This window comes from Phytopseudomonas dryadis, from assembly GCF_004327355.1.
GTDB classification, from domain to species: domain Bacteria; phylum Pseudomonadota; class Gammaproteobacteria; order Pseudomonadales; family Pseudomonadaceae; genus Aquipseudomonas; species Aquipseudomonas dryadis.
The window spans coordinates 1-113,306 of sequence record NZ_QJUM01000019.1; the positions used below are offsets into that span (position 1 = coordinate 1).

Genomic DNA, 113,306 nt, shown 5'->3' on the forward strand with positions numbered 1-113,306 from the left:
GTGCATAGCCGACGCGCTGTTCATCCACCATCAACCCAGCCAGCGGATGACCGCTGCCGGAACGATGAAGGGGCAGCCAGAGCGGTAGCCTGGCGTTGAGCGCAGCGATACCCAGGGCAGCTTCCCGGGTGTCGCTGCGCTCGACCCGGGCTACATTGGGGATCGGGTGCATAGCCGACGCGCTGTTCATCCACCATCAACCCAGCCAGCGGATGACCGCTGCCGGAACGATGAAGGGGCAGCCAGAGCGGTAGCCTGGCGTTGAGCGCAGCGATACCCAGGGCAGCTTCCCGGGTGTCGCTGCGCTCGACCCGGGCTACGTTGGGGATCGGGTGCATAGCCGACGCGCTGTTCATCCACCTCAACCTGGCCAGCGGATGACCGCCGCTGGAACGATGGAGGGGCAGACAGAGCGGTAGCCTGGCGTTGAGCGCAGCGATACCCAGGGCAGCTTCCCGGGTGTCGCTGCGCTCGACCCGGGCTACGTTGGGGATCGGGTGCATAGCCAACGCGCTGTTCATCCACCATCAACCCAGCCAGCGGATGACCGCTGCCGGAACGATGAAGGGGCAGCCAGAGCGGTAGCCTGGCGTTGAGCGCAGCGATACCCAGGGCAGGCTCCCGGGTGTCGCTGCGCTCGACCTGGGCTACTTTTCCGCCCTTGACCTCGAAGAAGAACTTTCCGCGCCATTCATCAGCGTCAGTGGCCTGATTCGGCCAACCGCCGCCGCGCGGACGGCCTGTTCAAAGCAAGCGGCGCGCCGCCAGGTTTCCGATAAGCGCCAACAAGCCGAACTGCCAGGCGGCCAGTTGATCGCTGTATTGCACACGGTTATGCAAACCGCCAAGCTGGCGGCAACTGATGCTGACATGATCGCCCAGTTTATGGGTAAAGCCGCTGCCCGGCTGGTCGCGATCTTCAGTGGGTGCGAACAGTGTCCCCAGATAAAGCAGGAATCCATCGGGGTACTGATGGTTGGCGTTCAACGTCTGGCCCACCAGATCCAGCGGGTCGCGACTGATCTGACTCATGCTGCTACGGCCGTTGAGCACGAAACCGTCCTCGCCCTCGACTCGCAGATCCACCTCGCAGTTGCGTACATCGTCGATACCAAAGCTGGCGTCGAACAGGCGAATGAACGGCCCGATGGCGCAGGAACCGTTGTTGTCCTTGGCCTTGCTCAGCAACAGCGCGCTGCGCCCTTCGAAATCGCGCAGGTTGACGTCGTTACCCAGCGTGGCCCCGATCACTCGACCCCGACTATTGACCACCAGCACCACCTCCGGCTCCGGATTATTCCAGGCTGACTTCGGGTGAATACCGATGTCCATACCGCTGCCCATGGCAGCCAGTACCGGGGCCTTGGTGAACACCTCGGCATCCGGGCCGATACCCACCTCGAGGTACTGCGACCACAGCCCTTTCTCCTGCAGCAGAACCTTCAGGCGCGCTGCATTCTCCGAACCCGGCACCAGGCTGCGCAGATTATCGCCAATCATTTCGCGCACCTGGCCACGGATCTCCTCGGCACGCTGCGGATCGCCGCCGGCGCGCTCCTCGATCACCCGCTCGACCATGCTCGAGGCGAAGGTCACCCCGGCCGCCTTGATCACCTGCAGGTCGGCTGGTGCCAACAGGCTCGGGCGTGTCTCATCGCGCTCGCTGCCACTATTGGCGAGCAACTCGGCCACACTGCAGACTCGCGGCATGCGGCTATCGTGTACATGCGCGTGAAGATTCTCCCGCTCGCACAGTCCGGCGAGTGTGGGAGACAGTGCGCTGAGGTCGAAAACGCCATGCTCATGCAACAGCACGGGGGCGGGCCCCGCGATCGCACCGGGGAGCCAGATCCGCCCGATCAGAGTACCGGTCAGACCATCTTCAGGCAGCGTGTTGTCGGGGGTCAGGATTACAGGACGGGCCATATACGAGCTCTTTTATTATGTGGGTGGGCGCATGGGTCAATGGAGGACAGGACTGATGCTGTGCGACCATAACCAAGCATTTGCATCGGTGACCAATGACGAATCGTCAACACTCGATACGCCTTGGTTATCACCACGAACCTCCTGGTAACCCCATGACAGCGAACCTGAGCAAGCTTCCCACGCTGCATAACTGGCTGCGCCTGCGCCATCTGCAACTGATCGAGACCCTCGCCGACACCACCAACATGCACGCCACCGCGCAACGGATGGGGCTCAGCCAGCCGGCCGTGAGCAAGATGTTGCGCGAGATCGAGCAGATGCTCGACTTCCTCCTGTTCGATCGCCAACCCCGCGAACTGGTGGCGACCGAACTCGGCCTGATCGTCATCGCCTACGCCAGGCGCACCCTGAACGACTGCCGACACTTCGCCCTGGAACTGGAAAGCCTGCGCCAGGGCGGCTATGGCCACCTGCGCATCGGCGCCATCGTTGCCGCGACCGCCCAGGTGGTGCCGAGCACCCTGCTGCAGCTGAAACAGCAACGTCCCCTGCTGACCATCGAACTGTTCGAACACACCAGCGACCAGTTGCTGCAGATGCTCCTGCACAAACAGCTGGATCTGGTCATCGGACGCTTTACCGAACCGCGCCAGCAGGAGCACTTCAGCTACCAGGAGGTCGCCAGCGAACCCTTCCTGCTGTGCGCCGACCCCACCCATCCGCTGGCCCGACAGACAGCCCCCAGTGCCAGGAACCTGGAGCAATGGCCCTGGGTGGTCTATCCACCCAACACCCCGCTGCGGCGGATGATCGAACAGGCCTTCGGCGATGCCGGTATCCACTTTCCCGGTAACCGGGTGGAAACGGTATCCGTACAGTCCACCCTGCACCTGTTGCGCCATAGCCAGGCCCTGGCCCTGCTGCCCGAGGCCATCGTCCTGCAGCAGGTCGCCCTGGGACAGTTGGTGCTGCTGCAACCTCCGCTGCAGACACCGTCGCTCGGCTACGGCCTGATCCGGCGCAAGGACGAGCCGCTGTCAGCCAATGCAACGCAGTTCTGCGAGGCTCTGCGCCAGGTGCTGGACAATCCTGCTGTCACACCATAGATCGACTGGCGGTCGAACGGTTTCTCGTAGGGTGGGTTAGCCGCCTGTTGCATATGTCGGGCAACTCGCGGTTTCCGGGGCGGCGTAACCCACCATGGGCGCAACACCTTCCACCGCCTGGTGGGTTACGCGGGGCGGCCATCCGCGACGCACCACGACAGCGGTACCTGTCAATCCGTGCCCGGCGTCGCTAACCCACCCTACCTACTGCGCCAGGTGCTGGCCCCGGAATAACCTCTCGTTATGGCGTGATTACCAAGCCTCATTAGACAACCCGGCTCGCCAGGCAATAGGGTGCCAACCATGTCCACCGCTCTGGCATGGGCTATCGCGACCGGGCACTCACTGCATCGGCGTGATCACTGACAATAATTTCAATAGGTGACCAGCATGCTTTCCTACCTGGCTGCGCGCGCTTCGCGGCATACCTGCAAATCCCTCCTGCTCTGCGCCCTGCTCGTCTCGCCCTTGGCCATGGCAGCCTATCCGGAAAAGCCCATCCAGTTGATCGTGCCCTGGGCCGCCGGAGGCGGCAGCGACGCCGCCGCCCGCGGGATCGCCGCGGCGCTGGAGAAGGAACTCGGTGTCACCATCAACGTGGTCAACCGTGCGGGTGGCAATGGGGTGGTCGGCCATAGCGTGATGGCCAGCGCCAGGCCGGATGGCTATACGCTGGGCTTCATCACTGGCGAATTGAACATGATGCACTGGCAGGGGTTGACCAAGCTGACCTACGAGAACTTCACCCCGATCGCCATGACCAACTATGACTATCCCGGCGTGCAGGTGGCGGCGAACGCCCCCTACGACAGCGTCAGCGACCTGCTGGAAACCATTCGCACCCAGCCCAAGGGCACCATCAAGGCCTCCGGTACCGGCCTGGGCGGCATCTGGCACGTGGCGTTCGCCGGGCTGTTGCTGGAGCAGGGCATCGAGCCGGACAAGATCACCTTCGTTCCCAGCCAGGGTGCAGCCCCGGCCATGGTCGAACTGGCCGCCGGCAGCATCCAGCTGGTGCCGACCTCGGTGCCCGAAGCCCGCTCGATGATCGATGCCGGCAGGGCCAAGGGCCTGGCGATCCTCTCGCCCGAGCGCAACCCGGCCTTCCCGGACATCCCGACCCTCAAGGAAAGCCTGGGCAGCGACTACTCGCTGGGTGAATGGCGCGGCATCGCCGGGCCGAAAAACCTGCCGCCGGAGATCGTCGCCACCCTCGAAGCGGCCCTGGAGAAGGCCTACAACTCCGAGCTGTACCAGGACTACATGCACAAGCTCGGCTTTGGCATCGAGTGGCGCAACGCCGCCGACTTCTCCACTTTCCTCGAAAAGAACAATACCTACATGGGCGGTATCATCGAAAAGATCGGCATGAAGAAGTAAGCCGTTCCTTTACAACGACGCCTTTCGGGGCGTCGTTCGTCTCCGTTCTGCGGTAAGAGAACTCCCCATGAAAGATCTAATCCTCGGTCTCGTTTTCATCGCCCTGGGCATCACCGTCTGGGTGCTGGCACAGGATTTCCCCGCCGTCCCCGGCATGCAGTACGGCGCCAACCTGTTCCCCAGCCTGATCGCCGCCGGCATGGTGATCGGCGGCGCCCTGCTGAGCGTCGCGACCCTGCGCAAGATGCGCCGGAACGCGTCCGCCAGCGGCGGCGGCTTCGTCCTGCCCCACCCCGGCCTGCTGGTGCCCTGCCTGATGGTGGTGGCCTACATCTACCTGAGCGAGGTGCTCGGCGCGGCCCTGACGATGCTGCTGATCATGCTGATACTGCTGCTCCAGGGCGGCGTGCGCTGGCTGCCATCGCTGCTGATCAGCGCCGTGTCCACCGCGGTGATCAGCCTCTCCTTCGGCCACATGCTCAAGGTTCCGCTTCCTAGCGGGCCCTTCGGCTTCTGAGGCACTGCCCATGAACGCACTACTCGACGGCATTCTGCTGGTGTTCAACTTCCAGACGCTGCTGGTGATTCTCGCCGCGGCGATCTTCGGCGTCTTCGTCGGCGCCATTCCCGGCCTTTCCGCGACCATGGCCGTGGCCCTGCTGGTACCGGTCACCTTCGCCATGGAACCGACCGCGGCCATCGCCGCGATCATCACCACCTCGGCCATGGCGATCTTCGCCGGCGATATTCCCGGCGCCTACCTGAACATTCCCGGCACGCCCGCCTCGGCCGCCTACGTCAGCGACTGCGCAGCGCTCGGCCGTCAGGGCCGCGCCCGCGAGTGCCTCGGCGTCAACCTCACCTGTTCGGTGATCGGCGGCCTGTTCGGCACTACGGTGCTGGTCATGGTGGCGCCGTCGCTGGCCGAATTCGCCCTCAACTTCAGTTCCTTCGAATACTTCTGGCTGGCGGTGCTGGGTCTGAGCAGCGCGGTGTTCATCTCCACCGGTTCGGCGCTCAAGGGCTTCCTCTCGCTGATGGTCGGCCTGCTGCTGTCCACCATCGGTCTGGACATGGTCACCGGCGCGCCACGCTTCACCTTCGACGTGCCGGATCTGATGGCCGGGATCAACTTCATCCCGGTGATGATCGGCTTCTTCGCCATGTACGAGGTGATGAAGCTCTATAGCAACCACGACAAGGACGACGCCGGAAAGACCATCCCCAAGCAGTACGGCAACGTCTTCGGCAAGGTGCCGATGCACCTCAAGCGCTACTGGAAGAGCGTGATCCGCGGCAGCGGCGTGGGCGGTTTCATCGGCATCCTGCCCGGCGCCGGCGCCGACATCGCCGCGTGGATCGCCTACGCCATCAGCAAGAAGCGCTCGAAGACCCCGGAGGCCTTCGGCACGGGCCACATCGAAGGCCTGGTCGACGCCGGCTCGGCGAACAACTCGGCGGTCGCCGGCTCCTGGGTGCCGGCGCTGGTGTTCGGCATTCCCGGCGATTCGATCACCGCCATCGTCATCGGCGTGCTGTACATGAAGGGCATGAACCCCGGCCCGACCATCTTCCTGGACAACAGCGCCATGGCCTACGGCCTGTTCACCGCCTTCTTCGTCGCCAATCTGGTGTTGCTGCCGATCGGCTACCTGGCCATCCGCAGCGCCCACGTATTCGCCGTGACGCCGCTGCGCGTGCTGATGCCGATCATCCTGTGCTTCTGCATCGTCGGCGCCTTCGCCATCAACAACAGCCTGACCGACGTGTGGATCATGCTGGTCTGCGGCATCGTCGCCTACCTGATCGCCACCGCCGACGTGCCCCTCGCTCCGGCCATCCTCGGCCTGGTGCTGGGCAACATCCTGGAAACCAACTTCATGACCTCGATGATCAAGGCCGACGGCAACCTGCTGGCCTTCGTCGAGCGGCCGATCAGCGCCTGCCTGGCCCTGTTCGTCCTGATCATCGCCCTGTTCCCGCTGCTGGCCAGGCTCTGGCGCAAGCGCGGTAACGCCCCTCTGGTGCCGAAGGAAGTCATAGAATGAGCCGTATCGCCCCCCAAGCGCTGGAGCGCTTCGTCGAACAACTGTTGCTCGACGCCAAGGTCAGCCCCGACGTAGCCACGGTGGTCAGCCGGGTGCTGGTCGAAGGTGATCTGCTCGGCCACCACACCCATGGCGTGAAACTGGCCCAGGGCTACCTCAAGGATCTGCGCGGCGGCCAGGCCAAGGGCAATGCCGAGAGCCTGAGGATCGTCCGCCAGACCCCGGCAGCGGTGCTCTACGACGCCGACTACCTGCTCGGCCCGTATTGCGTCGAACAGGCGCTGGACTTCACCGCCCGGGCCGCACGCACCTTCGGCATTGGCGTGGCGACCATTCGCCGCTCGCACCATATCGCTTGCCTGGCCGCCTACCTGCAGCGCTACACCGAGCAGGATCTGATTCCGCTGGTGCTGACCTCCGACCCGGCCGTGGCCTCGGTGGCGCCGCATGGCGGGCTCGATCCGGTGTACACGCCGAACCCGCTGGGCATCGGCATTCCAACCGGGGACAAGCCAATCCTTATCGACGTCAGCATGTCGACCATCACCAACGGCCTGGTCAACAAGACCCACCAGGCCGGCGGCCAACTGGAACATGCCGCGCTGATCGGCCAGGACGGCCAGCCGACCCGCGACACCGCTGCCTACTTCGGCACGCCGCCGGGCGCCATCCTGCCGCTGGGCAGCCTGGAGTTCGGCCACAAGGGCTTCGCCCTCGGCACCCTGGTCGAGGCGCTGACCGCCGGCCTCGGCGGCTTCGGGCGCAAGGACGGGGTCAGGCAATGGGGCGCGGCGGTGACCGTGCTGACCTTCGACCCGGCGTTCTTCGGTGGCGTCGACGAGCTCAAGGCGGAGATGGATCACTTCGTCGGCGCCTGCCTGGACAGCCGCCCGCGCGTGGTGCAAAACCCGGTGCGCATGCCGGGCCATGCCGGCATCGCGCGGCGGACGAAGGCCTTCGAACAGGGGCTGGAGCTGCCGGAGGATGTGCTGGCGGCGCTGCGTACAGCTGCCAGCGAGGCCGGGCACGACTATCCATTCTGAAACGCACGGCTAACCCCCGAGGGGCGGCATGACCGCCCCTTTTTCTTGCCTGGAAAAGGTGGGCTACAAGGTGGAAGAAAAAACTGCCTCGCACCTGCAGATTCGTGGGTGGGTGCGAGGCAGTGGGAAACTAGCGACGGCTGGCTTCGGCCAGGCCGCGCCAGACGGGATCGTGGATCAGCTCCGGCGTCAGATCCGCCAGCTCGCGGCAGCCCAGCAGGCCCAGGGAGCGATCCATCTCGCTGCGCAGGATGTCGATTGCGTGGCTGGCCCCCGGGCCTTTGCCCGCGGCCAGGCCATACAGGCCCGCCCGCCCGAGGAACACCCCATCGGCGCCTAACAGACGCGCCTTGAGAATGTCCGTGCCGCGGCGGAAACCACCATCGAGGAACACGCTGACGCGACCCTTGAGCTGCTGCACGATACCGGGCAGCACTTCCATGGCCGACACCGCACTGTCGAGCTGGCGACCGCCATGGTTGGACAGCACCACGCCATCGACGCCGTACTTGATCGCCTGGGGCGCATCGTCCGGATGCATCAGGCCCTTGACGATGAGTTTGCCGGGCCACAGGTCACGCAACCAGGCAATATCCTGCCAACTCAGGGTAGCGTCCAGTTCCTGGCCGATGGCACTGGCCGCACCTTTTACCGAGTCCTGCCCCGGCTTCAACAGATTGCCCAGGTTCTTGAAGCGTGGCACGCCATGGGGTACCAGCACATCCCAAATCCAGGCGGGATGGGCCGCGACGTCCAGCGCATTGCGCAGGTCGAGCTTCAGCGGCCGGCGGTAGTTGCGCCGATCCCACTCGCGATTACCGAGAATCGCACTGTCGGTGGTGACCACTATGGCCTCCAGTTCCAGCGCCTTGCAGCGTGCCACCAGATCGGCAACATGCTGGCGGGTGCGATACAGGTAGATCTGCATCCAGGTGCGCGCCCCGTCAATGGCAGCGATTTCTTCGATGGCGATGGTGGAGGCATTACTCAGCACAAAGGGAATTCCGGCACGGGCGGCCGCCTGGGCCAGGTGCCAATCACCACGATCGGTCAGCAGACCATTGAAGCCGGTCGGTCCGATCAGAAAAGGCATGCTCGAGGGACGCTCGAAAAAATGGCAACCCAGGTCACGCTGGCCGACATCGATCAGCGTGCGCGGTTGCAGGGTGATGCCCTCGAACACGCTGCGGTTACGCCTTAGCGTCACTTCATCGTCGGCGCCGCCCTCGACGTACTCGAAAGAAAAGTTCGGCAGCCGGCGGCGCGCCATCGCCCGCAGTTCATCAATGCTTTGGGCGCGTCGATAATCGCGGCCCGTATAGAAACGTCTCATAAATGCTCCAGGCTAATGCCAAAAGCGCGTCTCGAGACGCGCTTGTTCGGATGCCCTCTCGGCAGTATCAGCGCTGCCAGGCAACCACGTCCTGACACTGCTCACCGAGACCGCTGATGCTCAGGCGCATGCGATCGCCGGCCTTGAGGAACTGCGGCGGCTTCATCCCGGCGCCGACGCCGGGCGGGGTACCGGTGCAGATCACGTCGCCTGGATTGAGGGTCATGAACTGGCTGATGTAGCTGACGATCTCATCGATGGAGAAGATCATGGTGCGGGTGTTGCCCTGCTGGCGAGTTTCACCGTTCACACTCAGGTGCAGGTCCAGGTCGCGCAGGTCGGCGATCTCGTCGGCCGTCACCAGCCACGGACCGATGGGGGCGAAGGTGTCGCAGCCCTTGCCCTTGTCCCAGGAGCCGCCGCGCTCGTGCTGGTAGGCACGCTCGGAGACGTCGTTGACGATGCAGTAGCCGGCCACATGATCCAGCGCCTGCTCGCGCTCGACGTACTGCGCCCTGCGCCCGATGACGATGCCCAGCTCCACTTCCCAGTCGGTCTTCTGTGCGCCGCGCGGGATGATCACCGTATCGTTCGGCCCGCAGATGGCGCTGGTGGCCTTCATGAACAGCACCGGCTCGCTGGGCACCGGCAGGTTGGACTCCCTGGCGTGGTCGGCGTAGTTCAGGCCAACGCAGACCAGCTTGCCGATATTGGCGATGGGCGTACCGATACGCACGCCGTCCTCGACCCGGAGCAGGCTGGCGTGATCCAGCGCTCGTAACTCATCCAGCACCTGTGGGTCGAGCGTGCGCGGGCTGATATCCAGCACATGCGCAGACAGATCGCGCAAGCTGCCATCAGCGGCAACGACTGCCGGTTTTTCCTGACCGGGCTGGCCATAACGCAACAGCTTCATGCCTTGCTCTCCTCATGGGCACGCACGCGTACGCCGTTGATCTCGCCCAGCACGTCGAACAGGTGCGGTACGTACTTGTCGCCATGGCCGAGCGCCTTGGCCAGCATGAAGGTCTGGTATACCGCATCGGCTACCGGCCCGGTGGCGGGAGTGGAACGCGCCAGATCGGTGTAATAGCGCATGTCCTTCTCGCAGTTGGCCAGGGCGAACTTCTGGCCGCTGTCATCGCCCTCGAGGACGAAGGGGATGATGCGCTCGAAGGTGCGGCTGTAGCCGCCGCTGAGCCGGCAGATGTCGGCGAAGGCGCGCAACTCCAGGCCGTTCTTCGCCGCGGCGCAGAAGGCTTCGGCAAGAATCGCGGCGTTGCCCTGGGCGATGAAGTTGTGAATCACCTTGGCCTTGTGACCACTGCCGACCGCGCCGAGGTGATGCAGGGTTTCACAGAATGTCTGGAGAACCGGTCGGGCTTGCTCGACATCGGCGTCGGCGCCCCCGGCGAGGCCATTGAGTCGGCCCTCGGCGGCCTCCTTGGGCGTGCGATTGACCGGCGCGTCCATGTAACGGCCACCGGCCTCGCGCACCAGGGCGGCGATCTCGGGGGTTTGCGCCGGGTCGCCAGTGCTGCAATCGACCACCAGTTGCCCAGGCTGCAAGCCAGCCAGCAGGCCGCGCGGGCCTTGCAACACGGCACGCACCTCACGGCTGCCGGGCAGGCACAGCAGCACCAGGTCGCTGCAACGGGCCATGGCGCTGGCGTCCTCGACCTCCACCGCGCCCCGGGCGACCAGGGCTTCAAGCGGCGCACGGTTGCGGTGAGCCATGATAGTGAGGGCAAAACCCTTGTTCAGCAGATTGCTGGTCATGCCCTGGCCCATCAGGCCCAGGCCGATAAAACCTACGGTAGTTTGCGTCATGAGCATGGGTTCCAAATGCCCCGGCCAGACCGGGGCAAGCTGCGGTATGTGCCTCAGAGCCTATTTACGATCTCGCGAGCTAGAGATAAACGGTGGCGAAAATGGCCGAGGAAGCGGAGTTTACGAGTGGTAAATGAGCATTCCGAGGCCATTTTCAACGCCGTTTAGCCGACGCGCAGCAGATCGTAGACAGGTTCTTAGTTCTTGCTGCGGATGTCGGCCAGGGTCTTGTTCAGCTCAGCCACGAGCTCAGCGCCGAACACCTCGGTGTACTTCTCGATGGTCGGCTTGAGGTGTTCGCGCATGCGCTCGATCTCGGCAGGCGACACTTCATTGACCGTCATGTTGTCCAGCGTGGACAGGTAGGCCAGGGCCTTGCTGCTCGACTCGCGGGACACCTGGCGCTCGTAGATTCCGGCTTCGCGAGCGGCCTCGGAGACGATGGTGCGCTCACGCTCGTTGAGACGATCCCAGACCTTCTTGCTGAAGATCACCGCCAACGGATCATAGAAGTGGCCAGTCAGCGACAGGTACTTCTGCACTTCATAGAACTTCGACGCCTCGATCGAGGCCAGGGGGTTCTCCTGACCGTCGACCGTGTGGGTTTCCAGCGCGGTGTAGATTTCAGTGAAGGACATCGGCACCGCGTTGGCGCCCAGACGGTTGAAGCTCTCCACCGCCGAAGGAATCTGCATGATGCGCAGCTTGAGACCGGCCAGGTCTTCCAGCTTGGTAATCGGGCGTTTGCTGTTGGTCACGTGGCGAAAACCATGATCCCAGTAATCCAGGCCGATCAGTCCATTGTTGGGCAGGGTATCCAGCAGACCCTGGCCCAGCGGGCCGTCGAGTACCGCGTCGACTTCTTCGAAGTTGTTGAAGGTAAAGGGCAGGCCGAATACGCCGAAGCCCTTGTTGATACCGGTCAGCAGGCCGGGTGTGACCATGGCCATGTCGACGGTGCCGCCCTGAATCGACGAGATCACCTGGGCATCGCCGCCCAGAGTGCCGCTGGCGAACACCATGACCTTCATCTTGCCGTCGCTTTTCTGCTTGACCAGCTCGGCGAACTTCTGCGCACCCAGGCCATGGGGATGATCCTTGGCCTGCACGAACGCCACCTTGAAGGTACGCTTGTTGATCTCTTCCTCAGCCTGCACGAAACCGCTGAGCAGAGTGCTGGCACAGAACACTGCACCGATCAATTTTGGAATTGTTTTCATGATCTACCTCTTGTCGAAAAGCGCTCTAGCAGAGCATTGAGTGGGCCGTGCAACGACCCATACGGGAGTCGCCCGCCAAGCGGGCGACCTGACGGTTCAGAACATCCAGCGCATCGGCACCGTGATCAGCTCGGGGATCAGGGTAATCAGCGCCAGCACCACCAACTCGGCCAGCAGGAACGGCAGGCAGCCGCGCACGGTATCGAGCAGATCCAGCTTGGTCACCCCGGACACCACGTTGAGCACCAGGCCCACCGGTGGTGTGATCAGGCTGACGGCGCAGGTGACGACGAACACCACACCGAAATAGATAGGGTCGATACCGGCGGCCACGGCCACCGGCAGCATCACCGGCGCGAGGATCAGGATCACCGGCGACATGTCCATGGCAGTACCTACCGCGAGCACGATCAGCACCATGATCACCATCAGCAGGCGCGGGCTGTCCATCAGCGGCTCGAGCAGGTTGATCACTTCGCTCGGCAGATCGGTCACGGTGATCACCCAGGCCGCGACCATCGCCGCTGCCACCAGGAACATCACCATGGAGGTGGTGCGCACCGAGGCCAGCAGCACTCGGGCCAGGTCGGCGAAGCTCATTTCGCGGTACACCAGCACCGACACCAGAAAGGCATACACCGCTGCCACTACGCCGGCTTCGGTCGGGGTAAAGATGCCGAACTTGAGCCCCACCAGAATGATCACCGGCAGCATCAGCGCCCAGACGCCTTCACCGAAGGCTTTGAGGCGTTCGGCGCGAGTGGCCTTGGCCTTGATCTCCACCTGCTCGCGACGGGATATGAAGTACCAGGCCACACAGAGCGATACGCCCATCATCAATCCGGGAATGATCCCCGCAAGAAACAGCTTGGTGATCGAGATATTGCCGGCCACACCGAACAGGATCAGACCGATGGAAGGTGGCAGCACCGGGGCGATGACCCCGGCCGAGGCGATCAGACCGACCGAGGTGGCCTTGTTGTGCCCGGCGCGAACCATCATGGGCACCAGCAAGGCGGCCAGGGCGGCCGCGTCGGCGGCGGCGGAGCCGGACAGGCTGGCCAGCAGTATGCCAGCCAGAATCGCCACGTAGCCGAGGCCGCCCTTGATATGACCCACACTGGTGATCGCCATATTGACGATGCGTTTGGACAGGCCGCCGGCGTTCATCAACTCGCCGGCCAGCATGAAGAAGGGAATCGCCATCAGGGGGAAGCTGTCGGAACCGTGAATCAGGTTCTGCGCAATGATTTGCGCATCGAACAGATCCAGGTAATACATCATGCTGACGCCACACAGAATCAGGGCATAGGCGATGGGCACACCGATAGCCATCGCGCCGATCAGGGTCAGCACGAACAGACCAATGATGATCATGAGATCACTCCGCTTGTTATTTTTCTAATCGCTAGGCACTACACCGGGCTGGCGCAGCGCGGACTCGGTAATCAGTGAGGCACGATGTTCGGGTCACTCGGTGGCTCGGGTAAGCCTTCACCGCGCAGCAGGCGGTACATCTCATAGAGATGGATCAGGCTGGCGCACAGGCCGAAGACCATACCGGCACCGTAGAACAGGCCCATGGACAGACCCGTGGCGGGTGAAGGGGTATGGATATTGATTTCCACCTGCTGCCAACTGCCCCAGAAGAACAGCATCGAGCACATCAGCATCAGCAGTTGCCCTACCCACAGACAGGCTCGCTGGGCGAACACCGGCATCTTGCGCAATGCGGTGTCGACGCGCATGTGCTGACGCTCGCGCAGCACGATGATGGCCCCGATGAACGTCAGCCAGACGAAGGCCCAGCGCGACAGTTCCTCGGAAACCGAGATCCCGGTATTGAAGCCATAGCGCAATATGACGTTGCCAAAGACCAGCACCAGCATCACCAGCAGGAAGAACACGGCCAGCACCTTGAGGCCGTTGAAATACCACTCCACCCACCTAGCCATGAACCACCTCCAGGCGAGAGGGGCCGACCAGCATTGGGGCTATTTCACGATGGGGGCACGTTGAACGCAGAGCCATGGCACTAACCATATGAGTACACCTTGATGTTGTTCTTATCAGGGGGGCATTACCGACCCTTCTGGGAGGCACGTTAGCACTTAAAAACATTGCATGCAATGTACATATTTGCGACCATCGCGGCACCTCAATCACAACAACAACGAGACCCTGTCATGCAGCTCATTACCAATACCCCGACCGTGGTCACCCTCAGCGAACTGGACTCGGTCTCCGTCGCACGCCGCGCCCTGGCCGGTGGCAGCCGAGTCGAAAGCCTCGACCTTGAGGTGCTTGAAGACATCCCCGCCGGACACAAGATCGCTCACCGCGCCATCGCCGCCGGCCAGCCCGTGCTCAAGTACGGCCAGGTCATCGGCATCGCCAGTCAGGACATCCCAGCCGGCACCCATGTACACACCCACAACGTGGTGATGCCGCAGAGCCACGCCAGCAACGACCTGCCGCCAGCCATCGAACGTACCCTGGTGCTGCCACCGGAGCAGCGCCGCCGCTTCATGGGCTATCGCCGTCCGGACGGCCGCGTCGGCACGCGCAACTACATCGGCGTCCTGTCCACGGTGAACTGCTCGGCCACGGTGTCGCGTGCGGTGGCCACGCACTTCAACGGCTCGGAGCTGCTCAAGCGCTACAACATCGATGGCGTGGTAGCGCTGACCCACGGCAGCGGCTGCGCGATAAACACCGAATCGGAAGGCTTCAAGTTTCTCGAACGCAGCATCTGGGGCTATGCCAGCAACCCCAATATCGCCGGCGCCCTGATCATCGGCCTGGGTTGCGAGACCAACCAGATCTCTTCACTGATGAAGCGCTACAACCTCAGCGAAGGGCCGAACTTCCGTGTCTTCAACATCCAGAACGTTGGTGGTACCCGTGCCAGCATCGAACGCGCCATCGAGCAGGTGACCGGCATGCTGGAAGCCATCGGTCGCCTGGAACGTACCTCGGAAAGCGTCGAGCACATCATGGTCGGCATGCAATGCGGCGGCTCGGATGGCTACTCGGGCATCACCGCCAACCCGGCACTCGGCTACGCTGCCGACCTGCTGGCGCACAATGGCGGCACCGCGATTCTCAGCGAAACCCCGGAGATCTATGGGGCCGAGCACCTGCTGATCGCCCGTGCCACCAGCCACGAGGTGGCGCAGAAACTGCTCGACCGGCTGACCTGGTGGGAAAACTACACCCGCATCAACGGCGCCGAGCTGAACAACAACCCGTCACCGGGCAACAAGGCCGGTGGGCTGACCACCATCCTCGAGAAATCCCTGGGTGCTGCGGCCAAGGGCGGCAGTAGCTCGCTCAACGGTGTGTACGAGTGGGGTGAACCGATCACCGAGCACGGCTTCGTGTTCATGGACAGCCCCGGCTATGACCCGGTGTCCGTCACTGGACAGGTGGCCTCCGGTGCCAATCTGATCTGCTTCACCACCGGGCGCGGTTCGGTGTCAGGTTTCAAGCCGGCACCCTGCGTCAAGCTGGCCACCAACACCGACATGTATCGGCGTCTGGAAGAGGATATGGACATCAATTGCGGCGGTATCATCGACGGCGAACTGAGCATCGCCGAGGCCGGGCAGAAGATCTTCGACATCCTCATCGAGATCGCCTCCGGCACGCCGTCGAAAAGCGAGCAGTACAACTATGGCGACAACGAGTTCGTCCCCTGGCAGGTAGGCGCGGTGACCTGACCGATGGCCGGTGGGAGGCGCTTCAGCGGCGAGCTTTTGACAATATCTCGTCGCGGCTGAAGCCCCCTCATCAAATATCAGGTAACCCATTGATTCATAGGATTCAAGAAATAAGGAAGAGTCTAGCCACGTAGGATGGGTGAAACCCATCAATTGCCGATGGGTTGGCACCCATCCTACGGCCTGTTTGCTGCGCGACAGCGCTGCGTCGAAGACGCGCAGACGACTCCCACGGCGCGCCCTACGCCTCGCTCCGCTCCAGGTAGGGCATTTCCTCGATGCGATTCTGCTCGCGGAAATACGCCAGGCGCTGCCTGACCTTGCGCTCGGCGATCACCAGGTGCTCCTCCATGCTCTGCGCCGCCAGCTCCGGGCGCCCGTCCCGCAGGTGCTCGAAGATGCTCAGGTGCTCGCGGAAGAAAGGCTCTTCGTCGGGGAAATAGCTCTTGTCGAGCAGGATGTGCTTGCCCGACAAGAGCAGGGAGTGGGTGCGCCGCAGGATCTGCAGCATCTGCCGGTTCGGACAGTGCCCCAGCGTTTCGATATGCAGGTCGCTTTCGAGGTCGTCGAACTGCCGGCTGTCCATGTCCGGGTAGATCGCCATGGCCTGGTGCAGGCGCCCGATGTAGCCCTCGAGCTGCTGCGGCCGCAGGAACTGCGCCGCGCGCACCAGCACGTAGGGCTCCAGGCGCCGGCGCACCTCATACAGTTCGCCGAGGCGTTCCTCGTCCCACTGCCCGAGCAGCCAGCGCGAGCGCTCGTCGCGCTCCACCAGCCCCATCAGCGACAGGTGGATCAGAACCTGGCTCGACACTGTGCGGCTGATCGAATAATGGCGTGACAGCTCCAGTTCATTGATGTGGTAGGAGCCGAACAACGACTGGTGCAGCAGGTCGCGCTCAATCTGGTTGTAGACCGCCTTCCAGGTCTCGGTCTTGCGCGGCGCCTGGGTATTTCCTTCGCTCAGTTTGAAATCGCTGGCTTCCAGCTTGCGCCTGAGCACCTTACCCGGCTCCGCCCCGACCAGATAACCGCGCCCGTCGAAGGTGCAGATCAGGCCTTTCTCATGCAGGTTGACGAGTGCCTGGCGTACCGGGGAACGGCTTACACCAAACAGCTCTGCCAGAGGCCCTTCCAACAGCAAAGTACCCTGTGTCAGTACACCCTTCTCGATGCTCGAGGAGATGACTTCGTACAACTGATTATTAAGGTGCTTTTTCATCTTGTTGTTTTCACTGCAAATGGTTTGTGAATACCCCTCTATTACGTTACCTGTTCAGGAGTATCGGCATGATGGTCGTTCGCCATTGTCACGCCCCATGACTTTGCATGCAATGTACCTTGCATAAGCTGCAAGCTTTAAGCGGCAAGCTTCAAGTTAAAAGCGGTTCAGGCGTGACACCTATGCTTTCGCTTGAAGCTTGAAGTCGGTGGACGATGCTTCACCTGCGCGGCCCGCCCCGTCCACCGCTCTGCGATCGCAATGGTGGACAAAAAGAGCGTTGTCCACCCTACGCCCGCTTGCAGCTTGTAGCTTTCTGCCCCCTACGCCCGCTTGTTCAGCCCCCTGGCCAGGCGGTCGCCAGCGAACTGGATCAGGCTGACCAGCACCACCAGGGCGACGATCACGGTGAGCATCACCTGGCTGTCGAAGCGCTGGTAGCCGTAGCGGTAGGCCAGGTCGCCAAGGCCGCCGGCACCGATGGCTCCGGCCATGGCCGAGGAGTTGATCATGGTCACCAGGGTGATGGTGAAACCGCCGACGATGCCCGGCAACGCCTCGGGCAACAGCACGTGCCAGACGATATGCCAGCGGCGGCAGCCCATGGCCTGGGCCGCTTCGATCAGGCCGTGGTCGACCTCGCGCAGGCTGACTTCGGCGATACGGGCGAAGAACGGCGTGGCGGCGATGGTCAGCGGCACCACCGCGGCCCATACTCCATAGCTGGTGCCGACGATCCAGCGGGTGAAGGGGATCAGCGCAACCATCAGGATCAGGAAGGGGATAGAGCGGAACAGATTGACGAAGCTGCCCAGCACCTGGTTCAGCCGCGGCGCTTCGAAGATCCCGCCCTTGCTGCTGGTGACCAGGAACACTGCCAGCGGAATGCCCGCCAGCAGGGCCAGCAACGACGACACGCCGACCATCAGCAGGGTGTCGAGAAACGCCTGCCACAGGCGCTCAAGCAGCAGCGACATAACCCAGTACCTCCACGTGATCCGCCAACTGGTGGGCGTTGTGCAACAGTGCTTCGCGGCTGTGCGGTGAAGCGCTCACCGCCAGCAGCAGGTAACCCAGGGCATGCCCCTGGATGCGTTCGATACCACCGTCGAGCAGTGCCAGGCGGCCGCCGAGTGCGCCGGCCACCGCGGTCAGATCCGGCTCGGGGTTGTTGCCGGAAAACTGCAGGCGCAGCACCAGCGCGTCTTCCGCTTGCCGCTGGTGTTCGCTGAGCCGCGCCTGCACGTCCGCCGGCAGCCCGTGGCGCAGGGGCGCCAGCAGCGTGCGGGTGACTGCGTGGCGGGGCGCGCCGAACACCCGCCAGACCTCACCCTGCTCGACCACTTCGCCCTGTTCGAGCACCACCACGCGGTCGCAGATATCGCGGATCACCGCCATCTCGTGGGTGATCAGCACGATGGTCAGACCCAGGCGCCGGTTGATCTCGCGCAGCAGGCCGAGGATCGCCTGGGTGGTCTCCGGGTCGAGGGCCGAGGTCGCCTCGTCGCACAGCAGGATCTGCGGATCGTGCACCAGGGCGCGGGCGATGCCCACGCGCTGCTTCTGCCCGCCGGACAGTTGCGCCGGATAGACGCCGTGCTTGTCCTGCAGGCCGACCAGTTCCAGCAGCTCGCGCACCTTGCGCTGGCGCTGTTCACGCGGCACGCCAGCGACCCGCAGCGGCAGCTCGACGTTCTGCCACACGGTCTTGGCCGACATCAGGTTGAAATGCTGGAAGATCATGCCGATGCGCCGGCGCAGCTGCACCAGGTGATCCTCGTCGAGCAGGCCGATGTCTTCGCCATCGATCAGCACCTGACCGCTGCTCGGCGTTTCCAGGCGGTTGATGGTGCGGATCAGCGAAGACTTGCCAGCGCCGCTGCGGCCGATGATGCCGAACACCTCGGCGCGGGTGATCGCCAGATCGATATCGCGCAGCGCCTGCACCGAGCCCTCGGCGCTGTCGTAGACCTTGTTCAGGCCGACGAAGCGCAGCTGCGCGTCGCTGTCCTGGCGGGCCTGGGCGACCTGCTGCAGATGGGGATCGAAACCGCTCATGCTCAGCTTTCCCAGCCCGGCTGGTAGAGCGTGCCGTGGGCCTGGTCGAGGGCGGCGCGCACGGCCGGCGAGTGCTGGTAGATATCGACGAACTTGCGCAGGCGCTCATCGTCCTTGCTGGCCGGCTGGATGACGAACTGGATGATGTATTCGGGGTTGTCCACGCCATCGAACAGCAGAGCCGACTCGGGATCGTGAGTGCCGGCCAGGCGGATGTAGTGCGGGTAGCCCTGGGCCAGGTCGACTTCATCCAGGGCGCGTACCAGTTGCACGGCTTCCAGCTCGATGATGCGGATGTTCTTCGGATTGCTGGTCACGTCTTCGAGGGTGGCGCGATAGCCGACGTCGGGCTTGAGGGTGATCAGCCCGGCCCGCTGTAGAAGTTGCAGGCCGCGCCCGCCATTGATCGGGTCGTTGGCGATGGCCACCGTGGCGCCTTCGGGCAGGCTGGCGAAATCGCCGTGCTTCTTCGAGTACAGGCCGAGTTTGTTGATGATCCCCGGCGCATAGGGCACCAGGTCGTAGCCGCCGTCCTTTTTGGCGTTCTCGAGGAAGGGTATGTGCTGGAAGTAGTTCACGTCGATGTCGCCGTTGGCCAGGCTGACGTTGGGCGCGATCCAGTCGCTGAACTCGATCAGTTCCACCTCCAGGCCCTGCTTCCTGGCTTCGGCCACCGCCACTTCCAGCGGTGGAGCGAAGGCGGCGGTGGTGCCCAGCTTGAGCGGTGGCGCCGCCGCGGCCAGACCGGAAACGCCCAGCAGGGCACCCAGGGCGAGGGTTTTCAGTAATGTCGACATGCGCTTCATCCTTGTTCGGTCATAGGGAGTGGGGTGAGTCGGTAGCGCCAAGCGACCGGCGCCGCAGCCCCTGGCCGAACAGCTCGTGGCGCAGGCTGCCCTCGGCCGCCGTGGCGTTGAGCAGCATCTGCCCGGCCATCAGAGGGTGCCCCGGCGCGGTGGCAGGGCATCGTTGAGGTAGTAGTTGCCCACCGCGTGGTACTTCCAGCGCACCGGATCGTGCAGGGTGTGGGTGCGCGCGTTGCGCCAGTGCCGGTCCAGGTTGTGTTCGGCCAGGGTGGCGCGGCTGCCGGCCAGCTCGAACAGCTTGCTGGCGATGTTCAGCGAGGCTTCGGTGCTGATCGCCCGCGCCTCGGCCACGGCGATCGAGGCGGCCGCCACGCTGGCGGCATCGGGCGCGGCCTGGGCCTGGTCGAGGATTTCGCCGGCGCGTTCGAGCAAGGCTTCGGCCGCATGCAGCTGGATGGCCAGCCGGCCGACGGCCTTGAGGGTCAGCGGATCGTCGCTGGCCTTGTCCACCCCCGAATCGATCCACGGACGCGAGCTGCTGCGCACGAAACTCAGGGTATCTTCATAGGCGGCCCGGGCGATGCCGACATCGATGGCGGCGTGCAGCAACTGGGCGAACGGCCCGAGCGTGGTCGGGCGCTCGAAGGCGCTCTGGAACGGCAGCACATCCTCGGCCGCCACCGGCACCTGCCGCAACAGCACCGAACCGCTGCCGGTGGTGCGCTGGCCGAAGCCGCTCCAGTCATCGATGATCTCCAGCCCCGGGGCGTGACGCGGGACGAAGGCCAGGTAGCCCACGCCCTGCTCGTCCACCGCCAGGGTGGGGATGCGCTGGGCGTACAGCGCGCCCGTGGCGTAGAACTTGCGCCCGTCGATGCGGTAGTTGTCGCCATCGGGCAGCAGCCGGGTGGCGCGATCGTGGGCGGTCCTGGTGCCCAGTTCCGCCAGGGCATTGCCGAAGCGCTGTCCCTGCAGCACCTCGCCGTACAGGCGGCGCTGCTGCTCGGCCGTGCCATTGATGCGCAGCGCCTCCAGGGCATAGAAATGGTTCTGCGGAATCTGCCCCAGGGAGCTGTCGGCCTGGGAGATCCGGGCGATCACCCTGGCCAGGGTGACGCTGGACACGCCGGCACCGCCGAACGCCCTGGGCACGCTGATGGCCCACAGCCCGGAGCGGCTGAACCGCTCCAGTTCGGCATGCGGCAACAGGCGCTCACGGTCGCGCTGGGCGGCGCCAGCGCGCAGCACCTCGGCCAGGGCCTCGGCGACCTGCAGCGCTTCGGCATCGCTGCCGATCAGCGCCGGCGCGGGATTCAAGGGTGCGTTCATGGCTCAGATCCAGGAGTGACGGGCGGGATGCCGCCCATTGAGGTGGTAGGCGCCGACGGCGTGGTACTTCCAGCGCACCGGGTCGTGCAGGGTGTGGGTGCGCGCGTTGCGCCAGTGCCGGTCGAGGCCGAACTCGGCCAGGGTGGCGCGGCTGCCGGCCAGCTCGAGCAGCTTCTCGCTGGCCAGCAGGCTGATTTCGGTGGTCAGCACCTTGGCTTCGGCCACGGCGATCGAGGCGCGCGCGGCCGCCTCGGCGTCGATCGGCCCGGCACTGACCTCGTCCAGTACCTGGCCGGCCTTGCGCAGCAGCGCTTCGGCGGCATGCAGGTCGACCTGCAGACGGCCGATATCGGCGATCACATAGGGGTCGTCGCTGGCCCGCTCGACATTGGCGTCGATCCAGGGCCGCGACTTCTCGCGGATGAAGGCGATCGCGTCGCGCAGCGCACCGGCGGCGATACCGGCATCGATGGCGGCCTGGATCAACTGCGAAGCCGCCCCCTGGATGCTGGGCCGCTCGCCGAACTGCCAGAGCGGGACCAGGTTGTCGGCATCGACCTCGACCCGATCCAGCAGCACCGTGCCGCTGGCGGTGGTGCGCTGGCCGAAGCCGGACCAGTCGTCGACGATACGCAGCCCCTGGCGCCCGCGCTGGATCAGCGCCAGCACCGGCCGCCCCTGCTCGTCCAGGGCCTTGACCGCCACCCAGTGGGCGAACAGGGCGCCGGTGGAGTAGAACTTCTCGCCGCTGACGAGGTACCGCTCGCCGTCGCGCTGCAGGCGGGCGCGCAGATCCAGGGTGTGCTTGCTGTTGCGCTCGGGGCCGGCATTGCCGATGCGCCAGCCCTGCAGCACGCTGGCGAACAGGCGCTGGCGCTGGGCCGGGGTGGCCAGCAGTTGCAGCAGCGCGAGCATGCCGAACTGGTTCTGCGGGATCTGGCCCAGGGCCGGGTCCACCGCGGAAATGATGCGGAAGACCTCGGCAATGGTGGTGAAGGCCACCTGCGGGCCACCGAACTCGCGGGGAATGGCGATGCTGCCCAGGCCACTGGTGGTGAATTGCTCGACCAGCGCCCACGGCAGCTGCCGTTCACGGTCACGTAGCGCGGCCCCGGCGCTGGCCGCCGCGGCCAGTTCATGGGCCGCCTGCAAGGCCTGCTCGTCACTGCTCAGGATACGCGCGGGCAGGAGCGGCGGCGCGATATCCCGCTCGAAGGAGTCCGCATGATGTTGCGAGTTCGAGCCGCGGTTGTCGTCGGCCATATACACCTCATGTGCAGAGCATCGCGCCAGGCCAGGATGAGCGGTAGCGATGCAAGAGGCATATACCCTAGTTGAAGGAAGACCAATTAATTAAATAGCTTTTTAGAATAACTTTAGACAGAGCTGATCCTGCTGCGCGGCGCTGCCCAGGTCAGGCGACGCCGGCAGCCATACTGACGCCGATCAATAGTTGCGCGCGGGCACAAGCCTAGAATTAATGGCCATTAGCCACCCCGAGCCCATGCCATGCCCCAGCCCCAATTGCTGCTCTCGCTGCCCGAGTCCGGCCGTGTCTGTCAGGTGAGGCGCTACCTGCAGCGCCAGTTGCCCGGCTGCAGCGTGCTCGCCGAACCCAGTGACTGCGAACAGGGCGCGCGCTGTAGCTGGCCGCACAGGCTCTCGGCGCTGCAGGCCGCCCAAGTGCGGACGTTGCTGGAGGACGCCGTACAGCTGCTCGAACACGACCGGCATGCCGTTCGCGCCGCGCCGCTGGCCAGCCTGCGCAGACGCCTGGACCGGGTGCTGGTGGAATTGGCGCGCGCCGGGGCCTGTTGATGCGCTCGCGCGCAGGCAATCGCCCTTACCCCAGACCTACGCGGGAAACGCCATGAGCCATGAACAGGAGTTTCAGGAGTTGCTGCGCCACCTCGGCCTGGGCGAGGAAGAAATCCGCCAGCGCCTGCTGTTCCTCGACTGGAGCCAGGCCGACGGCGAGCGCCTGAACCGCGACAGCGACAGCGTGCTGCCCCACCACGGCGCCTTCCTCGACCGCCTCTACGCACGCCTGGGCGAATTCCCGGTACCGGCGGCGATCATCGGCAGCGGCTGCACGGTGACGCGCCTCAAGCACAGCCAGACCGACTACTACCGGCGCCTGTGGCAAGGGCCGCACGACGCGGGCTACGTCCTCAATCGCCTGCGCGTGGGCTGGGTGCACCAGAAGATCGGCCTCGACCTGAAATGGTACCTGGGCGCTTACCGCCTGTATCTGCACGAGATGCTCGACGTGCTGCTCGGCGAGCACGCCGCCAGCGACACCTACGCCAGCCTGCTCAAGGCGGTGTTCTTCGATATCTGCCTGGCGCTGGACACCTACGGCGCCGCTCAGCGCAAGGCCCTGGAGGACAGCGAGGCGCGCTTCGCCCGGGCCCTGCGCGGGGCCAACGACGGGGTCTGGGACTGGCACATCGACCATGACCGGCTGTACTGCTCCGAGCGCTGGGCGAGCATGCTGGATCTGCACCGCGACCAGCTCGGCGAACGCAGCGCCAGCTGGTTCGCCCGTGTGCATCCGGAAGACCTCGGTGGCCTGCGCCGCGCCATCGACGCCCACCTGCAGGGCCAGAGCAGTTCGCTGCACCACGAGTACCGGATCCGCCGCCGCGACAACAGCTACCTGTGGGTGCTGGTGCGCGGCGTCGCCGAGCAGGTGGCGCCCGGCGAGCGGCGCATGGCCGGTTCGCAGACCGATATCAGCCAGCACCGCCTGGCCCAGGAACAGTTGCAGCACGCGGCGCGCCACGACCCGCTCACCGGGCTCTCCAACCGCGCCCGGCTGAACGAGCTGATGGGCCAGGCCCTACAGCGGCAAGGACGGCCCGGTGCCCGCGAGACCGCCCTGCTGTTCATCGACCTGGATCGTTTCAAGCTGATCAACGACAGCCTCGGCCACCAGATCGGCGACCTGGTGCTGGTGGAAGTGGCGCGGCGCCTGAAACACTGCCTGCGCCCCGGCGACCACCTGATCCGCTTCGGTGGCGACGAGTTCGTCGTACTGCTCGACGACCTGGCCAGCACCCTGGATGCCGAATGGGTCGCCCAGCGCATGCTCGACAGCCTCAATCCGCCGATCCAGGTGCAGCAGCACCTGCTGGTGGTCAGCGCCAGCATCGGCATCGCCGCGCTGAAGGATCAGGACAGCGGCCTCGATGCCCTGCAGGCCGCGGACCTGGCCCTGTACCGCGCCAAGGCCGCGGGCAAGGCGCAATTCGCCCACTACAGCGCCGAGTTGCAGAACCAGGCGCAGCAGCAATTGATCCTGCAGAACGCCCTCAGCCAGGCCCTCGGTCGCGACGAATTCAGCCTGCGCTATCAACCGATCTGCCGCATCGACCTCGACCCGCCACAACTGATCGGCGTGGAAGCCCTGCTGCGCTGGCAGCATCAGGGGCGGATGGTCTCGCCCCTGGAGTTCATCCCCGGGCTGGAGGAATCCGGGGCGATTCTCGCCGTCGGCGACTGGGTGCTGGAGCAGGCCTGCCGGCAGGTACGCCAGTGGCAGCTGGCCGGGCATGAACCCCTGCGCTGCTCGGTCAACCTCTCCAGCCGGCAGTTGCAGCAGGCCGACTTCGCCCAGCGGGTGCAGCGCATCCTGCACGACAGCGGCCTGCCGGCGGCCAGCCTGGTGCTGGAAATCACCGAAAGCCAGTTGATGGAAGACAGCGCCCAGACCATGGCCTGCCTGCGCGAACTGGCGGGGCTGGGCATCCAGCTGGCGCTGGACGACTTCGGCACCGGCTACTCCTCGCTCGGTTACCTCAAGCGCTTCCCGCTGCATATCCTCAAGGTCGACAAGAGCTTCATCAGCGGCACGCCGAGCGATCCGGACTCACGGGTGATCAGCCGGGCCATCATCGGCCTGGGCCTCAGCCTGGGCCTGGAGGTGGTGGCCGAAGGCGTGGAAAACGCCGAACACCTGGACTTCCTGCGCCTGGAGCACTGCCGCCTGGCCCAGGGCTTCTGGTTCAGCCGGCCGCGTTCGGCCAGCGAGCTGGAACGCCTGCTCAGTGGCGAAGAGGGGTTCGAAGGCTTCGCCACGCGGCCGGATGACGGGCGCTCGCCCGGCGCGGCGCATCCGTCGCGCTGAGCACCCGGCCACGCTGCCGTAGCAGCCGCAATACGAGGGTACGGCACGGCAAGGATTCCGCGACAACCAGCGTCCGGACAGGAGCCCCGCCCCGGGGCGAAGCGATGGCGGCCATCCAGCGGCATCCGCGGCGTGACCGCCAATCGCCGCGGGGTCGCGGCTCCTACAGGATGCGCAAAGCCAGCGACCGTGTAGGAGCGCCGACCCCGGCGCGATGCGATGCGATGCGATGGCGGCCATCCCACAAAACCAGTGGTGCGACCAGCAATCGCCGCGGAGTCGCGACGCCTATAGAATTGCGCAAAGCCAGCGACCGTGTAGGAGCGCCGACCCCGGCGCGATGCGATGGCGGCCATCCCACAAAACCAGTGGTGCGACCAGCAATCGCCACGGAGTCGCGACACCAGCAGGATTGCGCAAAGCCAGCGACCGTGTAGGAGCGCCGACCCCGGCGCGATGCGATGGCGGCCATCCCACAAAACCAGTGGTGCGACCAGCAATCGCCGCCGCAGCTACAACCAAGCGCGACCCTAATTCGCTGATCGGCTGCCAACACGGCAGAGTTTTACAAGATTTTGCCGCCAGGGCGGCGATCCGGCACACTAGCGCCCCCGAGCCCCGGCTCGTCGCCACAGCCAGATCCGTATGACCCGCTCCCCGCTTCGCCGCCTCGCATTCGGTACCCTGCGCCGCCTGCTGTACCTGTGGGTGCGCTCGGAAACCATCAACCAGTCGGCCCTCACCCTCAAGCTCGACCGCAGCAAACCGGTGTTCTACGTGCTGCAGCGGCCCGCCCTGAGCGAACTCGCGGTGCTCGACCACGAATGCAGCAAGACCGGCCTGCCACGGCCGGTGCTGCCGGTGGCGGTGGGCGAACTGATCGAACCGGCGGCGTTCTTCTACCTGACCCCGGAATCCGACTGGCTCGGCCGCCAGGACAAGCGCGGCATCTCGCCCACCCTGCAGCGGATCGTCGCCGCCCTCGGCGAGCACGCCGTGGACGATGCGCAGATCATCCCGGTCAGCGTGTTCTGGGGCCAGTCGCCGGATCATGAGACCAGTGCCTGGAAACTGCTGTTCGCCGACAGCTGGGCGGTCACCGGGCGCCTGCGCCGGCTGGCCAGCATCCTCATCCTCGGGCGCAAGACCCGCGTGCAGTTCTCCACACCGATCCACCTGCGCGAACTGATCGCGCAGAACAAGGGCCAGGAACGCACCCTGCGCATGGTGCACCGTATCCTGCGGGTGCACTTCCGCAACCAGAAGGCCGCGGTCATCGGCCCCGACGTGTCGCACCGGCGCAACCTGGTCAAGGGCCTGGTGCACGGCCCCCAGGTACGCCAGGCCATCGCCGAACAGGCCGAACGCGAGAACCTCCCGCTGGAGAAGGCCGAAGCCCTGGCGCTGCGCTACGGCAACGAGATCGCCTCGGACTACACCTACACCGTGATCCGCTTCCTCGAGCTGGTGCTGTCGTGGTTCTGGAACAAGATCTACGACGGCATCAGGGTCAACCACATCGAGGGCGTGCAGGACGTCGCTCAGGGCCACGAGGTGGTCTACGTGCCCTGCCACCGCAGCCACATCGACTACCTGCTGCTGTCCTACCTGCTGTTCCGCAACGGCCTGACGCCACCGCACATCGCCGCCGGCATCAACCTCAACATGCCGCTCATCGGCGGCCTGCTGCGCCGTGGCGGGGCCTTCTTCATGCGCCGCACCTTCAAGGGCAACCCGCTGTACACCGCGGTGTTCAACGAATACCTGCACACCCTGATCAGCAAGGGCTACCCGGTGGAATACTTCGTCGAGGGCGGCCGCTCGCGCACCGGGCGCATGCTCCGGCCGAAGACCGGCATGCTCGCCATCACCCTGCGCAGCTACCTGCAGAGCCATCGCCTGCCGCTGGTGTTCGTGCCGGTGTACATCGGCTACGAGCGCGTGCTGGAAGGCCGCACCTACCTCGGCGAGCTACGCGGCGCGAGCAAGAAGAAAGAGTCGATCTTCGACATCTTCAAGGTCATCGGCGCCCTCAAGCAACGCTTCGGCCAGGTCTGGGTCAACTTCGGCGAACCGATCAAGCTCGACGCCTTCCTCGACCAGCAGCAACCCGACTGGCGCAGCCAGACCCTGGCGCCGCACTTCCGCCCGGCCTGGCTCAACGACGCCACCAACCGCCTCGGCGAGCGCGTGGCCCGGCACCTGAACGAGGCCGCGGCGATCAATCCGGTCAACCTGGTCGCCCTGGCGCTGCTCTCCACCAGCAAGCTGGCCCTGGACGAACGCGCCCTGACGCGCATCCTCGACCTGTACCTGGGCCTGCTGCGGCGCGTGCCCTACTCGCCGCACACCACCCTGCCGGAAGGCGACGGCCTGGCGCTGATCGAATACGTGCGCGGCATGGACCTGCTCGCCGAACAGAAGGACGCCCTGGGCCGGATTCTCTACCTGGATGAGCAGAACGCCATCCTCATGACCTACTACCGCAACAACGTGCTGCACATCTTCGCCCTGCCGGCACTGCTGGCCAGCTTCTTCCAGAGCAGCGGGCGGATCAGCCGCGAGCAGATCCTGCGCTTCGTCCACGCCCTGTACCCCTACCTGCAGGCGGAACTGTTCATCCGCTGGTCGCAGGACGAACTCGACGACGTGGTCGACCAGTGGCTGGCGGCCTTCGTCGAACAGGGCCTGCTCAAGCTGGAGAACGAGCTGTACGTGCGCCCGGCCCCCAGCTCGCGCCACTTCGTCCTGCTCACCCTGCTGTCGCGGGCCATCGTCCAGACCCTGCAGCGCTTCTACATGGCCAGCGCCCTGCTGCTCAATGCCGGGCAGAACAGCATCAGCGCCGAGGAGCTGGAAGACCTGTGCACGGTCATGGCCCAGCGCCTGTCCATCCTGCATGGGCTCAACGCCCCGGAATTCTTCGACAAGAGCCTGTTCCGCCACTTCATCCAGACCCTGCTCGACCAGGGCGTGCTGCGCCGCGATGAAGCCGGCAAGCTCAGCCACCACCCGCTGCTCGCCGAGCTGGCCGAAGGCGCCGCCAAGCGCGTGCTGCCCGCCGAGATCCGCCTGTCCATCCGCCAGGTGACCATGGATCGCAGCGAGGACATGGCCGACGGCTTGTAGCGCAACGAGGCGGCGCTCGCCTCAGGCCGGCGTATCCGGATGCTGCGCGCCGACGAAGGCCATCAGCTGCGGGTAGAAGGCGCTGAAATCCTCGCTCAGCGGCTGGTACAGCCGCTGCAGCTCATCCAGGCTGCCGTCCAGCAGGGCGGGCCGTGACAGGCGCCGCGACATGCCGGCGATCACCTGCTCCAGCACGGCGAAATCCCGGTAACTGCCGAGCCAGTCCTGGGCGGCCATGCGCGGGGCGATCCGTTGCAGGTTGCCGGGCAGGCGCTGCTCGGCCGCCAGCACCTGATACACCCGGGCGGTGAAGCGATCCAGCGGCTGGGCGCTGTAACGCTGCCAGTCGCGGGCCAGGCAATGGTCGAAGAACAGGTCCAGGAGAATCCCCGCGACCCGTCTGCGCGCGGCGGGAAAACGCGCCCGCGCCCTGGCCTGCAGCGGGTGGCTGTCGGTAAAGGCGTCGATGCGCCGGTGCAGGACGATGGCCGCTTCGATGCCGGCCGGCCATTGCCCGGACAAAGGCCCCTTGACGAAATCGCCATACAGGCTGCCGAGCAATTGTGGCGGCGCGTCGCCGCCCAGGTGCAGGTGTGCGAGGTAGTTCATGGCGTACAGTTTAGGGCCTGTTGACGTTTCAGCACGACCGCGCCGGCCATCATCCGAATCGATGAACACTATTGTCCTGAACGATCTGTATATCGCCAAGTCTCGATATAAAGTTCGCTGCATCGCGATATGGCGTTACCCCGATACCTGGAGAGCCCATGGCCACCGCCGACATCGACCTGGACGACGTGATCAAGGCCCTGGCCCACCCCGTGCGCCGGGACATGCTGCGCTGGCTCAAGGAGCCCGAGGCGTACTTCGCCGAGCAGGATCACCCGTTCGCCATCGGCGTCTGTGCCGGCAAGTTCGACGAGCGCACCGGGCTGTCCCAGTCCACCGTGTCGGCGCACCTGGCGACCCTGCAGAGGGCCGGCCTGGTGACCAGCCGCAAGGTCGGCCAGTGGCACTTCTTCAAGCGCAACGAAGCCTGCATCCAGGCCTTCATCCGCCTTATCGGCGAGCAACTCTGACCCTCAGCCAAAACCTTCAGGAGCCGGTGGCATGCCCGCAGCCTTACTCGTTCTCGCCCTGTCCTCGTTCGCCATCGGCACCACCGAATTCGTCATCATGGGCCTGTTGCCGGAGGTCGCCGGCGATCTCGGCGTCTCCATTCCCGGGGCCGGCTGGCTGGTCACCGGCTACGCCCTGGGCGTGGCGCTCGGCGCGCCGTTCATGGCCCTGGTCACCTCCAGTTGGCCACGCAAGGCCGCCCTGCTGTCGCTGATGGGCATCTTCATCGCCGGCAACCTGTTCTGCGCCCTGGCCAGCGACTACGCCATGCTGATGGTCGCCCGGGTGATCACCGCGCTGTGCCACGGCGCCTTCTTCGGCATCGGTTCGGTGGTGGCCGCCAGCCTGGTGCCGGCCAACCGCCGGGCTTCGGCGGTGGCCATGATGTTCACCGGCCTGACCCTGGCCAACGTCCTCGGCGTGCCGCTGGGCACCGCCCTGGGCCAGGCCGCCGGCTGGCGCTCGACCTTCTGGGCGGTGACCCTGATCGGGGTGATCGCGCTGATCGGCCTGTGGCTGGCCCTGCCGCGCCACCGCGACGAGCCGCGCGCCGACCTGCGCCGTGAAATCGGCGCGCTGCGCGGCGCCGGCCTGTGGCTGGCGCTGAGCAGCACGGTGCTGTTCGCCGCCTCGATGTTCGCCCTGTTCACCTACATCGCCCCGCTGCTCGGAGAAATCACCGGCGTCTCGCCCTCGGGAGTGACCTGGACGCTGCTGCTGATCGGCCTCGGCCTGACCCTGGGCAACGTGCTCGGCGGCCGCCTCGCCGACCGCAACCTCAAGGCCACCCTGCTCGGCGTATTCATCGCCATGGCCCTGGTCTCGACCCTGTTCAGCTGGACCAGCCGGGCCCTGGTGCCGGCGGAAATCACCCTGTTCTTCTGGGCCGTGGCCGCGTTCGCCGCGGTGCCGGCCCTGCAGGTCAACGTGGTGGCCTTCGGCGCCGCCGCACCGACCCTGGTCTCGACCCTGAACATCGGCGCCTTCAACCTGGGCAACGCCCTGGGCGCCTGGGTCGGCGGCCTGGTCATCGCCGGCGGCTACGGCCTGACCAGCGTACCCCTGGCCGCGGCGGCACTGGCCGTGCTGGCGGTGCTGGCCACCCTGCTCACCTTCAACAGCCGTACCCCCGAACCTGAACTCGCACTCAGTGAATGATCAGAGGACTCCCGCAATGACGACACTTTTCGACCCCATCAAGATCGGCGACCTGGAACTCGCCAACCGCATCATCATGGCCCCGCTGACCCGCTGCCGGGCCGACGAGGGCCGCGTGCCCAACGAACTCATGGCCGAGTACTACGTACAGCGCGCCTCGGCCGGCCTGATCATCAGCGAAGCCACCTCGGTCACGCCCCTGGGCGTGGGCTACCCGAACACCCCGGGCATCTGGTCCGACGAGCAGATCCGCGGCTGGAGCAAGGTGACCAAGGCGGTACACGCCAACGGCGGCAAGATCGTCCTGCAACTGTGGCACGTGGGGCGTATTTCCGACCCGAGCTACCTGGACGGCGAGCTGCCGGTGGCGCCGAGTGCGATCAAGCCCAGCGGCCACGTCAGCCTGATTCGCCCCCAGCAGGAGTACGTCACCCCGCGCGCCCTGGAAACCGAAGAGATCGCCGATGTCATCGAGGCCTACCGCCAGGGTGCGGAAAACGCCAAGGCCGCCGGTTTCGACGGGGTGGAAATCCACGGCGCCAACGGCTACCTGCTCGACCAGTTCCTGCAGGACAGCACCAACCGGCGCAGCGACCGCTACGGCGGCTCCCTGGAAAACCGCGCGCGCCTGATGCTGGAAGTGACCGATGCCGTACTCAGCGTCTGGGAACCCGGCCGCGTCGGCATGCACCTGGCGCCACGCGCCGACAGCCACGACATGGGCGACTCGCAACGCGCCGAGACCTTCGCCTACGTCGCCCGGGAACTGGGCAAGCGCGGCATCGCCTTCATCTGCGCCCGCGAGAAGGAAGCCGACGACAGCCTGTCGCCGAGCCTCAAGCAAGCCTTCGGCGGCGTGTTCATCGCCAACGAGCGCTTCACCCGGGAACAGGCCAACGCCTGGCTGGCCAGCGGCAAGGCCGACGCGGTGGCCTTCGGCGTCCCCTTCATCGCCAACCCCGACCTGCCGGAGCGCCTGCGCCAGAACGCGGCTCTCAACGAGCCGCATCCGGAGACCTTCTACGGCTCCGGCCCGGTCGGCTATATCGACTACCCGCGCCTGTAACGACCCGTGCCTGGCTAATGCCTGTCAGTCAAGCATTGGCTCCATAAAACGGCGGTTTGCCCTGCCCCCGCGGCGATGGCTGGCCATGACACGCTGTATGCGATGACCACCCTCACATCGCGCAGGGTCGCGTCGAACGCCTGCAAGGTGTGCAACTCCATCTGTGTCGCGGGTATGGGACGGGCGCGAATCGTGGCCGCAAGCGAGGCACGACGAACACCTGCCCACGCTGGCGATCGTCTTCAAGATCCCCAGCGCGCCGCGATGCAGTACCGCCATGCTGGTGACCGAGGCGAAGATTCCCGGCACACAGACCGGCTTATGCGGGTGCCTCGCCGTTCAACCGAGCAGGAAAGCCAATCGCTCATCAGCTTTCGATGGCGACACCTCGACGATCTCGGCTCGCACCACGTCATCGGCCACGAAGGGGTCGCGGTCGACCCGTTCCTGAAGCTCGTCCAGCGTGACGCCATGCGCCAGGATCGCGCCACCCGCCTGTGGCTGGATGCTGCCGGCCAGCAGGAACACACCGTCGTCGAAGCCTCGCTGTAGCCAGTCCTTGTGGGCTTGCATCAGCCGCCCGGCCTGATCCCGCGCAGCGGAGAATCTAAGAAACACGATGAACATGGCACGTTCTCCTATGAGATGGACAAGGGCTCATCCGCTTGCCGTCTGCGCCGCCTCCACGGCAATGCCATCGAGCCAGGCACACATGCGCTCCACTTCCTGCTGGACGAACCGCTTGTCGTGGAAGGCATGGGCGAGTACCGCGACGCCCTGGCTGAACGCCAGGACGTGCATCGCCAGCGCATCCGCATCGGCCTTGCGCCCGAGCAGCACGAACTGCTGGCGCAGCCAGCTACGGAACAAGGTGAAAAGCCGGTTGGCCTGTGGTTGCGCCGGATGTGCGAGCTTGGCCAACTCGGTACAAAGCGTGCCCACCGGGCAGCCGTGGCGCATGATCCTGGCCTGGTTGGTCACCACAATGCGGATGAAGCTGCGGATGCGCCCGACCGGGCCATCGCTTTGCGCCTCCCATGTCTCCAGCATCTGGCGGGTGCTCGCCGCGCGCGCGCCGATGACGGCATCCAGGATCTCGTCCTTGCTCTTGAAGTGATAATAGAAATTGCCGCGCGAGATGCCGACGGCATCGGCGATGTCGGCGAACGACGTGTGCTCGTAGCCGCGCTCGTAGAACAGCCTATCCGCCTCTGCGACGATACGGTCGCGGGTGGTCTCATTGCTCATGGCCTGCGTCCAGCCAGTGTCCCGCGCTCATTGGCTTCACTCCTTTCCGCCCTAGGTCAATTGTCCTATACAGAGCAAAATCATAGGACGACTGTCCGAGACGGTCAATGCGGTTGGCCTCCTCTGACTGCTCGCTTCGCAGTTCAACACCGTTATTCTCTCAGGATCGAGGCGGGATCTACCCAACTAAGAACGCATTCCTTCTCTGCACGACCGCTGGCTCCTACGCCGTTTCGCCTTGATCGCCAGAGCCTCTCGGCTCATTGCCCGCTCGTCCTGCGAGACAGCGCCTTCTATCCGGTTCTTGCCCATCGACTCGCAGATTACGCTCTACGCTCGGTCGCCCCCCATGCAGTTGCGCTTCGCTCGCGGTGATCGATATGGGGTGGGACTTGTATCCGCAGGAATGCGCCCATTCCGAGCGCACAACAAAAAAGTCGGGAGGCATTTTTGACGTCGCTTGCGACGGCCCGCAGGGTGGCCGCCAGGGACGGCAGGCTACAAAAAAGCCCGCGCAAGAACGCGGGCCTTTTCGTTTCGAACGCGGATCAGCGCGCGTCGATCTGTTGCTGCAGGTTCTGGATCTGCGCTTGCAGGGTGTTGATGTTGCGGGTGGTCTGCGCGCGGAAACCGTCGAACTCGGCGGTGTTGCCGGCACTCGCCGCCGGCCGGGTTTCCAGATCGCTCTTGAGCACCAGCAGATCCTGTTCCAGGCGGCCGATGGCCTGGTTGGGGTTGCCGATCTTCTTCAGCGCCTCGACATCGGCCGCCAGGCTCTTGACCTGCGCCTCCAGCTTGCCGCTGTCCGCCTGGGCGGTCTTGAAGGTCGCCTGCTCGCTCTTGAGCGCGGCCAGTTCGCTTTTCAGCGTGCCTTGCTCGCCGGCGAGGCCCTTCAGCGTATCGTCGTACTTGCCGGTGGCGCCCTGCTGGGTCTTCAGGTCGGCCGCCAGTTGCTCGATGCGTTTGTCCCGCTCGCCCTGCTGCGCGGCGACGGCCTGTTGCTGCCTGGTCAGTTCGGCGACCTTGTTCTCCAGTTGCCGCACCTGCAGCCGCAGCGCCTCGCTGCCCGAGGTGACATTGGATTCGGTGGCCACCACCTTGCCGGAAATGTCCTGAATGCGGCCCGCCGCTTCCTCGCTGATGCGCGCGAAGCTCTCCTGGGTGGCGACCAGTTGCTGCTCCATCAGGTTGATCTGCTGGAAGCTCCACCAGCCCAGGCCACCCAGGGCGATGGTCAGCGCGCCGACCAGCGCCCAGAGCGGGCCGGTGCTGGCCGAACGGGCTGGCGCCGCGGCCGGGTGCAGGGGGGCGGGGCCGCGGGCGTAGGGCTCGGGATCGCCGTCGAAATCATCCTGGTCGCGCCGACCAGGCGTGAGGCTGGGCACGTGATCGAGTTCGTCGTTGGCATCGTTACGCATGGATAGACCTTCAGAAAACCGCCGTGGAGATGCAATGTCGCGCAGTATACCGATTCGCGCATGGCGCTTCAGCGTCGCGCCATGCCAGTGCAGTCGCACCGCCGCTGTGCGCCGCTCAGGCACAGCGACCCGCTGCAGGCCGGGCAAGTTCCGCGATTTGTGAACTGGTACGCGCTTTGCACGTTTCGGATACGACATCGCCATAGGCAATCGCGCCAGCGATCTCACGCGACCCGCTCAGCCGACAGAGCGGGCGCCCGCAGTCATCCAGCAGTGACGGCCTTTTCACCCCGGGGGAAGCACATGGAACTGAACAGAGAAGTGTTGGACTGCATGAAAAACCTGCGCCGTCGCCTGCGCGACGAACTGGCGCTCGACATCCGTCTCAGCCAGCCCGATGCGGTCAACGCCATGCTCAGCGCCTGCCTGACCTCCGCGGACGACGAAACCCGTGAACTGGGCCAGCGCCTGGCTCGCCTGAGCGAGACCCCGATGGTCGTTCAGCACGGCTTCGCCCCCCTGCCCGGCAGCGTACCCGCGCAATCGAACGGTTCGGTGCGCATCTACCGGGGCCAGCGGGTCCACGTCTGATCAGCGCTGGTGGGCCTGCCACCAGCGACAGAACTCATCCAGCGCCGGCCACAGGCCGCTGGCCGCCTCGTAGTCGAGGTAATGCCGCGCGCGGCTGATATCCAGCGAGAAATCCCTGGCCATCACGGCGACCGCCAAGCGTGACAGCGACGGCTCAGGGCGCCCCGGCAAGACGCGGCAGACGGCCTCGTTCAAGGTCGCCGCGCCATAGGCCAGGGCATAGGGCACATGCCGGGTGACCGGCGGCAGATCCAGCCGGCGCAGCACGTAGTTGATCACGTCCCACAGCGGCAGCGGCGCACCGTTGCTGATGTTGTACGCCTTGCCCAACGCCGGGCCGGCCGCCAGCAGCGCGCTGAGCAGCGCCTCGTTGAGGTTGTGCACACTGGTGAAGTCGACCTTGTTCAGGCCGTTGCCGACGATGGCCAGGCGGCCCTTGCGCTGCATCTCGATCAGCCGCGGGAAGATGCTGGTATCGCCGGCGCCGGTGACGAAACGCGGGCGCAAGGCGACCACCTCCAGGCCGAACTCCTGGGCGCCGAACAACCGTTGCTCGGCGAGAAACTTGGTCGCGGCGTAATGATTGGAGAAGCGTTTGGGAAGCTGTTCCTCGCTGATCCCCACGTGCGCGTCGCCATCGAAATAGATCGAGGGTGACGACAGGTGCACCAGCCGCCGCACATGGCGCTTGAGACACGCCTCGATGACGTTCTCGGTGAGCAGCACGTTGCCCTGGTGAAAGTGCTGGTAGCTGCCCCATACGCCCACCGCGCCGGCACAGTGCACCACGGCCTCGATACCCTCGCAGAGGTCGAGGGCCAGCGCCGGGTCGGCCAGCTCGCCCGGCACGAATTCGGCGCCGCGCCTGAGCAGATGGTCGAAGGCATCCTGCCGGCGCCCACTGACCCGCACATCCAGGCCCTGTTCCAGGGCGAACCGGGCGAACCGCCCACCGATGAAGCCGCTTGCCCCCGTGACCAGAATTCTCATCACGCTCTCCGCTGCCATGCCCGCCTGCGCACTCTAACAGGTCGAACGCCTGCCGCACCTGCGGGTCAACCCTTCACAGAACGGCAATCCAGGGGAACCAACATGACCACGGGCACATGGATGATCTATGGAGCCAACGGCTACGCCGGCCAACTGCTGGCCGAGGAAGCGCACCGCCAGGGCCTGTCACCGATCCTCGCCGGCCGGGCCCCGGGCCCGGTGCATGCGCTCGGCAGCCACCTGGGCCTCGATTGCCGGGTCTTCGATCTGCAGCGCGCGCATGCGGCGCGCGAGGCGCTGGCGGATATCGACGTGGTGCTCAACTGCGCCGGGCCCTTCTCCACCACCAGCGCCGCACTGCTCGACGCCTGCCTGGCCAGCGCCACCCATTACCTGGACATCACCGGCGAGATCGGCGTTTTCGAAGCCGCCCACCGGCGCGACGGCGAAGCCCACGCCGTTGGTATCGCCGTGTGTCCCGGGGTGGGTTTCGACGTGATTCCCAGCGACTGCCTGGCCGCCTGCCTGTATCAGGCGTTGCCCGACGCGACCCACCTGGCCCTGGGCTTCGACAGCGCCGGCGGCCTCTCTCCCGGTACGGCGAAGACCGCCATCGAAGCGCTCAAGAACGGCGGCAAGGTACGCCGCGCCGGCGTGATCGTCGACGTTCCCCTGGGCTACAAGCGCCGCGAGATCGACTTCGGCCGCGGCAGCAAGGCCGCCGTGAGCATTCCCTGGGGCGACGTGGCGACGGCCTATTACTCCACCGGCATCGACAATATCGAGGTGTACGTGCCCTCGCCGCCCGCCGTGGCGCTGGGCATGCGCCTGCTCGATCCGCTGCGGCCGTTGCTCGCCCATGAAGCGGCCCAGCGCTGGCTCAAACGCCAGGCGGGCAAACGCATCGAGGGCCCCGACGAGGCGGCCCGTTCGCGGCGGCCCACCTGGCTCTGGGGGGAGGCGCGCAACGCCGCCGGCCAGTACCTGAACGCCAGGCTGAAGACCGCCAACAGCTACGACGTGACCGTGCACGGCGGGCTGCTCGCCGTACGCCACCTGCTCGACTACCACGGCCCCGGTGGCTACTTCACGCCCTCGCGGCTGTTCGGTTCGCGCTGCATCGAGGCGCTGCCGGGGTCGGGCCGCATCGTCATCGGCTGAACCGTCAGGGCAGGGGCACCAGGCAGTTCGCGGCATGCTTGTGCAGGTGGCTGGTCAGGCGATCGAGCAACTCACCGCCATTGCGCCAGTGGTGCCAGTACAGCGCCACATCGACAGGGCGGTCGGCGAACAGCTCGATCAGTTCGCCGCGCTCGATCTCCGTACGAATCTGCTGCTCGGGCACCATGCCCCAGCCCAGGCCGGCCGCGGTCAGGCGCAGGAAGCCCTCGGATGACGGGCACAAATGGTGGCTGAAAGCCCCCGACAGGCCCAACTCGTTCAGGTAGCGGTGTTGCAACTGATCGTCCGGGCCGAAGACGATGGCCGGCGCCCGGGCCAGCCCCTCGACCGTCACCCCCTCGGCAAAATGCCGGGCGATGAACGCCGGGCTGGCCACGGCGCGGTAACGCATGCCCCCCAGCGCCAGGCTGCGCGCCCCGGACACCGGGCGCTCGGCGGCGCACACGCAGGCGGCCACATCGCCGGCGCGCATGCGCTTGAGGCCCACCTCCTGATCCTCCACCACCAGCTCCAGCAGCACCCGATGGCGCGCGCAGAACGCGGTCACCGCGTCCGCCCACCAGGTCGCCAGGCTGTCGGCGTTGATGGCGATGCGCAGCCGCTGCGCCGGCCCATCGTCCTGCAGCGCCGGCACCTGGTCCTGGAGATCGCGCTCGAGCAGGCGCACCTGCTGCACGTGGTTGAGCAGGCGCCGGCCGACATCGGTGGGCGTCGGCGGTATCGCCCGCAGCAGCACCGGCTGGCCGACCCGGGCCTCGAGCAGCTTGATCCGCTGCGAAACCGCCGACTGCGACAAACCCAGCACCTGGGCGCCGCGCTCGAATCCGGCCTGTTCGACGACCGCCGCCAAGGCCGCCAGCAACTTGTAATCGAACAATCGATTTTCCTAATGAGTAATCAGCAATATTGTTTTTTCTTATACCGACAAACGTCGCAGACTGCCAGTCACTTCCCCGTGCAAGGACTCAGCGATCATGTCAGGACCGTTCCGCTTCGCCCCCTTCTCTCTCGCGCCTGTCGCACGGGGGCACTGACGCCATGTGGCAGAGCTACAGCAACGGCCTGCTGATCAGCGCCGGCCTGATCATCGCCCTCGGCGCGCAGAACGCGTTCGTCCTGGCCCAGAGTCTGCGCCGCGAACACCACGTGCCGGTGGCGCTGCTGTGCATCCTGTGCGACGTCCTGCTGATCGCCGCCGGGGTGTTCGGCCTGGCGGCGCTGCTGGCGCGCAATCCGCTGCTGCTCGGCATCGCGCGCTGGGGCGGCGTGGCCTTCCTGCTCTGGTATGGCGCCCAGGCACTGTTGCGGGCCTGTCGTCCCAGCGCGCTGACCGCCCAGGCCAGTGCGCCGCGTTCGCGTCGCGCCGTGCTGCTCACGGCGCTGGCGGTGACCCTGCTCAACCCCCACGTCTACCTGGACACCGTGCTGCTGATCGGCTCGCTCGGCGCCCAGCAGAGCGTGCCCGGCGCCTATGCCGCCGGTGCCGCCAGCACCTCGCTGCTGTGGTTTCTCAGCCTGGCGCTGGGCGCGGCATGGCTGGCTCCATGGCTGGCGCGCCCGCTGACCTGGCGGCTCATCGATCTGCTGGTGGCCGGCATGATGTTCGCCGTCGCCTGGCAGTTGATGGTGCGGCCCGTTGCGTGATACGCGGTGCTATGCTCCGACGCCTCGAATACCACGCATCGCGCAGGGCCGTTCTTGCCAACCACCGTCTTCGTCGCCGTGATCGCTTCGGCCGCCCTGCATGCCGGCTGGAACGCCCTGCTGAAAATCGGCCTGGATCGTTTCCTCACCGCCTCGCTGATCCAGATCGGCGCCGGCGGCGTGGCCCTGGTGGCGCTGCCATTGGTGGCCGTTCCGGCAGTCGCGGCATGGCCCTGGATCATCCTCTCCGCACTGCTGCACATCGGCTACAACGTGTTTCTCGCGCGCGCCTACCGCTACGGCGATCTGGGCCAGGTCTATCCGATCTCGCGGGGCAGTTCGCCGCTGCTGGTGGCCGGACTCTCGGTCCTCCTGCTCGGTGAAACGCTGCCCGCGGCGCAATTCCTCGGCCTGCTGATTCTGGTCGGCGGTATCTGGTTGATGGCCATCCGCGGTGGCCGTGGCCCCGGCAAAGCCAACGCCGGCCTGCTGGGCAGTGCCCTGATGACCGCCCTGTTCATCGCCGGCTACACCCTTGCCGATGCCAGCGGCGCGCGGGCCAGCCAGGATGCGCTGTCCTACTCGATGTGGCTGTTCGCGGTGAACGGCCTGGTCATGGCCGTGGTGATCGCCAGCCAGCGCGGCCCGCGCACCTTCCTCCAGCTCGGCCCGCACTGGCGCGGCGGGCTGCTGGGCGGGGCCATGTCGCTGCTGGCCTACAGCATCGTCATCTGGGCCACGACCCAGGCGCCGGTGGCGCTGGTCTCGGCCCTGCGTGAAACCAGCGTGGTCTTCGCCCTGCTGATCGGTCGCCTGCTGCTCGGCGAACCGATGCCGCCCGTGCGCCTGATCGCCTGCCTGGTGATCGTCGCCGGCGTGCTGACGATGAAGCTGGCCTGACCGCCTGCTGGCCATCCGCAGATACCGGCGAGAGGCTCTGGCACCGCTTGTCCATACACAGGGCAATCGCGCTATGGCGTCATAGTGTGAAAAACACTCGCTGAACAGCGCTGGAGGCTGGAGGGCTGAACGAGAAACCTCTGTTTTCCTGTGTGCTCGGGCTGCTTTTCGTTAAGCCTCCAGCCTTCCAGCGCTGTTTTCGGCTCTTCGCGCGCGTAGCGCGATTGCCCTGTGTCCATACACTTGCTGCGTGGTTTCGCCACAGGCCCGGTGCTATGATCCTCGGCCTGCGTCGCAAAGAGTACAAACTCGCCGATGCATGTTTGGCCGCCCGTGATCGGCCTTGCGCTCACCGCAACAGACCTGATTAGGAGAACAACCATGGCTTTCGAATTGCCGCCGCTGCCTTACGCACATGATGCCCTGCAGCCGCACATCTCCAAGGAAACGCTGGAGTACCACCACGACAAGCACCACAACACCTACGTGGTGAACCTGAACAACCTGGTACCCGGTACCGAGTTCGAAGGCAAGAGCCTCGAAGAGATCGTCAAGAGCTCGTCCGGCGGCATCTTCAACAACGCCGCCCAGGTATGGAACCACACCTTCTACTGGAACTGCCTGAGCCCCAATGGCGGCGGTCAGCCGACGGGTGAACTGGCCGCGGCCATCGAAAAATCCTTCGGCTCCTTCGAGAAATTCAAGGAAGAATTCAGCAAGGTCAGCATCGGCACCTTCGGTTCCGGCTGGGGCTGGCTGGTGAAGAAGGCCGACGGCTCCCTGGCCCTGTCCAGCACCATCGGCGCCGGCTGCCCGCTGACCAGCGGCGACACCCCGCTGCTGACCTGCGACGTCTGGGAACACGCCTACTACATCGACTACCGCAACGTCCGTCCGAAGTACGTCGAAGCGTTCTGGAACCTGGTCAACTGGGACTTCGTGGCGAAGAACTTCGCCGCCTGAGCCCCGAACCATTTTTCACGTCGCGCAGCGACGGTTCGAAGGATGGCGAGCCATAGAATGCCTCCCTGGCGCAAGCCGGGGGGGCATTTTGCATTCGATACGGCGCATTCTCCGCCAACGCCGCATACTGATCCGGCACCAACCACGACCGACGGTACTCAAGACCCGGGCCCTGTCTCCGACACAATGCCGATCGCCAGCGCAGGGCTTTCGCATTAATCCCAAGGCAGGTAATGGCCCTTTGACTGCAACGGCGAGTTTGCCAATACTCATCCAACGTCTGACGCTTGGCATCGCACAAGGAAACGTCACTTGAAGCTGGAACTCAAGCACAGCCTGTCCATGAAACTGCTTCGCGTGGTGCTGCTGTCGGCGCTGGTGGTCGGTGTGGTACTGAGTTGCGCGCAGATCGTCTTCGACGTCTACAAGACGCGCCAGGCCGTGGCCGGCGATGCCCAGCGCATCCTCGGCATGTTCCGCGATCCCTCGACCCAGGCGGTCTACAGCCTGGATCGGGAAATGGGCATGCAGGTCATCGAAGGCCTGTTCCAGCACGAATCGGTGCGCATGGCCTCCATCGGCCACCCGAACGAGCCGATGCTGGCGGAGCGGAGCCGGCCGCTGGCGCAACTGCCGACCCGCTGGCTGACCGACAGCATCCTCGGCAACGAGCAGAGCTTCAGCACCCGGCTGGTCGGCCGCGCGCCCTACAGCGAATATTACGGCGACCTCAACATCACCCTCGACACCGCCCTCTACGGCCAGAGCTTCGTCATCAACTCGGTGATCATCTTCATCTCCGGCGTGCTGCGCGCCCTGGCCATGGGGCTGGTGCTGTACCTGGTCTATCACTGGCTGCTGACCAAGCCGCTGGCCAAGATCATCGACCACCTGAGCAGCATCAACCCCGACCGGCCCAGCGAGCACAAGCTACCGATGCTGGCGGGCAACGAGAAGAACGAACTGGGCCTGTGGATCAACACGGCCAACCAGTTGCTCGCCTCCATCGAGCGCAACACCCATCTGCGCCGCGAGGCGGAAGACAGCCTGCAGCGCATGGCCCAGTACGACTTCCTCACCGGTTTGCCGAATCGCCAGCAACTGCAGCAGCAGCTCGACCAGATCCTCGAGGATGCCGGCCGCCTGCAGCGGCGCGTCGCCGTGCTGTGCGTCGGCCTGGACGACTTCAAGGGCATCAACGAGCAGTTCAGCTACCAGATCGGCGACCAGTTGCTGCTGGCCCTCTCCGACCGCCTGCGCAGCCATAGCGGCCGGCTGGGGGCACTGGCGCGCCTGGGCGGCGACCAGTTCGCCCTGGTCCAGGCCGATATCGAGCAGCCCTACGAAGCGGCGGAGCTGGCGCAGAGCGTGCTCGACGACCTGGAGGCGCCCTTCCTCCTCTGCGACCAGGAAGTGCGCCTGCGCGCCACCATCGGCATCACCCTGTTCCCCGAGGACGGCGACAGCACCGAAAAGCTGCTGCAGAAAGCCGAACAGACCATGACCCTGGCCAAGAGCCGTTCGCGCAACCGCTACCAGTTCTACATCGCCAGCGTCGACAGCGAGATGCGCCGCCGCCGCGAAATGGAAAAGGACCTGCGCGAGGCGCTGGCGCAGAACCAGCTGCACCTGGTCTATCAGCCGCAGATCAGTTACCGCGACCAGCGCGTGGTCGGCGTCGAAGCGCTGCTGCGCTGGCAGCATCCGCAGCACGGCCTGGTCGCCCCGGACCTGTTCATTCCCCTGGCCGAGCAGAACGGCACCATCATCGCCATCGGCGAATGGGTGCTCGACCAGAGCTGCCGGCAGTTACGCGAATGGCACGATCAGGGCTACAGCGAGCTGCGCATGGCGGTCAACCTGTCCACGGTGCAACTGCACCACGCCGAGCTGCCCCGGGTGGTCAACAACCTGATGCAGATGTACCGCCTGCCGACGCGCAGCCTGGAGCTGGAAGTCACCGAAACCGGCCTGATGGAAGACATCAGCACCGCCGCCCAGCACCTGCTCAGCCTGCGCCGCTCCGGCGCGCTGATCGCCATCGACGACTTCGGTACCGGCTATTCCTCGCTCAGCTACCTGAAGAGCCTGCCGCTGGACAAGATCAAGATCGACAAGAGCTTCGTCCAGGACCTGCTGGACGACGAGGACGACGCCACCATCGTTCGCGCCATCATCCAGCTCGGCAAGAGCCTGGGCATGCAGGTCATCGCCGAGGGCGTGGAAACCGCCGAGCAGGAGGCCTACATCATCGCCCAGGGCTGCCACGAAGGTCAGGGCTACTTCTACAGCAAGCCCCTGCCGGCCCGGGAACTGGGCCAGTACCTGAAGCAGGCCAGGCGCGCGCAGAACGCGGTCAACCCGGCTGCCCTGTAAGCCGGCCTCAATCCAGAATGGGCCGGAGCAGGGCCTGGGCCTCGTACAGCGTGGTCAGGTGGCGCTGGCGCATCTCCCTGATGTCGCCCCGTGAGGCGTGGGTGGTGATCGACAGCGTCGCCTTGAGCGCGCCATGGCGATCGAGCAGGGGCACCCCCAGTACCCGCATGCCCACTTCGTACTCGCCGTCGACCGTGGCATAGCCCTGCTGCGCGACCTTCAGCAGTTCCTCGCCCAGAGCCGCCACGTCGGTCCGCGTATAGGGCGTCAGCGCTTGCGGCTCGACCCGCTGGAAATAGGCGGCCAGCCCCTCGGCCGGCAGGCTGGCCAGCCAGATGCGGCCACTGGCCGTGCAATACATCGGCACCCGCGATCCCGGCCGGATCGACAGCGAGGAAATATGGCTGTAGCGGCTGCGCACGATGTGCACGATGTCATCGCCGTCGCGTACCCCCACGGACACGTGCTCACCGCTGGTTCGCGCCACCTGTTCGACGATCGGCCTCAGCATCCTCGGCAGTTGCGCCGAGTCCACATAGGCCTGGCCGATGCGCAGCACCCGGGCGGTCAGCCAGTAATCGCGTCCGTCGGTCTCGGCGAAACCATCGTGGACCAGGGTCAGCAGAAAGCGCCGTGCCGCGCTGTTGCTCAGCCCCGCGGCGCGGGCCGCCTGGGGCACCGTCAGGCGGGGGGTATCGACGCTGAACAGTTGCATCAGCGCCAGGCCCGTCTGCAGGCCCACGATCAGGTCACGGGGATGGATCACGGGGGTCTTCATCGGCATCTCATCGAGCATTTTGCTGCGATTATCGCACTGCCAGTGCGATTAACAACATAAACCGCCCTCAAGCGCGTTGTCCGCCTCCAAACGCGCCCTCACCATCGGTGCCAACAACAACTCCAACAAGCAGGCACCTTGCATGGTTATCGGCTCCACCGAACTGGTCGCGATCGTCGGCTCGCCCATCGCCCAAGTGAAATCCCCGGAAAACTTCAATAACTGGTTCGCCGCCCACGGCGAGAACCTGGCGATGCTGCCCATCGATCTGCACGAACGATCCCTCGAGGTCTTTCTCGACACCCTGCGCGGCTGGCAGAACCTGCGCGGCTGCGTGGTCACCGTGCCCTACAAGCAGCGGATCGCCGGGTGCCTGGACGCCCTCAGCGAGCGCGCCGGCGCACTGCGCTCGGTCAACGTAATCCGCCGCGAGCGCGACGGCCGGCTGGTCGGCGATAACGTCGACGGCGAAGGTTTCCTCAATGCCGCGCGGCAGCAGGGCTTCGCCGTCGCCGGCAAGCGGGCGCTGGTGGTCGGCGCCGGGGGGGTCGGCAGCGCCATCGCCTATTCGCTGGGCCAGGCCGGTATCGCCAGCCTCAGCCTGGTCGATGCCTGCAACGAGCGTAGCGGCGCCCTGGCCGATCTGCTCGGCGGCGCGTTCCCGGAACTGCCGATCGAGAGCGGCGCCGGCGCCTCGCTGGCCGCTTTCGATCTGCTCGTCAACGCCTCGCCGGTGGGCATGGGCGACAGCGGCGAACTGCCCCTGCCCCAGGCGCTGCTCGACAGCCTGGCGCCAACCGCGCACGTCGCCGACGTGGTCACCTCACCGGCCATCACGCCCCTGCTGGCCTTCGCTCGCCAGCGCGGCTGCTCGATCCAGACCGGCCCGCAGATGGCCATCGCCCAGGCAGGCCACCTCGGCCACTTCATGGGCGTGACGCCACTGCAACTGTGAGGAGCGCAGCCATGAACATCGCCACCGCGATACCCGCCAGCGAACAGCGCGACAGCCGCGCGGGCCACTATGACCTGATCGTGCTCGGCAGCGGCGCCGCGGGCTTCGCCGCCGCGGTGACCGCCTCCGGCAAGGGCCTCAAGGTCCTGATGGTCGAGAAGGCCGCACAGTTCGGCGGCACCTCGGCGATCTCCGGCGGCGCGATCTGGATCCACGCCAGCGACCAGGCCTGCGCGGCCGCTATCGAAGACAGCCGCGAGGCCATGCGCCACTACCTGCGGAGCGTCATCGGCCGCGGCTACCGCGCCGAGCAGGTGGAGACCTTCATCGAACGCGGCCACGAGGCCCTGCGCTGGCTGGAAGCGAATTCGGAACTGCGCTACAGCCTGCGTCCCCTGTCGCCGGACTACTATCCGGACGCGCCAGGCGCCACCGAACGGGGCCGGGCGCTGGAGGTGCTCGAGTACGACGGCGGCCGCCTCGGCGAGCACTTCAGGAACCTGAAGATGCCGCCCGCCGGCATGCTGCTGTTCGGCGCGATGATGGTCAACCGGGTGGACATCCAGCATTTCCTCAGCATGCGCCGCTCGCCGGCATCGCTCTGGCACTGCCTGAAGCTGATGGCCCGCTATGCCTGCGATCGCCTGCGCTACCCACGGGGCGCGCGGCTGACCACCGGCAATGCGCTGATCGCCCGGCTCGCCACCACGGCGTTCGCCAATGGCGTCACCCTGTGGCTGCAGAGCGAGGCGGACGCGTTGATCGTCGAGAACGGCAGCGTGCTCGGCGCACGCATCCGGCATGCGGGCCGACTCGAAGAGGTACGCGCACGCGGCGGCGTGGTCTGCGCCATGGGCGGTTTCGCCGCGGCGCCGCTGGCCGCGGCCTATCGACCGGCCAGCGCGCAGCCGCACCTGAGCATGTCGCCGGCGACCAACAGCGGTGACGCTCTGCGCCTGGGCGAAGCGGTGAATGCCGCCACTGGCGAGGGGCTGGCGGCGAATTTCTTCTGGGCGCCGGTTTCCGAAATCCGCCATGCCAACGGCGAGCGCGAGCGCTTCCCGCACCTGGTCACCGATCGCGCCAAACCCGGGGTGATCGCAGTGAACGCGGCGGGCCAGCGCTTCGTCAACGAAGCCGATTCCTACCACCACTTCGTGCAGACCATGTTCGCCACTGGCAACAGTGTCTGCTGGCTGATCTGCGACGCCACGGCCATGAGCAAGTACGGCCTGGGCCTGGCACGTCCGAGCCCGGTGGACAACCGCGCGCTGATCGACGCCGGCTACCTGCACAAGGCCGATAGCGCCGAACGGCTGGCGCAGGAGCTGGGCATCGATGCGCACGAGCTGCGGCGCACGCTCGAACGCTTCAATGCCGATGCACGGGCGGGCGTCGACCGCGAATTCGGCAAGGGCGGCAACAGCTACAACCGCTACATGGGCGATCCGGATCACCGGCCGAACCCCTGCCTGGCCCCCCTGACCCGCGCGCCCTTCTACGCCGTGCGCGTGCATACCGGCGACCTCGGCTCGGCACGCGGCCTGCTCACCGATACCCAGGCCAACGTGCTGGACACGGCCGGCGCCGCCATCCCCGGCCTGTACGCCGTGGGCAACGACATGAACTCGATCATGGACGGCACTTATCCAGGCCCGGGCATCACCCTCGGCCCCGGACTGACCTTCGGCCACATCGCCGCCACCCATGTCGCCGAACGTTTGAGCTCGGCGACACCGCATCGTCAGGAGAACTGAACATGTACTACGAACTGCGCACCTACACCCTCAAGCCCACCAAGCTGGCCGACTGGCTGGCGCTCTATCAGAGCGACGCCCTGGCGGTACAGAGCGAACACCTGGGGCAACTGGTGGGGTTCTTCACCACCGAGTTCGGCGAAGCCAATCAGGTGGTGCACATCTGGGCCTATGAAAGCCTCGACGAACGTGCGCGACGGCGGGCCGCCATGGCCGCGGACCCGCGCTGGGCAGCGTTCGGACGCAAGAACAAGGAGCTGGATGCGGTGGTCACGCTCGACTCGCGAATCCTGCGGCCGACCGGCTTCTCGCCACTGCAATGATGCCACCCAGGCGCACGCTGCCGAGCGCCTGAAAACCGGATAGCGAACCACGCCTGCGACAGGCCCGGGCCTGTCGTGCGGGTTCGCTCGGCCAAAAACACAAGAACAATGAGAGGCAGGCCATGCGACAGCTCGACTGCGACGTACTGGTAATCGGCTCCGGCGCCGCCGGCCTGGCGGCAGCGGTGACCGCGGCCGAGCACGGCCTGGATGTGCTGGTGGCAGAGAAGGCTGCCTACCTGGGCGGCACCAGCGCCTGGTCCGGTGGCTGGCTGTGGATACCGCGCAATCCGCTGGCGCGCGCCGAAGGCATCGTCGAAGCGGACGATGCCCCCGAGCGCTACCTGATGGCCCAGACCGGAGCCGACCGGCTCGACGAGCGGCAACGCGCCTTCCTGGTCCACGGCCCGGAAATGGTCGAATTCTTCCACACCCGCACCGCTGTGGCGTTTTACTCCGGCAGCAGCATGCCGGACATGCACGACGGAGACGGCGCCGCCGCGGGTGGGCGCTCGCTGTGCGCCCAGCCCTTCGACGGGCGCCAACTGGGCGACTGGCTGCCGCGCCTGCGCCCACCGCTGGATATCCTCAGCCTGTACGGCATGGGCATCGCCGGCGGAGCGGATCTGGGCGCCTTCTTCAATGTCCGCCGCTCGCCCAGGGCGATGCTGCACGTGACCACACGCCTGCTGCGCCACCTGCGCGATCGGCTGTGGCACGGGCGAGGTCTGCACCTGGTCAACGGCAACGCCCTGGTCGCGCGCCTGCTGCGTAGCGCGCTCGATCGTCAGGTCGGGCTGCTGACCGACAGCCCGGCCCTGCGCCTGCTGCACGACCAGGGGCGGGTCAGCGGCGCGCTATTGCAGCAAAGGGACGGCGAGCTGCAGGTCAATGCCCGGCGCGGCGTGGTACTGGCATGCGGCGGCTTCCCCCATGACCGCCAGCGGATCGCCCGGTTGATCGCCCATGCCCCTGGTGGCACCGAGCACTACAGTGCCGCGGTGCCGGAAAACAGTGGCGACGGCCTGCGCCTGGGCGAGTCGGTCGGCGCCCGGGTCGCGGTCGACCTGGCCCAGCCCGCCGCCTGGGCGCCCACCTCGCGGGTGCCGCGGCGCGATGGCAGTGTCGGCCACTTCCCCCACCTGATCGACCGGGCCAAGCCCGGTTTCATCGCCGTGCGCCGCGACGGCCGCCGCTTCACCAACGAGGCCGACTGCTACCACGACTTCATGAACGCGCTGATCGCCGCGACCCCGGCCGGCGAGCCGGTCGAGGCCTGGCTGATCGCCGATGCGCGGGCGCGCTGGCGCTATGGCATCGGCTGGGCCAAGCCGTTGCCGTTCAGCGATCGCCACTACCTGCGCTGCGGTTACCTGCAGCGCGCGGCCGACGCCAGGCAGCTGGCGGCACGCTGCGGCATCGACGCCAGCGCCCTGCAGGCCACCCTGGAACGCTTCAACCGCTTCGCCGCCCGGGGCGAAGATCCGGACTTCCAGCGCGGCCGCTCGGCCTACAACCAGGCCCAGGGCGAGCCGCTGCAACGACCCAACCCGTCCCTGCGCGCGCTGCACGGCGACTTGTACGCCGTGAAGCTGGTCGCCGGCAGCCTGGGCACCTTCGCCGGCCTGCGCACGGATGCCGAGGCGCGCGTCCTGGATGCCCGGGAGCAGCCGATCGCCGGCCTGTTCGCGGTGGGCAACGACATGAACAGCGTGATGGCCGGCCATTACCCCAGCGGGGGCATCACCCTCGGCCCGGGCATGACCTTCGGCTACCTGGCCGGCCTGGCCCTGGCTGGCGCGGACCGCAAGCCGCCTACGGCAACCGGCAATGCCCGGGACCGCCAGGAGGATCACGCCATGTAGCCATCCGCCCCACGCCTTGCCTGCCGCCGAGAGACGGCACGACCGCTCGCCAACAATTTCAACAAGAACGGGTAATCGATCATGAATCAGACACACACCGAGCGGCTCCGGGCCGCCTCGCCGCATGCCTCGATGGCCAGCAAGATGCGCAGCGCCCTCGCCGTTGGCAAGACCCGCTGGGGCATGCTCGCCCTGGTGTTCTTCGCCACCACGCTGAACTACATCGACCGCGCCGCGCTGGGCGTCATGCAGCCGGTGCTGGCCAAGGAAATGAGCTGGACGGCGATGGATTACGCCAACATCAACTTCTGGTTCCAGGTCGGCTACGCGGTGGGCTTCGTCCTGCAGGGGCGTTTCATCGACCGGGTCGGGGTGAAGAAGGCGTTCTTCCTCGCCGTGCTGCTCTGGAGCCTGGCCACCGGTGCCCACGGCCTGGCCACTTCGGCATTCGGCTTCATGCTCTGTCGTTTCGTCCTCGGCCTCACCGAAGCCGCCAACTACCCGGCCTGCGTGAAAACCACCCGCACCTGGTTCCCGGCCGGCGAACGCGGCATCGCCACGGGCATCTTCAATGCCGGCACCAACGTCGGCGCCATGCTCACGCCCATGCTGCTGCCGCTGATCCTGCACCTGTGGGGCTGGCAGGCGGCCTTCATGGGCATGGCCGCCCTGGGCTTCGTGTGGCTGCTGTTCTGGGGCCTCAAGTACTACAACCCGGAAGACCACCCCCGGCTCAAGGACAGCGAGCGCGCCTACATCCTGCGCGACCCGGAACCCGAGCCGGTGCGCGTACCGTTCAGCCGCATCCTCACCATGCGCGGCACCTGGGCCTTCGCCATCGGCTATACCCTGACCGCCCCGGTGTTCTGGTTCTACCTGTACTGGCTGCCGCCGTTCCTCAACCAGCAGTACGAGCTGGGGATCAGCGTCACCCAACTGGGCATTCCGCTGATCATCATCTGGCTGACCGCCGATGTCGGCAGCGTCGGCGGCGGCGTGCTCTCGTCCTGGCTGATCGGCAGGGGCATGGCGGCGGTCAAGGCACGCCTGCTGTCGATGCTGGTGTTCGCCACCACCATCATCAGCGTGATCTTCGCCGCCAACGCCAGCGGCCTGTGGGTCGCGGTGCTGGCCATCGCCCTCGCCGTCGGCGCGCACCAGGCCTGGAACGCCAATATCTGGAGCCTGGTGATGGACTACACGCCCAAGCACATGATGAGCACCGTATTCGGCTTCGGCGGCATGTGCGCAGCGGTCGGCGGCATGTTCATGACGCAGATCGTCGGCCACGTGCTGACCGTGACGAACAACAACTACACCGTACTGTTCAGCATGATCCCGGCGATGTACTTCGCCGCCCTGGTCGTGCTGTTCCTGCTCGCTCCCCGGCGCATCCAGTAAAAAGAGCCGGCAGCCATCGTTGACGTCGCGCCGCGACGGCCCGCCGGGCCACCGCCAGGGATGGCAAAACCACGAGCCCCGGCAACCCGTCGCAGGCGGCCAGGCCGCCCGATCGGGGCCCTGGCGGAAAGCACGCCGCGGTCTTTTTCCGAATAAGCCACGCGACCCTTTGCGCAAAATGCAAATCTTTCGCATTATGTGTCGGTTAACGTGCCCCGCCACGTTCGCCCCCATCCACACGTAAAGGATTTCGTCATGATTCGTATGCCCCTGGCTTCTGCCAGCCTGCTGGCCATCGCCATTGCCCTCGCGGGCTGCGGCGAAGACAAGGCGCCCGCCAACCAGGCCGCTCCGGCCGCCCCTGAAACCAGCGCCAGCAGCGCACCAGCAGCCGGCGCCGTAGACGAAGCCGCCGCCCAGGCCGTGGTCAAGCACTACGCCGACATCGCCTCCGCCGTGTTCGACGATGCCGCCAGCACCGCCAAGACCCTGCAGAGCGCCATCGACGCCCTGCTCGCCACACCGAACGACGAAACCCTGAAAGCCGCCCGCGAAGCCTGGCTGGCCGCGCGCGTGCCGTACATGCAGAGCGAAGTGTTCCGCTTCGGCAACACCATCGTCGACGACTGGGAAGGTCAGGTGAACGCCTGGCCGCTGGACGAAGGCCTGATCGACTACGTCGCCGAAGACTACGAGCACGCCCTGGGCAACCCCGGCGCCACGGCCAACATCATCGCCAACAGCGAGATCCAGGTCGGCGAAGACCAGATCGACGTCAGCGAAATCACCCCGGATCTGCTGGCCAGCCTGAACGAACTGGGCGGCTCCGAAGCCAACGTCGCCACCGGCTACCACGCCATCGAATTCCTGCTCTGGGGCCAGGATCTGAATGGCACCGAAGCGGGTGCGGGCGAACGTCCGGCCACCGACTACGTGGTCGGCGAAGGCGCCACCGGCGGCCACAACGAGCGCCGTCGCGCCTACCTGAAGGCCGCCACCGAGCTGCTGGTCGCCGATCTCGACGAAATGGCCGGGCAGTGGAAAGCCGGCGTCGCCGACAACTACCGCGCCACCCTGGAAGGCGAGTCCGCGGAAAACGGCCTGCGCAAGATCCTCTTCGGCATGGGCAGCCTGTCCCTCGGCGAGCTGGCCGGCGAGCGCATGAAAGTCGCCCTGGAAGCCAACTCCACCGAAGACGAGCACGACTGCTTCAGCGACAACACCCACAACTCGCACTTCTACAACGGCCTCGGCATCCGCAACGTCTACCTGGGCGAGTACAAGAAGGTCGACGGCAGCACGCTGAGCGGCCCGAGCCTGTCCGCGCTGGTGGCCAAGGCCGACGCCGCCGCCGACAGCACGCTGAAGGCCGACCTGGACGCCACCCAGGCCAGGCTGCAGGCTCTGGTCGACAGCGCCAACCAGGGTCAGCACTTCGACCAGTTGATCGCCGCCGACAACGCCGAAGGCCAGCAACTGGTGCGCGACACCATCGCCGCCCTGGTCAAGCAGACCGGCGCCATCGAACAGGCCGCGGCCAAGCTGGGCATCAACGACCTGAACCCGGACACCGCCGACCACGAGTTCTGATCCGGCGCGTCATGCGGTAAAGCAGGCCGATGCGAAGCGATTCGCATCGGCCTTTTTCATGGCGCCAGGCTGGCGACATCCTGTTCGGCGGGGTCATGTCCAGGACCGCGCGGTTCCGGCTCGACATGAACCGCGAAACCGGCTCGTCCGGGCGCCAGCTCGGGCCGCAGCGTCAGTTCCGGGATGAGATAGTCGCCGGCGTTCTGCTTGCGAAAGGCAATGGGCGCGGTCGTCCACAGTGCGTCCAGCCGCTCTCCCAGGGCCGCGCAGGCCTGCGCGAAGCCGGCGTCGTCGATACGGCTGGTCCGGTAGATCGCATGGGCCGGCAGCACCTCGAAGCCCGGGTAGAACAGGATGCCGTGCTGGATCGGAAAGAGGATGTCGTCGAGCGGGCCATTGATACCGCGAGGCCCGTAGTGCGGCGCCCAGCCGCCGATCGTCACCACCAGCATGGCGCGCTTGCCCGCCAGCACGCCTTCGCCGTAGCGATCGCCCCAGTGCCTGTCCGAGTGCTCGCCCACGCCATAGCCGAAGCCGTCCGTATACACACGATCGACCCAGCCCTTGAGGATGGCCGGCAGCGAGAACCACCACAGCGGGAACTGCAGGATGACGGCATCCGCCCAGCGCAGCTTGTCCTGCTCGCGGGCGATGTCGGCACGCAACGTGCCGCTCTCCAGCGCCCGCCGCAAATCCAGCGCCGGGTCGAAGCGCGCAGCGCTTGGCCGCGCAGCGCCGTCATCCGCGTCCAGCGCGGCCTTCCACTGCATGGCGTACAGGTCGGATACCTGCACGGTGTTGCCGGCAGCCTCGAGGCGCCGGATGCTGAAATCCTTGAGCGAACCGTTCAGCGATCGGGGCTCGGGATGGGCGTAGACGAGAAGGACATTCATGGCATGCGGCTCCAGTAATAGATGGGCACACCCTAGAACCTGTTGAGATATAGTTGAAATTGATTTCCAGTATTCCAGATATTGCCATGCACAATTCCTTGAGGCGTCTCGACCTGAATCTGCTGGTCACCCTGGATGCCCTGCTCGCCGAGCACAACGTCACCCGGGCGGCCGCGCGCCTGCACCTGTCCCAGCCGTCGGTCAGCGTGCATCTGGCCAAGCTGCGCGAGGCCCTTGGCGATCCGTTGCTGTTGCCCGGGCCACGGGGCATGCGGCCCACGGCGCGGGCGGAGGAGTTGCGCGAACCGCTGCGCCAGGCGCTGGAGGCGCTGCAACGGGCGGTGTCGCCATCCAGCCCCTTCGATCCGGCCAGGGCCGACAACACCTGGCGCGTGGCCGCGTCCGACTATGGCGAGTCGACCATCCTGCTGCCGGCGTTGTCCGGCCTGCGTTCGGCCGCGCCCGGCACACGCCTGGCCGTGCTGGACATGGCGCCGTCGCGCATCGCCGGGCAGACCGAACGGGGCGAGATCGACCTGGCGTTGCGTACCCGTGACGAAGCGCCCGCCACCCTGCGCCACCGCCTCCTGTTCAGCGAACGCTACGTACTCGCCGGCCGCGCCGGACATCCCCGCTTGCAGCGCCGACCGACACTGGCGCAGTTCTGCACGCTCGACCAGGTGATCGTGTCGCCGGACGGCGGCGGCTTCCAGGGGGTGACGGATACGCAACTGGCGGAACGGGGCATGAGCCGGCGGGTCGCCCTGTCCGTCCCGCACTTCCTGTTCCTCGGCGCGGTGCTGGCCAGCACCGATCTGGTGGCGGTGGTGCCGGCGCGGCTGGTTCGCGACAACGCCGCGCTGCAAGTGGTCGAGCCGCCCCTGGAGGTGCCGGGCTTCGAGATGCTCATGCTCTGGCACGAGCGTGTCCACCGCGACCCGGCCCACCAGTGGCTGCGCGAACACATCGTGAAGTCTATATAAGTGGTCTCGCGGATAATGTCAGTCAGTTAAGCATTTGGCCTGCAAAACAGCGGTTTGCCTTGACTCTGTAGAAGCCGCGACCCCGCGGCGATTGCTGGCCGCACCACGGATTTCGAGGGAGGGCCGCCCTCGCATCGCGCCGAGGTCGACGCTCCTACACGGGAGGCAGTTTTCCGCTCTTATGCAGGCGCCCCTGCTCTTACAAAAACCTTGGCTGATCGGCATCAGCCTCGCGGGTTCGGTTCCATAGCATCATGGTGACCGGTTCAGTTGGCCCTGGGCTATTCCTAGGGTCTGTTGCCGTTTCAACGCGAGCCGCGTTGCAGCGAGAAATCTCGCCAGGCGAGGCGGAGGACGCAGGGAATGGCGTTCCCTTTTCAAGTCCTCCAACGAAGCATGGCGAGATTTCCCGCGCAACCCGAAGGGCCGGGCCCGTTTTGCCGCAATGCAGCGTTTCTCGCCGACTCATTTAGCCCACTAAACTTCGCGGCTCGTGCCTTGCCTCGCGGCAAAACGGGCTCCGGCGCGGCCGTGCGTGAAACGGCAACAGACCCTAACGCAAATCCGTCTTATTTAAAGTGGGTTGGCCTGCTAATATTGCCGCCCTGATTTTTCTGTCGCGAATCCCTGTGATGCTTGCGCCGTTCCGTCGCCCGCTGCCGCTGTTGCTACCGATCCTGGCAAGCGCCCTGGTGGCTTGCGACCAGTCGCCACGTTTCACCCAGGCCGAGCCTGACGAAGCGCTTTCCGCCGGCCTGACCACCGTCTCGCGTCGCGACCAGAACGCCTTTTCCCTGCCCTCGGCCAATCTCGAGCCGGTTCGCCGCCTGGACTTCAGCGTCGGCAACAGTTTCTTTCGCAGCCCCTGGGTGATCGCGCCGTCGACCACCACCGCACGCGACGGCCTCGGCCCGCTGTTCAACACCAATGCCTGCCAGAACTGCCATATCCGCGATGGCCGTGGCCATCCGCCCGAGCCGGACAGCATCAATGCCGTATCGATGCTGGTACGCCTGTCGATCCCGGCCACGGCCAAGGATGCCTGGATCATCGAGCGCCAGGGCGTGCTGCCCGAACCCAGGTATGGCACCCAGCTGCAGGACATGGCCAATCCCGGCATCGCCCCCGAGGGCAAGGTGCGCGTCGACTACAGCAGCCATGCGGTGCGCTTCGACGACGGCTACACCCTGGAGCTGCGCCGCCCGCACCTGAATATCAGCCAGCTCGGTTACGGCCCGATGCACCCCGATACGCTGTTCTCGGCCCGTGTCGCGCCACCGATGATCGGGCTGGGCCTGCTCGAGGCGATTCCCGAAGCGGCGATCCTGGCCAATGCCGACCCCGACGACGCGGATGGCGACGGCATCGCCGGGCGTCCCAACCGAGTCTGGGACGACGCCGCGCAGAAGACCGTGCTCGGCCGCTTCGGCTGGAAGGCCGGACAGCCCACGCTCAACCAGCAGAACGCCCATGCCTTCGCCAACGACATGGGCCTGACCACCTCGCTGCTGCCGCACGCCACCTGCAGCCAGGCGCAGAGCGCCTGCCTCCGGGCGCCCCATGGCGGCGACCCCGAGGTCAGCGACAACATCCTCGACAAGGTGCTGTTCTATACCCGCAACCTGGCTGTCCCGGCACGCCGCCAGGTGGACGCCGAGCAGGTGCTGGCCGGCAAGACGCTGTTCCATCAGGCCGGCTGCCAGGGCTGCCACACGCCGCAGTTCGTCACCGCCGCCGATGCCGCCGAGCCGGAACTGGTCAACCAGATCATCCGCCCCTATACCGACCTGTTGCTGCACGACATGGGCGACGGCCTCGCCGACGGCCGCGGCGAGTTCCTCGCCACGGGCCGCGAATGGCGCACGCCGCCGCTCTGGGGCATCGGCCTGACCGAGAAAGTCAGTGGCCACACCCAGTTCCTGCACGACGGCCGCGCGCGCAACCTGCTCGAAGCCATCGCCTGGCACGGCGGCGAAGCGGAGCGGGCCAAGCGTCATGTCCTGACATTTTCCAGCGAGGAGCGCGCCGCGCTTCTGGCGTTTCTGAACTCACTGTAAAGGAGCCGCGCATGATCCGTTCTCCGCTGACCCTCGCCCTGCTCGGGCTGACCCTCACCGCCTGCTCGCCGGCCGATCCCGAGGCCAGCGTCAGCGCGGCGCTGGCGGACGGCGTGCTGCTTCCGGCCCATAACGCCTGGAGCGAGGCGGACAGGAAACTGGCCGCCAGCGCCAGGGCGTTCTGCGCCGGCGAACAGGAGCTGCCGGAGGCGCGCCAGGCCTTCCTCGCCGCCCAGAGCGCCTGGGCCGGACTGCAGCCCCTGGCGGTAGGCCCGCTGGCCGAAGGCAACCGTGCCTGGCAGGTGCAGTTCTGGCCGGACAAGAAGAACCTGGTGGCGCGCCAGGTGCAGGCGCTGGTCACCAGCAAGCCGCAACTGGGCGTGGCCGATCTGGCCAAGGCCAGCGTGGTCGTCCAGGGGCTGACCGCTTACGAATACCTGATGTACGACCCTGACATCGACCTCCAGGATGCCGCGCAGAAAGCGCGTTACTGCCCGCTGCTGGTGGCCATCGGCGAGCACCAGCAACAGCTGGCGGACACGGTCATCGAGCAGTGGCAGGCCAAGGATGGCGCACTCGGCCAGTTCAAGTCCTTCCCCAATGAGCGCTATGCCGAAGCCGGCGAGGCGATCTCCGATATCCTGCGCACTCAGGTCAGCGCCATCGACGGCTTGAAGAAGAAACTCGGCGCGCCCCTGGGCCGGCAGAGCAAGGGCGTGCCACAGCCCTACCAGGCCGAAGCCTGGCGCAGCCAGGCCAGCCTGGCCAACCTCGGGGCCAGCCTGGCCGGCGCCGAACGGCTCTGGCACGGCGCCGAGCAGAACGGCATACAAGCCCTGCTCGGCGATGATCAGGCCGCGCTCAAGCAACGCCTCGACAGCGCCTACGGCGACACCCGGCAGAAACTCGCCAGCCTGCAACGCCCCCTGGGCGAAATGCTCGGCGACGAGGCCGGGCGCCAGACCCTCAACGACTTCTACGACAGCCTCAACGTGCTGCACCGCCTGCATGAGGGCGAGCTGGCCAGAGCGCTGGGCATCCAACTGGGCTTCAATGCCCATGACGGGGACTGACACATGGCGATCCGACGCAGAACCTTTCTCGGCCTGAGCGCCGCGGCGCTGGCCGCCGGCGCCCTCGGTGGCTGGACACTGAGCAACGGCAGTGCGCAGCCGCTGCTGCTCTCGGCGCGCAACGACGACCAGGGCGTGCACTACGCCGTCGGCTACCGGCTGGACGGCAGCCAGGTATTCGCCACTGCGGTCAAAGAGCGCTGCCATGACGTGGTGCCCCACCCCAGCCTGCCCCTGGCGCTGTTCGTCGGGCGCCGGCCAAGCACCGAAAGCTACCTGGTCGACACCCGCGACGGTCGCCTGCTGCAGACCCTGCACGCGCCCGCCGATCGCCATTTCAACGGCCATGCGGTGTTCCACCAGGGCGGTGAATGGCTGTACGCCACCGAGAACGACACCGCCGATCCCGGGCGCGGTGTGCTCGGCGCCTACCAGTTGATCGACGAACGCCTACGGCGCCAGAACGAACTGTCCAGCCATGGGCTGGGCCCGCACCAGTTGCTGTGGATGCCCGATGGCGAGACCCTGGTGGTGGCCAACGGCGGCATCCGCACCGAAGCGGAAAGCCGGGTGGAAATGAACCTCGACGCCATGGAAGCCAGCCTGGTGCTGATGGGCCGCGATGGCACCCTGCACAGCAAGGAACGCCTGCCCGAGGCGATGAACAGCGTGCGCCACCTCGCCGTGGCGAGCGACGGCACCATCGTCAGCGGCCAGCAGTACATGGGCGATGCCATGGATGCCGTGCCGCTGCTGGCGATCAAGCGGCCGGGCCAGCCTTTCCAGCACTTCCCCGTGGGCGACGCCCAGCGGCAGATGATGAACCAGTACACCGCCAGCGTGGCGGTGCACAGCGAACTGCGCCTGCTGGCGCTGACCGCCCCGCGGGGCAACCGGCTGTTCATCTGGGATCTGGACAGCGGCGCCCTGCGCCTCGATGCGGCCCTGCCCGACTGCGCCGGCGTCGGCGCCGTGGAGCAAGGTTTCGTGGTCAGCGCCGGCATCGGCCGCTGCCGCCTCTACGACTGCAGCGGCGAACGGATCGCCATGCAGCCGCTGGAGCTGCCGGCCGGGCTATGGGACAACCACCTGCGCCTGGCCTGACCGGCAACAAACAGGCGCAAACGGCCTTTGGCCTTCGATCAAAAGCGCTTGAGGCTGGAAAGCTGGACGAAAGAGCCTGTGCGGTTTGCTTGTCGTTCAGACGTAGGGTGGACAACGCTCTTTTTGTCCACCATTGCGATTGCGGGGCGGTGGACGGATCGGGCCGCGCAGGCAAGCGTCGTCCACCCTACGAACGGCCGCTTCCGCCTTATCGCTCTGATTGCCCGGCCGCCTAAAGCAAGCCGAGCTGCTCGGCCCGCGGCTGACTGTCGGTGTAGTCGGGCAGGGCCGGCAATCCCGGCAGGCGTTCGCTCAGCAGGTGGTGGAAGCGCAGCGCCTGGGCGGCGGCGAGGTGGTTGTCCGGCGTGTGCAGGAACACATGGGGCGTCAGCCCCTGCTCGATCCACTCGGCGACCTTGTCCAGCCAGGGCGTGAGGAAGGTCTGGTTGGCCTGCAGATCCGGCCCACCGATGAAGCGGATCTGCGGACTGTCGCTGAAGGCCGCCGGGCGCACCGGCAAACGCGGCTTGCGCGACTGCGCATGGAGCACCGCCGGGTCGCGCGAGTGGCAACTGAACAGGGCCCTGGAGTCCAGGCAGATACGTTCCACGCCGCGGTCACGCAACAGTCGGTTGAGCGCCTTCTCCTCCTCGCCCTTGGCGAAGAAGTCGTGATGGCGCACCTCTACCGCCAGGCGGCGTCCGGCGAACGCGTCCAGCCAGAACGCCAGTTCGCCCAGGCGCTGGGGGCCGAACGCGGCCGGCAACTGCAGCCACAAGGGGGCGACCCGCTCGCCCAGGGGCGCCAGCAACCGCAGGAATGCCCGGGTGCTGTCGAGCTGTTCGCGCAGATCGCCCTCATGGCTGATATCACGGGGCAGCTTGGCGCAGAAGCGGAAATATCCGGGCATGCATTGCGCCCAGCGCGCCACGGTATCGGCCGAGGGGCGGGCATAGAAGGTGGTATTGCCCTCGACCGCGTTGAACAGCCGGCAGTAGTGCTCCAGGCTCTGGGAGGGATTCAGGTCGGCCGGGTAGACACCGCCGCGCCAGGCGGGCTCGTTCCAGGAGGGACAACCAAGGAAATAGGGAAGCATCGCAAGCCGTATCGCTATTCTCTGACGGCTTGCTAGGATACAGCAGGATTCAGGCGAACAGATCCAGGCCGAGCACCTGCTGCGCATCGAGGTCGCTGGCATAGGCCGCGGTGCTGCTGTAGCTGGCGATGGCCTGGGCGGCACGGTTGCTCATGGCGGGCTGGTAGGTGACGTCCATGCTGCGCGCCGGGAAGCTGTCGCTGCTGGCGTTGGCCTGCTGCACACGACGGATCTGCGGCGCCTGCTCGAAGCCCTGGGTGCTGGCTGGCGAGGCCGGTTGCTCACGCTGCGACTCGACTTCACGCTGCGCTTCGCGAAAAGGCGTGACCGCCGTCCCCGAGCGGGGGCCGCGATCTGGCGAATAGGGCGCGATGGAACCGTCGATACGCATCAATGACTGCTCGGAGGGAAGGCCAACGGAAGTGATGGCAATTTAGCCGCGTCCTTTGGCCTTGGCAATCCATCCTCGACGGAAGGTGCGGATCAGGCCGGCGGCGGCATTCTGGGCGTGGCCACCTGATCGCGCAGGTACACCGGCTGGGCCAGATCGGCCACCAGCGCCTCGCCGCGCGCCCAGGCGAATCGCGCCAGGCTCAGCAGGTCCTCGGCATGCGGCAGCATCGCCCCGTCCTGGCCACTGACAGGCACCGCGATACGCGATGCGAAGCTGCCCCAGCCGGTGCCCGCGGCGAACCAGTCGCCACTGGCGTCATGCGGCAAGGCAGCCCGTTCGGGGGCCAGCACGGCTTCCACGCCGGCCAGGCGCATTTCGCCCTGCTCGGCGCGGTAGCAGCCCCAGTACAGCTCATCCATCCGCGCATCGATGGCCGCGGCCACCTGGCTGGCGCCGTGCTCGCGCAATGCCCGTTGCGCCAGCACGGCGAGGTTGGAAACCGGCAGCACCGGTCGATCCAGGGCAAACGCCAGCCCCTGCACCACGCCGATGGCGATGCGCACCCCGGTGAAGGCGCCGGGGCCGCGGCCGAAGGCGATGGCGTCCAGCGCCGACAACGGCACTCCGGCCTGCTCCAGCAACGCCTTGATCATCGGCAGCAGCCGCTGGGCGTGCAGGCGCGGGATCACTTCGTAGTGACTCGACACCTTGCCGTCGTGCAGCAAGGCGACGGAACAGGCTTCGGTGGCGGTGTCGAGGGCCAGCAGAGTAGTCATCGCGGTTCGGGCAGGTAGCGGAACGGGCGGGCATTAAAACGGTTTGCCGCGTTTTTTTCCAGCACGGCGGCAACCTGATCCAGCTCAGCCCCCGTGCGCACCCCGTGGCGATACGCCCGCCGCTTGAAGCTTGAAGCTTGAAGCTGCCTTTACCTCACCATTTCTCGATAACGGTTTCGGCGTCCCAGGCGTTCAGGGGCTCCTGCGACCAGGTGCCATAGCCGGCATTGGGGAAAACGATCCACTCGGTACCCCATTTACCGGCCTCCGCTTCGACCTCCGCACGTTGCTGCGGGACCGGCGTCTTGCGGAAACGCGCGTCGAAATCATGCAGGGTATCGCCCAGCAGCATCACGATCCGGTGATCGGCTGCGACGATCGCCCTGCGCTCGACCTTGGGCGGCCCCAGCAGCAGCACACTGTCCGGGGTGACCTGCGGCAGGCCCATCTTGCTCAGCGTCGCGAGGGTGTGTGGTTTCTGCTCCTGTGAGCGATCCGACACATAGCGAATGACCACCCCCAGGCTGTCGGCATGCTCGAGGAATTTCCTGGCCCCGGGGATCAGCACGGGATCGCCATCGCGCTCCCAGGGCAGCCAGGTGTCCCAGCCGTCATAGCTGTGGCAATTCGCCAGATCACGCGCCAGCAGCGCGGAATTGTCGATCACCGTTTCGTCCACGTCGGTGACGATGGCCAGTTTCGCGGGATCATCCGCAGCCGCCACGGCGGCGTCCAGCTTCTCCGTGGCGATGTTGTAGGCCTGCAGCTGCAACGCCCGGACCTCCGCCGATTGCTGCTGATAACGCAACGCCATGCTGAACTCGGCCACCGAGCAGTCGGCTGGTTTTTCTGCCGAGCCCTCGGCAAAGGCGAACGATCCGCTCAAAGCCGCTGCGACAAGGGCGATGGATAGGCAGCCGAAGCGTCTGTTCTTGGTCATGGATTCACTCCGCAGTGAGGGTTGATACCCCGCCCCTCGCCCGCGCCCGAGCCGTTGCATAGGGAGGGTCGCATGGGTTGGGCGCCGCGATCCGCGTGGCGCCGTACGGGTGGGCGGCCGTTCAGCAGCGTCGCGCGCCACATGCTTGATTCTCGATGGCCAGCGGCCATGGTCGTTAGCCCGGACAGTCATCGACATGCCCATAAACGACAACGGCCCGCAAGCGGGCCGTTCGGGTCAGGCGGCACTTCAGCTGAGCGCGGCCAGTACCTTGGTGGTGATCTGCTCCACCGAGCCGACACCGGCAATGGCGCTGTACTTCGGCGTGCCCTCGGTGGCGGAGAGCTTCTGGTAGAAATCCACCAGCGGCTTGGTCTGCGAATGGTAGACCGAGAGGCGATGACGCACGGTTTCTTCCTTGTCGTCGTCGCGCTGGATCAGCGCTTCGCCGGTCTCGTCGTCCTGGCCGGCGACTCGCGGCGGATTGTGCTCGGTGTGGTACACGCGGCCGGATGCCGGGTGTACGCGACGGCCGGCGATGCGGCCGACGATCTCTTCGTCTTCCACGGCGATCTCGATCACGTGATCGATACGCACGCCAGCGTCCTTCAGCGCCTGGGCCTGGGGAATGGTGCGCGGGAAACCGTCGAAGAGGAAACCGTTGGCGCAATCGGGCTGCGCGATGCGTTCCTTGACCAGGTTGATGATCAGTTCATCGGAGACCAGACCACCGCTGTCCATCACGCTCTTGGCGACCAGGCCCAGCTCGGTTCCGGCCTTGACCGCTGCGCGCAACATGTCGCCGGTGGAAATCTGCGGAATGCCGAATTTCTTGGTGATGAAACCAGCCTGAGTACCTTTGCCGGCACCGGGCGCCCCTAGCAGAATCACGCGCATCGATGTGCTCCTCAAGATTTAGTAGTGATGGTGGACTCGCCTCTTGGGGCCAATCTCAAAGGGTTTCGGCAAGATGTCGAAATGCCAAAAGGTCGATCAAGATACACAGCGCCCCTATGCCGCACAAGCCATCGAAAGTCGCAGACACCCGCGGCCAATGGATCACCTCGACTGGCCGTCAGGCCCCCTGCGACAGGCTTCGGCCACGGCGGAGCGCCGGCCTGCCGGGCAGCCGATCGGGCAAACGGAAACAGCGGGCTAAAGACGCGAAAAATCACGAAAACAGGCAATAACCCAGGCATCTGCAGGCAACTCACGGCTGCCAACGCCCAGCGCGGGAATTCGCCCCCTGCCCGCCTTAGCCGGTATTGCGCAGCCCCGCAGCAATGCCCGCCACGCTGACCAGCAACGCCTGTTCCAGAGCGCTGCCGGCCTGTTCCTGGCGTTGCCGCGAGCGGGCCAGCAATTCGGCCTGCAAGAGATGCAGGGGATCGAGGTAGGTGTTGCGCACGCTGATCGATTCCAGGGTTTCGGGGCTGTGGCCGAGCAACTGCGACTGTCCGGTCAAACCCAGCACGGCAGCGCAGGCCTGCGACAATAGGTCGCGCAGATGCGCCCCCAGCGTCTGCAGCGATGGTTCGACCAGACGCTCGTCATAGAGCCTGGCGATCGCCTCGTCGGCCTTGGCCAGGACCATTTCCAGCATGTCGATGCGCGTGCGGAAGAACGGCCAGTGCTCGCGCATCTCACCGAGCAACTGCCCTTCGTCACGGGCCAGGGCGTTGTTCAGGGCGCTTTCCCAGCCGAGCCAGGCCGGCAGCATCAGGCGCGTCTGCGTCCAGGCGAAGATCCACGGGATCGCCCGCAGGCTCTCCACACCGCCTTCGCGCCGCTTCGCCGGGCGGCTGCCCAGGGGCAAGCGTCCGAGCTCCTGCTCCGGCGTCGCCTGGCGGAAGTAGTCGACGAACTGGGCATGCTCGCGCACCACGCCGCGGTATGCCTGGACACCGCCGGCCGAGAGCCGGTCCATCATCGCCCGCCAGGCCGGCTCGGGCGCCGGTGGCGGCAGCAGGGTCGCTTCGAGCACGGCCGCCAGATAGAGGTTGAGGTTCTGTTCGGCGATATCCGGCAGGCCGAACTTGAAGCGGATCATCTCGCCCTGCTCGGTGGTGCGGAAACGCCCGGTCACCGAACCCGGCGGCTGCGACAGGATCGCCGCATGGGCCGGGCCGCCGCCACGCCCCACGGTGCCGCCACGGCCGTGGAACAGCAGCAGCTCGACCTGATGCTGGCGGCAGATGTCGACCAGGGTTTCCTGGGCGCGGTATTGCGCCCAGGCCGCCGCCGTGGTGCCGGCGTCCTTGGCCGAATCGGAATAGCCGATCATCACCTCCTGGGGGCCGTGCAGGCTGGCCCGGTAGCCGGGCAAGCCCAGCAGGCGCTCGATCACCGGCCCGGCGTTGTCCAGATCGGCCAGGGTCTCGAACAACGGTACCACGCGCATCGGCCGACGCAGCCCGGCCTCCTTGAGCAGCAGTTGCACGGCCAGCACATCGGAAGCGGCCCCGGCCATGGAAATCACGTAGGAGCCCAGCGAAGCCGCCGGCGCGGCCGCCACTTCCCGGCAGGTCGCCAGCACCTCGGCGGTCTCGCCGCTGGGCTTGAAATGCCCCGGCAACAGCGGCCGGCGATTGCCCAGCTCGGCGAGCAGAAAGCTCAGGCGCCGCTCCTCGTCCCAATCGGCGTAACGGCCCAGGCCCAGGTAGTCGGTGATTTCACTGAGCGCGGCGGCATGCCGGGTGGCGTCCTGGCGGACATCCAGGCGCACCAGGAACAGGCCGAAGGTCGCGGCCCGGCGCAGACAGTCGAGCAAGGGCCCGTCGGCGATCACGCCCATGCCGCATTCATGCAGCGACTGGTAGCAGCACTGCAGAGGTTCGAACAGCTCGGCGTTGTCCCTGAGCACCTCGCTCGGCATCTCCACCGGGCCCGTGAGCGACTCATGGGCCCAGCGCCGGGTCGCGCGCAGGCGCTCACGCACTTGCTTGAGCAAGGCGCGATAGGGCTCGGCGCTCTCCCCTACCCGCGCCCGCAACGCCGAGCTGGCCTGCTGCATGGACAGCTCCGCGGCCAGGCTGTCGACATCGCGCAGGTACAGGTCGGCGGCCATCCAGCGCGCCAGCAGCAACACCTCGCGGGTGACCGCGGCGGTGACGTTGGGATTGCCATCGCGGTCGCCGCCCATCCAGGAGGCGAAACGGATCGGCGCGGCCTCCAGCGGCAGGTGCAGCCCGGTGGCCTGGTGCAGCGCCCGATCGGCCTTGCGCAACACGGCCGGCACGGCCTGCCACAGGGAGTGCTCGATGACCGCGAAACCCCATTTGGCCTCATCCACCGGGGTCGGGCGGCTGCGGCGGATTTCCTCGGTGTGCCAGGCCTCGGCGATCAGCCGCTGCAGCTGCTGGCCGATGGCATCATGCTCGGCCTGCGAGAGATCGTCGTGATCCTGTCGCGCCAGTTGCGCGGCGATGGCGTCGTACTTCTGGATCAGGGTGCGGCGCGCCACCTCGGTGGGATGGGCGGTCAGCACCAGCTCGATATCCAGCCGGCCAACCTGCCGCGCCAGGGCCTCGCCACCCTGGCCGTCGGCCTGCAGGCGCTGCAGCAGTTGCTCCAGCACATGGTTCTCGAAGGGTTCCGCCTCATCGGCGGCGCGTCGTCGCACACGGTGGTACTGCTCGGCGATATTGGCCAGGTTGAGGAACTGGTTGAACGCCCGCGCCACCGGCAGCAGCTCGTCATCGGCGAGCTGGTCGAGGGTCTCGCTGAGCTGCCGCGCGCCCTGCGCGGAGCCCTGACGCGCGGCCTTGGCGCCCTTGCGGATGCGCTCGATCTTGTCGAGAAAGGCGTCCCCGTGCTGATCACGGATGGTCTGGCCCAGCAGTTCGCCGAGCTGATGAACATCCTCGCGTAGCCGCACATCGATTTGCGCCATGGCCGTTCCTCCACCGCTGACTGTGCCTGCAGAGTGCCCAGCATCGGCGCCGCTGACAAGCCGCCAGGGCTATCGACCGGGCGAACCTCGCCTCCCGGTAGAACCTCCGTACGCCGTGGCGGGTCTAGAACCTAGATCCGGCATCCACCATCCGCAGGCCAGCATGAGGTTCTTATGAAGATTCGCGAACTCGTTGAGCAATGGGAGCAGAGCGCCAAGGGCCGCCTGACCCGCACGCCCTATCAGGTCCACCTCGACCTGGAATCGGCCGCCCGCCTCGCCGCGCTCGGCGAGATGTACCCCAAGCGCCAACCCGAAGAACTGCTCGGCGAGTTGCTCGGCGCCGCGCTCGAGGAACTGGAAGCCAGCCTGCCCTACGTGCAGGGCAGCCAGGTGGTGGGAAGCGATGAGGAAGGCAATCCGCTCTACCAGGATATCGGCCCAACGCCCCGTTTTCTCGAGCTTTCACGCCAGCACCTGCACGCCCTGACGGCGCAGGAGCCGGCCATCGATCACTGAGCGCATGGCGATCACTGGCGTGCGGAATATCTTCCGTCACGCCGCGGCGCGACGACTTATTGGCGGCGCAATACCGGCAATTTTATATTTTTTGCTGAACGTTTCCTGAATCCCCGGACTCACAGAACTATGCCGCAGTGACCGTTGGTCGTCGGAAAACGCACGTTCGGTCCCGAACCACGTGCTCCGCGCCGCCCTTCACCCATCGGCAGGTGACCCTCATGGAAGCCGAATGTTTGTCAGGAAACCACCAATGGAGTTGAACATCATGAGCATCAACACCGCCTCAAAAGCGCGTACTCAACTGGCCAGCTGGAAAGTCGTGGCACTGGCCATCGGCAGCAGCCTGATCCTCGCCGGCTGTGCGGGCAACCCGCCCAGCGAGCAGATGGCCGTGACCAAATCCGCCGTCAATGAAGCCGTGAGTTCGGGCGGTACCGAATTCGCCGCGGTGGAAACCAAGTCCGCTCAGGACAAACTGAAGCAGGCTGAACTGCAGATCTACGAGAAGAATTACAAAGAGGCCAAGCGCCTGGCCGAACAGGCCGAGTGGGACGCACGCCTGGCCGTGCGCAAGACTCAGGCGGCGAAAGCCGAGAAAGCACTGCAGGATGCCCAGCAGGGCATCGAGGAACTGCGCCAGGAAGGTCTGCGCGGCACCCAGACGGCACCGTCTCAGGGCCAGTAATCGGCACCGTCGAACAGACTTCGCTAAATAGTTAAAGGATGACCAACCATGCGTAATCAAGTGATGATCCCCGCCCTGCTGGCTTTGAGCGTAGGCCTCGCGGCCTGCTCGTCGCAGCCCAACGTCAACCTGGAACAGGCGCGCAGCAACTACTCCACGCTGCAGACCGATCCGCAGGCGACCAAGGTAGCGGCCCTGGAAACCAAGGACGCCGGCGATTTCCTGGAGAAAGCCGAGAAGGCCTACCGCGACAAGGAAGACGAGAAGAAGGTCGACCAGTTGTCCTACCTGGCCAACCAGCGTATCGAAGTGGCCAAGCAGACCATCGCTCTGCGCACCACCGAGCAGAACCTGGAGCAATCCGCCGCCCAGCGTGCCCAGGCCCGCCTGGAAGCCCGTGACGCGCAGATCAAGCAGTTGCAGAACAGCCTCAACGCCAAGCAGACCGAACGCGGCACCCTGGTGACCTTCGGCGACGTGCTGTTCGACCTCAACCGCGCCGAACTCAAGCCGGGCGGCTTCAACAACATCAACAAGCTGGCCCAGTTCCTCCAGGAAAACCCGGATCGCAAGGTGATCGTCGAAGGCTACACCGACAGCACCGGCTCGGCCGAGTACAACCAGGGCCTGTCCGAGCGCCGCGCCAACTCGGTGCGTGCCGCGCTGATCAGGCAAGGGGTCGGCCCGGAGCGCATCGTCGCCCAGGGTTATGGCAAGGAGTATCCGGTCGCCAGCAACGCTGACTCCGCCGGCCGGGCCATGAACCGTCGCGTGGAAGTGACCATTTCCAACGACAACCAGCCCGTGGCGCCGCGTTCCACCCAGGGCAACTGACAGGCCGTTTCACGCCAGCACGCCGAGATAGGCGCTGTCAGGTTACTCGGCAAAACCCCGCTACGGCGGGGTTTTGTCGTTTCCGGGCCCGGTGCGATGTGCGCGGGCGTCCAGCATGCTCCTCGGTAGCGCCGCGTTCGCGCAGGAGAGACGCTCACTGCGCCGGCAGGTCATCGACCATGCAGCGCACGGCCTGCTTGCGATTGTCTACCAGCACCCCGCTGAGCCCCTTCTGCTTGAGATCGAACAGCACCAGCACGCCGTCGATGCACTGGGCGATCTCATCGGCCGGCTTCAGGGAGACCTTGTAGTCTTCGCCGGGCACGGTCTTGAGCATGGTGAACTCGGACAGCAGCAGGGCATCCTCCGGCTTGGCGAAATGCAGGTAGCCGTAGTAGCCGAGCACCGCAACGGTGCCGGCGATACTGCCTATGGCGGTGAGGATCAGGGGAATCGGATTGCGTGCTTCGTTCATAGAAATCTCGGACAGGCAGGCTTGAGGCTTGAGGCTTGAGGCTGAACGATTGTGAAACGGTGAACCCGTTCCACACCACAGGCACCGCCCCGCTTTTTCGTAGCGCCTTCCAGCCTCCAGCGTATCTTCGGCTTTACAGGATATTGGCGTAATCGGCTTCGATCCGATCCAGGCTCAGGTGGTTGAGGAAGTTGGAGAAGCACATCCAGGCCGACAGCGAATTGAGATCGCGAAACTGCTGCGGCAGATACCGGGGTGCGCTGACCAGACCTTCATCGACCAACTGCCGCAGGGTACGCATATCTTCGAGCGTGGTCTTGCCACAGAACAATAAAGGGATCTGTTCCAGCTTGCCTTTGCGCACCGCCAGCTGGATGTAGTTGTAGATCATGATGAAGCCCTTGAGGTAGGACAGATCCTTGGTGAAGGGCAGGCCATCGGGCGTGGAACCGCGGAAGGCGCGGCTGGCGTTGCCGTAGCTGTCTTCCAGGCTGAAGCCCTGCTCGCGGTAGAAATCGCAGACCTGCAGGAAGTCCGCCCCCTGCTCGGCCATGTGGATGGCGCGGGTGCGGTTGGTCAGCTTGCGCAGGCGGCTGGGATAGGAGGCGAAGGCGATCACTTCCATGAGGATGGCCAGGCCTTCCTGGGTCACGGTCGACGAAGGCGGCCCCTTGGCGAGGAAGGTGCAGACCGGCTGGTTCTGGCCATTGAGGGTGGTGGCGACATGCACCAGCCCTTCGTGCACCTCCAGCGCCTTGACATCGCGTTCGTTGAACAGGGCGTCGGCGCGGATCTTGATGTAGTCGGCGCCGGCCGCGGCATCGGCGAGTATGCCGTCGGACTCGAACACGCGAATGGTGCCGTCGTTCTCGCCGAACACCAGGTTCAGGCGGCTCTGCAGCAGCGCCACGGCGTCCTTGGCGGTGAGCGTCTTGGGCTCGTCCTTGAGGTCGCCGCGGCTGTCGATGTTGTTGAGGAAGTCGGAAAACATCAGGCCCAGATCCGCCAGGGTCGGATCGCCGGCATGGAAGGCATCGGAAGCGGCGCCGTAGAGCTCCTGGGAAATCAGGCCGAAGTCGGCGGTGCCGCGCGCCTCGAGCATGCGGATGACCATGCGGTACTCGCGGCACATGCGCCGCATGATCTGCCCGACCGGGCTGAACTGGCCGAGCTGGCGGGTGATGTCGCGCTCGATGTTCTGGAATTCCAGCTTCTTCGCCGCGGCATCGAACGCCAGGGGCCGGCCCGCGTAATAGTCGCGGTCGACAGCCGGCGGCTCCTTGCCCTTGTGCTTGAGAAAGGTCTGCCGCAGCGCATCGTCCCACTTGACGGCATCGAGCACGCGAATCGGCGTCTGTGCCTCGACGATGCGATCGGACAGCGCACGCACGATCAGTTGGTAATCGTCGAGCTCTCTGTGGCTGTTCATGGGGGTCCTCGTTGCGTGTTGCGAATGGGTCATGGCCCGCAACAAACGCCAGTGCTGTTCACCCTCGCCCTCCGGAAGCGGGCCGGGAGCGCTACAAGCTTGAAGTTTAAGCCTTACCCTCATTGCGAAGCCAATCGATGAGAGCCGATGGCTCCAGCGGGCGAGAGATAAAAAAGCCTTGCGCTTCCTGGCAGCCACATTCACGTATCAGATCCAGGGTCCGGCTCGTCTCGATGCCTTCCGCGACGACACGCATACCCAGTTCCCTGGCGAGGGCGATCAGTGCTCGAGTGATGCTCCAGTCTCTTTGCCCATGCCTCAGATCGTTCATGAACGAACGATCGAGCTTGACGATGCTTGCGGGAATGTCCCGCAGGTAGGACCAATTGCTGTATCCGCTGCCGAAGTCATCGATGGCAATATCGATACCTATCGCCTTGAGCCTTTCGATCTGGATCAGCACCGTCGAGGAATCACCGATCAGGGCGCTTTCGGTGAACTCCACTTCCAGGCTGGAACCCGCCAATCCATGTTGATCGAGCAATCTTATGATTTCATCCGTCAGGTGGCCGCTGCTCAGATCCGCGGCGGAGACATTAATGGCCACTTTCAGATCGATGCCGTTGCTCCGCCAATTCGCCGCCTGCTCGATAGCCCGTTTGACTACCCAGAAGCTGACCGCAAGGATGAGTGCCGTTTTCTCCGCGAGGGGGATGAACTCGGCAGGGCTGATCTCACCCAGGGTCGGATGTGTCCAGCGCAGGAGGGCTTCGGCGGATACGCAGGCGCCCGTACTCAGATCCACGCGGGGTTGATAGACCAGCCTTAATTGAGTCGGTGAGTGGATGGCATTGCTCAGGTCATTGAGCAAACGTGTCGCTCGCTGCTGCGCTTCATCCATCCTGGAATCGTAATAGGCCCAGCCTCTCCCCGAGGTGCGCGCTTCGTCAGCAGCGCTGACGATCAGCCTCATCCAGTCGGATGCAACGGTGCCGGCACTCATGCGCAATATGCCGATACCGATCTGAGGCATGATGGGAATGCCCTGGCAGTCCATGGGTTTGCTGAATGCGTCCACCAGCCGCGAGAACACGCTTTCCGCCTGATGGATCAGGCTCTGCGGCACGATGAAGGCAAACCTCAGCGCACTGATCTTGTAGAGCGCCCACTCAGTGGGCAGTAGCGTACGCAGGGCGTTTCCGACAGACCTGATGAAGTCGTCGAGGAAATGAAAGCCAAGCGACTTGAGCATATCGTTCATCTGCGCGGGTGAGACGACCTCTATGGCGACGGCAAGCAACGCATCGCCTTTTTTCAGCGTTTCATCTATGTCGTCTTCCAGCTTGACCCTGTTGAACAAGCCGGTCGGTGCATCAATGAACGCCGAAATGCGCAGATCCCGGATTCGACTCACCACGAGATTGGCCAATTGCCGTAAGAAAATAGCGTCATCCGCTAACATCGGCTGCCGAGCTTTGGTGTCGATGATGCACAGGTTACCGAGGACGACACCGTCCTCAATCTCCAGCGGCGCCCCCGCGTAGTAACGGATGCCTGGCTCGCCGATGACCAGAGGGTTACTGCTGAAGCGATCGTCCAGTGTGGCATCGCACACCTCCAGTCCCTCTCCTGACACGACGCTGTAGGCACAGAAGGATATGCAGCGAGGCGTTTCCTGCAGAGCCGTGCCGATCTTGGCACGGAACCACTGGCGATTATTGTCCACGATCGAAACCAGCGAGACTGGCGCCTTGAAGTACGCCGCGGCTATTTTCACGATCTCGTCGAGGAATGGATCGGCACTGTGATCCAGCAAGAAAGGGCGATCGTCAACCAGCATCTGTCGACGTGATTCGTTCTGCGGCGTTGGCGGGCAAGGAACCGGCATCGGCTTTCTCATGGTTGATGCGCTAACGGGTGTCGAAATCCTTCTCGAGGGAATACGACGATAGTAACAAAATGACATCATCGAAGAAGGCGAGTTGCATGCCGTCTGGCGGATGCCGATGAACATCCCCGAGCGCAAACGTACGCTTCTGAACGGCGGCCGGTGCCGCTGGCCGTCTGGGTGCGATCGCCGGTGACGCGATGACCAGGCTGATGGAAGCGACCCAGCTTCTTGATGTCCAGATGCAGCAGGTCACCGGGGTGTTCGAACGGATACCGCACGGTCGGGGCGCGGGTCCAGGTTCGCCAGGCGATTAAGGCCCAGGCGCTTGAGCAGTCGTGCCACGGTGCTGACTGCGATACCCGACTCCTGGCTGATGTGCCGGTAGGTCATGCGTGCCTGGCGTCGCTCGACAAGCTCCTCGACTTGCCGGCGGCGTCGCGTGGGCGCGCAGTGGTGTGGGCGCGAGGAGCGATTGTGCAGGCCCTGCCGGCCCTCATCGCGAAAGCGCTTGAGCCACTTGCAGGCGATGCGCGCGCTGACCCCAGCGGCCTGGGCCGCTTCTTCGACGCGCAGACCCGCTATACGAGAAGGGCCCGACCGTAGGGCGTTAAACGGGCATGTTCATCCGGGACTCCTGGAAGGCTCTGTCGGTCGCACGTCACAGTGTTCCGGGACAGCCTCGGATGAACAACCTACCGGGAGATCACATCGAGACCAAGACCAAAGCCGCCCGAAGGCTGATGCCGAGCAGACAAGGTTTTGCAGGAGCGTCGCCCCGGCGCGATGCGATGGCGGCCATCCCGCAGAATCCACGGCGTGGCCACCATTCGCCGCGGGGTCGCGGCTCCTACTAGGCTCGGGCAAACCGCCGTTTTGCGGGCCAAACGCTTAGCGGACCGGCATCGGCCCGAAGTGGCTCAGAGTTCCGGGCGCATATGCGGGAACAGAATCACGTCACGGATCGACGGCGCATCGGTCAGCAGCATCACCAGGCGGTCGATGCCGATCCCCTCGCCCGCGGTCGGCGGCATGCCGTACTCCAGGGCACGCACGAAGTCGGCGTCGTAGTGCATGGCCTCGTCGTCGCCGGCGTCCTTGTCCGCCACCTGGGCGTGGAAGCGCTCGGCCTGGTCTTCCGCGTCGTTCAGCTCGGAATAGGCGTTGGCGATCTCGCGGCCACCGATGAACAGCTCGAAGCGGTCGGTGACGCTCGGGTCCTGGTCATTGCGCCGGGCCAGCGGCGAGACTTCGAACGGGTACTGGGTGATGAAGGTGGGCTGCTCCAGCTTGTGCTCGACCAGTTCCTCGAAAATCATCGTCTGTAGCTTGCCCAGGCCTTCGAAGCCCTTGACCGCGGCACCGGCCTTGCTGGCGATGGCGCGGGCCTTGTCGATGTCCTGCAGGTCGGCCGCGCTGATCTCGGGATTGAACTTGAGGATCGAGTCGAATACCGACAAGCGGGCGAACGGCTCGCCGAAATGGAACACCTTGCCCTGGTAGGGCACGTCGGTGCTGCCCAGGACCAGCTGCGCCAGCTCGCGGAACAGTTCCTCGGTGAGGTCCATGTTGTCTTCGTAGTCGGCGTAGGCCTGGTAGAACTCGAGCATGGTGAACTCGGGGTTGTGCCGGGTCGAAACGCCTTCGTTACGAAAGTTGCGGTTGATCTCGAAGACCTTCTCGAAACCACCGACCACCAGCCGCTTGAGGTACAGCTCCGGGGCGATACGCAGGAACATCGGCATGTCCAGGGCGTTGTGGTGGGTCTCGAACGGCTTGGCCGCGGCACCGCCGGGAATGGTCTGCAGCATCGGCGTTTCCACTTCGAGGAAATCGCGCTGGGCGAGGAACTTGCGGATGTGCGCGATGACCTGGGAGCGCACGCGGAAGTTGTCGCGCACCTCCTCGTTGACGATCAGGTCGACGTAGCGCTGGCGGTAGCGCTGCTCGGTGTCGGTCAGACCGTGGTGCTTGTCCGGCAGCGGGCGCAGCGACTTGGTCAGCAGGCGTACCTGGGTCATCTCGACGTACAGGTCGCCCTTGCCGCTGCGGGCCAGGGTGCCTTCGGCGCAGATGATGTCGCCCAGGTCCCAGGTTTTCACCGCGGCCAGGGTGTCTTCGGGCAAGGTCTTGCGGTTGACGTAGAGCTGGATGCGCCCGGTCATGTCCTGAATCACCATGAACGCGCCACGGTTGAGCATGATGCGACCGGCGACCTTGACCGGAATGGCGGCTGCTTCCAGCTCTTCCTTGGTCTTGTCGGCGTACCCTTTCTGCAGATCCGCACAATAGCTGTCGCGGCGGAAGTCGTTGGGGAAGGCATTGCCCTGGCTGCGCACGGCGGCAAGCTTTTCCTTGCGCTGGGCAATCAGCTTGTTCTCTTCCTGTTGCAGGTGCTGCTGGTCGAGTTGTTGCTCGCTCATTTCGGGTCGTCCCGGTCAAATCATCGTCTTGAAGGATCGCTGCAAGCTCCGAGCGGCAAGCTCCAAACGGGAGGTTGCCGGCCTGCCAGCTTGCGGCTTGAAGCTTGTCGCTGCGTTCAGAGCCCCTGCTTGAGGCTGGCGATAAGGTACTCGTCGAGATCGCCGTCCAGCACCTTGTCGCAATCGCTGCGCTCGACATGGGTGCGCAGGTCCTTGATCCGCGAAGCGTCGAGCACATAGGAGCGGATCTGGTGACCCCAGCCGATATCCGACTTGGAGTCTTCCAGCACCTGGGAGGCGGCGTTGCGCTTCTGCACTTCCTGCTCGTACAACCTGGCCCGCAACATCTTCATCGCGGTGTCCTTGTTGGCGTGCTGGGAACGTTCGTTCTGGCAACTGACCACGGTGTTGGTCGGCACGTGGGTGATACGCACCGCCGAATCGGTGGTGTTGACGTGCTGACCACCGGCGCCGGAGGAGCGGTAGGTGTCGATGCGCAGATCCGCCGGGTTGATCTCGATCTCGATGTTGTCGTCGATCTCGGGCGAGACGAACACCGCGGTGAACGAGGTGTGGCGGCGGTTGCCGGAGTCGAACGGGCTCTTGCGCACCAGGCGGTGCACGCCGATCTCGGTGCGCAGCCAGCCGAAGGCGTATTCGCCCTTGATGTGCAGGGTGGCGCCCTTGATGCCGGCGACTTCGCCGGCGGACAACTCCATGATGGTGGCATCGAAACCGCGCTTGTCGGCCCAGCGCAGGTACATGCGCAGCAGCATGTTGGCCCAGTCCTGGGCCTCGGTGCCGCCGGAACCGGCCTGGATGTCCAGGTAGGCGTTGTTGGCATCCATTTCGCCGCTGAACATGCGGCGGAATTCCAGCGCCTCGAGAATGCCCCGCAGCCGCTCGATCTCGCTGGCGACATCGTCGACCGCCCCCTGATCGTCTTCTTCGACGGCCATGTCGAGCAGGTCGCGGGAATCGGCCAGGCTGCCGGTCAGGTCGTCGATGGTCTCGACGATCTGCGCCAGGGTGGCACGCTCACGGCCCAGATTCTGGGCGTATTCCGGGTTGTTCCAGACATTCGGGTCTTCGAGTTCGCGGTTTACTTCGACGAGACGATCATGTTTGTGATCGTAGTCAAAGATACCCCCGAATGGTCTGGGTGCGCTCGGACAGGTCCTTGATGCTATTCAGGATCGGGTTGATTTCCATGGCTGGCGGCACTCGCAGGTAAAACTTCGGAAAAGCCGGTGAGTATACCCGACTCCGACGGCGCTGGCAGCCCGCGGCCCCGGTGATCGGGAAGGCCAGGCCATGGCCGCGGGCGCCCTCGCAAACGCAGGCGTTCCTGCAACGCCCTGAACGACATCCGCAAAAGCCCGGGTATGACAGTCGCCGGGCAAGACAACATTCATATAGAAGGACAGCGCGAAATCGGCCCACGGTTCCGCTCGTACCGGCGCGGCATCAGGTCACCGGGCGCACCAATAGGTTACCTGAGGTAGCGACCCGCACCTGTTACGGGCATTTTTTGCCGGATACGACGGGCAGCGGATTGCGCCTCGGCTCCTCGGCGGGCATCCGACAGAATCCAGCAACCCACTGTTTTTAAAAAATAAAAATATGCCCATCAAAAGTCGCCGAGGTTTTTACCCGGCAATGGCACGCCTTCTGCAAGTTTCACAATGAAAACATTGTTTCATATATAAAACAAGCGTGAGGCGAAAAGATAATGCTAGCGACCGAGTTGAGCGTCCTTCCCACGGGAAGGCCACAGCAGCCGGCAAAGGGAAGCGCCATGAAGACGGAAATCGAATTCCGCAACGTTTCCAAGTGCTTCCCGGGCAAAGGTGGCGCCCAGGCCGCCCCGGTGGTCAGCGACCTCAACCTGAGCATCCGCAGCGGCGAAGTGGTGTCCATCATCGGCCCTTCCGGCTGCGGCAAGAGCACCCTGCTGAACATGGGTTCCGGGCTCTATGCGGCCAGCGAGGGCGAGGTCCATGTCGGCGGCGAGCGGGTCACCGGGCCGGTGCGCAAGGTCGCCTTCATGTTGCAGAAGGACCTGCTGATGCCCTGGCGCAGCATCCGCCGCAATATCGAGCTGGGCCTGGAAATCGAAGGCATGGCCGCAGCCAAGCGCCGGCCCATCGCCGAGGAACTGCTGAACAAGTGCCACCTGGCCGGCTTCGGCGACCACTACCCCTACCAGTTGTCCGGCGGCATGCGCCAGCGCGCCGCCCTGGCCCGCACCCTGGCCACCGACCCGCAGGTGCTGTTCCTCGACGAGCCGTTCTCCGCCCTCGACGCGCAGACCAAGATGATCCTCCAGCAGGATCTGGCGCAGACGCTGTTCGAGCAGCGCAAGACCGCCCTGTTCATCACCCACGACCTGATCGAGGCGATCGCCATGTCCGATCGCATCCTGGTGATGAGCGCCCGCCCCGGCACCATCATCGAGGAAATCGAGGTCGGCCTGCCGCTGCGCGACAACCCGCTGCAGCGCCGCAAGCTGCCGGAGATCGGCCCCCTGGCCGGCCGCCTGATGGAGCTGCTGAAGGTCGGCGAAGACACCGACCTGCACTGAACGAACCGACCCCAATTCCCCACAGGAGCCGAGCATGAGCACCTCATTCGCAAAGACCCTGGCCAAGGCCTCGCTGTTCACCCTCGCCCTCGGCGGCGCCCTGACCACCCAGGCCGCGCCGCAGGAGGTCACCTACCTGCTGCCCGCGCCGCCTAACTCGCCGGCCTTCGCCCCCTGGATCATCGCCCAGCACAAGGGCTACTACGCCGAGCAGGACCTCAAGGTGACGTTCATCGCCGCCAAGGGCGGCGTCGACGTGGCCAAGCAACTGGGCGCCGGTAACGCCCTGGTCGGCGGCGCCATCGGCGACACGCCGATCATCGTTCGCGCCAACGGCGTGCCGGTCAAGGCGGTGGCCGTGCTGGGCGCCAGCGGCCTGACCATGATCGCCACCGCCAGCGACGCCAATATCGGCTCGATCCGGGACCTCAAGGGCAAGACCCTGACCGTGATGTCCTACTCCGACACCACCTACTACGCCCTGCTCGCCTCGCTGCGCAAGGCCGGCCTGGGCAAGACCGACCTCGACGTCCAGGCCGCCGGCCCGGCGGGGGTCTGGCAACTGTTCTCCGCCGGCAAGTCGCAGGCCATGGCCGGGGTGCCGGACTGGGTGGTGAACGCCGAGGAATCCGGCCTGGATATCCAGCTGCTGCCGCAGAACGAGGTGTTCGAGAGCATGGCCCAGGCCATCCTCGCCTCCGAGGCCGCCATCGAGAAGCAGCCGCAGGTGGTCGCCGGCGTGGTCAAGGCCACCCTGCAGGGCATGCGCGACATCATCGCCGACCCGCGCCAGGCAGCCGTCACCTTCGCCGAGGCGGTGCCCAGCTACCAGGGCAAGGAAGCGACCCTGGAGAAGATTTTCCGCCTCTATGTCGAGCACGTGTACGCCGGCCAGCAACCGCTCGGCAGGATCGACCCGCAGCGCCTGGAGAGCGTGCGCCAGTTCTATGTCAGCGAGGGCATCGTGACCCGCGAGACCCCGCTCGACGAGCTCTACACCAACCAGTTCGTCGACCACGATGCCGTGGCCGCCAAGCAATAAGGTGCTTTTCATGAGAACGCTCAACACCCCCATGCTCGGCAGCATCGCCCTGCTCTTGGTGTTCCTCGCCAGCTGGCAATGGGGCCCGGGCCTGCTCGGCATGCCCGAGTTCGTGCTGCCCAAGCTGAGCCGGGTGATCGAGGAAGGCGTGGCCATGTGGCGGACCGCCAATCTGCTCGAACACACCGCCATCACCACCCTGGAGATCATCGTCGGCTTCGTCCTCGGCGCCCTGCTCGGGGTGATGATCGGCGTCGCCCTGGGCCTGTCGCCGACCACCGAGGCCATGCTCTCGCCCTACATCCTGGCCCTGCAGATCGCGCCCAAGGTGGCCTTCGCCCCGCTGTTCGTCATGTGGCTGGGCTACACCGTCTACCCGAAGATCCTCATCGCCATCCTCATCGTGTTCTTCCCGGTGATGATCAACGTGCTCTCGGCCATCCGCACCGTCGACCCGGACATGATCAACCTGGTCCGCGCGATGAACGCCAACCGCTGGCAGCTCTTCCGCCTGGTGGAGTTCCCCTCGGCCATGGCCCCGCTGTTCTCCGGCCTGCGCATCGCCTCGACCCTGGCGGTGATCGGCGTCACCGTCGGCGAACTGGTCGGCGGCAACCAGGGCCTCGGCTTCCTGCTGGTCAACTACGAGGGCCAGGGCAATACCGCCGGGGTGTTCGTCGCCATCGTCATGCTCACCCTGATCGGCGTGCTGGCCTACGGCGCGGTGGTCTGGGCCGAGAAGCGGGTGCTGCACTACCTGCCCAAAGCCAACCTGAGCACCGTATGAGGAACCGCCCATGAGCCTGCTTCTGCAAGATCGTCGCATCCTCGTCACCGGTGGCGCCCGCGGCCTCGGCCAGGCCTTCGCCGCAGCGGCGGCCCGCGCCGGCGCCCGGGTGGTGATCGCCGATATCCTCGAAGGTCGCGTGGCGCAATCCGCCACTGAGCTGGCCGCGCAGGGCCTGGACGTCACCGGCCTGGCGCTGGATCTGGGCGATCCCGCGGCCATCGAGCGCTGCGTGGCGGCCACGGTCGCGCATCTCGGCGGCCTCGACGGGCTGGTCAACAACGCCTCGATCACCCACTCCGGCGGCAAGAGCTGCGAAGAACTGGAGATCGGGATGTTCGACCGGGTGCTGCAGGTCAATGTGCGCGGCACCTGGCTGATGACCCGCGCCTGCCTGCCGGCGCTGCGCGCGTCCGGCCGCGGCAGCGTGGTCAACCTGGCCTCGGACACCCCGCTGTGGGGTGCGCCCAACCTGCTGGCCTACACCGCCAGCAAGGGCGCGGTGATCGCCATGACCCGCAGCCTGGCCCGCGAACTGGGCGGCGACGGCATCACCGTCAACGCCATCGCCCCCGGTCTGGTCGAGGTGGAGGCCACCCAGTACGTGCCCGCCGCCCGCCACCAGCACTACCTGGACCACCGCGCGATCAAGCGCGCCCAGTTGCCGGACGACGTCTGCGGCGCGGTGCTGTTCGCCTTGTCCGACCTTTCCCGCTTCATCACTGGACAAACCCTGCCGGTCAACGGCGGGTTCGTCATGCCCTGATCTGGAGGAATCCAATGAGCGACCTGAACCCGACCCTGAACGCCCCGAAATCCTGGGAGCGCCCCGAAGGCGCCAGCTTCGAGCAATGGTGCACCAGCCGCATCGCCCGCTACTCGACGCGCAAGTACGATTGGAACGCGCTGAAGTTCCAGGCCGACTACGACCCCAAGTTCCGCCGCGCGCAGATGCGCTACATCGGCACCGGCGGCACCGGCGTGGCCAGCGACATGAACACCATCCCGTCGGAGCACTTCACCTTCTCCACCATGGTCATCCCGGCCGGTCACGAGGGCCCGCCGCACCTGCACATCGACGTCGAGGAAGTGTTCTTCGTCCTGCGCGGCAAGCTCAAGGTGGTCCTGGAGAAGGACGGCGAGCGCTTCGAAGCCATCCTCACCGACCGTGACGTGATCTCGGTGCCGCCGGGCGTGTACCGCGAGGAGATCAACATCGGCGACGAGGACGCGCTGATGTGCGTGATGCTCGGCGCGCAGAAGCCGATCACCCCGACCTACCCGCCGGAGCACCCTCTGGCCAGCATCAAGCGCTGAGGCCCCGCCCATGCTCGCTTCCCTACGCGATCCCGACCGCCTCGCCCAGCCGCTCGAGCAGCGCCTGGCCAGCGACTTCCCGCAGCGCCTGCTGGCGCTGCCGGGCGGCCGCCAGGCCATCCGTGAATGCGGCGGCGGCCCGCCCATCGTGCTGCTGCACGGCATCGGCTCGGGCGCCGCCTCCTGGCTGCAGGTCGCCCAGCGCCTCGCCGGGCGGGCGCGGGTGATCGCCTGGGACGCGCCAGGCTATGGCGACTCCGCGCCCCTGACGCAGCCGGCGCCACGGGCCGAGGACTACGCCGCGCGCCTGGCGCAGTTGCTCGACGCTCTGGACATCGAGCGTTGCGTGCTGGTCGGCCACTCCCTCGGCGCCCTCATCGCCACGGCCTTCGCCGCCGGCGAACAGGCGCGGCGGGTCGCCCGCCTGGTGCTGCTCAGCCCGGCGCGCGGCTATGGCGACCCGGCCCGCGCGGCGCTCGCCGAGGACGTGCGCGGCAAGCGCCTGCGCGCCCTGGAACGACTGGGCATCGCCGGCATGGCCGAACAGCGCAGCGCCCACCTGCTGTCGCCCCGGGCCAGCGCCGAGCAACTGGCCTGGGTGCGCTGGAACATGGCGCGGCTCGACGCCCACGGCTACCGCCAGGCCATCGAGCTGCTCTGCGGCGACGACCTGCTGCGCCACGCGCCGCTGACGGTGCCCTGCGAAGTGCACTGCGGCGAGCTCGACGCCATCACCAAGCCGGAGTCCTGCCATGCCATCGCCCGCGCCCTGGGCGCGCCCTTCGACCTGATACCCGGGGCCGGCCACGCCTGCCCGATCGAACAGGCGGAGGTGGTCGCCGGACGCATCGCCTACGCCCTCACGCAAACCCAGCAAGGTATGCCGCAATGACCAAGGACATCGATAGCGATAGCCAAGACAAGTACATAGTGCCCGGGCTGGAACGCGGCCTGCTGCTGCTGTGCGAATTCAGCCGGCACAACCGCACCCTCACCGCCCCGGAGCTGGCGCGCCGGCTGAAGCTGCCGCGCTCGACCATCTTCCGCCTGCTCACCACCCTGGAGACCATGGGCTTCATCACCCGCAGCGGCAACGAGTACCGCCTGGGCATGGCGGTGCTGCGCCTGGGCTTCGAATACCTCGCCTCGCTGGAGCTCACCGAGCTGGGCCAGCCGCTGCTGGCGCGCCTGAGCGACAGCATCGGCTACCCCTGCAACCTGGTGGTGCGCGACAAGCGCTCCATCGTCTACGTGGCCAAGGTCACCCCGGCCTCGGTGTTCACCAGCTCGGTCAACGTCGGCACCCGCCTGCCGGCCCACGCCACCGTGCTCGGTCGCATCCTGCTGGAGGACCTGTCCCTGGCCGAGCTGCGCGGGCTGTACCCGGAAGAGCCGCTGGAGCGCTATTCGGCGAAGACCCCGGGCAGCGCCCTGGAGCTGTTCGACCTGGTTCAGGCCGACCGCCAGCGCGGCTTCGTCGTCGGCGAAGGCTTCTTCGAGCCGTCCATCTCCACCATCGCCGCGCCGGTGCGCGACCACAGCGGCCAGGTGGTGGCGGCCCTGGGCGCCACCATCCCCACCGCGCGCATGGCCCACGAGGATCTCGACGACCTGGTGCAGCGGATTCGTATCAGCGCCGACGAGCTGTCGCACCTGCTCAACTACCGGCCGCAGCACGGCCACAACGTCACCGCGCTGATGAGGGACTGACATGAGCCTGTTCGATCTGTCCGGCCGCATCGCCGTGGTCACCGGCGGCTCCTCGGGTATCGGCCTGGCCACCGTGGAACTGCTGCTCGGCGCCGGCGCGGCGGTGGCCTTCTGCGGCCGCGACCAGGCGCGCCTGCAGGCCGCCGAGGCCAGCCTGCGCCAGCGTTTCCCCGCCGCCAGGCTGCTGGCCCAGGCCTGCGACGTGCTCGACGCCGCCCAGGTGCGCGATTTCGCCGCCGCCTGCGAACGGCAGCTGGGCCGCGCCAGCATCCTGGTCAACAACGCAGGGCAAGGCCGCGTCTCCACCTTCGCCGACACCACCGACGAGGCCTGGAGCGAGGAACTGCAGCTGAAGTTCTTTTCCATCATCCACCCGGTGCGCGCCTTCCTCGCGCAACTGGAGGGCCAGGCGGACGCCGCCATCGTCTGCGTCAACTCGCTGCTGGCCAGCCAGCCGGAACCGCACATGGTGGCCACCAGCGCCGCCCGCGCCGGGGTGAAGAACCTGGTGCGCTCGATGGCCTTCGAGTTCGCGCCCAAGGGCATCCGGGTCAACGGCATCCTCATCGGCCTGGTGGAGTCCGGCCAGTGGCGCCGGCGCTTCGAGGCCCGCGCGGAGCGCGAGCAGGACTGGACCCAGTGGAGCGGCCAGCTGGCGCAACGCAAACAGATCCCCCTGGGGCGTCTGGGCAAGCCGGCCGAGGCCGCCCAGGCGATCCTTTTTCTCGCTTCACCCCTGTCTGCCTATACGACGGGAAGTCATATCGATGTTTCTGGAGGGTTGTCCCGTCATGCGTAACGAAAACCAAGTCACCGTCGGCGCCGCCATCGCCGCGTTCCTCGAACAGTGCGAGGTCAAGGCCGCGTTCGGGGTGATCTCCATCCACAACATGCCGATCCTCGACGCCTTCGCCATCCGCGGCAACATCCGCTTCGTCATGGCCCGTGGCGAGGCCGGCGCGGCCAACATGGCCGACGCCTACGCCCGCACCACCGGCGGCCTCGGGGTGTGCCTGACCAGCACCGGCACCGCCGCCGGCAACGCCGCCGGGGCCATGGTCGAGGCGCTCACCGCCGGCACCCCGCTACTGCACCTGACCGGGCAGATCGAGACCCCCTACCTGGACCGGAGCCTGGCCTACATCCACGAGGCGCCGGACCAGTTGAGCATGCTCAAGGCCATCTCCAAGGCGGCCTTCCGCGTGCGCAGCGTCGACACCGCCATCAGCACCATCAAGCTGGCGGTGCAGACCGCCCTGACCGCGCCCACCGGCCCGGTCAGCGTGGAAATCCCGATCGACATCCAGTCGGCGCTGATCAACCTGCCGGCCGACCTGTCGCCGCTGCCGGTGCCGGTGGCCAGGCCGTCGGCGCAGGCCCTGGACGAGCTGGCCGAGCGCTTCGCCAGGGCCAGGCGGCCGATGCTCTGGCTCGGCGGCGGCGCCCGCCATGCCGGCGCCCAGGTGCAGCGCCTGCTGGAGATGGGCATCGGCGTGGTCACCAGCACCCAGGGGCGCGGCATCGTCGCCGAGGACGACGAGCGCTCGCTCGGCGCCTTCAACCTGAACCCGCCCGTGGAGCGCTTCTACCAGAGCTGCGACGCCATGCTGGTGGTCGGCTCGCGCCTGCGCGGCAACGAAACCCTCAAGTACGAACTCAAGCTGCCGCGTCCGCTGTACCGCGCGGATGCCGACGCCACGGCGGAGGGCCGCTGCTACCCCAGCGACTACTTCGTCTGCGGCGACGCCGCACTGATCCTCAAGGGGCTGGCCGACCGCCTGGAAGGGCGCCTGCAGGTCGACCCGGCGTTCGCCGCCGACCTGGCCGCCGCGCGCGACCAGGCCCGCGCGCAACTGGTCGACGGCCTCGGTCCCTACGCCTCCCTGGTGGAGCAACTGCAGGCGCTGGCCGGCCGGGACTTCAATTGGGTGCGCGACGTCACCGTGTCCAACAGCACCTGGGGCAACCGCCACCTGAGAATCTTCAGCCCGCGCGCCGGCGTGCACGCCCTCGGCGGCGGCATCGGCCAGGGCCTGGCCATGGGCATCGGCGCCGCGGTGGGCGCGGCGACCAGCGCGCCGGGGCGCAAGACCTTCGTCCTGGCCGGCGACGGCGGCTTCATCCTCAACCTGGGCGAGCTGGCCACCGCCGTTCAGGAGCGCGCCGACATGCTCATCGTGCTGATGAACGACCAGGGCTACGGGGTGATCAAGAACATCCAGGACGCCGCCTACGGCGGACGCCGCTGCTACGTCGACCTGCACACCCCGGACTACGCGCAGCTGTCGCAGTCGCTCGGCCTGCGCCACGCCAGGGTCGGCGACCTCAAGGACTTCAGCGCAGTGCTGGACGGCGCCCTGGGCGAGTCCGGGCCCTTCCTGCTGGAAGTGGACATGCTCGCCATCGGCAGCTTCAAGACCCTCTTCGCCGGCCCGCCGGTCAACCAGAGCAAAGCGGCCAAGGCCGCAGTGTGAGGCGCAGCGCCATGTTGCATATCACCATGATCGGCAGCGGCGCCATCGGCGTCGGCGTGCTGGAACTGCTGGAAAACGATCCCGAGCTGGTGGTCGACGCGGTGATCGTCCCGCAGACCTCCCAGGCGCTGGTGCGCCAGCGCCTGGCCAGCCTGCGCAAGGCGCCACGGGTGCTCACCGCGCTGCCGGCCGAGGCGCGTCCCGACCTGCTGGTGGAATGCGCCGGCCACCGCGCCATCGAGCAGCACGTGCTGCCGGCGCTGGAACGCGGCATCCCCTGCCTGGTGGTGTCGGTCGGCGCGCTGTCCGAGCCGGGCCTGGTGGAACGCCTGGAGGCCGCCGCCCAGCGCGGCGGAACCCGCATCGAACTGCTGCCCGGCGCCATCGGCGGCATCGACGCGCTGTCGGCGGCCAAGGTCGGCGGCCTGGAGTCGGTGCTCTACACCGGGCGCAAGCCGGCACGGGCCTGGCTCGGCACCCCGGCCGAGCTGGCCTGCGACCTGGAGCAATTGAGCGAGGCCAGGGTGATCTTCGAAGGCAGCGCCCGCGAGGCGGCGCGGCTGTACCCGAAGAACGCCAACGTCGCCGCCACCCTGTCGCTGGCCGGCCTCGGCCTGGACCGCACCTGGGTGCGCCTGATCGCCGACCCGACGAGCAGCGAGAACGTGCACCAGGTGGAAGCCCGCGGCGCCTTCGGCGGCTTCGAGCTGACCCTGCGCGGCAAGCCGCTGGCGGCCAATCCCAAGACCTCGGCACTGACCGTGTACAGCGTGGTTCGCGCGCTGGGCAACCACGCCCACGCCATTTCGATCTAGAGGCGAGAACCGTGATAGACCTGAACCCGATCCAACCCATCTGCATCGCCGGCGAGTGGCGCTTGGGCGGCGGCGACCTCTACGCCAGCCTCTACCCGGCCAGCGGCGAGGCCATCGCCCGCCTGCACGCCGCCAGCCTGGACGACGTGGAAGAGGCGATCCAGGGCGCCCAGCGCGCCTTCCAGGGCAGCGGCTGGGCACAGCGCAAGCCCCACGAGCGCGCCGCCGTGCTCCAGCGCATCGCCGAGCTGATCCGCGCCCGCGCCGAGGAGCTGGCGCAGCTGCAGCGCCTGGACAACGGCAAGCCGATCAAGGAAACCCGCAATCTGGTGGCCAGCGCCGCCGCCACCTTCCAGTTCTTCGCCGCCGCCTGCGAGACCCTGGAGGAAAGCATCACCCCCTCGCGCGGCGACTTCGTGACGATGAGCGTCCATGAGCCCATGGGCGTGGTGGCCGCCATCACCCCGTGGAACTCGCCGATCGCCAGCGAGGCGCAGAAGCTGGCGCCGGCCCTGGCCGCCGGCAACGCGGTGGTGGTCAAGCCGGCCGAGATCACCCCGCTGGCGGCCCTGGCCCTGGCGCGCATCTGCGAGGAAGCCGGGCTGCCGCGCGGCCTGGTCAGCGTGCTGCCGGGCAAGGGCTCGCTGATCGGCGACGCGCTGACCCGGCATCCGCTGGTCAAGCGCGTGTCCTTCACCGGCGGCACCCGCACCGGCAAGCACATCGCCCGCATCGCCGCCGACAAGATGATGCCGGTGTCCATGGAACTGGGCGGCAAGTCGCCGACCATGGTGCTGGCCGACGCCGACCTCGACCACGCGGTGGCCGGGGTGCTCTACGGCATCTTCAGTTCCAGCGGCGAGTCCTGCATCGCCGGCTCCCGGCTGTTCGTCGCCCAGCGGCACTACGCGGAATTCCTCGACCGTCTCGCCGCCGGCGCCAGCGCCCTGCGCATCGGCGACCCGGCCGACGAGCGCACCCAGATGGGCCCGCTGATCAGCGCCGCGCACCGCGAGTCGGTGGAGCGCTTCGTGGCGCTGGGCGTGGCCGAGGGCGGGCGCCTGCGCACCGGCGGCATCCGTCCCCACGGCGAGGCGTTCGAGCGCGGCTACTTCTACACCCCGACCATCATCGAAGGCCTCGCCAACGACGCCCGCCTGTGCCAGGAGGAAGTCTTCGGCCCGGTGCTGGTGGCCATGCCCTTCGAGGATGAGGCCGAGCTGATCGAGCAGGCCAACGACAGTTGCTACGCCCTGGCCGCCGGCATCTGGACCCGCGACTTCCAGCGCGCCTGGAAACTCGGCCGCGCGGTGCAGGCCGGCACCGTGTGGATCAACACCTACAAGCAGTTCTCCATCTCCACCCCCTTCGGCGGCTGGCGCGACAGCGGCCTGGGCCGCGAGAAGGGCCGCCTGGGGATTCTCCAGTACATGGAGCAGAAAAGCCTCTACTGGGGCCTGAACGAACAGCCGCTGGCCTGGGCCGGCAGCCACCGATGAGGAACACGCGATGAGCGTATTGGGTATCGACGAAATCACCTACGGCGTGGAAGACCTGGCCAGCAGCGCGCGCTTCTTCGCCGACTGGGGCCTGAAGCAGGTCGCGGCGGCCGACGACCAGGTCGTCTTCGAAAGCCTCAACGGCTGCCGGGTCATAGTCGCCGCGCTGGACAAGCCCGGCCTGCCGCAGGCCATCGAGCCCGGCTCGACCCTGCGCGAGGTGGTCTGGGGCGTGGAGCGCGAGGACGACCTCGAGCGCTACGCCGAACGTATCGCCGACGAGCCCGGCTTCACCGAGGGCGACGGGCGCATCGGCTGTACCGACCCCAACGGCCTGGCGGTGCGCCTGCAGGTCACCCGCAAGCGCGACATCCAGGTGCAGTGCGGCCAGTCCAACACCTGGCAGTTCAAGGGTCGGATCAACCAGGCCAGCCCCATCTACGAGCGCGCCCAGCCCATCGAGGTGGGCCACGTGGTGTTCTTCGTCAAGGACGTCAACGCCTGCGAGCGCTTCTACGGCGAGCACTTCGGCTTCGTCTGCTCGGACCGCTACCCGGACCGTGGCGCCTTCCTGCGCTGCGCCGAGGAAGGCGGCCACCACGACCTGTTCCTGCTGCAGCTGCCGCAACCGCGCGCCGGCCTCAACCACGTGGCCTTCACCGTGCGCGACATCCACGAAGTGTTCGGCGGCGGCATGCACATCTCCCGCTGCGGCTGGGACACCGAGATCGGCCCGGGCCGCCACCCGGTGTCCTCGGCCTACTTCTGGTACTTCCGCAATCCCGCCGGCGCCCTGGTCGAGTACTACGCCGACGAGGACCAGCTGACCGGCGAATGGCAGACCCGCGAGTTCGAACCCGGCCCCACGGTGTTCGCCGAATGGGCCATCGCCGGCGGCCTGGACGGCAACACCCGGCGGCAGAAGAACGCCGAGGCGCCGCAAGGCAAGTTCCTCACCGACAAACCCAGGAACTGAGGACGGCCCCATGACCGCACTGAACATCGGCATCCTCGGCGCCGGCATCGGCGGCCTGACCGCCGCCATCGCCCTGCGCCAGGCCGGCCACCAGGTGAGCGTTTTCGAACAGAGCAAAGCCTTCCTGCGGGTCGGCGCCGACATCAACCTGACGCCCAACGCCGTGCGTGCCCTCGACGGCCTCGGCCTGGACATGGCCAGGCGGGTTCGCCAGCACGCCGCGCGGCCGACCCACCGCATCAGCCGCCTGTGGGACACCGGCGAGGAGACCTCGCGCCTGGAGATGGCCGACAGCGCCGAGCAGAAGTACGGCGCGCCGCAACTGACCATCCACCGCGCCGACCTGCTCGCCGTCCTGGCCGACGCCTTTCCGCTCGGGCAGGTGCGCTTTGCCCAGCGCGCCGAGAACGTCACCCAGGACGCGGCGGGCGTCGAGCTGACCTTCCGCGACGGCGGCCGCGAGCGGGTCGAGCTGCTGATAGGCGCCGACGGCATCCACTCGGTGGCTCGCCGCGCACTGTTCGGCGACGAGCATCCGCGCTTCACCGGCGTGGTGGCCTATCGCGCCGTGGTGCCGGCCGAGCGCGTGGCCCATGTGCCGAATATCCAGGCGTTCACCAAGTGGTGGGGCCCCAGCGCGGAAAGCCAGATCGTCACCTTCCCGCTCAACCAGGGGCGCGACATCTTCATCTTCGCCACCACCGCCCAGGACAGTTGGCACGCGGAGTCCTGGACCGGCGCCGGCGACGTGGACGAACTGCGCAGCCACTACACCGGCTTCCACCCCGATGCCCGGGCCCTGCTGGACGCCTGCGACGAGGTGCTGAAGACCGCCCTCTACGAGCGCGACCCGCTGCCGTTCTGGTCCAAGGGCGCCATCACCCTGCTGGGCGACGCCTGCCACCCGATGATGCCCTTCATGGCCCAGGGCGCCGGGCAGGCCATCGAGGATGCGGTGGTGCTTGCCCGCCACCTGCAAGGCGTTGCCCGCGCGGGCATCGCGCAGGCCCTGCTGGGCTACCAGGACTCGCGCCTGGCGCGCACCAGCGAAATCCAGATCGGCTCGCGCGGCAACCAGTGGCTCAAGGCCGGCGGCAACGCCGACTGGGTCTATGGCTACGACGCCTGGCGGCAACCGCTGGAACAGATCGGCGCGGGGACCTCGGCATGAGCGAGAGCCTGCTGCTGACCGTGCTGCTCAGGCACGACCAGTCGAAGAACCTGGAAGACATCCAGAGCCATATGAAAAAGATGGACTGGTGGCAGCGCTTCCCGGTGGAGGGCGTGGAGATCGTCTCCTGGACCGTGGCCATGGGCCTCGGCCAGATCGTCACCCTGCGCCTGCCGCCGGCGCTGCTGCCGAAGATCAACCTGGAACTGGAGCGCTCCGCCTGGGGCGTGTTCCGCACCGAATGCTACCCGACCTACGACTTCGTCCCGGTTCGCCAGGCCATACGCGAACGGGTCCGCAATGGAGGCCAATGAGATGCAAGACCGTTACCTGCAACCCCACCAAGCCCGCTCGCGCGAGCCCAATTCCTTCGAGGAGCTGCTCGGCGACTCCATCGAGCGCGCCTATGCCGCCGGCATCCACGACCTGCCGGGGCTGCTCGGCTACCTCAACCAGGCCGGTCCGACCTGCCCGGGCGGCGAGCCCTGGAACGAGGACGCCTACAAGACCCTGATGGCCCGCCTGGGCGAATGAATTCCCCATAGAGGAAAACGCAATGAGCACCGTCGATCCTGTTGAGCAACTCCTGGCCAATGGCCTGAAGAACCTCTGGTACCCCATCTGCCCGTCCAGCTTCATCGAGGACAAGCCGGTATCGCTGCGCCGCCTGGGCTACAAGCTGGCCCTGTGGCGCGATAGCGACGGCACCCTGCACGTGCTGGAAGACCACTGCCCGCACCGCGGCGCGCCGCTGTCGCGCGGGGTCAACCTGGGCGACCGCCTGCAGTGCCCCTACCACGGTGTAGAAGTGCGCTGCGACGGCGTCACCACCCGCGTGCCCGGCAGCCCCGGCTGCAAGCTGGAAGGCAGCCAGGCCACCCGTTTCTTCCACGTCGCCGAGGCCGCCGACGCGGTGTGGCTGTACAACGCCGCGAGCAACGTCGAGCAGGCGCCGCCGCTGCTGCTGCCCGAGCAACTGACCGATCCCGAATTCTCCTTCTTCCTCTGCTACACCGAATGGCGCGGCGACTACCGCTACGTGCTGGACAACGTCATGGACCCGATGCACGGCACCTACCTGCACAAGCAGTCGCACTCCATGTCCGAGGGCGAGAGCCAGGCCAAGTTCGTCACCCGCGACACCGACACCGGCTTCATCTTCGAGAAGGAAGGCCAGCGCGGGGTCAACTTCGACTGGACCGAATGGGCCGACACCGGCGTGCACTGGATGCGCCTGGAAATCCCCTATCCGAAGACCGGCGGCCCGGGCGGCAACTTCCACATCGTCGGCAGCTACACGCCGATCGCCCGCGACCTCTGCGCGGTGTTCCACTGGCGCTGCCGCCCGCTCAGCGGCTGGCAGCGCGACACCTGGCGCTTCCTCTACAAGAACCGCCTGGAGGCACGCCACTGGGCGGTGCTCGAACAGGACCGCGAAATCCTCGAATTCATGGACGCGGACGCCAACCAGCGCGAGAACCTCTACCAGCACGACCTGGGCCTGGTGCGCCTGCGCCGGCACATGAAGAACCTGGCCAAGGAACAGCTGGAACTGATCGAGGCCAGGCAGCCATGAGCGCCGTGCGCCGCATCCGCGCCGAGGGCGCGCCCGACCTGGCCACGGCCAGTTGGTCCAACGCCCTGCTGGTCGGCGAGGAACTGGTGCTGTCCGGCATGACCGGGCATCCGGCCACGCGCCAGGCCGCCGAGCGCGGCGCGCCGCTGGATGCCCATGCCCAGACCCTGGTGGTGCTGGGCAAGGTCAAGGCGCTGCTGGAAGCGGCGGGCGGGCATATCGGCAACATCTACAAGCTCAACGTCTATGTCACCCGCATCGCCGACAAGGACGAGGTCGGCCGCGCGCGGCGCGACTTCTTCGCCGGCCAGGCCACCTTCCCCGCCTCGACCCTGGTCGAGGTGAGCGGCCTGGTGTTCCCCGAGCTGGTGGTGGAAATCGATGCCTGGGCGCGCCTGGACATCGACCTGGCGACCTGCGTCTGAGCAGAGGTACAGCATGACCCACGACAACAGCATCACCGCCTTCGTCCACACCCTGCGCTTCGAGGCGCCAGGCATCATCAGCGTCGAGCTGCGCCCCCAGGGCGATGCGGCCTTCCCGTCCTTCGCCCCCGGCGCCCACATCGACCTGCACCTGGGCAACGGCCTGGTGCGCAGCTACTCGCTGCTCAACTCGCCGGCGGACAGCGGCCGCTACGTGGTGGGCATCCTGCGCGACCGCAACAGCCGTGGCGGCTCGGCCTACGTGCACCAGAACCTGCGGGTCGGCATGCCGTTGCCGATCTCCGCGCCGCGCAACCTGTTCCAGCTCGACGAAAGCGCCGGGCACACGGTGCTGGTGGCCGGTGGCATCGGCATCACGCCGATCCACTGCATGCTCAACCGCCTGCGCGAACTGGGCAGGTCGGTGGAGCTGCTGTACTGCGCGCGCACGCGCCTGGAGGCCGCCTTCGTCGAGGAACTGGCCGCCAGCGGCGCCAAGGTCCATCTGCACTTCGACGACGAGCAGGGCGGCCCCATCGACCTCAGGGCCTTCCTCGCCGAGCGGCCGGCCAGCGCGCACTTCTACTGCTGCGGGCCGACACCGATGATCGACGCCTTCGAGAACCACTGCGAAAGCCTCGGCCACGCCAACGTGCATGTCGAACGCTTCGCCGCCGCGCCCCAGGCGCCGAGCGCGCCCCAGGGCAGCTACGAAGTGCAACTGGCGCGCAGCGGCCAGTGCATCGAGGTGCCGGGCGGCAAATCGCTGCTCGACGCCCTGCTGGAATCCGGTATCGAAGTGGACTGCAGCTGCCGCGAAGGCGTCTGCGGCGCCTGCGAGACCCGCGTCCTGGAAGGCGAGCCGGAACACCGCGACGGCGTGCTGACCAAGGCCGAGAAGGCCGCCAACAAGACCATGATGGTCTGCGTCTCCGGCTGCAAGGGCTCGCGCCTGGTGCTGGACCTGTAACACAGCTTCACCCTTGCCCCTTTGCTCCTCCTGAGCCGGCGTTACCCACGCCGGCTTTTTTTCGCCCGGATGCACTCCGGGCCCCTCCGGCATCAGGCCTTCCCGGATTACATCCGGGCCACCGCTCCGTGCCAATCCCCTCTCCCCCGGGAGAGGGTGCTTGCGCCGGCACCGATTCAACTTATTCCCACGCCAACTTATTCGAAGCACACATCGAAAAGTTCACTGATGTTTTCCATATGAAACATAAGTACGCCCACAAAGTTGTCACCGTGAATATTTTACGCACAGCGACTGTGCACTTTCGTTACTGCCGAAACCTGCCGTTTCCAGAGTGATACAGGACACCCCGTTTTATATCTAATCCATTGTTTTTACAGGACTAATTACGAAAACGAAGAAATCCATACGCCTGGCATGCTTCATGCACAAATCAACGTGCCAGATATGAAACAAAACCAGCAACAAGCCGGCCTCGCGCACCCGGCACGAACAGCATTGTCGAGCAAGACGAAAAGTTCGTTTACCCGGTGCCCGCGGCAATCACTGCAGACATAAAGAACAACCAGAAAACAACCGGCGAATACCGTGACAAGTTGTCCGCCAAGTTGGCGGCGACGGGAAAGTATTGCCCATAAGAAAGCTGCCACACATCAACTTTGCAGATGAGGTCAGAATGAAAAAGCACTTGCTGTCGATCGCTCTTGCCGCCGTCACCGGCGCCACCTTCACCACCGCGCACGCGGCCGGCGCAGCGGCCGCCGCGCCGAAGAAACCCTTCCCCCATATCAGCCTGCGCAGCGACGACGGTAACAGCAGCCTGGATATCGGCGGCGCCCTGCGCATGAACTACCGCGACGAGGACTGGGAAACCACCGAGAACAACGGCCGCTTCCTCTTCGACACCTTCCGCGTGGACGTGCAGGCCACCCACCATGACCTGTTCGCCGAGGTCGGCTACTGGTTCCAGGACGACGGCAAGCGCTCCATCGACCGTGGTTTCGTCGGCTACAGGTTCAACGAGACCTCCAGCCTGCAGCTGGGCGCCCCGTTCAAGCCCTTCGGCCTGGAGCCCTATCCGCAGTTCGGCTGGAGCTACCACATCCCCTTCTTCCTCGGTTACGGGGTCAGCGCCGGGGCCGGCGCCAAGTACATCTACAAGGACCAGGACTGGCACATCCAGGCCGGCTACTTCCCGCGCATGATGCCCAGCGACATCCGCTACTCGCCGGAAGTCGGCCGCTTCTCCGACCTCGACGACAACGCCATTGCCTTCATCCATGGCGCCCAGGACAACGAGAAGCGCGACCAGCTCAACCTGCGCGTGGCACGCGACTTCGCCGGCGACGGCTGGAAGACCGAGGTCGGCGCCTCGCTGGCCGCGTCCAGGCTGTACAACGCCACCACCCGGGACGATGGCGACTACTGGGCCGCCGGCCTGCACGCGGTGATCAACCGCGGCAACTGGCACGTCACCACCCAGGGCATCCGCTACGCGTTCGATCCGAAGAACCCGGCCGGCATCAGCGACGCCAGCGTCCTCATGGGCACCAACGGCCTGACCCCGGCCTACCTGATCGCCGCCAAGGCCAGCGTGGTGTCCTTCAACGTCGGCTACGACGTCGCCACGCCGAACCTGGGCATGCTCAAGAAGCTGCGCTTCTACAACGACTACAGCCGCATGTTCAAGGACGAGAGCGGCTGGGACGACTCGCAGATGTACACCGCCGGCGTACAGTTCTTCGCCATGCCGATCATGGGCTGGCTGGACTTCACCTGGGGCAAGAACGCCAACCCCTACGGCGGCGCGGAAAACGGCACCGGCTTCACCAGCACCACCTCATCGGGCAGCAACGACTGGTATTTGCGCACCAACCTGAATATCGGCTACTACTTCTGAGCCTACCCGGGCACCTATCGCGGGTGCCTCGCGGCAAAACGGGCTCCGCCGCGGTCGTGCTGAAACGTCAACAGAGCCTAGACCTGCCGCACTTGGTTCTCCAGTTCGAGCTTGAGGGCCGGATCGAGCTTGAGCTGGCGCGCCAGCTCTTCCAGGTAGGCGCGCTCCATGAAGTGTTCTTCGTCGACCATCAGCAGGCTGGCCACGTACATCTCCGCGGCCATTTCCGGCGTGCTGGCCGAACGCGCCACATCCGCCGGGTCCAGCGGTTTGTTCAGCTCGGCCTGGAGCCAGTGTTGCAGCTCGGCGTCGCTGGTCAGCTTGCTGAATTCGCCCTCGATCAACTGGCGCTCGCGCTCATCGACATGGCCATCGGCCTTGGCCGCCGCGACCAGCGCCTTGAGAATGCCCTGGCTGTGCAGTTCGACCTGCGGCGCCGGCAGGCGATCCAGGGTCTGCGGCTCGCCCTGGGGCGCGCCGGCCTGCTTGGCCTGCCAGTTGCCATAGGCCTTGTAGGCGATCACGCCGAGCGCGGCCAGGCCGCCATAGGTGATGACCTTGCCACCGAGCTTGCGCGCACTCTTGTTGCCCAGCAGCATGGCCAGCGCGGCACCGCCGCCGGCGCCCTTGAGCAGGGAGCCGATATCGGCGCCGCCCTTGCCCGCCGCGCCGCCACCGAGCAGGCCGCCTAGCGCCCCGCCCAGTCCCGAGGACGATTTGCCGGCGCTTTTCTGTTGCAGCAGGTCCTGCCCGGACTTCAGCAGTTGGTCGAGCAAACCGCGGGTATTCATGGACGATCTCCTAAATTCAGGTCGGTGGACGAATCTACTGGGAAGTCCGACCGCCGTCGGTTACAGATTACGTCAGGATATTGCAGGGCGGCCGATAAGCGGGTGGCCAAAGAAAAACAGGCGAGGTCACTATAAAAAAGAATAGCCTTGGTTCCCAATCAATTCCCTAGATACACGGCAGCCCCATGATGACACTTCGCCAGATACGTCATTTCATCGCCGTCGCCGAAAGCGGATCCATATCCGCCGCCGCGCAGGCCGTGTTCATTTCCCAGTCCACCCTGACCCTGGCGATCCAGCAACTGGAGGAGGAAATCGGCGTCAGCCTGTTCAACCGCCACGCCAAGGGCATGAGCCTGACCCACCAGGGACACCAGTTCCTGCGCCAGGCACACCTGATCCTGGCCACCGTGGACAACGCCAAGCGCAGCCTGCAACAGAGTACCGACCAGGTCGCCGGCAGCCTGACCATCGGCGTGACCAGCCTGGTCGCCGGTTACTACCTGGCCGACCTGATCACCCGCTTCCAGCGCGCCTACCCCAACGTGCAGACCCGGGTACTGGAAGACGAGCGCCCCTATATCGAGCACCTGCTGGTCAGCGGCGAGATCGATGTCGGCGTGCTGATCCTGTCCAACCTCGAAGACCGCCACGCCCTGCAGACCGAGGTCCTGACCCATTCCCCGCATCGCCTGTGGCTGCCGGCGCGCCATCCGCTGCTGGAGCGTGACAGCATCAGCCTGGCGGACGTGGCCGGCGAACCGCTGATCCAGCTCAACGCCGACGAAATGGGGCTGCACACCCAGCGCATCTGGACCCGCGCCGGCCTGACGCCGAACGTGACCCTGCGTACCGCCTCGGTGGAAGCGGTACGCAGCCTGGTGGCAGCGGGCCTCGGCCTGTCGATCCAGCCGGACATGACCTATCGCCCCTGGTCACTGGAGGGCGACATCATCGAAGCGCTACCGCTGGCCGACCTGAGCGAACCGCTGGATGTCGGCCTGGCCTGGCGGCGCGGCACCGCACGACCGGTGCTGGTCGACCCCTTCCTGACCCTCGCCCGCGAACAACCGCACAACCGCAAGGTTTCGATTTAATCGAACGCTACTTTCAGTATTTAGAATTTGTAGACCTCTGCCCCGGACCCTAGTCTCGTAGCCAATCTAGAGGCAGGCGTTCCGGGCAACCCTGGAGCCGTCTCATGCAGGCAGAAACCCGAAGAAGAAGTCCGAAGATGTCCGAACCCACCCTGCACAGCGCATTGCTGATCGACGGCCAGTTGGTCGCCGGGGAAGGTTCGGCCGAAACCATCGTCAATCCGGCCAGCGGCGAGGTACTCACGTCCATCGCCGAGGCCTCGCTGGAACAGGTGGAGGCCGCCGTGCAGGCCGCCCACCGCGCCTTTGCCGGCTGGTCGCGGACCACCCCGGCGCAGCGCGCCACGGCCCTGCTGGCCATCGCCGATGCCATCGAACAGAACGCCGAGCAGTTGGCCCGCCTGGAATCGCTGAACTGCGGCAAGCCGCTGCACCTGGCGCGCCAGGACGACCTCCCCGCCAGCGCCGACGTGTTCCGCTTCTTCGCTGGCGCCGTGCGCTGCCAGCAGGGCCAGCTGGCCGGCGAATACGTGCCCGGCCATACCAGCATGGTGCGCCGCGATCCGGTTGGCGTGATCGCGTCCATCGCGCCGTGGAACTACCCGCTGATGATGGCCGCATGGAAGATCGCCCCGGCCCTGGCCGCCGGCAACACCCTGGTGTTCAAGCCCTCGGAACACACCCCGCTGTCGATCCTGGCACTGGCCCCGGCGCTGGCCGGCATCCTGCCCGCCGGCGTGCTGAACATCGTCTGCGGCGGGGGCGAAGGGGTCGGCAGCCAGTTGGTCGGTCACCCGCGAGTGCGCATGGTGTCGCTGACCGGCGATATCGTCACCGGGCAGAAGATCCTGCAGAGCGCCGCGCGCACCCTCAAGCGCACGCACCTGGAACTGGGTGGCAAGGCCCCGGTGATCGTCTGCAACGATGCCGACATCGAGGCCGTGATCGAGGGCATCCGCACCCACGGCTACTACAACGCGGGCCAGGATTGCACCGCCGCCTGCCGCATATACGCCCAGGCCGGCATCCACGACCGCCTGGTGCGCGAGCTGGGCGAAGCCGTGGCAAGCATCGGTTTCGCCCGCAAGAAGGACAGCGACAACGAGATCGGTCCGCTGATCAGCGCGCGCCAACGCGATCGCGTGGCCAGCTTCGTCGAACGCGCCCTCGGCCAGCCGCACATCGAACGGGTCACCGGCGCCGCCGCGCATTCCGGCGCGGGCTTCTATTACCAGCCGACGCTGCTGGCCGGCTGCAAGCAGAGTGACGAGATCGTCCAGCGCGAAGTGTTCGGCCCGGTGGTCACCGTGACCCGCTTCGAACAGTTGAGCCAGGCGCTGGACTGGGCCAACGACTCCGAGTACGGACTGGCCAGTTCGGTATGGACGCAGAACCTGGACAAGGCCATGCAGGTCGCCGCCCGCCTGCAATACGGCTGCACCTGGATCAACACCCATTTCATGCTGGCCAGCGAGATGCCCCATGGCGGCCTCAAGCGCTCCGGCTACGGCAAGGACCTGTCCAGCGACTCGCTGGCCGACTACAGCGTGGTGCGCCACATCATGGCGCGTCACGGACAACAACTAGATTGACGAGAAACACCCGTTCGGCAGCGCTATCGCCGACATTCAACTGCCCCCATAACAGTCCAGAAGAAGAGGGAATCCCAATGTCCGCGCATAAAACCGCCGTGCTCAGCGCACTGGCTACCGCCCTGTTCACCGCAGGTAGCCTGCAGGCCGCCGAACCCCTGCAGTCCCTGGGCAAGGCCGAAGGCCAGCTCGACATCATCGCCTGGCCCGGCTACATCGAACGTGGCGACACCGACAAGGCCTATGACTGGGTGACCCAGTTCGAACAGGACAGCGGCTGCAAGGTCAACGTCAAGACCGCCGCCACCTCCGACGAGATGGTCAGCCTGATGGCCAAGGGCGGCTACGACCTGGTCACCGCCTCCGGCGACGCCTCCCTGCGCCTGGTCGCCGGCAAGCGCGTGCAGCCGATCAACACCGCGCTGATCCCCAACTGGAAGAACGTCGACGAGCGCCTCAAGGATGCCGCCTGGCATACCGTGGCCGGCCAGCATTACGGCACCCCCTACCAGTGGGGGCCGAACGTGCTGATGTACAACGCCGACATCTTCAAGCAGGCCCCGACCAGTTGGTCCGTGGTGTTCGAGGAGCAGACCCTGCCCGACGGCAAGAGCAACAAAGGCCGCGTGCAGGCCTACGACGGCCCGATCTACATCGCCGACGCCGCGCTCTACCTGAAGGCCACCCAACCTGCGCTGGGCATCCAGGACCCCTACCAACTGAACGAGCAACAGTACGCCGCCGTGCTGCAGCTGCTGCGCGCACAACAGCCGCTGATCCACCGCTACTGGCACGACGTGACCGTGCAGATGAACGACTTCAAGAACGAAGGCGTGGTCGCGTCCAGCGCCTGGCCGTACCAGGTCAATGCCCTGCAGGGGGAAAAACAGGCGATCGCCTCCACCGTGCCAGGCGAAGGCGCCACCGGCTGGGCCGACACCACCATGCTGCACGCCGAGGCCAAGCACCCGGTCTGCGCCTACAAGTGGATGGACTGGTCCCTGCAACCCAAGGTCCAGGGCGACGTAGCCGCCTGGTTCGGTTCGCTGCCCGCGGTGCCGGCCGCCTGCCAGGGTAGCGAATTGCTCGGCGCCGAAGGCTGCAAGACCAACGGCTTCGACAACTTCGCCACTATCGCCTTCTGGAAAACGCCCCAGGCCGAAGGCGGCAAGTACGTGCCGTACAGCCGCTGGACCCAGGACTACATCGCCATCATGGGCGGCAGGTAAGGGCTCCGCGCTGGCTGCGCGGTCCGTAGGGTGGACGCCGCTTTTTTCGTCCACCAACCGGCATCGCCAGTGGATGGATAGAGCGTCATACGGCCGCTCGGAGCACCCTTGCTCTGCAGGAGCCAGCTTGCCGGCGATGCTTTTTCCCGAGCGCAAGAGCGCAAACGGCTCCTACAGCACTGGTGATGGGAGGCACGATCCGACTCACCCTGCGCACCCACAATTTTCACCGTTGTACATCCACCGCCGACCGCCCTGTCCGATGTCGGCGACCCCTGGCAGCGGTCGGCGGCGGGTGGCTTTTTCTCCTGGAGTGTTGGTCATGACCCATGCAGTGCAATTCACCGATGTGTCCCGCACGTTCGGCGACGTCAAAGCCGTGGACCGGGTGTCCATCGACATCCAGGACGGCGAATTCTTCTCCATGCTCGGTCCCTCCGGCTCGGGCAAGACCACCTGCCTGCGCCTGATCGCCGGCTTCGAGCAGCCCAGCGCAGGCTCCATCCGTATCCACGGCGAGGAGGCCGCCGGGCTGCCCCCCTACCGCCGCGACGTCAACACGGTGTTCCAGGACTACGCGCTGTTCCCGCACATGAGCGTGCTGGACAACGTCGCCTACGGCCTCAAGGTCAAGGGTGTCGGCAAACCCGAACGCCAGGCCCGCGCCGAGGAAGCCCTGAGCCTGGTCGCCCTCGGCGGCTACGGCGCGCGCAAGCCGGTGCAACTGTCCGGCGGCCAGCGCCAGCGCGTGGCCCTGGCCCGCGCCCTGGTCAATCGCCCACGGGTGCTGCTGCTCGACGAACCACTGGGGGCGCTCGACCTCAAGCTGCGCGAGCAGATGCAGAGCGAGCTGAAGAAGCTGCAGCGCCAGCTCGGCATCACCTTCATCTTCGTCACCCACGACCAGAGCGAAGCGCTGTCCATGTCGGACCGCGTGGCGGTGTTCAACAAGGGCCGCATCGAACAGGTCGACACCCCGCGCAACCTGTACATGAAGCCGGCCACCTCGTTCGTCGCCGAATTCGTCGGCACCTCCAACGTGCTCAAGGGCGAGCTGGCCGTACGGATCAGCGGTTCGTCGCGGCCCCTGTCGATTCGCCCGGAACACGTGCGCCTGGGCACTGACGCGCCGCTTGGCAGCGACGAAGTGGAAATCGCCGGCCTGCTGCACGACATCCAGTACCAGGGCGCCTCGACGCGCTTCGAGATCCAGCTGGAGAACGGCCAGAACTTCTGCGTCAGCCAGGCCAACAACCAGTGGCAACTGGGCGAGACGCCCGTGCAACCCGGGCAGCGGGTGACCGCGCGCTGGGCCCGCGGCGCCATGGTCGACCTGCGCGAGGAGGCCTGACATGAGCCAGTCACTCGCCATCGGCAGCGCGGGCGTCGGCCTGCTGCGGCGCCTGTCCGACCTGCTCTACCGCAAGCCGACGCTGTACCTGTCGCTGCTGCTGATTCCGCCGCTGCTGTGGTTCGGCGCGATCTACCTGGGTTCGCTGCTGGGCCTGCTGTGGCAGGGCTTCTACACCTTCGACGACTTCAGCATGACGGTCACCCCCGACCTCACGCTGTCCAACTTCGCCGCGCTGTTCCAGCCGGCCAACTTCGACATCATCCTGCGCACCGTCGGCATGGCGCTGGCCGTCTCCATCGCAAGCGCTCTGCTGGCCTTCCCCATCGCCTACTACATGGCGCGCTACACCTCGGGCAAGACCAAGGCGTTCTTCTACATCGCGGTGATGCTGCCGATGTGGGCCAGCTACATCGTCAAGGCCTATGCCTGGACCCTGCTGCTGGCCAAGGGCGGCGTAGCCATGTGGTTCATCCAGGCGCTGCACCTGCAACCGCTGCTGGAGCTGATCCTCGTGGTGCCGGGCGTGGGCGGCAACACCCTGTCGACCTCGCACCTGGGGCGCTTCCTGGTGTTCGTCTACATCTGGCTGCCGTTCATGATCCTGCCGATCCAGGCCTCCCTGGAACGCCTGCCGCCATCGCTGCTGCAAGCCTCGGCCGACCTCGGCGCGCGGCCGGCGCAGACCTTTCTGCAGGTGATACTGCCGCTGTCGATCCCCGGCATCGCCGCCGGCTCGATCTTCACCTTCAGCCTGACCCTGGGCGACTTCATCGTGCCGCAACTGGTCGGTCCGCCCGGCTTCTTCATCGGCAACATGGTGTATTCGCAACAAGGTTCGATCGGCAACATGCCGATGGCCGCCGCCTTCACCCTGGTGCCGATCGTGCTGATCGCCGTGTACCTGTCCATCGTCAAACGCCTGGGGGCCTTCGATGCACTCTGACTCTTCGAATCGGGCCTCCTGGGGCCTGAAACTGGCAGCCTGGGGCGGGCTGGTGTTCCTTCACTTCCCGATCCTGATCATCTTCATCTATGCCTTCAACACCGAAAGCTCGGGCTTCAGCTTTCCGCCACTGGGCTTCACCCTGCACTGGTTCAGCGTCGCCCTGGCGCGGGCGGATGTGCTGGAAGCGGTCAAGCTGTCGGCACAGATCGCCTGCCTGGCCACGCTGATCGCCATGATTCTCGGCACCCTGGCCGCGGCCGCGCTGTACCGCCGCGACTTCTTCGGCAAGGAAAGCATCTCCATGCTGCTGATCCTGCCGATCGCCCTGCCGGGTATCATCACCGGCCTGGCGCTGCTGGCGGCGTTCAAGAGCTTCGGCATCGAACCGGGGATCCTGACCATCGTCATCGGCCATGCCACCTTCTGCGTGGTGATCGTCTACAACAACGCCATCGCGCGCTTGCGCCGCACCAGCCACAGCCTGATCGAGGCGAGCATGGACCTGGGCGCCGACGGCTGGCAGACCTTCCGCTACATTGTCCTGCCCAACCTGGGCTCGGCCCTGCTGGCCGGCGGCATGCTGGCATTCGCCCTGTCGTTCGACGAAATCATCGTCACCACCTTCACCGCCGGCCACGAGCGCACCCTGCCGCTGTGGCTGCTCAACCAGCTGTCGCGCCCGCGCGACGTACCGGTAACCAACGTCGTGGCCATGCTGGTGATGCTGGTGACCATGCTGCCGATCCTCGGCGCCTACTACCTGACCAAGGGCGGCGAAGGCGTAGCCGGCAGCGGCAAGTGATTTCCCCTGGAGAGTAGGGTGGATCACGCTTCATCGATCCACCACAGCCCGTAGAGACGCCCACGGAGGATGTGCAAAAGCCCCGTCCCCCCCACAAACATCCATGCAGCCCCATAGCGAGGTTCAAGCGATGCAAACCAAACTGCTGATCAACGGCCAGCTCGTCGCTGGCGAAGGCGCGGTGCAAGCCGTGCTCAACCCGTCCCTCGGCACCACCCTGGTCGAGATCCACGAAGCCAGCGCAGCCCAGGTCGATGCCGCCGTGCGCGCGGCCGATGCGGCCTTCGAGGGCTGGTCGCAAACCTCGCCCAAGGATCGCTCCAGCCTGCTGCTGAAGCTGGCCGATACCATCGAGGCCCATGCCGAGGAACTCGCCCGCCTGGAATCCGACAACTGCGGCAAGCCCTACAGCGCCGCGCTGAACGACGAACTGCCAGCCATCGCCGATGTGTTCCGATTCTTCGCCGGTGCCAGCCGTTGCCTGGGCGGTTCGGCCGCCGGCGAGTACCTGCCCGGGCATACCTCGATGATCCGCCGCGACCCGCTCGGCGTGGTCGCCTCCATCGCGCCGTGGAACTACCCCTTGATGATGGTCGCCTGGAAGATCGCCCCGGCCCTGGCCGCCGGCAATACCGTGGTGCTCAAACCGTCCGAACAGACCCCGCTGACCGCGCTGAAGCTGGCCGATTTTCTCGCCGAGATCTTCCCCGCCGGCGTGGTCAACGTCGTCTTCGGTCGTGGGCCGAGCGTCGGGGCGCCGCTGACCAGTCACCCGAAAGTGCGCATGGTCTCGCTGACCGGCTCGATCCCCACCGGCTCGGCCATCATCGGCAGTACCGCCGACAGCGTGAAACGCATGCACATGGAGCTGGGCGGCAAGGCCCCGGTGATCATCTTCGACGATGCCGACATCGACGCCGCCGTGGAGGGCATCCGTACCTTCGGCTTCTACAATGCCGGCCAGGACTGCACCGCCGCCTGCCGCATCTATGCGCAGAAAGGCATCTACGACACATTCGTGGCCAAACTCGGCGAGGCGGTGAGCACCATCAAGTACGGCCTGCAGGATGACCAAGGCACCGAACTCGGCCCGCTGATCACCGCGACCCACCGTGATCGCGTCGCCGGTTTCGTCGAGCGCGCCCTGGCGCAGCCGCATATCCGCCTGATCACGGGTGGCAAGGCGGTCGAAGGCAACGGCTTCTTCTTCGAACCGACGGTCCTGGCCGATGCTCGCCAGGACGACGAGATCGTGCGCCGCGAAGTGTTCGGCCCGGTGGTATCGGTAACCCCCTTCGTCGAGGAAAACCAGGTACTGGCCTGGGCCAACGACTCCGACTACGGCCTGGCCTCCTCGGTGTGGACCGCCGACGTCGGCCGCGCCCATCGCCTGGCGGCGCGCCTGCAGTACGGCTGCACCTGGGTCAATACCCACTTCATGCTGGTCAGCGAAATGCCCCACGGCGGCGTGAAGCAGTCAGGCTACGGCAAGGACATGTCCATGTACGGTCTGGAGGACTACACCGCCATTCGCCACGTGATGTTCAAGCACTGAGCGCAGCCGCGGCCAGCCCCCTCAGCGTGGCGCCAGATGGGCGATCAACAACTGCACCGTTTCCTGTCCACGGAACTCGTTGACGTCCAGCTTGTAGGCCAGCTCCACCCAGCGCACGGTCGGGTTGGGCCACAGCTCGCGGTCGACGCCGAAGGCGATGCCGTCGAGCTGCAGGCTGCCGCACTCGCTTTTCAGCACCACCTTGAGGTGGCGTTCACCGACGATGCGTTGCTGCACCAGTTGGAACACGCCGTGGAACAGCGGCTCGGGGAAGTGCTGGCCCCAGGGCCCGGCATTGCGCAGCGCCTTGGCCAGGGGCAGGTGGAATTCCTCGATGGCCAGCACGCCATCGGACAGCAGCCGACCGGTGAGATCGTCCTCGCACAGTTGGCGGCGCACCTCGGCATCGAAGGCGGCGGCGAAGGTGGCGAAGTTTTCCGCGGGCAGCGACAGCCCGGCGGCCATGGCATGCCCGCCGAACTTGCTGATCAGCCCCGCGTGCCTGGCGGCCACGGCATCCAGCGCATCGCGGATATGGAACCCCGGCACGGAACGGGCCGAGCCCTTGAGCAGGCCGTCTCCGGCATCGGCGAAGGCGATGGTCGGCCGGTGGTAACGCTCCTTCAGCCGCGAAGCGAGAATGCCGATCACCCCCTGGTGCCAGTCGGCCTCGAACAGGCACAGGCCGAAGGGCATGTCCTGCAGGGGCAGGTCCTTGAGCTGGGCCAGGGCTTCGCGCTGCATGCCCTGCTCGATGGCCTTGCGATCCTGGTTCAACTGGTCGAGCTGCACGGCCATGTCCCGTGCCAGCGCTTCGTCGTCGCAGAGCAGGCACTCGATGCCCAGGCTCATGTCATCCAGGCGTCCGGCCGCATTCAGGCGCGGGCCGAGAATGAAGCCCAGGTCGCTGGAGGTGATGCGCCCAGGCTGCTTGCCGGCGACCTCGAGAATCGCGCGCAGCCCGGGGCGCGCCCGGCCGGCGCGGATGCGCGCCAGGCCCTGGTGCACCAGAATGCGGTTGTTGGCGTCCAGGGGCACCACGTCGGCGACGCTGCCCAGGGCCACCAGGTCGAGCAGTTCGCCCAGATTGGGCTCCACGCGCTCGACGCCGAACCAGCCCAGCTCGCGCAGACGCGCGCGCAGGGCCAGTAGCACGTAGAAGATCACCCCGACCCCGGCCAGGGACTTGCTGGGGAAGGTACAGCCCGGCTGATTGGGGTTGACGATGGCATCCGCCGCCGGCAGCTCGGTACCCGGCAGATGGTGGTCGGTGACCAGCACCCGCAGGCCGGCGGCCTTGGCAGCGGCCACGCCGTCGAGGCTGGAAATGCCGTTGTCCACGGTGATCAGCAGTTGCGGTTCGCGGGTCAGCGCCACCGCGACGATTTCCGGGGTCAGGCCATAACCGTAGTCGAAGCGATTCGGCACCAGGTAGTCGACATGGGCGGCGCCGAGCATGCGCAGCCCCAGCACGCCGACGCTGCTGGCGGTGGCGCCATCGGCATCGAAATCGCCGACGATCAGCAGGCGCTGGCGCTGCTGCAAGGCGTCGACCAGCAACTGCACCGCGGCCTCGATGCCCTTGAGCTGGCTGAAGGGGATCAGCCGCGCCAGGCCCTTCTCCAGTTCCAGTGCCGATTGCACGCCGCGCGCCGCGTACAGGCGGGTCAGCAGCGGTGGCAGATCGCCCAGGTCGGGCAGCGTGGGGGGAAGCGGGCGGGATTCGATGCGCATGCGGGTCGGGGTCTACTCGTACGGGATGGAACGGGCGCCGCGCGCCAGCGCGCGGCGGGTCATGGCCAGGGGCTCAGCGCTCCCCGGCCAGCCATTGCAGGGGAATCTCGTGCTGGCCGCGCTCGTCGGTGACGAACAGTTCGCTGTCGCTGATCATCACGCTCCAGCTCAGCGAACGCGGCATGTCCAGCGCCAGCGCCGCCAGTGCCTCCTGCTCCAGCGCCACCACATTGATGTTCTTCAGGCTGCGCACCGGATCGAGGCACTTGGCCTGCCACACCCGCAGGTTGCCGTAGGCGACCAGGCTGAAGCGCTCGCAACGGCGCGAACACCAGGTGATGCGCTCGCTGTCCGGCTGGCCGACCTCGATCCAGTGCAGCACCCGGCCATCCAGGCTCTTCTCCCACAGGGCCGGCTCGTCGACATCCGACAGGCCACGGCCGAAGGCCAGTTGCTCGTGGTAGAACAGCACGTAGGCGATCAGCCGCGCCGCCAGGCGCTCTTCGGTTTCCGAAGGATGGCGGGCCACGGTGAAACGCAGGGTCTCGTAGACGCTGCGGTCGATATCGGTGAGGTTCAGATCGACTTTGTAGGTGGTGGACGGCTGGGCCATGACGAGCTTCTTGGGTGAGCGGAAAAGAGCGCAAGTCTAACAGGCCTCAGCGCGAGCGCCTCTGCCTTCGTGCGGCTCAGACCAGGTTTGCGCGACATGGCCGGCTTTCCAGGCGCGCACCTGCGCGGTGTGGATCGAGCGCTGTATCGATCCTGTGAATTGTCCTGGATCAGCTCAGGCCGGCAAAGCCTCGTCTAGACTTCAGGCATGGGTAAACAGGCCGAGGAGGCGCTGCAATGGACGCTTTTCACACCATGATCGTGCTACTGGTCGCCGGCTTTCTGCTGCTCGGTATCGGCTTCAACAACCGGGACAGAGAATGGGGCGTATGGCTCACCGGCATCGGTGTGCTGTCGATGTTCGCGCCGCTGTTCTTCAAGGTCTTCATCGAACTGAGCTGAGCGAGCGGAGCAAGGGGCGACCTCATACGAGGCCGCCGGCCTCAGGCTCCCGAATCCCAGCGCCGTTGCGCCGCCTGATCGCTGTCACGGCCCTCGACCCAGCGCGGCCCTTCGGCGGTGTCTTCCTTTTTCCAGAACGGCGCCCGGGTCTTCAGGTAGTCCATGACGAATTCGCAGGCCTGGAAAGCCGCCTGGCGATGGGCACTGGCGATGCCGACGAACACGATGGGCTCGCCCGGCTCCAGGCGGCCGATGCGGTGAATCACTTCCACGCCCAGCAGCGGCCAACGCTGGCGGGCCTCGGCCTCGATGGCGGCCAGTGCCTTCTCGGTCATGCCGGGGAAATGTTCGAGAAACAGCCCGCCCACCTCACGCCCGTCGTTGAAGTCACGCACATAGCCGACGAAGCAGACCACCGCCCCCACCCCGGTGTTGGCCGCCTGTACGGCATTGCTCTCCAGCCCCGCATCGAAGGCGGCCTGCTGCACGCGGATGGCCATCCTCAGCCCCCGGTCACGGTGGGGAAGAACGCCACCGCATCGCCATCGGCCAGGGGCTCGGCCAGGCTGCACAGCTCTTCGTTGCGCGCGCACATCAGGCCGCGCTCATCCAGTACCTTCCATACGCCGCCGCGGGCCAGCAGGTGCTGGCGCAGGTCTTCCAGGGTGGCGAACGCCGGCAGGGCGTCGAGCCGTTCCGCATCCAGGCCCAGGGTTTCGCGATAGCGGGCGAAGTACTGCACCTGGATCATCGCGCCCCCTCGTCGGCCAGGTAATGACCGCTCTTGCCGCCAAGCTTCTCCAGCAGGCGCACCTGCTCGATGACCATGCCGCGATCCACCGCCTTGCACATGTCGTAGATCGTCAGGGCGGCGACACTGGCGGCGGTCAGCGCCTCCATTTCCACACCGGTCTGCCCGCTGAGCTTGCAACGCGCGCGTATCAGCACGGCATCGTCGCCCTCGGCGCTCAGCTCGACCTTGACGCTGGTGAGCATCAACGGGTGGCACAGCGGGATCAGCTCGGCGGTCTTCTTCGCCGCCTGGATACCGGCGATACGCGCCACGGCGAAGACATCGCCCTTGGGGTGCTCGCCGTCGACGATCATGCGCAGGGTCTGTGCGCGCATGCGTACCCGCGCCTCGGCCACGGCTTCGCGCACGCTCGGCGCCTTGTCGCTGACGTCGACCATATTGGCGCGCCCCTGGGAATCGAGATGGGTCAGCACGGGCTTGCTCCTGGCGGGAATCGGCCGATTGTAACCCCGTGGGTCGGGATTGGGCAGTTGCAAGGCGGATGGCCGCCCCCTGCAAGCTGCAAGCCAGTGTGGCGTATGCCTCAAGATCGCGGTCAAGCTTTTGCACTTACTTGAGGCTTGTGGCTTGCAGCTTGAAGCTGCGGGCTACGCCCGCTACATATGGCTTTCCGCGTACTCGGCCAGAACCGAGCGCGGTACGCCCTGCAGGGTGATGTGCACGCCGTGCTCGAAGTCCTTGAAGCGCTCGGTGAGGTAGGTCAGGCCCGAACTGGGCGCCGACAGGTAGGGTGTGTCGATCTGCGCCAGGTTGCCCAGGCAGATCACCTTGGAACCGTTGCCGGCGCGGGTGATGATGGTCTTCATCTGGTGCGGGGTGAGGTTCTGGCACTCGTCGATGAGGATCAGGCTCTGCTGGAAGCTGCGCCCGCGGATGTAGTTCAGCGATTTGAACTGCAACGGCACCTTCTGCAGGATGTAGTCGACGCTGCCGTGGGTGTTCTCGTCATCCATGTGCAGGGCTTCGAGGTTGTCGGTGATGGCGCCGAGCCAGGGCTCCATCTTTTCCGCCTCGGTGCCGGGCAGGAAGCCGATCTCCTGATCCAGGCCCTGCACGCTGCGGGTGGCGATAATGCGCCGGTAGCGCTTGCTGACCATGGTCTGCTCGATGGCCGCGGCCAGGGCCAGGATGGTCTTGCCCGAACCGGCGGCGCCGGACAGGTTGACCAGGTGGATATCCGGATCGAGCAGCGCGTACAGGGCCAGGGCCTGGTAGATGTCGCGCGGCTTCAGGCCCCAGGCCTCCTGGTGCAGCAGAGGCTCCTGGTGCAGGTCGAGGATCAGCAGTTCGTTGCCGTCGATTTCCTTGATCCAGCCGACGAAGCCCTGCTCGTCGACGATGAATTCGTTGATGTGCACCGCCGGCAGATTGTCGATCAGTTGCACGCGGTGCCAGGTACGCCCATGGCCCTGGCGCGTCTCGACCTTGCTGACGCGATCCCAGAACGACCCGCTCATGCTGTGGTAGCCCTTGGACAGCAGGGAAACGTCGTCGACCAGCTGATCGGTGTGGTAGTCCTCCGAGTCGAGCCCGCAGCCGCGCGCCTTCAGGCGCATGTTGATGTCCTTGGTCACCAGCACCACGGACATCCCCGGGCGCCGGGATTTCAGTTCGACCAGCTGGTTGATGATCTTGTTGTCGTTGAGGTCCTCGGGCAGCCAGGTCACCGGCGCGCCGCTCTTGCTCATGAGGATCGAGAGATAGCCGCAAGGCCCGCTCTTGTCGCGCTGGATCGGCACCCCGTGCTCGACGTCTTCAGGCGTTGCGTCACCGAGGATCTTGTCGATCAGGCGAATGGCCTGGCGACACTCCGCGGCCACCCCCTGCTTGCCGGTCTTCAGCTTGTCCAGCTCCTCGAGCACGGTCATGGGGATGGCGACGTGGTGTTCCTGAAAGTTGAGCAGGGCGTTGGGGTCGTGAATCAGGACATTGGTGTCGAGGGCGTACAGGGTTGGGGCGGTGGGCTTGAAGCGTCCGTGGTCATCCATACTCGTCACCTCTTGTCGGATCCAGCGACGGAATGCCAGAGCGGCGCTCCGCCACACAGGACCACCGGGCTCCGCGGAGGGTATCCGGGGAGGTGCAAACGGATGAGGGCCGAGGGCCGCCACCTGTCTGCAGGGTTCGGCGGTCGTTCAAGGCGCGGCCCGCCTTGGCGGATCATCGTGATCACGGTCACTGCGGGCCACAACTCGTTGATACTCCAAAAAACATGACAGGCAAATGATCTTTTCAGCTTTTTTAACTTTATTTTGCAGCCTGACGAATAGCGCTTGGCGGCTTACCGCCTCGTCGGTAAAGTCGGAAATCCTGCCGCGGCACCCATACCCCTCCGATTTCCATTGCATGCGACCTGAAGCTTGCGCGCGCGCTCGTGCAGGTGGCGTCGAGCAGGCCCTATAATCGGCGCCCTGCTGAAGGAGACGACTCATGCTGATGGTGATTTCACCTGCCAAGACCCTGGATTACGACACCCCGCCGGTCACTCGGCGCTTCACCCAACCCGAATACCTCGACCACGCCCAGACACTCATCTCCCAGTTGCGCGAATTGGCCCCGGCGCAGATCGCCGAGCTGATGCACCTGTCGGACAAGCTCGCCGGTCTCAATGCCGCGCGCTTCGGCAGCTGGACGCCGGCGTTCGATACGCACAACGCCAAGCAGGCGCTGCTGGCGTTCAAGGGCGATGTCTACACCGGCCTGGATGCCGAGCGCTTCGCCAAAGCCGACTTCGATTTCGCCCAGGATCACCTGCGCATGCTGTCCGGGCTCTATGGCCTGCTGCGCCCGCTGGATCTGATGATGCCCTACCGCCTGGAGATGGGTACCAAGCTGGCCAACGCCCGCGGCAAGGATCTCTACGCGTTCTGGGGCGAGCACATCACGCAATGGCTCAACCAGGCGCTGGCGGCCCAGGGCGACGACGTGCTGCTCAACCTCGCCTCCAACGAGTATTTCGCCGCGGTCAAGCGCAAGGTGCTCAAGGCGCGCGTCATCGATACCGAGTTCAGGGATCTGAAGAACGGCCAGTACAAGATCATCAGCTTCCATGCCAAGAAGGCCCGCGGCCTGATGGCCCGCCACGTGATCAAGCAGCGCCTGCGCGATCCCCACGATCTCAAGGACTTCAACGACCAGGGCTATCGCTACTCGGCGCAGGACTCCAGCGCCGACAAGCTGGTGTTCCTGCGCGACCAGGCGCCAGGCTGACGGAAACATTCGCCAATCCCTGGCCCGGATATTTCATGAGAGCCATCTGCGCGCCGTCAATGGGTTAGTTAATGCTTGATGAGAGGAGAGGTCGGCACAGCCCCGTAGCCTGGTGTTGAGCGCAGCGATACCCAGGGCGCAATTTCCCGGGTGTCGCTGCGCTCGACCCGGGCTACGCAAAATTGCCATATGCGTGTAGGAAGCGCGACCCCGCGGCGAATCGTGGCCATAGCGCGACTCTTGTAGCATGGCCGCCATCGCATCGCGCCGGGGTCGACGCTCCCACTGGTAAACCCGCACGGGCTCTTGCAGGCCAATGATCGAGACGGTATCCACGGGCTGACGGAAACATTCGCCAACCCTAAACGAGTGCCGTGGCGGCCTGGCTTGTGTAGGATTGATGTTCATCCGATGCGCAAGGTTCGCACATGATTTTCGGCGCAATCCTGGTTCTGAGCTGGCTTATCCTGCTGATCCGCTACCCGAGCAAGGCGCTGCCCATCTCCCTGGCCGCGCTGATCGGCCTGGGTCTGGTGGCCAGCTGGGTGCTGTGGCAGGAAAGCCGTGAGAACCGCCACCTGTCCCGTCTCGAACTGCGCCTGCAGTACGCCCCCGGCAGTTGCCCCGCGGATCGCCCACTGAACCTGCACCTGCACAATGGCAGCGATGTGCCGATGCTGGAACTGCGCTGGCGTATCGCCGCCTATCGCCCGGGCGACAGCGTCAATCTCGCCGAGCGTCTCTATGAAACGCCGCGCTACAGCGGCCCTGGCGAATTGCTGCCGGGCGCCGACTGGCAAGCCTGCCTGCCGTTGCCTACGCTGCGTAGCGGCTACCGTCCCGGCACCCTGGAGTTCCGCGCCGAGCAGTTGCAGGGCACGTTCGCCCGCTGACCTGTCCCGCGCCACGGCAATGCGCCCATAGCGAAACCCAGCCGCTGCGCCGGTGCAACGAACGATCTGACAAAAACAACAAGCCAAAGGATGTTCGCATGAGCCAACCCACCGTCCTCATCACCGGCTGCTCCAGCGGCATCGGCCGTGCCCTGGCCGATGCGTTCCAGCACGCCGGCTACCGGGTCTGGGCCAGCGCCCGCAAAGCCGAGGATGTCGCCAGACTGGAGGCGGCCGGCTTCAACGCGGTGCAACTGGATGTCGACGACGCGGTCGCCATCGAGCGCTTGAGCGCACGCCTGGGGGAAGAAGCCGGCGGCCTGGACGTCCTGATCAACAATGCCGGCTACGGCGCCATGGGCCCGCTGCTCGATGGCGGCAGCGCCAACCTGCGCCGGCAATTCGAAACCAATGTCTTCTCCGTGGTCGGCGTCACCCGCGCGTTGTTCCCCCTGCTGCGCCGTAACAAGGGGCTGGTGGTCAATATCGGCAGTGTCTCGGCGCTGCTGGTGACGCCCTTCGCGGGCGCCTACTGCGCCTCGAAGGCCGCGCTGCACGCTCTCAGCGACGCCTTGCGTCTGGAGCTGGCGCCCTTCGGCATCGGCGTGCTGGAAGTCCAGCCCGGCGCCATCGAATCCAGCTTCGGCACCCAGGCCAGCCGCCAGGCCGAACAGCTGATCGCCGAACACTCGCCCTGGTGGCCGCTGCGCGAAGGTATCCGCGCCCGCGCCATGGCCTCCCAGGACAATCCGACACCCGCCAGCCATGTGGCGCGCAATGTGCTCGCCGCCGTCACCAGCAGCAAGCGGCCACGGCTGCTGCGCGTGGGGAATGGCAGTCGCGCCCTGCCGCTGCTGGCCAACCTGGTGCCCAAGCCGCTGCTGGATAAACTGTTGAGCAAACGCTTCGGCCTGGACCGCCCTTTGTAGAACCTTGCCTGAGCATCGACAGTCACAGCACTAATCCGACATAGCCGAGCCCAGCCATGCCCTCCACCGCCACGCCGACCGCCATGACCCGTTACGCCGTCACCGGCGTGCTGGCGGCCGTGTTGCTCAACCTGCTGCTGCGCACCTTCGTCAAGGTCGGCGGCGTCCTGGCGACCCTGGTGATCGCCGCCAGCGTCGCCGCGCTGATGGCCCTGCTGTTCGCCTGGAACCGCCGCCGGCCGCCGACCCGCGGCGAGCGGCGGCGCCTGGTCTGGCTGTACGGCGGCATGCTGGGCGTGCTCTATGCCGGCCTGTTGAGCATGATGACCCTGCAGGAACAGCCCAGCCCCATGGGCGTGCTGCTGTTCGTGCTGCACTACCTGTGCTATCCGCTGTTCGCCCAGTTGCTGTTTTCCGAGCGTTTCTTCAGGCGCCTGCCCTGAGAGCCCGTGCACGACCCGATCAGAGGAACGGCCAATCGATGACAGACAGCCCGCACCTTCCCACCTACGTGCGACGTATCGTCTACCTGTTGCTGGCCGCCCTGCTGGCCATTCAGGTAATCGTTTACCAGGTCGGTCTGCGCAGCCATCGCGCGCTGGCCGAAGAAACCCTGCGCGGGCAGCTCGACAGCACGGCCCAGGTATTCGAGCAACTGCTCGAGCTGCGCCACCGGCAACTGGCGCAGAGCGCTGCCGTACTGGCCTCCGACTATGGCTTCAAGGAAGCCATCGCGGTGGGCGAGCGGGCCACTGTCGAGTCGATGCTGGAGCAGCACGGCCACGGCATCCAGGCCGATATCGCCCTGCTCAATACCCGCGACCGGCAACTGATCGCCAGCGTCCCCAGCGAGCTGCAGCAGGTCGATGTGGCAGCGCTGCTCAAGGCCGCCGCACAGGCGGGCGGCAGCGATCAGCCGCTGCGTATCGAGATGCTGCGCAGCCAGGGCGGCGCGCTCTACCAGTTGATCCACAGCGTGGTGAACATGCCCACGCCGCAAGCCGACCTGACCCTCGGTTTCGCCATCGACGACGCCTTCGCCGAACACCTCAAGCGGATCACCGGCAGCGAGTTCGTGTTCCTCTCGCGCGGCGAAAACGGCGCCTGGCAACTGCACGGCAGCACCCTGGACAGCCCGCTGGCGCAGTTGCTGAGCAATCCGGCGGCCCTGCTCGATGGCACCTTCTGGTCACTGCCGGATGCAGACGGCGATCACCTGATGCGCTCGACCATCCTCGAACATGCCGACGCACTGGGGGCCAGCGAAGTGCTGGTGCTGATGGGCAAGTCGCTGCGCCAGGCCATGACGCCCTACGCCGGGATCGAGCGCCTGCAGCGCTACCTGATCGGCGCCAGCCTGCTGCTGGCGGCACTGGCGGCGTTACTGGTCACCCGGCGCCTGCCATGGCCGCGCAGTGCCGTGGCCCGGCAGGATCCCCTGACCGGCCTGCCCGACCGGCACGTCCTCGACCAGCGCATCGAACGTGCGCTCAACGGGCAGCGCCATGACTCCTTCGTGCTGATGATGATCGACCTGGATCAGGTCAAGCGCCTCGACGATCGATACGGCCGCGCCGCCGGCGACACAGTGCTCAAGGTCACGGCGCAGCGGCTCAGGCGCCTGCTCAGGCGCATCGACACCCCAGTCCGTCTCGGCGACGACCAGTTCGCCGTGCTGCTGCCCGGTATCGACCGGGCCACGGCGATACGCCTGAGCGACCGTATCGAGCAGCGCCTGGGCGCGCCCATCGCCTTCCAGCAGCACCGCCTGCGCGTCGACGTCGGTATCGGCATCGCCGTCGCCCCGGAAGACGGCGACAACGCCAGCGAACTGCTGCGCGTGGCCGCCGAGGAAATGTCCGCGGACCAGGCACAGCGTCTCGACGGCACCTCCTGAGGCGGCAAACAACTCGAACACCGCAGGCCTTTGGCCGGTCGCACCTGTATCCATTGTCAGGCGATACGAGGAGCGTCCATGGAATACATCGATTGGCTGCAGTGGCCGGCCATGCTGGTCACCGTCGCCGCCGCCTGGCTGGTCGCGTCCAAACAGCGCCACCGGCGCAATCTGGGCTTCTGGGTATTCATGGCCAGCAATGTGCTGTGGATCATCTGGGGACTGCACAGCCAGGCTTATGCGCTGATCGTGCTGCAGCTCTGCCTGGGCGCCATGAACATTCGCGGTGCGCTCAAGACCGAGGACAAGAGCGCCAGCGCCTGATTCAGGTAGGTGCCTCGGCGCGGATCCGCAAGGAGAAGCAGGTGCCATCCAGCACCGACGAGGTGACCGACAGACTGCCCTCATGGGCCTCGGCGATCTGCGCGGCGATATACAGACCCAGGCCGAGCCCCTCGCGCGGCGATGCTCCCTCGGAGCGGATAAAGGGCTGGAAGATCTTCGCCATCAGGCTGGCCTCGATAGGCGGTCCATGGTTGCTCACCGTCAGCAGCAGGCTGCCCTCTTCGTACACCGCGACCAGTTCGATGGGCTCGACCGGCGAGCCATGGGTCACCGCATTGGAGAGCAGGTTACTGAGCGCCTGGCCAATACGCATGCGGTCACAGTAGATCGCCTGCGGCAGGTCGATGCGCGTCCGGATCGCCCGCCCACCGCTGGCCGTCCGCACTTCCTCGGCCACCTGGCTCAGCCACGGGCCGAGGTCGTCGACCACCTTGCGCTCCAGTGCCAGCCCCCCGCCAAGGTGACCACGGGCGAAGTCCAGGACATCGTCGATCAGTTCGCCCATGCGCCCGGCGCTGGCCTGGATCAAGCCCACCAGGTGCTGGCCGCGCGCGTCCTGGAGGCGGCTGTGCAGCAGGTCGCTGCCCAGGCGGATGGCGTTGAGTGGCGTGCGCAGGTCATGGCCGAGCACGGCGATGAACTGTTCGCGCAGGCGCGCCACCTCACGGGCATCGAGCAGTGCCTTGTCACTCACCTGCAGGCGCTCCTGCATGTCCAGGTTCTTGGCGATCAGTTGTGCCAGCAGCTCCAGGGTCTGCAGCATGTTCGGATCGTCGAGCCTGGCTG

General features: G+C 66.1%; 103 protein-coding genes and 2 pseudogenes (1 of these 105 running past the window's edge). 64 read left to right on the top strand and 41 right to left on the bottom strand.

All coding sequences use genetic code 11. From position 1 onward, the window contains the following. Positions 1-744 precede the first annotated feature (744 nt). Positions 745-1,926, bottom strand: a complete 1,182-nt coding sequence (locus tag DNK34_RS16135) for a fumarylacetoacetate hydrolase family protein (RefSeq protein WP_131175958.1) — start codon at positions 1,924-1,926, stop codon at positions 745-747. Between the two features lie 155 nt (positions 1,927-2,081). Between DNK34_RS16135 and DNK34_RS16140 the strand changes: the two genes are divergently transcribed. From DNK34_RS16140 to DNK34_RS16160, 5 genes are all read left to right on the top strand, one after another. Beyond that, complete coding sequence (locus DNK34_RS16140) at positions 2,082-3,035, top strand: LysR family transcriptional regulator (protein WP_131175959.1); 954 nt, start codon at positions 2,082-2,084, stop codon at positions 3,033-3,035. 390 nt (positions 3,036-3,425) lie between these two features. Beyond that, a complete protein-coding gene (locus DNK34_RS16145) occupies positions 3,426-4,415 on the top strand; it encodes a tripartite tricarboxylate transporter substrate binding protein (protein WP_131175960.1) in 990 nt (329 codons plus the stop codon). Positions 4,416-4,482: 67 nt separating this feature from the next. Next, positions 4,483-4,932: a tripartite tricarboxylate transporter TctB family protein gene (locus DNK34_RS16150; protein WP_131175961.1), complete on the top strand. Its 450-nt coding sequence runs from the start codon at positions 4,483-4,485 to the stop codon at positions 4,930-4,932. A gap of 10 nt (positions 4,933-4,942) precedes the next feature. Next, a complete protein-coding gene (locus DNK34_RS16155) occupies positions 4,943-6,463 on the top strand; it encodes a tripartite tricarboxylate transporter permease (protein ID WP_131175962.1) in 1,521 nt (506 codons plus the stop codon). Continuing rightward, complete coding sequence (locus tag DNK34_RS16160) at positions 6,460-7,506, top strand: Ldh family oxidoreductase (protein WP_131175963.1); 1,047 nt, start codon at positions 6,460-6,462, stop codon at positions 7,504-7,506. Before DNK34_RS16155 ends, DNK34_RS16160 begins: the two co-directional genes overlap by 4 nt. 130 nt (positions 7,507-7,636) lie before the next feature. On the opposite strand, the gene DNK34_RS16165 is transcribed toward DNK34_RS16160, so the two are convergent. From DNK34_RS16165 to DNK34_RS16190, 6 genes are all read right to left on the bottom strand, one after another. Continuing rightward, positions 7,637-8,839, bottom strand: coding sequence for an alpha-hydroxy acid oxidase (locus DNK34_RS16165; RefSeq protein ID WP_131175964.1), 1,203 nt, complete (start codon positions 8,837-8,839; stop codon positions 7,637-7,639). 67 nt (positions 8,840-8,906) lie between these two features. Next, positions 8,907-9,755, bottom strand: a complete 849-nt coding sequence (locus tag DNK34_RS16170) for a fumarylacetoacetate hydrolase family protein (protein ID WP_131175965.1) — start codon at positions 9,753-9,755, stop codon at positions 8,907-8,909. Next, on the bottom strand, positions 9,752-10,669 hold the full coding sequence (locus DNK34_RS16175) for an NAD(P)-dependent oxidoreductase (protein WP_131175966.1): 918 nt from the start codon (positions 10,667-10,669) through the stop codon (positions 9,752-9,754). The genes DNK34_RS16170 and DNK34_RS16175 overlap by 4 nt, the downstream gene beginning before the upstream one ends. A gap of 197 nt (positions 10,670-10,866) precedes the next feature. Continuing rightward, positions 10,867-11,889, bottom strand: coding sequence for a TRAP transporter substrate-binding protein (locus DNK34_RS16180; protein WP_131175967.1), 1,023 nt, complete (start codon positions 11,887-11,889; stop codon positions 10,867-10,869). Positions 11,890-11,985: 96 nt separating this feature from the next. Beyond that, a complete protein-coding gene (locus DNK34_RS16185; RefSeq protein ID WP_207390865.1) occupies positions 11,986-13,263 on the bottom strand; it encodes a TRAP transporter large permease subunit in 1,278 nt (425 codons plus the stop codon). A gap of 74 nt (positions 13,264-13,337) precedes the next feature. Next, on the bottom strand, positions 13,338-13,844 hold the full coding sequence (locus DNK34_RS16190) for a TRAP transporter small permease (protein WP_131175969.1): 507 nt from the start codon (positions 13,842-13,844) through the stop codon (positions 13,338-13,340). Positions 13,845-14,075: 231 nt separating this feature from the next. Here DNK34_RS16190 and DNK34_RS16195 point away from each other — a divergent pair, with 231 nt between their 5' ends. Next, on the top strand, positions 14,076-15,611 hold the full coding sequence (locus tag DNK34_RS16195) for a UxaA family hydrolase (RefSeq protein ID WP_131175970.1): 1,536 nt from the start codon (positions 14,076-14,078) through the stop codon (positions 15,609-15,611). Positions 15,612-15,852: 241 nt separating this feature from the next. Here DNK34_RS16195 and DNK34_RS16200 read toward each other — a convergent pair whose 3' ends face one another. The 6 genes and pseudogenes from DNK34_RS16200 to DNK34_RS16225 form a co-directional block, all read right to left on the bottom strand. Next, positions 15,853-16,833: a GntR family transcriptional regulator gene (locus DNK34_RS16200; protein ID WP_131175971.1), complete on the bottom strand. Its 981-nt coding sequence runs from the start codon at positions 16,831-16,833 to the stop codon at positions 15,853-15,855. Between the two features lie 323 nt (positions 16,834-17,156). Beyond that, complete coding sequence (locus DNK34_RS16205; protein WP_165493573.1) at positions 17,157-17,810, bottom strand: methionine ABC transporter permease; 654 nt, start codon at positions 17,808-17,810, stop codon at positions 17,157-17,159. After that, positions 17,794-18,834: pseudogene (locus DNK34_RS16210) on the bottom strand (methionine ABC transporter ATP-binding protein); the annotation flags it as partial. The gene DNK34_RS16205 and the pseudogene DNK34_RS16210, both read right to left, overlap by 17 nt. 59 nt (positions 18,835-18,893) lie before the next feature. Continuing rightward, positions 18,894-19,688, bottom strand: coding sequence for a MetQ/NlpA family ABC transporter substrate-binding protein (locus DNK34_RS16215; protein ID WP_131175973.1), 795 nt, complete (start codon positions 19,686-19,688; stop codon positions 18,894-18,896). A 138-nt stretch (positions 19,689-19,826) separates the two neighbouring features. Then, the gene (locus tag DNK34_RS16220) at positions 19,827-21,026 is read right to left on the bottom strand and encodes an SfnB family sulfur acquisition oxidoreductase (RefSeq protein ID WP_131175974.1); all 1,200 of its coding nucleotides are present in this window, start codon (positions 21,024-21,026) and stop codon (positions 19,827-19,829) included. A 3-nt stretch (positions 21,027-21,029) separates the two neighbouring features. After that, positions 21,030-22,289 (bottom strand): SfnB family sulfur acquisition oxidoreductase, encoded by a 1,260-nt coding sequence (locus DNK34_RS16225; protein ID WP_131175975.1) that lies wholly within the window; start codon positions 22,287-22,289, stop codon positions 21,030-21,032. 246 nt (positions 22,290-22,535) lie between these two features. Here DNK34_RS16225 and DNK34_RS16230 point away from each other — a divergent pair, with 246 nt between their 5' ends. The 3 genes from DNK34_RS16230 (at position 22,536) to plsB (ending at position 28,284) form a co-directional block, all read left to right on the top strand. After that, positions 22,536-22,844 carry a hypothetical protein gene (locus tag DNK34_RS16230; RefSeq protein ID WP_131175976.1) on the top strand — a complete coding sequence of 103 codons (309 nt, stop codon included), beginning with the start codon at positions 22,536-22,538 and terminating at the stop codon, positions 22,842-22,844. 52 nt (positions 22,845-22,896) lie between these two features. Next, positions 22,897-25,155 (top strand): putative bifunctional diguanylate cyclase/phosphodiesterase, encoded by a 2,259-nt coding sequence (locus DNK34_RS16235; protein ID WP_131175977.1) that lies wholly within the window; start codon positions 22,897-22,899, stop codon positions 25,153-25,155. Between the two features lie 645 nt (positions 25,156-25,800). Next, on the top strand, positions 25,801-28,284 hold the full coding sequence (gene plsB, locus DNK34_RS16240) for a glycerol-3-phosphate 1-O-acyltransferase PlsB (protein WP_131175978.1): 2,484 nt from the start codon (positions 25,801-25,803) through the stop codon (positions 28,282-28,284). A 21-nt stretch (positions 28,285-28,305) separates the two neighbouring features. On the opposite strand, the gene DNK34_RS16245 is transcribed toward plsB, so the two are convergent. Next, positions 28,306-28,893, bottom strand: a complete 588-nt coding sequence (locus DNK34_RS16245; protein ID WP_131175979.1) for an acyl carrier protein phosphodiesterase — start codon at positions 28,891-28,893, stop codon at positions 28,306-28,308. A 158-nt stretch (positions 28,894-29,051) separates the two neighbouring features. On the opposite strand from DNK34_RS16245, the gene DNK34_RS16250 reads away from it, so the two are divergent. The 3 genes from DNK34_RS16250 to DNK34_RS16260 are packed head-to-tail and all read left to right on the top strand — an operon-like array spanning position 29,052 to position 31,627. Then, positions 29,052-29,363: an ArsR/SmtB family transcription factor gene (locus tag DNK34_RS16250; protein WP_131175980.1), complete on the top strand. Its 312-nt coding sequence runs from the start codon at positions 29,052-29,054 to the stop codon at positions 29,361-29,363. Between the two features lie 31 nt (positions 29,364-29,394). Further along, the gene (locus DNK34_RS16255; RefSeq protein ID WP_131175981.1) at positions 29,395-30,561 is read left to right on the top strand and encodes an MFS transporter; all 1,167 of its coding nucleotides are present in this window, start codon (positions 29,395-29,397) and stop codon (positions 30,559-30,561) included. A 16-nt stretch (positions 30,562-30,577) separates the two neighbouring features. Further along, complete coding sequence (locus DNK34_RS16260) at positions 30,578-31,627, top strand: alkene reductase (RefSeq protein WP_131175982.1); 1,050 nt, start codon at positions 30,578-30,580, stop codon at positions 31,625-31,627. Between the two features lie 339 nt (positions 31,628-31,966). Here the strand turns inward: DNK34_RS16260 and DNK34_RS16265 are convergent, their stop codons facing one another. From DNK34_RS16265 to DNK34_RS16275, 3 genes are all read right to left on the bottom strand, one after another. Beyond that, positions 31,967-32,254 (bottom strand): YciI family protein, encoded by a 288-nt coding sequence (locus tag DNK34_RS16265; protein ID WP_131175983.1) that lies wholly within the window; start codon positions 32,252-32,254, stop codon positions 31,967-31,969. Between the two features lie 30 nt (positions 32,255-32,284). Continuing rightward, the gene (locus tag DNK34_RS16270) at positions 32,285-32,875 is read right to left on the bottom strand and encodes a TetR/AcrR family transcriptional regulator (RefSeq protein WP_131175984.1); all 591 of its coding nucleotides are present in this window, start codon (positions 32,873-32,875) and stop codon (positions 32,285-32,287) included. 548 nt (positions 32,876-33,423) lie between these two features. Beyond that, positions 33,424-34,293, bottom strand: coding sequence for an ATPase (locus tag DNK34_RS16275; RefSeq protein ID WP_131175985.1), 870 nt, complete (start codon positions 34,291-34,293; stop codon positions 33,424-33,426). Between the two features lie 303 nt (positions 34,294-34,596). Here DNK34_RS16275 and DNK34_RS16280 point away from each other — a divergent pair, with 303 nt between their 5' ends. Continuing rightward, positions 34,597-34,884 carry a hypothetical protein gene (locus tag DNK34_RS16280; protein ID WP_131175986.1) on the top strand — a complete coding sequence of 96 codons (288 nt, stop codon included), beginning with the start codon at positions 34,597-34,599 and terminating at the stop codon, positions 34,882-34,884. Here DNK34_RS16280 and DNK34_RS16285 read toward each other — a convergent pair whose 3' ends face one another. After that, positions 34,885-35,874: an NAD-dependent epimerase/dehydratase family protein gene (locus DNK34_RS16285; protein WP_131175987.1), complete on the bottom strand. Its 990-nt coding sequence runs from the start codon at positions 35,872-35,874 to the stop codon at positions 34,885-34,887. Between the two features lie 102 nt (positions 35,875-35,976). Between DNK34_RS16285 and DNK34_RS16290 the strand changes: the two genes are divergently transcribed. After that, positions 35,977-37,035: a saccharopine dehydrogenase family protein gene (locus tag DNK34_RS16290; protein WP_131175988.1), complete on the top strand. Its 1,059-nt coding sequence runs from the start codon at positions 35,977-35,979 to the stop codon at positions 37,033-37,035. Positions 37,036-37,039: 4 nt separating this feature from the next. Here the strand turns inward: DNK34_RS16290 and DNK34_RS16295 are convergent, their stop codons facing one another. After that, on the bottom strand, positions 37,040-37,933 hold the full coding sequence (locus DNK34_RS16295; RefSeq protein WP_131175989.1) for a LysR family transcriptional regulator ArgP: 894 nt from the start codon (positions 37,931-37,933) through the stop codon (positions 37,040-37,042). Between the two features lie 161 nt (positions 37,934-38,094). On the opposite strand from DNK34_RS16295, the gene DNK34_RS16300 reads away from it, so the two are divergent. The 4 genes from DNK34_RS16300 (at position 38,095) to DNK34_RS16320 (ending at position 42,939) form a co-directional block, all read left to right on the top strand. After that, entirely contained in the window at positions 38,095-38,700 is a 606-nt protein-coding gene (locus DNK34_RS16300) for a LysE/ArgO family amino acid transporter (protein ID WP_131175990.1), read from the top strand. A 54-nt stretch (positions 38,701-38,754) separates the two neighbouring features. Further along, complete coding sequence (locus tag DNK34_RS16305) at positions 38,755-39,600, top strand: EamA family transporter (protein WP_131175991.1); 846 nt, start codon at positions 38,755-38,757, stop codon at positions 39,598-39,600. Positions 39,601-39,981: 381 nt separating this feature from the next. After that, the gene (sodB, locus tag DNK34_RS16315) at positions 39,982-40,563 is read left to right on the top strand and encodes a superoxide dismutase [Fe] (protein WP_131175993.1); all 582 of its coding nucleotides are present in this window, start codon (positions 39,982-39,984) and stop codon (positions 40,561-40,563) included. A gap of 312 nt (positions 40,564-40,875) precedes the next feature. Beyond that, a complete protein-coding gene (locus DNK34_RS16320) occupies positions 40,876-42,939 on the top strand; it encodes a putative bifunctional diguanylate cyclase/phosphodiesterase (RefSeq protein WP_131175994.1) in 2,064 nt (687 codons plus the stop codon). Between the two features lie 7 nt (positions 42,940-42,946). On the opposite strand, the gene DNK34_RS16325 is transcribed toward DNK34_RS16320, so the two are convergent. Then, positions 42,947-43,717: an IclR family transcriptional regulator domain-containing protein gene (locus tag DNK34_RS16325; RefSeq protein WP_131175995.1), complete on the bottom strand. Its 771-nt coding sequence runs from the start codon at positions 43,715-43,717 to the stop codon at positions 42,947-42,949. 142 nt (positions 43,718-43,859) lie between these two features. Here DNK34_RS16325 and DNK34_RS16330 point away from each other — a divergent pair, with 142 nt between their 5' ends. The 6 genes from DNK34_RS16330 to DNK34_RS16355 all read left to right on the top strand — a co-directional run bounded on the left by DNK34_RS16330 (position 43,860) and on the right by DNK34_RS16355 (position 51,608). Further along, positions 43,860-44,672, top strand: a complete 813-nt coding sequence (locus DNK34_RS16330) for a shikimate dehydrogenase family protein (RefSeq protein WP_131175996.1) — start codon at positions 43,860-43,862, stop codon at positions 44,670-44,672. Positions 44,673-44,683: 11 nt separating this feature from the next. After that, positions 44,684-46,429 carry an FAD-dependent oxidoreductase gene (locus tag DNK34_RS16335; RefSeq protein WP_131175997.1) on the top strand — a complete coding sequence of 582 codons (1,746 nt, stop codon included), beginning with the start codon at positions 44,684-44,686 and terminating at the stop codon, positions 46,427-46,429. A gap of 2 nt (positions 46,430-46,431) precedes the next feature. After that, positions 46,432-46,752 carry an NIPSNAP family protein gene (locus DNK34_RS16340; RefSeq protein ID WP_131175998.1) on the top strand — a complete coding sequence of 107 codons (321 nt, stop codon included), beginning with the start codon at positions 46,432-46,434 and terminating at the stop codon, positions 46,750-46,752. A gap of 122 nt (positions 46,753-46,874) precedes the next feature. Further along, a complete protein-coding gene (locus tag DNK34_RS16345; RefSeq protein WP_131175999.1) occupies positions 46,875-48,617 on the top strand; it encodes an FAD-dependent oxidoreductase in 1,743 nt (580 codons plus the stop codon). An 81-nt stretch (positions 48,618-48,698) separates the two neighbouring features. Continuing rightward, on the top strand, positions 48,699-50,018 hold the full coding sequence (locus tag DNK34_RS16350) for an MFS transporter (RefSeq protein WP_165496879.1): 1,320 nt from the start codon (positions 48,699-48,701) through the stop codon (positions 50,016-50,018). Positions 50,019-50,273: 255 nt separating this feature from the next. Beyond that, positions 50,274-51,608, top strand: a complete 1,335-nt coding sequence (locus DNK34_RS16355; protein WP_131176000.1) for an imelysin family protein — start codon at positions 50,274-50,276, stop codon at positions 51,606-51,608. A gap of 56 nt (positions 51,609-51,664) precedes the next feature. Here the strand turns inward: DNK34_RS16355 and DNK34_RS16360 are convergent, their stop codons facing one another. Then, the gene (locus tag DNK34_RS16360; protein ID WP_165496878.1) at positions 51,665-52,501 is read right to left on the bottom strand and encodes an NAD(P)H-dependent oxidoreductase; all 837 of its coding nucleotides are present in this window, start codon (positions 52,499-52,501) and stop codon (positions 51,665-51,667) included. Positions 52,502-52,587: 86 nt separating this feature from the next. Between DNK34_RS16360 and DNK34_RS16365 the strand changes: the two genes are divergently transcribed. The 4 genes from DNK34_RS16365 to DNK34_RS16385 all read left to right on the top strand — a co-directional run bounded on the left by DNK34_RS16365 (position 52,588) and on the right by DNK34_RS16385 (position 57,718). Beyond that, on the top strand, positions 52,588-53,484 hold the full coding sequence (locus DNK34_RS16365; protein ID WP_131176002.1) for a LysR family transcriptional regulator: 897 nt from the start codon (positions 52,588-52,590) through the stop codon (positions 53,482-53,484). Between the two features lie 632 nt (positions 53,485-54,116). Further along, positions 54,117-55,541, top strand: a complete 1,425-nt coding sequence (locus DNK34_RS16375) for a di-heme oxidoreductase family protein (protein WP_131176004.1) — start codon at positions 54,117-54,119, stop codon at positions 55,539-55,541. Between the two features lie 11 nt (positions 55,542-55,552). After that, on the top strand, positions 55,553-56,614 hold the full coding sequence (locus DNK34_RS16380) for an imelysin family protein (protein ID WP_131176005.1): 1,062 nt from the start codon (positions 55,553-55,555) through the stop codon (positions 56,612-56,614). Between the two features lie 9 nt (positions 56,615-56,623). Further along, on the top strand, positions 56,624-57,718 hold the full coding sequence (locus tag DNK34_RS16385; RefSeq protein ID WP_131176071.1) for a DUF1513 domain-containing protein: 1,095 nt from the start codon (positions 56,624-56,626) through the stop codon (positions 57,716-57,718). Positions 57,719-57,950: 232 nt separating this feature from the next. Here the strand turns inward: DNK34_RS16385 and DNK34_RS16390 are convergent, their stop codons facing one another. From DNK34_RS16390 to ppc, 6 genes are all read right to left on the bottom strand, one after another. Next, complete coding sequence (locus DNK34_RS16390) at positions 57,951-58,814, bottom strand: DUF72 domain-containing protein (protein WP_131176006.1); 864 nt, start codon at positions 58,812-58,814, stop codon at positions 57,951-57,953. Positions 58,815-58,863: 49 nt separating this feature from the next. Continuing rightward, the gene (locus tag DNK34_RS16395; protein ID WP_131176007.1) at positions 58,864-59,205 is read right to left on the bottom strand and encodes a hypothetical protein; all 342 of its coding nucleotides are present in this window, start codon (positions 59,203-59,205) and stop codon (positions 58,864-58,866) included. Positions 59,206-59,297: 92 nt separating this feature from the next. After that, positions 59,298-59,984, bottom strand: a complete 687-nt coding sequence (gene tsaB / locus DNK34_RS16400; protein ID WP_131176008.1) for a tRNA (adenosine(37)-N6)-threonylcarbamoyltransferase complex dimerization subunit type 1 TsaB — start codon at positions 59,982-59,984, stop codon at positions 59,298-59,300. A 154-nt stretch (positions 59,985-60,138) separates the two neighbouring features. Further along, positions 60,139-60,984: a 5'-nucleotidase, lipoprotein e(P4) family gene (locus DNK34_RS16405; protein WP_242675337.1), complete on the bottom strand. Its 846-nt coding sequence runs from the start codon at positions 60,982-60,984 to the stop codon at positions 60,139-60,141. A gap of 189 nt (positions 60,985-61,173) precedes the next feature. Next, entirely contained in the window at positions 61,174-61,821 is a 648-nt protein-coding gene (gene adk / locus DNK34_RS16410; protein WP_131176009.1) for an adenylate kinase, read from the bottom strand. A gap of 358 nt (positions 61,822-62,179) precedes the next feature. Further along, positions 62,180-64,816 (bottom strand): phosphoenolpyruvate carboxylase, encoded by a 2,637-nt coding sequence (gene ppc / locus DNK34_RS16415; RefSeq protein ID WP_131176010.1) that lies wholly within the window; start codon positions 64,814-64,816, stop codon positions 62,180-62,182. 174 nt (positions 64,817-64,990) lie between these two features. On the opposite strand from ppc, the gene DNK34_RS16420 reads away from it, so the two are divergent. From DNK34_RS16420 to lptF, 3 genes are all read left to right on the top strand, one after another. After that, on the top strand, positions 64,991-65,335 hold the full coding sequence (locus DNK34_RS16420; RefSeq protein ID WP_131176011.1) for a pilin assembly protein: 345 nt from the start codon (positions 64,991-64,993) through the stop codon (positions 65,333-65,335). A gap of 253 nt (positions 65,336-65,588) precedes the next feature. Continuing rightward, on the top strand, positions 65,589-66,023 hold the full coding sequence (locus DNK34_RS16425; protein WP_131176012.1) for a DUF4398 domain-containing protein: 435 nt from the start codon (positions 65,589-65,591) through the stop codon (positions 66,021-66,023). 48 nt (positions 66,024-66,071) lie between these two features. Then, positions 66,072-66,857 carry a lipotoxin F family OmpA-related lipoprotein LptF gene (gene lptF, locus DNK34_RS16430; protein ID WP_131176013.1) on the top strand — a complete coding sequence of 262 codons (786 nt, stop codon included), beginning with the start codon at positions 66,072-66,074 and terminating at the stop codon, positions 66,855-66,857. 154 nt (positions 66,858-67,011) lie between these two features. Here lptF and DNK34_RS16435 read toward each other — a convergent pair whose 3' ends face one another. The 6 genes and pseudogenes from DNK34_RS16435 to prfB form a co-directional block, all read right to left on the bottom strand. Then, entirely contained in the window at positions 67,012-67,332 is a 321-nt protein-coding gene (locus DNK34_RS16435; protein WP_131176014.1) for a PA3694 family proteiin, read from the bottom strand. 133 nt (positions 67,333-67,465) lie between these two features. Further along, positions 67,466-68,761 (bottom strand): flavohemoglobin expression-modulating QEGLA motif protein, encoded by a 1,296-nt coding sequence (locus tag DNK34_RS16440; RefSeq protein WP_131176015.1) that lies wholly within the window; start codon positions 68,759-68,761, stop codon positions 67,466-67,468. Positions 68,762-68,867: 106 nt separating this feature from the next. Beyond that, a complete protein-coding gene (locus DNK34_RS16445; RefSeq protein WP_165497318.1) occupies positions 68,868-70,601 on the bottom strand; it encodes a sensor domain-containing phosphodiesterase in 1,734 nt (577 codons plus the stop codon). A 206-nt stretch (positions 70,602-70,807) separates the two neighbouring features. Beyond that, positions 70,808-71,314: pseudogene (locus DNK34_RS16450) on the bottom strand (leucine zipper domain-containing protein); the annotation flags it as partial. Positions 71,315-71,569: 255 nt separating this feature from the next. Beyond that, positions 71,570-73,072 (bottom strand): lysine--tRNA ligase, encoded by a 1,503-nt coding sequence (lysS, locus tag DNK34_RS16455; RefSeq protein ID WP_131176017.1) that lies wholly within the window; start codon positions 73,070-73,072, stop codon positions 71,570-71,572. 116 nt (positions 73,073-73,188) lie between these two features. Then, positions 73,189-74,284 (bottom strand): peptide chain release factor 2 gene (gene prfB, locus DNK34_RS16460; protein ID WP_131176018.1). Its coding sequence is split into 2 segments (ribosomal slippage): positions 73,189-74,211 and positions 74,213-74,284, totalling 1,095 coding nucleotides; the frame shifts between segments, so codons are not numbered across the junction. Between the two features lie 520 nt (positions 74,285-74,804). Between prfB and DNK34_RS16465 the strand changes: the two genes are divergently transcribed. The 19 genes from DNK34_RS16465 (at position 74,805) to DNK34_RS16555 (ending at position 92,318) form a co-directional block, all read left to right on the top strand. Further along, positions 74,805-75,656 (top strand): ABC transporter ATP-binding protein, encoded by an 852-nt coding sequence (locus tag DNK34_RS16465; RefSeq protein ID WP_131176019.1) that lies wholly within the window; start codon positions 74,805-74,807, stop codon positions 75,654-75,656. Positions 75,657-75,690: 34 nt separating this feature from the next. Continuing rightward, complete coding sequence (locus tag DNK34_RS16470; RefSeq protein ID WP_131176020.1) at positions 75,691-76,698, top strand: ABC transporter substrate-binding protein; 1,008 nt, start codon at positions 75,691-75,693, stop codon at positions 76,696-76,698. Positions 76,699-76,708: 10 nt separating this feature from the next. Beyond that, the gene (locus DNK34_RS16475; RefSeq protein WP_131176021.1) at positions 76,709-77,485 is read left to right on the top strand and encodes an ABC transporter permease; all 777 of its coding nucleotides are present in this window, start codon (positions 76,709-76,711) and stop codon (positions 77,483-77,485) included. Between the two features lie 10 nt (positions 77,486-77,495). After that, the gene (locus DNK34_RS16480; RefSeq protein WP_131176022.1) at positions 77,496-78,251 is read left to right on the top strand and encodes an SDR family oxidoreductase; all 756 of its coding nucleotides are present in this window, start codon (positions 77,496-77,498) and stop codon (positions 78,249-78,251) included. 14 nt (positions 78,252-78,265) lie between these two features. Further along, positions 78,266-78,802, top strand: coding sequence for a cupin domain-containing protein (locus DNK34_RS16485; protein WP_131176023.1), 537 nt, complete (start codon positions 78,266-78,268; stop codon positions 78,800-78,802). A gap of 10 nt (positions 78,803-78,812) precedes the next feature. After that, positions 78,813-79,694: an alpha/beta fold hydrolase gene (locus DNK34_RS16490; protein WP_131176024.1), complete on the top strand. Its 882-nt coding sequence runs from the start codon at positions 78,813-78,815 to the stop codon at positions 79,692-79,694. Further along, positions 79,691-80,512 carry an IclR family transcriptional regulator gene (locus DNK34_RS16495; protein ID WP_131176025.1) on the top strand — a complete coding sequence of 274 codons (822 nt, stop codon included), beginning with the start codon at positions 79,691-79,693 and terminating at the stop codon, positions 80,510-80,512. The genes DNK34_RS16490 and DNK34_RS16495 overlap by 4 nt, the downstream gene beginning before the upstream one ends. 1 nt (position 80,513) lies before the next feature. Next, positions 80,514-81,311 carry an SDR family oxidoreductase gene (locus DNK34_RS16500; RefSeq protein ID WP_131176026.1) on the top strand — a complete coding sequence of 266 codons (798 nt, stop codon included), beginning with the start codon at positions 80,514-80,516 and terminating at the stop codon, positions 81,309-81,311. Beyond that, positions 81,304-82,986 carry a thiamine pyrophosphate-binding protein gene (locus DNK34_RS16505; protein WP_131176027.1) on the top strand — a complete coding sequence of 561 codons (1,683 nt, stop codon included), beginning with the start codon at positions 81,304-81,306 and terminating at the stop codon, positions 82,984-82,986. Before DNK34_RS16500 ends, DNK34_RS16505 begins: the two co-directional genes overlap by 8 nt. 11 nt (positions 82,987-82,997) lie before the next feature. Next, positions 82,998-83,801 (top strand): aspartate dehydrogenase, encoded by an 804-nt coding sequence (locus DNK34_RS16510; RefSeq protein ID WP_131176028.1) that lies wholly within the window; start codon positions 82,998-83,000, stop codon positions 83,799-83,801. Positions 83,802-83,812: 11 nt separating this feature from the next. Then, on the top strand, positions 83,813-85,300 hold the full coding sequence (locus DNK34_RS16515) for an aldehyde dehydrogenase (protein ID WP_131176029.1): 1,488 nt from the start codon (positions 83,813-83,815) through the stop codon (positions 85,298-85,300). 10 nt (positions 85,301-85,310) lie between these two features. After that, a complete protein-coding gene (locus DNK34_RS16520; RefSeq protein ID WP_131176030.1) occupies positions 85,311-86,276 on the top strand; it encodes a VOC family protein in 966 nt (321 codons plus the stop codon). 10 nt (positions 86,277-86,286) lie between these two features. After that, positions 86,287-87,447, top strand: coding sequence for an FAD-dependent monooxygenase (locus DNK34_RS16525; RefSeq protein WP_131176031.1), 1,161 nt, complete (start codon positions 86,287-86,289; stop codon positions 87,445-87,447). Then, a complete protein-coding gene (locus DNK34_RS16530) occupies positions 87,444-87,761 on the top strand; it encodes a hypothetical protein (RefSeq protein ID WP_131176032.1) in 318 nt (105 codons plus the stop codon). Before DNK34_RS16525 ends, DNK34_RS16530 begins: the two co-directional genes overlap by 4 nt. 1 nt (position 87,762) lies before the next feature. Beyond that, positions 87,763-87,981: a recombinase-like helix-turn-helix domain-containing protein gene (locus tag DNK34_RS16535; protein WP_131176033.1), complete on the top strand. Its 219-nt coding sequence runs from the start codon at positions 87,763-87,765 to the stop codon at positions 87,979-87,981. 22 nt (positions 87,982-88,003) lie between these two features. Next, positions 88,004-89,023, top strand: a complete 1,020-nt coding sequence (locus DNK34_RS16540; RefSeq protein ID WP_131176034.1) for an aromatic ring-hydroxylating oxygenase subunit alpha — start codon at positions 88,004-88,006, stop codon at positions 89,021-89,023. Further along, entirely contained in the window at positions 89,020-89,448 is a 429-nt protein-coding gene (locus tag DNK34_RS16545) for a RidA family protein (protein ID WP_131176035.1), read from the top strand. Before DNK34_RS16540 ends, DNK34_RS16545 begins: the two co-directional genes overlap by 4 nt. 13 nt (positions 89,449-89,461) lie before the next feature. Then, a complete protein-coding gene (locus DNK34_RS16550; RefSeq protein WP_131176036.1) occupies positions 89,462-90,418 on the top strand; it encodes a PDR/VanB family oxidoreductase in 957 nt (318 codons plus the stop codon). A gap of 676 nt (positions 90,419-91,094) precedes the next feature. Continuing rightward, positions 91,095-92,318 carry a hypothetical protein gene (locus tag DNK34_RS16555; RefSeq protein WP_131176037.1) on the top strand — a complete coding sequence of 408 codons (1,224 nt, stop codon included), beginning with the start codon at positions 91,095-91,097 and terminating at the stop codon, positions 92,316-92,318. Between the two features lie 77 nt (positions 92,319-92,395). On the opposite strand, the gene DNK34_RS16560 is transcribed toward DNK34_RS16555, so the two are convergent. After that, positions 92,396-93,109, bottom strand: a complete 714-nt coding sequence (locus DNK34_RS16560) for a tellurite resistance TerB family protein (protein WP_131176038.1) — start codon at positions 93,107-93,109, stop codon at positions 92,396-92,398. A 185-nt stretch (positions 93,110-93,294) separates the two neighbouring features. On the opposite strand from DNK34_RS16560, the gene DNK34_RS16565 reads away from it, so the two are divergent. The 7 genes from DNK34_RS16565 (at position 93,295) to DNK34_RS16595 (ending at position 101,684) form a co-directional block, all read left to right on the top strand. After that, positions 93,295-94,206 carry a LysR family transcriptional regulator gene (locus DNK34_RS16565; RefSeq protein ID WP_131176039.1) on the top strand — a complete coding sequence of 304 codons (912 nt, stop codon included), beginning with the start codon at positions 93,295-93,297 and terminating at the stop codon, positions 94,204-94,206. A 137-nt stretch (positions 94,207-94,343) separates the two neighbouring features. After that, positions 94,344-95,798, top strand: coding sequence for a gamma-aminobutyraldehyde dehydrogenase (locus tag DNK34_RS16570; protein ID WP_242675126.1), 1,455 nt, complete (start codon positions 94,344-94,346; stop codon positions 95,796-95,798). A gap of 77 nt (positions 95,799-95,875) precedes the next feature. Then, positions 95,876-97,027: a putative ABC transporter substrate-binding protein YdcS gene (ydcS, locus tag DNK34_RS16575; protein ID WP_131176041.1), complete on the top strand. Its 1,152-nt coding sequence runs from the start codon at positions 95,876-95,878 to the stop codon at positions 97,025-97,027. Positions 97,028-97,349: 322 nt separating this feature from the next. Further along, the gene (locus DNK34_RS16580) at positions 97,350-98,378 is read left to right on the top strand and encodes an ABC transporter ATP-binding protein (protein ID WP_131176042.1); all 1,029 of its coding nucleotides are present in this window, start codon (positions 97,350-97,352) and stop codon (positions 98,376-98,378) included. 1 nt (position 98,379) lies between these two features. Then, on the top strand, positions 98,380-99,324 hold the full coding sequence (locus DNK34_RS16585; protein WP_131176043.1) for an ABC transporter permease: 945 nt from the start codon (positions 98,380-98,382) through the stop codon (positions 99,322-99,324). Beyond that, positions 99,314-100,129, top strand: a complete 816-nt coding sequence (locus DNK34_RS16590; RefSeq protein ID WP_131176044.1) for an ABC transporter permease — start codon at positions 99,314-99,316, stop codon at positions 100,127-100,129. Before DNK34_RS16585 ends, DNK34_RS16590 begins: the two co-directional genes overlap by 11 nt. A gap of 130 nt (positions 100,130-100,259) precedes the next feature. Then, entirely contained in the window at positions 100,260-101,684 is a 1,425-nt protein-coding gene (locus tag DNK34_RS16595) for a gamma-aminobutyraldehyde dehydrogenase (RefSeq protein ID WP_131176045.1), read from the top strand. Positions 101,685-101,705: 21 nt separating this feature from the next. On the opposite strand, the gene recJ is transcribed toward DNK34_RS16595, so the two are convergent. Together recJ and DNK34_RS16605 are read right to left on the bottom strand one after the other, a co-directional pair. Then, positions 101,706-103,418, bottom strand: coding sequence for a single-stranded-DNA-specific exonuclease RecJ (recJ, locus tag DNK34_RS16600; RefSeq protein WP_131176046.1), 1,713 nt, complete (start codon positions 103,416-103,418; stop codon positions 101,706-101,708). A 73-nt stretch (positions 103,419-103,491) separates the two neighbouring features. Beyond that, a complete protein-coding gene (locus tag DNK34_RS16605) occupies positions 103,492-104,031 on the bottom strand; it encodes a YaeQ family protein (RefSeq protein ID WP_131176047.1) in 540 nt (179 codons plus the stop codon). Between the two features lie 236 nt (positions 104,032-104,267). Between DNK34_RS16605 and DNK34_RS25460 the strand changes: the two genes are divergently transcribed. Next, positions 104,268-104,432, top strand: coding sequence for a hypothetical protein (locus DNK34_RS25460; RefSeq protein ID WP_165496876.1), 165 nt, complete (start codon positions 104,268-104,270; stop codon positions 104,430-104,432). A gap of 41 nt (positions 104,433-104,473) precedes the next feature. On the opposite strand, the gene moaE is transcribed toward DNK34_RS25460, so the two are convergent. From moaE to DNK34_RS16625, 4 genes are all read right to left on the bottom strand, one after another. Beyond that, positions 104,474-104,932: a molybdopterin synthase catalytic subunit MoaE gene (gene moaE / locus DNK34_RS16610; RefSeq protein ID WP_131176048.1), complete on the bottom strand. Its 459-nt coding sequence runs from the start codon at positions 104,930-104,932 to the stop codon at positions 104,474-104,476. A gap of 2 nt (positions 104,933-104,934) precedes the next feature. Further along, on the bottom strand, positions 104,935-105,183 hold the full coding sequence (locus DNK34_RS16615; protein ID WP_131176049.1) for a MoaD/ThiS family protein: 249 nt from the start codon (positions 105,181-105,183) through the stop codon (positions 104,935-104,937). Continuing rightward, entirely contained in the window at positions 105,180-105,659 is a 480-nt protein-coding gene (gene moaC / locus DNK34_RS16620) for a cyclic pyranopterin monophosphate synthase MoaC (protein WP_131176050.1), read from the bottom strand. The genes DNK34_RS16615 and moaC overlap by 4 nt, the downstream gene beginning before the upstream one ends. A 183-nt stretch (positions 105,660-105,842) precedes the next feature. Next, the gene (locus tag DNK34_RS16625; RefSeq protein WP_131176051.1) at positions 105,843-107,234 is read right to left on the bottom strand and encodes a PhoH family protein; all 1,392 of its coding nucleotides are present in this window, start codon (positions 107,232-107,234) and stop codon (positions 105,843-105,845) included. A 442-nt stretch (positions 107,235-107,676) separates the two neighbouring features. Here DNK34_RS16625 and yaaA point away from each other — a divergent pair, with 442 nt between their 5' ends. From yaaA to DNK34_RS16655, 6 genes are all read left to right on the top strand, one after another. Beyond that, entirely contained in the window at positions 107,677-108,456 is a 780-nt protein-coding gene (gene yaaA / locus DNK34_RS16630) for a peroxide stress protein YaaA (protein WP_131176052.1), read from the top strand. 428 nt (positions 108,457-108,884) lie between these two features. After that, positions 108,885-109,349 (top strand): multidrug transporter, encoded by a 465-nt coding sequence (locus DNK34_RS16635; protein ID WP_131176053.1) that lies wholly within the window; start codon positions 108,885-108,887, stop codon positions 109,347-109,349. Between the two features lie 98 nt (positions 109,350-109,447). Further along, positions 109,448-110,278: an SDR family oxidoreductase gene (locus tag DNK34_RS16640; RefSeq protein ID WP_131176054.1), complete on the top strand. Its 831-nt coding sequence runs from the start codon at positions 109,448-109,450 to the stop codon at positions 110,276-110,278. A 56-nt stretch (positions 110,279-110,334) separates the two neighbouring features. Next, positions 110,335-110,721: a hypothetical protein gene (locus DNK34_RS16645; RefSeq protein ID WP_131176055.1), complete on the top strand. Its 387-nt coding sequence runs from the start codon at positions 110,335-110,337 to the stop codon at positions 110,719-110,721. A 38-nt stretch (positions 110,722-110,759) separates the two neighbouring features. Continuing rightward, positions 110,760-112,175 (top strand): GGDEF domain-containing protein, encoded by a 1,416-nt coding sequence (locus tag DNK34_RS16650; RefSeq protein ID WP_131176056.1) that lies wholly within the window; start codon positions 110,760-110,762, stop codon positions 112,173-112,175. Positions 112,176-112,253: 78 nt separating this feature from the next. Beyond that, positions 112,254-112,499 (top strand): hypothetical protein, encoded by a 246-nt coding sequence (locus tag DNK34_RS16655; RefSeq protein ID WP_131176057.1) that lies wholly within the window; start codon positions 112,254-112,256, stop codon positions 112,497-112,499. Position 112,500: 1 nt separating this feature from the next. Here DNK34_RS16655 and DNK34_RS16660 read toward each other — a convergent pair whose 3' ends face one another. Further along, a protein-coding gene (locus DNK34_RS16660; RefSeq protein WP_131176058.1) for a GAF domain-containing sensor histidine kinase crosses the window boundary here: on the bottom strand, positions 112,501-113,306 show its 3' portion. 388 nt of this gene lie beyond the right edge of the window; the window shows 806 of its 1,194 coding nt (coding positions 389-1,194); its start codon lies beyond the right edge, outside the window; it ends in the stop codon at positions 112,501-112,503.

What these genes read in the sequence shown, in the direction of transcription:
- DNK34_RS16175 (WP_131175966.1), bottom strand. Translation starts at nt 10,669, where the DNA reads ATGACGCAAACTACCGTAGGTTTTATCGGCCTGGGCCTGATGGGCCAG.
- DNK34_RS16590 (WP_131176044.1), top strand. Translation starts at nt 99,314, where the DNA reads ATGCACTCTGACTCTTCGAATCGGGCCTCCTGGGGCCTGAAACTGGCA.
- DNK34_RS16485 (WP_131176023.1), top strand. Translation starts at nt 78,266, where the DNA reads ATGAGCGACCTGAACCCGACCCTGAACGCCCCGAAATCCTGGGAGCGC.
- DNK34_RS16265 (WP_131175983.1), bottom strand. Translation starts at nt 32,254, where the DNA reads ATGTTCATCGTGTTTCTTAGATTCTCCGCTGCGCGGGATCAGGCCGGG.
- yaaA (WP_131176052.1), top strand. Translation starts at nt 107,677, where the DNA reads ATGCTGATGGTGATTTCACCTGCCAAGACCCTGGATTACGACACCCCG.
- DNK34_RS16560 (WP_131176038.1), bottom strand. Translation starts at nt 93,109, where the DNA reads ATGAATACCCGCGGTTTGCTCGACCAACTGCTGAAGTCCGGGCAGGAC.
- DNK34_RS16440 (WP_131176015.1), bottom strand. Translation starts at nt 68,761, where the DNA reads ATGAACAGCCACAGAGAGCTCGACGATTACCAACTGATCGTGCGTGCG.
- DNK34_RS16570 (WP_242675126.1), top strand. Translation starts at nt 94,344, where the DNA reads ATGTCCGAACCCACCCTGCACAGCGCATTGCTGATCGACGGCCAGTTG.
- DNK34_RS16540 (WP_131176034.1), top strand. Translation starts at nt 88,004, where the DNA reads ATGAGCACCGTCGATCCTGTTGAGCAACTCCTGGCCAATGGCCTGAAG.
- DNK34_RS16375 (WP_131176004.1), top strand. Translation starts at nt 54,117, where the DNA reads ATGCTTGCGCCGTTCCGTCGCCCGCTGCCGCTGTTGCTACCGATCCTG.
- DNK34_RS16165 (WP_131175964.1), bottom strand. Translation starts at nt 8,839, where the DNA reads ATGAGACGTTTCTATACGGGCCGCGATTATCGACGCGCCCAAAGCATT.
- DNK34_RS16205 (WP_165493573.1), bottom strand. Translation starts at nt 17,810, where the DNA reads ATGTCGCTGCTGCTTGAGCGCCTGTGGCAGGCGTTTCTCGACACCCTG.
- DNK34_RS16245 (WP_131175979.1), bottom strand. Translation starts at nt 28,893, where the DNA reads ATGAACTACCTCGCACACCTGCACCTGGGCGGCGACGCGCCGCCACAA.
- DNK34_RS16585 (WP_131176043.1), top strand. Translation starts at nt 98,380, where the DNA reads ATGAGCCAGTCACTCGCCATCGGCAGCGCGGGCGTCGGCCTGCTGCGG.
- DNK34_RS16275 (WP_131175985.1), bottom strand. Translation starts at nt 34,293, where the DNA reads ATGCGTAACGATGCCAACGACGAACTCGATCACGTGCCCAGCCTCACG.
- DNK34_RS16640 (WP_131176054.1), top strand. Translation starts at nt 109,448, where the DNA reads ATGAGCCAACCCACCGTCCTCATCACCGGCTGCTCCAGCGGCATCGGC.
- DNK34_RS16550 (WP_131176036.1), top strand. Translation starts at nt 89,462, where the DNA reads ATGACCCACGACAACAGCATCACCGCCTTCGTCCACACCCTGCGCTTC.
- DNK34_RS16250 (WP_131175980.1), top strand. Translation starts at nt 29,052, where the DNA reads ATGGCCACCGCCGACATCGACCTGGACGACGTGATCAAGGCCCTGGCC.
- DNK34_RS16235 (WP_131175977.1), top strand. Translation starts at nt 22,897, where the DNA reads ATGAGCCATGAACAGGAGTTTCAGGAGTTGCTGCGCCACCTCGGCCTG.
- DNK34_RS16395 (WP_131176007.1), bottom strand. Translation starts at nt 59,205, where the DNA reads ATGCGTATCGACGGTTCCATCGCGCCCTATTCGCCAGATCGCGGCCCC.
- DNK34_RS16150 (WP_131175961.1), top strand. Translation starts at nt 4,483, where the DNA reads ATGAAAGATCTAATCCTCGGTCTCGTTTTCATCGCCCTGGGCATCACC.
- DNK34_RS16145 (WP_131175960.1), top strand. Translation starts at nt 3,426, where the DNA reads ATGCTTTCCTACCTGGCTGCGCGCGCTTCGCGGCATACCTGCAAATCC.
- DNK34_RS16435 (WP_131176014.1), bottom strand. Translation starts at nt 67,332, where the DNA reads ATGAACGAAGCACGCAATCCGATTCCCCTGATCCTCACCGCCATAGGC.
- DNK34_RS16650 (WP_131176056.1), top strand. Translation starts at nt 110,760, where the DNA reads ATGACAGACAGCCCGCACCTTCCCACCTACGTGCGACGTATCGTCTAC.
- DNK34_RS16495 (WP_131176025.1), top strand. Translation starts at nt 79,691, where the DNA reads ATGACCAAGGACATCGATAGCGATAGCCAAGACAAGTACATAGTGCCC.
- DNK34_RS16445 (WP_165497318.1), bottom strand. Translation starts at nt 70,601, where the DNA reads ATGCTGGTTGACGATCGCCCTTTCTTGCTGGATCACAGTGCCGATCCA.
- DNK34_RS16545 (WP_131176035.1), top strand. Translation starts at nt 89,020, where the DNA reads ATGAGCGCCGTGCGCCGCATCCGCGCCGAGGGCGCGCCCGACCTGGCC.
- ppc (WP_131176010.1), bottom strand. Translation starts at nt 64,816, where the DNA reads ATGGCGCAAATCGATGTGCGGCTACGCGAGGATGTTCATCAGCTCGGC.
- DNK34_RS16500 (WP_131176026.1), top strand. Translation starts at nt 80,514, where the DNA reads ATGAGCCTGTTCGATCTGTCCGGCCGCATCGCCGTGGTCACCGGCGGC.
- DNK34_RS16285 (WP_131175987.1), bottom strand. Translation starts at nt 35,874, where the DNA reads ATGAGAATTCTGGTCACGGGGGCAAGCGGCTTCATCGGTGGGCGGTTC.
- DNK34_RS16645 (WP_131176055.1), top strand. Translation starts at nt 110,335, where the DNA reads ATGCCCTCCACCGCCACGCCGACCGCCATGACCCGTTACGCCGTCACC.
- DNK34_RS16140 (WP_131175959.1), top strand. Translation starts at nt 2,082, where the DNA reads ATGACAGCGAACCTGAGCAAGCTTCCCACGCTGCATAACTGGCTGCGC.
- DNK34_RS16580 (WP_131176042.1), top strand. Translation starts at nt 97,350, where the DNA reads ATGACCCATGCAGTGCAATTCACCGATGTGTCCCGCACGTTCGGCGAC.
- DNK34_RS16345 (WP_131175999.1), top strand. Translation starts at nt 46,875, where the DNA reads ATGCGACAGCTCGACTGCGACGTACTGGTAATCGGCTCCGGCGCCGCC.
- DNK34_RS16365 (WP_131176002.1), top strand. Translation starts at nt 52,588, where the DNA reads ATGCACAATTCCTTGAGGCGTCTCGACCTGAATCTGCTGGTCACCCTG.
- DNK34_RS16255 (WP_131175981.1), top strand. Translation starts at nt 29,395, where the DNA reads ATGCCCGCAGCCTTACTCGTTCTCGCCCTGTCCTCGTTCGCCATCGGC.
- DNK34_RS16155 (WP_131175962.1), top strand. Translation starts at nt 4,943, where the DNA reads ATGAACGCACTACTCGACGGCATTCTGCTGGTGTTCAACTTCCAGACG.
- DNK34_RS16330 (WP_131175996.1), top strand. Translation starts at nt 43,860, where the DNA reads ATGGTTATCGGCTCCACCGAACTGGTCGCGATCGTCGGCTCGCCCATC.
- adk (WP_131176009.1), bottom strand. Translation starts at nt 61,821, where the DNA reads ATGCGCGTGATTCTGCTAGGGGCGCCCGGTGCCGGCAAAGGTACTCAG.
- DNK34_RS16635 (WP_131176053.1), top strand. Translation starts at nt 108,885, where the DNA reads ATGATTTTCGGCGCAATCCTGGTTCTGAGCTGGCTTATCCTGCTGATC.
- DNK34_RS16595 (WP_131176045.1), top strand. Translation starts at nt 100,260, where the DNA reads ATGCAAACCAAACTGCTGATCAACGGCCAGCTCGTCGCTGGCGAAGGC.
- moaE (WP_131176048.1), bottom strand. Translation starts at nt 104,932, where the DNA reads ATGGCCATCCGCGTGCAGCAGGCCGCCTTCGATGCGGGGCTGGAGAGC.
- DNK34_RS16195 (WP_131175970.1), top strand. Translation starts at nt 14,076, where the DNA reads ATGCAGCTCATTACCAATACCCCGACCGTGGTCACCCTCAGCGAACTG.
- DNK34_RS16260 (WP_131175982.1), top strand. Translation starts at nt 30,578, where the DNA reads ATGACGACACTTTTCGACCCCATCAAGATCGGCGACCTGGAACTCGCC.
- DNK34_RS16220 (WP_131175974.1), bottom strand. Translation starts at nt 21,026, where the DNA reads ATGAACGCACCCTTGAATCCCGCGCCGGCGCTGATCGGCAGCGATGCC.
- DNK34_RS16555 (WP_131176037.1), top strand. Translation starts at nt 91,095, where the DNA reads ATGAAAAAGCACTTGCTGTCGATCGCTCTTGCCGCCGTCACCGGCGCC.
- recJ (WP_131176046.1), bottom strand. Translation starts at nt 103,418, where the DNA reads ATGCGCATCGAATCCCGCCCGCTTCCCCCCACGCTGCCCGACCTGGGC.
- lysS (WP_131176017.1), bottom strand. Translation starts at nt 73,072, where the DNA reads ATGAGCGAGCAACAACTCGACCAGCAGCACCTGCAACAGGAAGAGAAC.
- DNK34_RS16480 (WP_131176022.1), top strand. Translation starts at nt 77,496, where the DNA reads ATGAGCCTGCTTCTGCAAGATCGTCGCATCCTCGTCACCGGTGGCGCC.
- DNK34_RS16335 (WP_131175997.1), top strand. Translation starts at nt 44,684, where the DNA reads ATGAACATCGCCACCGCGATACCCGCCAGCGAACAGCGCGACAGCCGC.
- DNK34_RS16270 (WP_131175984.1), bottom strand. Translation starts at nt 32,875, where the DNA reads ATGAGCAATGAGACCACCCGCGACCGTATCGTCGCAGAGGCGGATAGG.
- DNK34_RS16190 (WP_131175969.1), bottom strand. Translation starts at nt 13,844, where the DNA reads ATGGCTAGGTGGGTGGAGTGGTATTTCAACGGCCTCAAGGTGCTGGCC.
- DNK34_RS25460 (WP_165496876.1), top strand. Translation starts at nt 104,268, where the DNA reads ATGGACGCTTTTCACACCATGATCGTGCTACTGGTCGCCGGCTTTCTG.
- DNK34_RS16360 (WP_165496878.1), bottom strand. Translation starts at nt 52,501, where the DNA reads ATGAATGTCCTTCTCGTCTACGCCCATCCCGAGCCCCGATCGCTGAAC.
- DNK34_RS16290 (WP_131175988.1), top strand. Translation starts at nt 35,977, where the DNA reads ATGACCACGGGCACATGGATGATCTATGGAGCCAACGGCTACGCCGGC.
- DNK34_RS16200 (WP_131175971.1), bottom strand. Translation starts at nt 16,833, where the DNA reads ATGAAAAAGCACCTTAATAATCAGTTGTACGAAGTCATCTCCTCGAGC.
- tsaB (WP_131176008.1), bottom strand. Translation starts at nt 59,984, where the DNA reads ATGACTACTCTGCTGGCCCTCGACACCGCCACCGAAGCCTGTTCCGTC.
- DNK34_RS16390 (WP_131176006.1), bottom strand. Translation starts at nt 58,814, where the DNA reads ATGCTTCCCTATTTCCTTGGTTGTCCCTCCTGGAACGAGCCCGCCTGG.
- DNK34_RS16280 (WP_131175986.1), top strand. Translation starts at nt 34,597, where the DNA reads ATGGAACTGAACAGAGAAGTGTTGGACTGCATGAAAAACCTGCGCCGT.
- DNK34_RS16490 (WP_131176024.1), top strand. Translation starts at nt 78,813, where the DNA reads ATGCTCGCTTCCCTACGCGATCCCGACCGCCTCGCCCAGCCGCTCGAG.
- DNK34_RS16470 (WP_131176020.1), top strand. Translation starts at nt 75,691, where the DNA reads ATGAGCACCTCATTCGCAAAGACCCTGGCCAAGGCCTCGCTGTTCACC.
- ydcS (WP_131176041.1), top strand. Translation starts at nt 95,876, where the DNA reads ATGTCCGCGCATAAAACCGCCGTGCTCAGCGCACTGGCTACCGCCCTG.
- DNK34_RS16605 (WP_131176047.1), bottom strand. Translation starts at nt 104,031, where the DNA reads ATGGCCCAGCCGTCCACCACCTACAAAGTCGATCTGAACCTCACCGAT.
- DNK34_RS16215 (WP_131175973.1), bottom strand. Translation starts at nt 19,688, where the DNA reads ATGTCGACATTACTGAAAACCCTCGCCCTGGGTGCCCTGCTGGGCGTT.
- DNK34_RS16135 (WP_131175958.1), bottom strand. Translation starts at nt 1,926, where the DNA reads ATGGCCCGTCCTGTAATCCTGACCCCCGACAACACGCTGCCTGAAGAT.
- DNK34_RS16535 (WP_131176033.1), top strand. Translation starts at nt 87,763, where the DNA reads ATGCAAGACCGTTACCTGCAACCCCACCAAGCCCGCTCGCGCGAGCCC.
- DNK34_RS16170 (WP_131175965.1), bottom strand. Translation starts at nt 9,755, where the DNA reads ATGAAGCTGTTGCGTTATGGCCAGCCCGGTCAGGAAAAACCGGCAGTC.
- DNK34_RS16530 (WP_131176032.1), top strand. Translation starts at nt 87,444, where the DNA reads ATGAGCGAGAGCCTGCTGCTGACCGTGCTGCTCAGGCACGACCAGTCG.
- DNK34_RS16230 (WP_131175976.1), top strand. Translation starts at nt 22,536, where the DNA reads ATGCCCCAGCCCCAATTGCTGCTCTCGCTGCCCGAGTCCGGCCGTGTC.
- DNK34_RS16350 (WP_165496879.1), top strand. Translation starts at nt 48,699, where the DNA reads ATGAATCAGACACACACCGAGCGGCTCCGGGCCGCCTCGCCGCATGCC.
- sodB (WP_131175993.1), top strand. Translation starts at nt 39,982, where the DNA reads ATGGCTTTCGAATTGCCGCCGCTGCCTTACGCACATGATGCCCTGCAG.
- DNK34_RS16625 (WP_131176051.1), bottom strand. Translation starts at nt 107,234, where the DNA reads ATGGATGACCACGGACGCTTCAAGCCCACCGCCCCAACCCTGTACGCC.
- DNK34_RS16655 (WP_131176057.1), top strand. Translation starts at nt 112,254, where the DNA reads ATGGAATACATCGATTGGCTGCAGTGGCCGGCCATGCTGGTCACCGTC.
- DNK34_RS16340 (WP_131175998.1), top strand. Translation starts at nt 46,432, where the DNA reads ATGTACTACGAACTGCGCACCTACACCCTCAAGCCCACCAAGCTGGCC.
- DNK34_RS16510 (WP_131176028.1), top strand. Translation starts at nt 82,998, where the DNA reads ATGTTGCATATCACCATGATCGGCAGCGGCGCCATCGGCGTCGGCGTG.
- DNK34_RS16505 (WP_131176027.1), top strand. Translation starts at nt 81,304, where the DNA reads ATGCGTAACGAAAACCAAGTCACCGTCGGCGCCGCCATCGCCGCGTTC.
- lptF (WP_131176013.1), top strand. Translation starts at nt 66,072, where the DNA reads ATGCGTAATCAAGTGATGATCCCCGCCCTGCTGGCTTTGAGCGTAGGC.
- DNK34_RS16180 (WP_131175967.1), bottom strand. Translation starts at nt 11,889, where the DNA reads ATGAAAACAATTCCAAAATTGATCGGTGCAGTGTTCTGTGCCAGCACT.
- DNK34_RS16615 (WP_131176049.1), bottom strand. Translation starts at nt 105,183, where the DNA reads ATGATCCAGGTGCAGTACTTCGCCCGCTATCGCGAAACCCTGGGCCTG.
- DNK34_RS16420 (WP_131176011.1), top strand. Translation starts at nt 64,991, where the DNA reads ATGAAGATTCGCGAACTCGTTGAGCAATGGGAGCAGAGCGCCAAGGGC.
- DNK34_RS16525 (WP_131176031.1), top strand. Translation starts at nt 86,287, where the DNA reads ATGACCGCACTGAACATCGGCATCCTCGGCGCCGGCATCGGCGGCCTG.
- DNK34_RS16475 (WP_131176021.1), top strand. Translation starts at nt 76,709, where the DNA reads ATGAGAACGCTCAACACCCCCATGCTCGGCAGCATCGCCCTGCTCTTG.
- plsB (WP_131175978.1), top strand. Translation starts at nt 25,801, where the DNA reads ATGACCCGCTCCCCGCTTCGCCGCCTCGCATTCGGTACCCTGCGCCGC.
- DNK34_RS16425 (WP_131176012.1), top strand. Translation starts at nt 65,589, where the DNA reads ATGGAGTTGAACATCATGAGCATCAACACCGCCTCAAAAGCGCGTACT.
- DNK34_RS16520 (WP_131176030.1), top strand. Translation starts at nt 85,311, where the DNA reads ATGAGCGTATTGGGTATCGACGAAATCACCTACGGCGTGGAAGACCTG.
- DNK34_RS16565 (WP_131176039.1), top strand. Translation starts at nt 93,295, where the DNA reads ATGATGACACTTCGCCAGATACGTCATTTCATCGCCGTCGCCGAAAGC.
- DNK34_RS16225 (WP_131175975.1), bottom strand. Translation starts at nt 22,289, where the DNA reads ATGGCCGACGACAACCGCGGCTCGAACTCGCAACATCATGCGGACTCC.
- DNK34_RS16300 (WP_131175990.1), top strand. Translation starts at nt 38,095, where the DNA reads ATGTGGCAGAGCTACAGCAACGGCCTGCTGATCAGCGCCGGCCTGATC.
- DNK34_RS16465 (WP_131176019.1), top strand. Translation starts at nt 74,805, where the DNA reads ATGCTAGCGACCGAGTTGAGCGTCCTTCCCACGGGAAGGCCACAGCAG.
- DNK34_RS16405 (WP_242675337.1), bottom strand. Translation starts at nt 60,984, where the DNA reads ATGCAACGGCTCGGGCGCGGGCGAGGGGCGGGGTATCAACCCTCACTG.
- DNK34_RS16380 (WP_131176005.1), top strand. Translation starts at nt 55,553, where the DNA reads ATGATCCGTTCTCCGCTGACCCTCGCCCTGCTCGGGCTGACCCTCACC.
- DNK34_RS16355 (WP_131176000.1), top strand. Translation starts at nt 50,274, where the DNA reads ATGATTCGTATGCCCCTGGCTTCTGCCAGCCTGCTGGCCATCGCCATT.
- DNK34_RS16325 (WP_131175995.1), bottom strand. Translation starts at nt 43,717, where the DNA reads ATGAAGACCCCCGTGATCCATCCCCGTGACCTGATCGTGGGCCTGCAG.
- DNK34_RS16160 (WP_131175963.1), top strand. Translation starts at nt 6,460, where the DNA reads ATGAGCCGTATCGCCCCCCAAGCGCTGGAGCGCTTCGTCGAACAACTG.